Genomic DNA, 113,574 nt, shown 5'->3' with positions numbered 1-113,574 from the left:
GACGTCCATGTCGATGTCGCCGTCGAGGTCGGCGATGTCCAGCAGACCCTCGAGGTAGTCCGCCGCGATCTCGCCCTCCTGCTCCAGGCGGGTCAGGGTGTCTGCACCCTCGGCGGAGGTGGTGCCTTCCGTCACGGGATGGGCTCCTTCTTACTTCTTGGACGGGGACTTGGGGCGCTGCGGGCCGCCCTTGCGCTGCCCGGACTGGGCCTTGCTGCGGCCACCGGAGCCGGGCTTCGGCTTGGCGGCGACGGGCTTGGCGTCCTGCGGCTCCTCGGACTTGGTCAGCGAGGTGGGCTCGCCGGCCGCCTTGGTGGTTCCGGACTGACGCTGGGACTTGCTCTGGCGCTTGGGCTGCTGGCGCCTGGCCGTGGCCGTCGTGGCTTCGCCGTCCTCGGTCAGGGTGGCGGTCTGTGCCTCGCCCCTGGTCACGGTGCCGTCGGGCTGGGCAGCGAAGCCCGCCTTGTTCAGGCCGTTGATGAACTTGCGCTCGTAGTCGTTGCGGTCGCGGCCCTTGGCCACGATCGCCTTGACGATGGCCTTCTCGCCGCGGCTGCGCGTCTTGCCGTGGTGCGTGACGTGCTTGTACAGGCGCTCCAGGTAGGCGGCCTGAGCCTTGGACCCCGGGGTCGGGTTGTTGCGGATGACGTACATCTGCTGGCCCATGGTCCACACGTTGGTGGTCAGCCAGTAGACGAGGACACCGACCGGGAAGTTGATGCCGAAGACGGCGAACATGACGGGGAAGACGTACATCAGCATCTTCTGCTGCTGCATGAACGGCGTCTTCACCGAGGTGTCGACGTTCTTCGTCATCAGCTGGCGCTGCGTGAAGAACTGCGAGGCCGACATCAGGACGATCATGATCGCGGTGACCACGCGGACGTCCGTCAGGGTGGCGCCGAGCGCCTCCACCTTCGAGGCGCTCTCAGTGAACTTCGCGGCCAGCGGAGCGCCGAAGATGTGCGCCTTCCGCGCGCTCTCGAGCAGCTGCTCGTCGATGACGCCGATCTCGTCGCCCGACGCGATGCCGCTGAGCACGTGGTACAGGGCGAAGAAGAACGGGGACTGCGCCAGGATGGGAAGGCACGAGGAGAGCGGGTTGGTGCCCGTCTCCTTGTACAGCTTCATCATCTCTTCGGACTGGCGCTGCTTGTCGTTCTTGTAGCGCTCCTGGATCTTCTTCATCTCGGGCTGCAGTGTCTGCATCGCCCGTGTCGCCTTGATCTGCTTCACGAAGAGCGGGATCAGGCAGATCCGGATCAGGATCACCAGGGACACGATGGACAGGCCCCAGGCCCACCCGGTGTCCGGGCCGAAGAGGGCGCCGTACACCTTGTGGAACTGGACGATGACCCAGGAGACGGGTGTGGTGATGAAACTGAAGAGGCTGGCAATCGTGTCCACTAATCATGCTCCTTGGGCATGGGACGGGGTCTCTGCGGCCGGGCTTGAAGAAAGATTCTCTTCGGTGGCCGTTTCGGCGGCGGAGGGCCCGCCCTTGCGTGCGCGCCATGTGTTGCGCAGCATCTCGTGCCACCGCGGACGCTTGCGCGGCGGGACATGGTCCACGCCGCCGAGCGACCACGGATTGCATCGCAGGATGCGCCAGGCGGTGAGGGCCGTTCCCTTGATGGCACCGTGCCGGTCGATGGCGGTGTAGCCGTAGTGGGAACACGACGGGTAGTACTTGCACACCGGCCCGAGCAGTGGACTGATCGTCCACTGGTAGAGCTTGATCAAGGCCAGCAGCGGGTACTTCATCGCGCGCCCCCTCCTAGTAGCCGTTGAAGGGCGGCATCGAGGTCTTGGGCCAGCTGTGCGTGGTCGGCGTCGCCCGCACCGGGCAGCGCCCGTACGACTACCAGGCTACCGGGGGGAAGGAGGGCGACTCGGTCGCGCATCAGATGGCGCAGTCTGCGCTTCACTGTGTTGCGCACGACCGCTCCGCCCACGGCCTTGCTCACGACGAAACCCGCACGCGTCGGGGGAGCGCTCTCCCCAGGCGCGTGCGGGTCCGTTGCACCGCTTCGAAAATGGACGACGAGAGTCGGGCGGCCTGCCCGACGACCCCGTCGTACCGCGGTCGCGAAGTCCTCGCGCCGCCTCAGCCGATGCTCGGTAGGCAGCACGACGTCATGACCTGATCAGGCTCAGGCGGACAGGTTGGCGCGACCCTTGCTGCGGCGGTTCGCGAGAATCGCGCGGCCGGCACGGGTGCGCATCCGCAGGCGGAAGCCGTGGGTCTTGGCGCGACGGCGGTTGTTCGGCTGGAAGGTGCGCTTGCTCACTCGGGGGCTCCAGAAATCAATCGGTGGTGGCGGGGTGCCGTCCTGGCTGTCACCGTGCGCCCACGAGGTAGCTCGCGGTCAACGCCCGAGTGCACCGCTTCCCGATCACCTGACGCGATCTGTGCCCATCGGAGGCAGGCGGCAGCAGCCATCGACAACTCGACCTGGTCACGGTACGCGCGGCTACGCCATCCGGTCAAACCGGCTGCCGCCGGGAGACACTGTCCACAGGCTGGGGACAACAACTTGAACCGCAGCCGTCGCCCTGACTACCGTGGCTGAACTCCGATTCGTTCCTTTGTCCCTGCCCTGCCCGATGCGAATCCCCAACCGTCCCACCCTCACACGAACGTGGGACCCACGAGAGAGCGTGCCCTGTGGCTGACGTGCCTGCCGATCTTGCCGCAGTGTGGCCACGAGTACTGGAGCAGCTCCTCGGTGAGGGCCGCGGCCAGGGTGTCGAGGTGAAGGACGAACACTGGATCAGGCGCTGCCAGCCGCTCGCCCTGGTCGCCGACACCGCCCTGCTCGCCGTGCCGAACGAATTCGCGAAGGGCGTACTGGAAGGCCGCCTCGCCCCGGTGGTCAGCGAGACGCTGAGCCGCGAGTGCGGCCGGCCGATCCGCATCGCGATCACCGTCGACGACTCCGCGGGCGAGCCTCCCGCCTCGCCGGGGGGCTCGCGCTACGCCGAACCCGAACACCAGCCCGGCCAGTACGACGGCCCGCGCGACAACCCGTACCAGGGGTACGGCCGGCACCGGGCCGATCCGCCTCAGGGGGGCGGCGACCAGGGCTCCCGCCAGGACCAGCTGCCCACCGCGCGGCCCGCCTACCCGTCGGAGTACCAGCGGCCCGAGCCCGGCGCCTGGCCCCGCTCCGGGCAGGACGAGTACGGATGGCAGCAGCAGCGTCTCGGTTTCCCCGAGCGCGACCCGTACGCCTCGCCGTCGCAGGACTCCTACGGTGGCCCCACCGGGCCGGACTCCTACGGTCCGCCCTCCCAGGACGGGTACGGATCACAGGACCAGGACTCCTACGGCTCCTCCTCGCAGGACTACCGGCCGCAGGCCATGGAGCGGCCGGCCTACGACCGCTCGCCCTACGACCAGAAGCGCTCGGAGTACCAGCAGTCGCGCCCCGAGTACGACCAGCGCGATCCCACCCGGCGGGAGATGCCGGAGTCCTCGGGCGGCGGCGGTCATCCGCACCGGGGCCCGGTCGGCCACGGTCAGTCCGGCGCGTCCGGTCCACTGGGCGCGAAGCCCGCGCCGGCCGGCGGCCCCGGCGAGCCGACCGCCCGGCTCAACCCGAAGTACCTCTTCGACACGTTCGTGATCGGCGCTTCCAACCGCTTCGCGCACGCCGCCGCGGTCGCCGTCGCCGAGGCGCCCGCGAAGGCGTACAACCCCCTGTTCATCTACGGGGAGTCCGGCCTCGGCAAGACGCACCTGCTGCACGCCATCGGACACTACGCGCGCAGCCTCTATCCGGGCACGCGGGTGCGGTACGTCAGCTCGGAGGAGTTCACCAACGAGTTCATCAACTCCATCCGCGACGGCAAGGGCGACAGTTTCCGCAAGCGGTACCGCGAGATGGACATCCTGCTCGTCGACGACATCCAGTTCCTGGCGGACAAGGAGTCGACGCAGGAGGAGTTCTTCCACACCTTCAACACGCTCCACAACGCCAACAAGCAGATCGTGCTGTCCTCCGACCGGCCGCCCAAGCAGTTGGTGACGCTGGAGGACCGGCTGCGGAACCGTTTCGAGTGGGGTCTGATCACCGATGTCCAGCCGCCCGAGCTGGAGACGAGGATCGCGATCCTGCGGAAGAAGGCGGTGCAGGAGCAGCTCAACGCCCCGCCGGAGGTGCTGGAGTTCATCGCGTCACGCGTCTCGCGCAACATCCGCGAGCTGGAGGGCGCGCTGATCCGGGTGACGGCCTTCGCGTCGCTCAACCGGCAGCCGGTGGATCTCGGCCTGACCGAGATCGTCCTGAAGGACCTGATGCCCGGCGGCGACGATTCGGCGCCCGAGATCACCTCCACGGCCATCATGGGCGCGACCGCCGACTACTTCGGGCTCACGGTCGAGGACCTGTGCGGCACCTCGCGGGGCCGGGCGCTCGTGACGGCCCGGCAGATCGCCATGTACCTGTGCCGGGAGCTGACGGACCTCTCGCTGCCGAAGATCGGCGCCCTGTTCGGCGGACGCGACCACACGACGGTCATGCACGCGGACCGCAAGATCCGCAATCTGATGGCCGAGCGGCGCTCCATCTACAACCAGGTGACCGAGCTGACGAACCGCATCAAGGCGGGCTGACACAGCCGCACGGACCTGTCGAGGGCGTTCCGGGGGCGATCCCGGGGCGCCCTTCTTCGTACCTCGGGCCGGTGCCCGGTCATCCGCTGTTCGATTACGGGCCGGGTTACGGCCTCTCTCCACAGATTCGGTGACTTTCTTCCGTCCACACCCTGGGGACTGCCGAGTTGTCCAGATCCTGTCCACAGGCGCCCTGGGTGGAAGAGAATCAGGGCAGGTCACCTGGCTGTGGATTGGTGGACAAAAGTTATCCACAGGGTGTGGACGAGAAAATGATCCACAGGCTGTGCACGCAGTTGTCCACCGCGAACCCACAGGCTTCGGCCGGTTGTCCCCAGCGATCACGGGCTTCTCCACATGGCTGTCCACTGTTCGGCAACCCGCAGCGCCTCCTCACCGGGTCGAGTGAAAGGCGTCACACGAAGGTGCCGGGTTGGGCTGTGGGAAAGCCGGGTAAACCTGGGGACGCTCCTGGGGAGAAGTCGCCTCATCCTGTGCATGGAGTGTGCAGAACTTTCTGTTCTCCACAGAAGGCCCCGGTTGTCCACCGCCTCCGTCCCCAGGACCGGTGGACAAAATCTCGCCTCTGAGCTGCGGAAACAGGGTTATCCACCGTATCCACAGCCCCTACTACTACTCCCAACTGGAGAGAGCGAGAAGTCCGGTTCGAAGGGGGGGCTGTGCACAACTCGCTGTCCGGGCCCCGGCTGCCCCTCGGCACGACTTGACCCCGAGGGGCACCTACTGTCAGTGCGGTGCGTCAGACTGGTCCCCGGTGGTCCTTCCCCTCACCGGGGCCGACGACACCGAGACAGACGACGAAGGCCAGGCAGGGCGAGAAGCGCCGGCAACAGCAGGAGGCGGCAAGAGTGAAGATCCGGGTGGAACGCGACGTACTCGCGGAGGCAGTGGCCTGGGCGGCGCGCAGCCTCCCGGCCCGTCCGCCGGCGCCTGTCCTCGCCGGCCTCCTGCTGAAGGCCGAGGCCGGAGCCCTCAGCCTCTCCAGCTTCGACTACGAGGTCTCCGCACGCGTGTCGGTGGAGACCGAGGTCGAGGAGGAGGGCACGGTCCTCGTCTCCGGCCGGCTGCTCGCGGACATCTGCCGCGCGCTCCCCAACCGTCCGGTGGAGATTTCCACAGACGGTGTACGGGCCACGGTGGTCTGCGGCTCCTCGCGGTTCACCCTGCACACCCTGCCCGTGGAGGAGTACCCGTCGCTGCCCCAGATGCCGAACGCGACGGGCACGGTTCCCGGCGAGGTCTTCGCCTCCGCCGCCGCCCAGGTCGCCATCGCGGCCGGCCGTGACGACACGCTGCCCGTCCTCACCGGTGTGCGCATCGAGATCGAGGGCGACACCGTGACGCTGGCCTCCACGGACCGCTACCGCTTCGCGGTCCGCGAGTTCCTGTGGAAGCCGGAGAACCCGGACGCCTCCGCGGTCGCCCTGGTGCCCGCCAAGACGCTCCTGGACACCGCCAAGGCGCTCACGAGCGGCGACAGCGTCACCATCGCGTTGTCCGGCTCGGGCGCCGGCGAGGGCCTGATCGGTTTCGAGGGCGCCGGTCGCCGAACGACGACCCGGCTGCTGGAGGGCGACCTCCCGAAGTACCGCACGCTGTTCCCGACGGAGTTCAACTCCATCGCCGTGATCGAGACGGCCCCCTTCGTGGAGGCCGTCAAGCGCGTGGCCCTGGTCGCCGAGCGCAACACCCCGGTGCGGCTCAGCTTCGAGCAGGGCGTGCTCATCCTGGAGGCCGGCTCCAGCGACGACGCACAGGCTGTGGAGAGGGTCGACGCCCAGCTGGACGGCGACGACATCTCGATCGCCTTCAACCCGACCTTCCTGCTGGACGGGCTCAGCGCCATCGACTCCCCGGTGGCCCAGCTGTCCTTCACGACGTCCACCAAGCCCGCGCTGCTCAGTGGCAGGCCGGCGCTGGACGCGGAGGCGGACGAGGCCTACAAGTACCTGATCATGCCGGTGCGTCTCAGCGGCTGAGCCGCCCGGACTTGTCCACAGGCCGTGGAGGACTCCTCCCGGCCTGTGGGTGAAGCCGCAGGTGAGAGCGCGGATGGGCCGTACGTCTGAGCGCGTATGCCCACAGGTGTGCGTGACGGTCCGGGTTTAGGCTCGGACATGGGTACGAAGATGCCCTGCACGCCACACAGCGACCTAAGGAACAACTGATGGAGCTAGGTCTCGTCGGCCTCGGCAAGATGGGCGGCAACATGCGTGAGCGGATTCGCCGCGCAGGCCACACCGTCGTCGGATACGACCGCAACCCGGACCTCGCCGATGTCCACAGCCTCGCCGAGCTCGTGGGCAAGCTCAAGGGCCCGCGGGTCGTCTGGGTGATGGTCCCGGCCGGTGCCGCCACCCAGTCGACCGTCGACGAGCTGGGCGAGCTGCTGGAGCCGGGTGACGTCGTCGTGGACGGCGGCAACTCCCGCTGGACGGACGACGAGAAGCACGCCGGGGAACTGGCCGCGAAGGGCATCGGTTTCGTCGACTGCGGCGTCTCCGGCGGCGTCTGGGGCCTGGAGAACGGCTACGCGCTGATGTACGGCGGCGACGCGGAGGACGTGGCCAAGGTGCAGCCGGTCTTCGACGCGCTCAAGCCCGAGGGCGACTTCGGCGCGGTGCACGCCGGCAAGGTCGGCGCCGGCCACTTCGCGAAGATGGTCCACAACGGCATCGAGTACGCCATGATGCAGGCCTACGCCGAGGGCTGGGAGCTGCTGGAGAAGGTCGACTCGGTGACCGACGTCCGCGAGGTGTTCCGCTCCTGGCAGGAGGGCACGGTCATCCGGTCCTGGCTGCTGGACCTGGCGGTCAACGCCCTCGACGACGACGAGCACCTCGACAAGCTGCGCGGCTACGCGCAGGACTCCGGTGAGGGCCGCTGGACCGTGGAGGCCGCGATCGACAACGCGGTGCCGCTGCCGGCGATCACGGCCTCGCTGTTCGCGCGGTTCGCCTCCCGCCAGGAGGACTCGCCGCAGATGAAGATGATCGCGGCGCTGCGCAACCAGTTCGGCGGCCACGCCGTCGAGTCGGCGAAGAAGTAGTCCACCGGGCCGCCGTTCCGGCGGTCCGTCACCGGACCGCTCCGCGGTCCACGACGCCGGGGGAGGTCGGTGAGACGACCATGCACGTCACGCATCTGTCGCTGGCCGACTTCCGCTCGTACGCCCGGGTCGAAGTCCCGCTCGACCCGGGCGTCACCGCTTTCGTCGGCCCCAACGGGCAGGGCAAGACGAACCTCGTCGAGGCCGTCGGCTATCTCGCCACCCTCGGCAGTCACCGGGTCGCCTCCGACGCGCCCCTGGTCCGGATGGGCGCCGACCGCGCCGTCATCCGGGCGCAGGTCCGGCAGGGCGAGCGGCAGCAACTGGTCGAGCTGGAGCTGAACCCCGGCAGGGCCAACCGCGCCCGCATCAACCGGTCCTCGCAGGTCAAGCCGCGTGACGTGCTGGGAATCGTACGGACCGTGCTGTTCGCGCCCGAGGATCTCGCCCTGGTGAAGGGGGACCCCGGTGAGCGGCGCCGGTTCCTCGACGAGCTGGTCACCGCGCGCTCTCCGCGGATGGCGGGCGTGCGGTCCGACTACGAGCGGGTGCTCAGGCAGCGCAACACCTTGCTGAAGTCCGCCGCGCTGGCTCGTCGGCACGGTGGGCGGACCATGGACCTGTCCACGCTCGACGTGTGGGACCAGCACCTCGCGCGCGTGGGCGCCGAGCTGCTCGCCCACCGTCTCGACCTGGTGGCCGCGATCCAGCCGCTCGCCGACAAGGCGTACGAGCAGCTGGCTCCGGGCGGCGGCCCGGTCGCGCTGGAGTACAAGGCGTCGGCGCCGGGCGAGGCGCACACGCGCGAGGACCTCTACGAGCAGTTGACGGGCGCGCTCGCCGACGTCCGCAAGCAGGAGATCGAGCGGGGCGTCACCCTCGCGGGCCCGCACCGGGACGACGTGCTGCTCAAGCTCGGTCAGCTGCCCGCCAAGGGATACGCCTCCCACGGCGAGTCCTGGTCCTACGCGCTGGCTCTGCGGCTGGCCTCGTACGACCTGCTGCGGGCCGAGGGCAATGAGCCGGTCCTCATCCTCGACGACGTGTTCGCGGAGCTGGACACCCGGCGCCGGGAGCGGCTGGCGGAGCTGGTCGCGCCGGGTGAGCAGGTGCTGGTCACGGCCGCCGTCGACGACGACGTGCCGCATGTGCTGGCGGGTGCGCGGTACGGCGTGGCGGAGGGGACGGTGGAGCGCGTATGACGGTGCCGGAGCCGAAGAAGACGCCCGAGCCGTCCGGTGTCGACCTCGCGCGCGTGGCGCTGAGGGCGGCGCGCGAGCAGGCACGCGCGCGGGGGGACGCGGCGCAGCAGAAGAAGCAGGCGCGGCGCGGGGGCGGCCTGCGCTCCGGCGCGCGCGCGGACGGGCGCGATCCCATGGCGCTGGGGTCGGCGATCAACCGGCTCCTCACCGAGCGCGGCTGGGAGGCGCCGGCCGCGGTGGGCGGGGTGATGGGGCGCTGGCCGCAGATCGTCGGCGCGGACGTCGCCAAGCACTGCGACCCGGAGCGGTACGACGAGGAGGAGCGGGTGCTGTTCGTGCGCTGCGACTCCACGGCCTGGGCGACGAACCTGCGGCTGCTGGCTCCGACGCTGGTCGCCCGCCTCAACGAGGACCTCGGCCACGGCAGGGTGCGGCAGATCAGGGTCCAGGGGCCGGCGGGTCCGCCGCGGCGCTACGGCCCGCTGCGGGCCCCGGGCAGCAAGGGCCCCGGCGACACCTACGGGTGACTTGTGTCACGTGATGTGGCCGGGGCGGAGTTGTCGTACCGTCCCGGCCTTCGTCGCGTGCGGGCCTGTACGGCCCTGTGAGGCCCGCGCAGGGTTCGGACCTGGTTCGAGGGGTCCGTGAGCGCTGTGGGCCCGGTGGCCGATCCGGAGCTGACTCGCCGGTAGCCAAGGGTTGACACCTGGAAGCGCTGAGTGCCTCCGTGAGCCTCTTGGGGGCCCGCTCCGTATATGGGGACCCGGTGGAGACCGGTTGAGGGCGGCACATGCGTACTCAGGTACCGGCAAACCCCCATCACTGTCGGCGCTACCGGTAGACTGGAAGAGAATCCCGCCCCGCACGTGGGGACCGCCCGGGAGACGCTGAGCAACGCTGATCAAGGCTTACCAACGCAACATGCCGCAGCCGCTCCGGCAACCCGCCGACGAGCCCGGCTCGTGCTGTGCCAGAAAGGGCGCTTCGTGGCCGATTCCGGCAACCCCAACGAGAACATCCCGTCCACCGACGCCGGCGTCACCAGCAAGGCCGCGACCTCCGGCAGCGAGGTCACGGCCTCCTACGACGCCAGCGCCATCACCGTCCTCGAGGGCCTGGACGCGGTCCGCAAGCGACCCGGTATGTACATCGGCTCGACCGGCGAGCGCGGCCTGCACCACCTGGTGCAGGAGGTCGTCGACAACTCCGTCGACGAGGCGCTGGCCGGGCACGCGGACACCATCGACGTGACGATCCTGGCCGACGGCGGGGTCCGCGTCGTCGACAACGGCCGTGGCATCCCGGTGGGCATCGTCCCCTCCGAGGGGAAGCCGGCCGTCGAGGTCGTGCTGACCGTGCTGCACGCGGGCGGCAAGTTCGGCGGCGGCGGCTACGCGGTCTCCGGAGGTCTGCACGGCGTGGGCGTCTCCGTGGTGAACGCCCTGTCGTCGAAGGTCTCCGTCGAGGTCCGGACAGACGGCCACCGCTGGACGCAGGACTACAAGATGGGCGTGCCGACGGCCCCGCTCGCCCAGCACGAGGCCACCGAGGAGACCGGCACCTCGGTCACCTTCTGGGCGGACGGCGACATCTTCGAGACCACCGAGTACTCCTTCGAGACGCTCTCGCGGCGCTTCCAGGAGATGGCGTTCCTCAACAAGGGTTTGACGATCAAACTCACTGATGAGCGCGAGTCGGCGAAGGCCGTCACCGGTGCGGACGAGGCGGGCGCCGACCTGAAGGACGAGGTCAAGTCCGTCACGTATCACTACGAGGGCGGCATCGTCGACTTCGTGAAGTACCTCAACTCCCGCAAGGGGGAAGCGGTGCACCCGACGGTCATCGACCTGGAGGCCGAGGACAAGGACAAGAACCTGTCCCTCGAGGTCGCGTTGCAGTGGAACAGCGGCTACAGCGAGGGCGTGTACTCCTTCGCCAACATCATCCACACGCACGAGGGCGGCACGCACGAGGAGGGCTTCCGGGCGGCGCTGACCTCGCTGATCAACAAGTACGCGCGCGACAAGAAGCTGCTGCGCGAGAAGGACGACAACCTCACGGGTGACGACATCCGCGAGGGTCTGACCGCGATCATCTCGGTGAAGCTGAGCGAACCGCAGTTCGAGGGCCAGACCAAGACCAAGCTGGGCAACACGGAGGCCAAGACCTTCGTCCAGAAGGCGGTCTACGAGCACCTCAACGACTGGCTGGACCGCAACCCGGTCGAGGCGGCGGACATCATCCGCAAGGGCATCCAGGCGGCCACCGCGCGCGTGGCGGCCCGCAAGGCCCGCGACCTGACGCGCCGCAAGGGTCTGCTGGAGTCGGCGTCCCTGCCGGGCAAGCTGTCCGACTGCCAGTCGAACGACCCCACCAAGTGCGAGATCTTCATCGTCGAGGGCGACTCCGCCGGCGGCTCGGCCAAGTCCGGCCGGAACCCGCAGTACCAGGCGATCCTCCCGATCCGCGGCAAGATCCTCAACGTCGAGAAGGCCAGGATCGACAAGATCCTGCAGAACCAGGAGATCCAGGCGCTGATCTCCGCCTTCGGCACGGGCGTGCACGAGGACTTCGACATCGCGAAGCTCCGCTATCACAAGATCATCCTGATGGCGGACGCCGACGTCGACGGCCAGCACATCAGCACCCTGCTGCTGACCTTCCTGTTCCGCTTCATGCGGCCGCTGGTCGAGGCCGGGCACGTGTACCTCTCCCGCCCCCCGCTGTACAAGATCAAGTGGGGCCGGGACGACATGGAGTACGCGTACTCCGACCGTGAGCGCGACGCGCTGATCGAGATGGGCCGTCAGCGAGGCAAGCGGATCCGTGAGGACTCCATCCAGCGCTTCAAGGGTCTCGGCGAGATGAACGCCGAGGAACTGCGCATCACGACGATGGACCAGGAGCACCGCGTCCTCGGCCAGGTCACCCTGGACGACGCCGCCCAGGCCGACGACCTGTTCTCCGTCCTCATGGGCGAGGACGTCGAGGCACGCCGTGCCTTCATCCAGCGCAACGCCAAGGACGTCCGCTTCCTCGACATCTGAGTCGGTCTCAGCTGACCGGACCAGGAAGGATCAACACCAGCAATGACCGACCAGAACACTCCCGCCGGCCCTGAAGAGGGCGGCGAGATCGCCATGCGCATCGAGCCCGTCGGGCTCGAGACGGAGATGCAGCGCTCGTACCTCGACTACGCGATGTCCGTCATCGTCTCGCGTGCGCTGCCGGACGTGCGGGACGGCCTCAAGCCCGTCCACCGCCGCGTCCTGTACGCCATGTACGACGGCGGCTACCGTCCCGAGCGCGGCTTCTACAAGTGCGCCCGCGTCGTCGGCGACGTCATGGGCAACTACCACCCGCACGGCGACTCCTCGATCTACGACGCGCTGGTCCGTCTCGCCCAGCCGTGGTCGATGCGCATGCCGCTCGTGGACTCCAACGGCAACTTCGGCTCGCCGGGCAACGACCCGGCGGCCGCCATGCGGTACACCGAGTGCAAGATGGCGCCGCTGTCGATGGAGATGGTCCGCGACATCGACGAGGAGACCGTCGACTTCACGGACAACTACGACGGCCGCTCCCAGGAGCCGACCGTCCTGCCGGCCCGCTTCCCGAACCTGCTGATCAACGGTTCGGCCGGTATCGCGGTCGGTATGGCGACCAACATCCCCGCGCACAATCTGCGCGAGGTCGCCGCCGGTGCCCAGTGGTACCTGGAGAACCCGGAGGCCTCGCACGAGGAGCTGCTGGACGCGCTGATCGAGCGCATCAAGGGCCCCGACTTCCCGACCGGTGCCCTCGTCGTCGGCCGCAAGGGCATCGAGGAGGCGTACCGCACGGGCCGTGGCTCCATCACCATGCGCGCGGTCGTCGAGGTCGAGGAGATCCAGAACCGCCAGTGCCTGGTGGTCACGGAGCTGCCGTACCAGGTCAACCCGGACAACCTCGCGCAGAAGATCGCCGACCTGGTGAAGGACGGCAAGATCGGTGGCATCGCGGACGTCCGGGACGAGACCTCGTCGCGCACGGGGCAGCGCCTGGTGATCGTCCTCAAGCGGGACGCCGTCGCCAAGGTCGTCCTGAACAACCTCTACAAGCACACCGACCTCCAGACGAACTTCGGCGCCAACATGCTGGCGCTGGTCGACGGCGTGCCGCGCACGCTGTCCCTGGACGCGTTCATCCGGCACTGGGTGACGCACCAGATCGAGGTCATCGTCCGGCGTACGAAGTTCCGGCTGCGCAAGGCCGAGGAGCGCGCGCACATCCTGCGCGGTCTGCTGAAGGCCCTGGACGCCATCGACGAGGTCATCGCGCTGATCCGGCGCAGCGACACCGTCGACATCGCGCGCACGGGTCTGATGGAACTCCTGGAGATCGACGAGATCCAGGCGAACGCCATCCTCGAGATGCAGCTGCGCCGGCTGGCCGCCCTGGAGCGTCGCAAGATCGTCCAGGAGCACGACGAACTCCAGGCGAAGATCACCGAGTACAACGCGATCCTCGCCTCGCCGGTCCGCCAGCGCGGCATCGTGAGCGCGGAGCTGGCCGCGATCGTCGAGAAGTACGGCGACGACCGCAAGACCCAGCTGATCCCCTACGACGGTGACATGTCCATCGAGGACCTCATCGCCGAGGAGGACATCGTCGTCACCGTCACGCGCGGTGGCTACGTCAAGCGGACCAAGACCGACGACTACCGGGCGCAGAAGCGCGGGGGCAAGGGCGTACGGGGCGCGAAGCTGAAGGAGGACGACATCGTCGACCACTTCTTCGTCTCCACCACGCACCACTGGCTGCTGTTCTTCACCAACAAGGGCCGCGTCTACCGCGCGAAGGCCTACGAGCTGCCCGACGCCGGGCGGGACGCGCGCGGACAGCACGTGGCGAACCTGCTGGCCTTCCAGCCGGACGAGGCGATCGCCGAGATCCTCGCGATCCGCGACTACGAGGCGGCGCCGTACTTGGTCCTGGCCACCAAGGGCGGTCTGGTCAAGAAGACGCCTCTGAAGGATTACGATTCGCCGCGTTCCGGCGGTGTCATCGCGATCAACCTGCGGGAGCGGGAGGACGGATCCGACGACGAACTGATCGGAGCCGAACTCGTCTCGGCCGACGATGATCTGCTGCTGATCAGCAAGAAGGCCCAATCGATCAGGTTCACCGCCTCGGACGACACTCTGCGCCCGATGGGCCGCGCCACCTCGGGCGTCAAGGGCATGAGTTTCCGTTCGAGTGACGAGCTGCTGTCGATGAATGTTGTTCGACCCGGTACGTTCGTGTTCACTGCCACAGACGGCGGGTACGCGAAGCGGACCAACGTCGACGAGTACCGCGTCCAGGGTCGCGGCGGCCTCGGCATCAAGGCCGCCAAGATCGTCGAGGACCGCGGCTCACTGGTCGGCGCGCTGATCGTCGAGGAGACCGACGAGATCCTCGCCATCTCGCTGTCCGGCGGTGTGATTCGTACGCGAGTCAACGAGATCAGGGAGACGGGCCGTGACACCATGGGCGTCCAACTGATCAACCTGGGCAAGCGCGATGCCGTGGTCGGCATCGCTCGTAACGCCGAGGCGGGGCGCGAGGCGGAGGAGGTCGACGGCGACATCGCCGTGGACGACATCGCCGAGGACGCCGCGACCAGCGGCACGGACGAGGGTGAGGCGCCCTCGACCGAGTAGGACGAGGAGTGAGTCATCGTGAGCGGAGCCACGGGCGCCGGTTCGGTCGGAACATCGGCCGGCACCTCTGCCGACCCTTCGACCGGCACCTCAGCCGGTACGGAAACGGACGGCGGCCGTGGCTCCGCCGCGGTGAACAAGGACGCGCGGACGACCGACGCGCGGCCCACCGACGGGCGGGGAACCGACGCCCGAGCGGCCGACGCGCGCGTGACGGATCCGCACACGACCAACCTCCAGGCGATCAAGTCGCCCGCGAAGGACTCGCAGCCGGCCGACACACATGGATCCCAGGGGGGAACTGTGACGGACACCCGAGGCCCGCAGGCCCGGCAGTACGCCGCTGGAGCGGGCAAGGCCGCCGCCGGCGGCAAGGCGCAGCCGCAGGCAGGTCCGGAGGCCCAGCAGGCCTCCCCGCTGCCCGGTGAACGCCAGGGACAGCAGGCCGCCGGGCCCTACCACCCGCCGCAGGCCTACTCCACCCCCGCCCCGGGCGACGCCGTGCGCCGACCGCGCACCGGCGCCCGGACCACGCCCCGGGTGCGCAAGGCGCGGCTGCGGGTGGCGAAGGCCGACCCGTGGTCGGTGATGAAGGTCAGCTTCCTGCTGTCGATCGCGCTGGGCATCTGCACGATCATCGCGGCCGCCGTCCTGTGGATGGTCATGGACGCGATGGGCGTCTTCTCCACGGTCGGCGGCACGATCTCGGAGGCGACCGGCTCGAACGAGTCCAACGGATTCGACCTCCAGTCCTTCCTCTCCCTGCCCAACGTCCTGCTGTTCACGTCGATCATCGCGGTCATCGACGTCGTCCTCGCGACGGCCCTCGCGACGCTCGGCGCGTTCATCTACAACCTCTCCGCGGGCTTCGTGGGCGGCGTCGAGCTGACCCTCGCCGAAGACGAGTGACTTGGTCGCCACCGTCGTTCCAAACCCCCGCCCGACCTCCGGCGACAACCGATTTTGGGACTGCCCGCGTCGTGCGCTAATCTTCAGGGGTCAGCGCGCGGGACACACACCGCAAGGCGCGGCGGGGCTATAGCTCAGTTGGTTAGAGCGCATCCCTGATAAGGATGAGGCCACAGGTTCAAATCCTGTTAGCCCCACCAGTACGAAGGCCCCCGACCGATCAGGTCGGGGGCCTTCGGCGTGTGTGCCAGGGGTGGTGGTGGGCGGAGCCGGCTGGATGCAGGGCGAAGGCGATCCCGGGTGACCGTTGCCGGGAAATCGCGTTCCGGTGCTGGGTGCTGGGTGCTGGGTGCTGGGTGCTGGGTACCGGTCCGTGCCCTCGTCCCGTGGTCCTCCTGCCTCCGCCTTCTGTCCACGCCTCCTGCTTCCGCCTTCCGCCTTCCGCCCTCCGTTTTCTCCCTGCCCGCCTCCGTCCTGCGCTGGTGGAGCGGGTGTCGTCCGGTGTGTCGGCCTTGGGGGGAGTGGGTGGGAGCGCCGGTGGCCGGGAGTGGGCATGGCGAAGGCCCGGTTGCTCCGGGGGGAGCTGCCGGGCCTGCATCATGCGGCTGTACGCAAGTTCGCCGTTACGTCGTGATCGCGGTGCGGTTCGGCACGAGGTGCCGGGGTGTCAGCGCTGGAGGGGCGTGGCGGGCTCGGCGGCAGGGTCGGTCTCGGTCTCGGTGGAGCAGGGGGCCGCGAGGCGGTCGTCCGCTTCGGTCTCGGGGAGAGGGCGCCGGCGGCAGCTGGGGGACTTGCCGTGGGCCTCGGCGTGGATGCGCTGCTTCATCGTGGGGGGCAGGGACCGGGCCAGTAGCCAGGCCCAGGGGGACTCGGCCGCCACGTTCGCCGGTACGGCGCTGCCGCTGTCGCCGCTGTTGCGCGTCGGCTCGCTCTGCGCTACCGCCGTCGACGCGGTGGTGGTGACGAGTCCGAGCGCCGTGCACAGCGCGAGGAAGGCGGTGATGATGGCGGTCCACAGCTTCATGACCCGGTTGTCGGTCATGGCCCCTCACTTTCGGGTTGGGCGATTTGCGTACTTTCCTCATGATGTGTATGGGGAGCGCGAAGTGGTGGACCGACGCTCGTGGCGTGGCGTTGTTCCGATGAACACCACACGGATGGGTGCAAGGAGGCCGATAAGCCATCGAAGAGGGGCGAAGTCACCGTCCGTGCGAGTGGGATCACCCTCCGATCCGAGGGTCCGATCCTGTGCCGCGCCCTCGTCTACTGGGCTGCCGAGGGCGGCAGTTGAGGGGCCGAGGCAGGTCACCGATCGATATCGGTCGGTGTGTATAGTCGGGCGCCAGAGGTCCCCTACGTCAAGGAAAGACGAGGTCGCGCGGTGAAGAAGCTTCTCCTGGTCGCACTGGCCGCCATCGGCGGGCTCCTCGTGTACCGCCAGATCCAGGCGGATCGCGCCGAGCAGGATCTGTGGACGGAGGCGACCGACTCCGTGCCCACGGGTTCATGAGCACTGGTACCGAGAACTGATCAAGCCCCGGCCGCTTCGAGCGGTCGGGGCTTTGTGTTGCGGGGCACGCCGACCCGGTCTAGGGGAAGCCGTTTCGGACGTTCGCGCGGTATGCGCGGGCGGGGTGTCGGTCGGCGGGGCAGGATGGCCCGGGCCGGCGGGACGCGGCCGGGGCAGGGCAGCGCCAGGTCGGGTCAGGGCCGCTGCCGACGAGGACTTGGGCGAGGGGGCGTGTGATGGACCGGCGTACGGGGTGGGTGACCGCACTGCGCGAGGTCGTGGCACGGACGGCCGTCGGGCGGGTCGCCGCCGTGGCGGCGGTGTTGTGCGTGGCCTCGGCCGGGCTGCCGGGGACCGTGGCCGCGGCCGCCGGTGCGGCCGACGTGCCCGCCTACGCCTTCGACCGCGACGCCCGCGCCATCGCCGCCGCCGAGGGCACCACCGACGCCGTACGTCTGGAGCCGGGCACCACCTACCGCAGCGCTCTCGCGGGCAGCGGGAAGGTGTTCTACCGGCTGGAACTCGACGACGCCTCGAACGCGTACGTCTCCGTCACGGCCGTCCCGCGCGCGGGCACCACGCTCGCCAGCGGCGACGGCGTCAAGGTCTCCGTACAGAACGCCGACAGCGGCAGCTGCTCCTACGACACCGTGACCGTGGGCGCCTCAAGGGACCCCCACCCGATCACCGCCTGGGGCGCGCGCGAGATCCTGGTCGGCAAGGGGCTCTGCCAGGAGGCGGGCACCTACTTCCTCGTGGTCGAGCGCACCGAGACCGGCACCGAGACCGGCCGGCCCTGGGAGCTGGAGCTGGCGCCCGTGTCCGAGCCGCCGTTGGCCGGGGCAGGCGCGACGAGTGTGCCCGAGGCCTGGAACTCCGCCACGCCGGCGCCCCTCGTCGGGGAGCCCGTGGACCGGCCGGGCGGTGGGGGCTTCTCCGGCGCGGCCGCCGTGGGACAGGGTGTCTGGCGGGACGAGATCGTCCCCGGACAGACCCTCTTCTACAAGGTTCCGGTCGGCTGGGGGCAGCAGCTGTACGCCACCGTCGACCTGGACAGCGCGGGCGCGGACTCGGGATTCGTGGTCCCGGCCCTCGACCTGACCGCCTACAACCCGGTGCGCGCCGAGATCGCCGACACGAGCATCGGCTACGGGGGCACCCAGAAGTCGACCTCCCTGCCTCTTCTGCCACCGGTCCGGTACGTCAACCGGTACGCCCCCACCGACCCGACCCAGAGCCTGCGGTTCGCCGGCTTCCACTACCTGTCCGTATACCTGTCGGCGCGCGTCGGCGAACGCTTCGGCGACGGGCCCTACGGGATGAGGCTGCGCGTCCGGATCGGCGGGGCCGCGCAGGCCGGACCGGGGTACGAGGGCCGGTCGGTGCCCAGCGGTGTCGTCGACACCGGCACGGGCGGCGGTCGGAGCACCCCGGCCGGTGGTACGGCCGAGGGCGGCGACGGCGCTGGGGGCGCAGGGGCGATGACGGCGGTCGCCGTGGGCGGTATCGGTACCGGCAGCGCGCTGCTGCTGGTGCTGGGTGTGTGGACGGTGACGGCCCGGCGTCGCGCCTCCGCTCAGATCCGGGCCAGCGCCCAGAATCCGACGGCGTAGCAGACCAGCGCCAGCAGCAGGAGCGGCAGAGCGACCTTGGTGGGCGGGCCGGGGCGTCGCGCCGCCCGGGCACGGCGGTGGCCGCGGCGGCGGACGCGTTCCGGTGGGGCGGCGACTGGGCCTGTGGGAGGGGGTGCCTGGGGGTCCTGCGCGGTGTAGGAGGCGGTGGAGGTGTCGACGTGCCGGGCCGGTGCGGGCCGGGACGGCAGGACGAAGGTGGAGTCGCCCGGGGCGCTGGGAGCGGGGGCCTGCCGGTGGGCGGCGGCGCCCGGATCCAGTGGGGGCGGCAGGGGGAAGCTGCCGGTGTCCGACATGGAGCGGACGGGGCCGGCGGACGAGGCCCGCACCGGCTGACGTGGATCGCCGGCTTCCGGAGGGCGAGGCGGCGCGGCCGGCGCCGGTGCCGGAACGCCCGCCGCACCGGGACCGCCGGGCGGAGGAGACCCGGCCGGTACGGCGTTGTCGGCGCCGGCCTTGCGCGGTAAGGCGCCCGCACTCGGCTCCGGGCGGCCGTGAGGTACGGGATCCCGTCGCGGCGGCGCCGAAGGCCGCACGGCGGGTGGCGCGGAGGGCGGGGCCGGAGTTCCGGACGGGACGGAACCCGTGCCTGGCCATGCCGGGAGGGGATCGTGGCCGTGCTCGCCGGAGAGGGCGCCGCTGGTGTCTCGCTGTGGGGAGATCCGCCCGCGGGGCGCGGGTCCGGCGACCCCCGGTGCCGGTCTCAGAGGGCCCTGCGGTCCGAACCCCGCAGGGAGAGGCCCGAGTTGGTCGAAGATCTCGATCTCTTCGTCGTCCGGGCCGGGGTCGGGGAGCAGCTCGGCCGCCGCGGCCAGTGCCTTGCGCGTTCCCGTGGCCGTGCGGAAGCGGGCCTGGGGATCCGGTTGCAGCAGCGTGGCCACGACCTGCCACAGCGGCTCGGGAACTCCTTGGGGAGCGCCCGGAGTTCCATGATCCGCGAAGTACTGAAGAAGGGCCTTGGCGTCCGGCTTGGCGCCCTCCAGGAGGTACAGGGCGACCAGGCCGACGGCGAAGAGGTCGGCGGGGAAGTCGGGATCGGCGCCCATCATCTGTTCGGGGGCGAGGTAACCGGGCGTCCCCACCACCAGGTTGGTCTCGGTCAGCCGCGGTTCGCCCAACCGCATGGCGATGCCGAAGTCGGACAGCCGCAGCCGCGGCCGGGCCGTACCGGTGGCCTCCAGCAGGATGTTGGCGGGCTTGATGTCACGGTGGACCACGCCCTCCGCGTGGACCGCGGAGAGCCCGGAGAGCAGCTGGTCCAGGAGTGCGCAGACGAAGCGGGGAGGCAGTGGGCCGTAGTCGTTCACGAGGTGGACCAGGGAGCCGCCGGCCACCAGGTCCATGGTGAAGAGGACCTTGTCGTCGTCGGCGGCCCAGCTGGCGGGAGCGAGGACATGGGGATGGTCGATGCGCAGCGCCTGCTCACGCACGAAACGGAGCAGCGCGTGGGCGTCGCTCTGCTGGAGCACCTTGGCCGCCACATAGCGGCGTCGGCGATGGTCCCAGGCACGCCAGACGGCGCCGACCCCTCCGCGGCCGATCGGGTCGGCGAGTTCGTACCGTGCGGCGAAGACCTCACCCATGGCGGTGCGTCGCTCCTCCCCCTCGGATTTCCCCCTGTTGTTCCTCGCTACCCCGGTGATGAGTGATACGACCCCCGTGGCCCGTCACGATCCGGCTCGCGTCATCCCCCGGCGAAGAGCGCCACCCCTGCGCTCCTCGCGGTCCCGCACTGTGCCGTCGTCCCGGTCGCCGAACCCCCTTCGGTCTCCGGGACCGGGCTCAGCTCTGGTGGGACTGGTAGTGCGCCACGGCGTCCGAGGTGCGACCGGCGCCGTAGACCCTGAGGAACTCCGCCAGTTCCGGATGGGTCGGGGCGAGGGCGTCGGCGGCGTCGATGATGTCGCCGGCGGCGGCCACCGAGCGCAGCAGCGACTGGATCTCGCGGACGACCCGCTTGACCGTGGGTGCCCCCGAACCGCTCGTCGTCTGTGTGGTGGCGCTGAGCACCGATCCTCCTTGCGACCGCTTGATCTCGTCCATGCGTTCGGTCGCCTCGGCCGCGCTGACGCTGCCGTCCGCCACCTGGGCCGCCAGTTCCTGCAACTGCTGCACCCGCTGCACCACCGCCGGGTTGCCGATCTTCGCCCGCTGACCGCTCATCAGCTGCGACAGCATCGGCGCCGACAATCCCAGTACCCCCGCGAGACGCGCCTGGTTGAGACCAAGATCGTCGATGAGCTTACGGAAGAGTGCCCCCAGCGGCTCCCCGTACCAGTTCCGCTGCAGTTCCCGCGCTCTCGCGGTGGCTTCCTGCTGTGCGGCGTCCATGTGCGTCTCCCCATCGCTTCCCCAAGAAACCGCGGTTCGCTGTAGCGAACCACGCGGAGCATCTTACGGAGAGTGGTCATCCGCGGGGACCCCCAATCTTTTTGCAAGATACGGGGGGTGACCCGGTACTCTGGTCGTCGGCGCCCGCCGGGATCGGTTCCTCCGGCCGGACGCTTTCCCGCGAGGGGCCTTAGCTCAGTTGGTAGAGCGCTGTCTTTGCATGGCAGATGTCAGGGGTTCGACTCCCCTAGGCTCCACATCGAAAGAGCCCCTCCGTCCGGCGACCACCGGACGGAGGGGCTCTTTCTCATGGGCCCCCCGTGCGACCGCTGTGCGATCCCTGGGTGACCCCTTGTTTCACGTGAAACGTGGGCGGAAAAAGCTCAGCCGCGGTCCTCGCGGCTCGAGGTCTCCTCGTCCTCCTTCGCCTGCACCTCAGGATCCAGGGCCGAGGCGTCGGTGCTGCCGTCGACCGACGTCAGCCCGCCCGCGGCGGGTACCTCGGTGGCGGCGGGCGGTTCGACCAGCCAGTCCGGGTTGGCCTGCTTGTCCCACCACTTCCAGGCGGCGAAGGCGCCCCCGGCCACCACACCTGCCACCGCCAGTGCCTTGGCGAGCTTGCCCGCCCTGGCCCGGCGGCGGTGCTTGCGCACGAGCTTCTCAATCTCCCTCGGCGTCACCTGACCGCGCAGGGCGGCCAGCGCGGCGACGCTGCGGGCAGTGGCCTGGTCCCTCACGGGCCCGGCGGCGGCCACCGCCTGTTCGAGCTTCGGACGGGAGTAGTCGGCGGCCTGCCGGGCGGCCAGGCGCGTACGGAGAGCCGCTTCATGAGCGGCCTGGTCGACTTTCGGCGGGACATGCGCCAACGCCTGCTCCAGGCGGGGCGCCACCCGGGCGTCGTACTGGACGCGGGCCTGTTCGGCGGCCTGCGACACCTTGGGCGCGAGCCGTACGCGGGCCTCGTGCGCGTAGAGCGCGGCCCTCTCCTTGGCCGTGTCGGCGTAGGGCGCCACCACTTCCGCGGCGTGCAGCACGCTGTCCTTCGCCGAACCGGTCGCGGCGCGCACGCTGTCGATGCGGGTCACGGGTTCCTCCTCCTCGGTGGCGTACGGTATTTCGACTTTCCACCCTTTTACGGATCATGCCTGCCGACGGCCTTCTGGGCATGCGCGGACGGGCATACGGGTGCCGGACGCCCGAGTTGTCCTGATCGGATGCAAGGGCGGATGAATACGGGGCAACGGGAACTTGTCGTCGACAATGCCACGGATCGGCCGGGCTTGCCCCCGTCCCGGACGGGTCCGGCGCTTTTCCGTAGGCGAAGTGGGCGGTTCCTGTGCTCGGTCGGTGGTCGGACGACGCACCTTCGTGGGCGTGCGAGGATCGGTGGGTCACAGAAAGACAACGGAAGGCAGACCGTGGCCGAGCAGCTCTACGCCACCCTGAAGACCAACCACGGCGACATCGTGGTCCGGCTCTTCCCGGACCACGCGCCCAGGACGGTCAAGAACTTCGTCGACCTCGCCACCGGGGGGCGGGAGTGGACCCACCCCGCCACCGGCGAGAAGTCCACGGCCAAGCTCTACGACGGCACGGTCTTCCACCGGGTGATCAGCGGCTTCATGATCCAGGGCGGTGACCCGCTGGGCAACGGCACCGGCGGGCCCGGCTACCAGTTCGAGGACGAGTTCCACCCGGACCTGCGCTTCGACCGGCCGTATCTGCTGGCGATGGCCAACGCCGGGCCAGGCACCAACGGCTCGCAGTTCTTCGTCACCGTCTCCCCCACCGCCTGGCTGACCCGTAAGCACAGCATCTTCGGCGAGGTCACCGACGTGGCGAGCCAGAAGGTCATCGACGCGATCGCGGGCGTCCAGACCAACCCGCGCACCGACCGCCCGCTGAAGGACGTCGTCATCGAGTCGGTCGTCGTCGAGAAGCGTTAGGGCCCCTCGTTCGGATCGTGCCGGGCCGGCGGGGTCGCCGATCCGGCCCGACCCGGCCGAACGAGAGCCACCCAGGGCGCGGCGCCCGGTCGCCGCGGGAACCAATCGCCCCGCTCGTCCGTAGGGACGGTCGGGGCACAGCCCTGTTCACGACGAGATCGGGGGAGCCCATGGATCAGGCGCCAGGCAGCCGTCCGGACGACGCTCGCAGCGGCCTGCCGGTCTGCTACCGGCACACGGACCGCGAGACCGGCGTGCGCTGCACGCGCTGCGAGCGTCCTGTCTGCCCCGAGTGCATGGTGAGCGCCTCCGTCGGTTTCCAGTGTCCGGAGTGCGTGCGCAACGGCTCAGGCACGGGGCACGCCCCGACGGCGAACCGGCCCCGCACCCTCGCGGGTGGCACGGTCGCGGCCGACCCGCATCTGGTGACCAAGGTCCTCATGGGCCTCTGCCTCGCGGTGTTCGTGGTGCAGCTGGCTGTCGGCGACCGGTTCACGGACCGGTTCAGCCTGCTGGGGCTGGCGTACGTGCCCGAGCTGGGCTCGGTGGAGGGCGTCGCCGAAGGCCAGTGGTACCGGCTGCTGACCTCGATGTTCCTGCACCTGGACTACTTCCACATCTTCTCCAACCTGCTCAGCCTCTGGTTCGTCGGCCGGTATGTGGAGGAGGCGCTCGGCCGTACCCGCTATCTGGCGCTCTACCTGCTGTCCGGGCTGGCCGGCGGAGCCCTTGCCTATCTGGTGGACGCGCCCAACCAGCCCTCGCTCGGCGCCTCGGGCGCCATCCTCGGTGTCTTCGGCGCCCTGGCCGTCCTGGTGCGCCGGCAGCGCTACGACATGCGGCCGATCGTCGCGATGCTGGTGATCATGGCGATCATCACCTTCGGGTGGAGCAACGTCTCCTGGGAGGCGCACGTCGGTGGCCTGGTGGGCGGTGCCGTCATCGGCTTCGCGATGGTGCACGCCCCCCGTGACCGGCGGGCTCTGGTGCAGTACGGCACCTGTGCCCTCGTGCTGGCCGTCATCGTGGTCGTCACCCTCCTGAGGACCGCCCAGCTCAGTTGAGCGCGGTGTCGGCCCCAGTTGTCCACAGCGCGTGCCCGATCTTGTGCATACCGTGCGGGAACACATGTGCCCCCTGTCACTGACCCGTGTTTCCGCAGGTCAGGCAGGGGGCGAACAAGCTTTCGAGTGCTGGCCGTTCTTCACACCGGCGTCAACATCCGAGAGGTTATCCACAGATGGTCGTTCTTTTTCCCCACTGTGGAAAACAGCTGTGGATAACTCGGTGGATACCCCTGGGCAGAGGTGCTCCGATGGCTACTTCCACTGGGTGGAGACGCCGAAGCCGGCGGCGATGAAGCCGAAGCCGACCACGATGTTCCAGTTGCCCAGGGCGTCGATGGGCAGCGAACCGTCGGTCACGTAGAACACGACGATCCAGGCGAGTCCGATGAGGAACATGGCCAGCATCACCGGCGCGACCCAGGCACGGCTGTTGAGCTTGATGGCGGTCGCCTGCTTCGCGGGCGGCGGCGTGTAGTCGGCCTTCTTGCGGATACGTGACTTCGGCACGAGGGTCTCTCCTGTCGATGCGCTGCGTGGCCGCGCAGGGTACTGGGTCGGGCTCGGGGCAGCGTACAAGGGGACACTGACCGCTCCCCCGGGCGTCCGTTAGCGTAGTGCTTCTACGGCGCCGAAGGAGATAAGGGTACGTTGAGCAATTCTGCCGACTTCCCCGGGACGGGTTCAACGGGTCCCGCTCCCGGCCGCCGTCCACGCCTGCGGCCGGTCCGGGTGCTCACCGCCGGCGTCTTCGCCCTCGCGGGTCTCATCTTCTTCACCAGCTTCGACACCGCCAAGGGCACCAACATCCGCACGGACGCCTCCCTGCTGAAGCTGTCCGATCTCATCCAGGAGCGCAGCCACAAGAACGGCGAGCTGGACGAGGTGAACGCGGCCCTGCGCGACGAGGTCGAGTCACTGGCCGAGGCCGACGACGGCAGCACCCGGGCCGAGGACGAGAAGCTGTCCCGGCTGGAGGACGCGGCGGGCACCCAGAAGGTCAGGGGCCGGGCGGTCACGGTGACGCTCAACGACGCCCCGCCGAACGCCACCGCCAAGCTCCCCGGCTATCCGGAGCCCCAGCCCGACTACCTGGTCATCCACCAGCAGGATCTCCAGGCCGTCGTGAACGCCCTCTGGCAGGGTGGCGCCGAGGGCATCAAGGTCATGGACCAGCGGCTGATCTCCACCAGTGCGGTGCGCTGCGTGGGCAACACCCTGATCCTCCAGGGCCGCGTCTACTCCCCGCCGTACAAGATCCAGGCGGTCGGGGATCCGGAGAAGCTCCAGCAGGCGCTCGCGGACTCCAAGGCGATCCAGAACTACATGGTGTACGTCAATGTCTACGGGCTCGGCTGGAAAGTCACCGAGGACGGCACGGTGACTCTGCCCGGCTACTCGGGCACAGTGGATCTGCACTACGCGAAGCCGGTGGAGTAGCCGGGACCAGCCGCCTCTGGGGAGCCGCCGGTGCGCGTGATCGTCAGAACCGTCAGCGAAGTGTTCGTCACCGTCGGCACCCTGATCGTCCTCTTCGTCGTCCACCTCCTCTTCTGGACCGGTGTGCAGGCCGACCGCGTCATGGACGACCAGATCGACAGCCTCGAGCAGCAGTGGGAGCGGCAGCCCGCGGCCGTGCCCGGCGTCTCCGCGCAGCCGGCGCCGCCGACGCCGTACAGGGAGGGGAAGCCCTTCTCGATCATGTACATCCCGCGGCTCGGTTTCACGTGGAACAAGCCGGTGCTCGAGGGGACGGGCACGGGGACCCTGCAGAAGGGGCTCGGCCACTACGCGGGGACCGCGCGGCTCGGGCAGACCGGGAACTTCTCCGTCGCAGGTCACCGGCGCACCTATGGCGACCCCTTCAAGGACTTCCCGAGGCTGCGGCGCGGGGACGCGGTGGTGCTGACGGACGGCACGACCTGGTTCACGTACCGGATCGATCAAGGGCCGTACAAAACCGTGCCCACGGACGTCGAGGTGATCGACCCCGTGCCACGTAAGTCGGGGTATACGCGTCCCGGACGCTATCTGACGCTGACGACGTGCGACCCCGAGTGGGGGCACAGTCACCGGCTGATCGTCTGGGCGCACCTGGACTCCACACAGCCTGTGGAGGCAGGCAGACCGAAGGCCCTGCGCCGCTAGTCTGGTGAGGTACGGCGTGAGTCTGGTGCCGTGGTGCGACGGAAGGGACGGCATGTACGGCTGGATCTGGCGGCATCTGCCGGGAAACGCGTGGGTGAAGGCGCTGATCTCGATCGTGCTGGCTCTGGCCGCGGTGTATCTCCTCTTCCAATACGTCTTCCCGTGGGCCGAACCGCTGCTTCCCTTCAACGATGTGACGGTGGACAACCAGTGAGCGCGCGCATTCTCGTCGTCGACAACTACGACAGCTTCGTCTTCAACCTGGTCCAATACCTGTACCAGCTGGGCGCCGAGTGCGAGGTCCTGCGCAACGACCAGGTGTCGACGGCGCACGCCCAGGACGGCTTCGACGGCGTCCTGCTGTCCCCGGGCCCCGGCACCCCGGAGGAGGCCGGCGTCTGCGTCGACATGGTCCGCCACTGCGCGAGCACCGGCGTGCCCGTCTTCGGGGTCTGCCTGGGCATGCAGTCGATGCAGGTGGCGTACGGCGGCGTGGTGGGCCGGGCGCCGGAGCTGCTGCACGGCAAGACGTCGCCGGTGGAGCACGGCGGCAAGGGTGTCTTCGCCGGTCTGCCCTCGCCCTTCACGGCGACCCGCTACCACTCGCTCGCGGCCGAGCCGGCGACGGTCCCGGCCGAGCTGGAGGTCACGGCCCGCACCCACGACGGCATCGTCATGGGCCTGCGCCACCGTGAACTGCCCGTCGAAGGGGTGCAGTTCCACCCGGAGTCGGTGCTCACCGAGCACGGGCACCTGATGCTGGCCAACTGGCTGGTGGAGTGCGGCGACCGGGGTGCCGTGGCAAGGTCGGCGGGGCTCGCCCCGGTGGTGGGCAGGGCCACGGCGTGACCGCATTGCGCCCCGAGCGTGAGGACCTGTACGGCGGCGAGCCGTACGAGCGTCCCCTCGACGAGGAGACGGTGGCGCTGCGTGTGCCGCCGCCGCCCGGGTTCGTGTTCGGCGGCGAGTCCATATCCGCTTCTGGGGCCTCAACTGCCGCTCCGCCGACGGGAACCCCGGCGGGGGGCCGCGCGGCCCGCAGAAAGGCCGCCAAGGGCCGTCACGGGCGTCATGGAGGCCATGGGGCTCCTGGGGGGCATGGTGGCGACGGCGGGGTCCATGGCGGCCCGGAGGATCCTCCGGGATCGGCGGGAAGGCCGCTGTCGCGGGTGGAGGCCCGTCGGCGGGCGCGGGCCCGCAAGCCGGGCGCGGCGGTCGTCGCCAGCCGGGCGGTCGGCGAGGTGTTCATCACCGCCGGGGTGCTGATGCTCCTGTTCGTCACCTACCAGCTGTGGTGGACGAACGTCCGGGCGCACGCGCAGGCGGACCGGGAGGCCAGCAGCCTCCAGGACGACTGGGCGAGCGGCAGGCGCAACCCCGGCGCCTTCTCACCGGGACAGGGCTTCGCCATCCTGCACATCCCCAAGCTGGACGTGGTGGTGCCGATCGCCGAGGGCATCAGCAACAAGAAGGTGCTCGACAAGGGCATGGTCGGGCACTACGGCGAGGACGCGCTGAAGACGGCCATGCCCGACGCGAGGACGGGCAACTTCGGGCTCGCGGGCCACCGCAACACGCACGGCGAGCCGTTCCGTTACATCAACAGGCTTCAGCCGGGCGACTCGATCGTCGTGGAGACGCAGGACGAGTACTTCGTCTACAAGATGGCGTCGATGCTGCCGGTGACCTCGCCGAGCAACGTGAGCGTCCTCGACCCCGTGCCGTCGGGCTCCGGATTCACCGGGCCGGGCCGGTACATCACGTTGACGACGTGCACGCCGGAGTTCACCAGCAAGTACCGGCTGATCGTCTGGGGCAAGATGGTCGAGGAACGGCCGCGCAGCAAGGGCAAGCCGGATGCGCTCGTCGAGTAGGCGTGCAGTCGAGTAGGGGCAGAGTGAACGTGGCAGCGACCACCGGCGACACCGAGCACGAAGAGCACAGCGGCGCGCGGGCCGCCACCGCCTCCGGACCCCCGCGGCGGCGCGGCGGCCGGGTCACCCAGGCGGTCGCCGTCTTCGGTGAACTCCTCATCACGGCCGGGCTGGTGCTCGGCCTGTTCGTCGTCTACTCCCTGTGGTGGACCAACGTGGTCGCCGACCGCAAGGCCGACCGGCAGGGCGACAAGGTCCGCGACACCTGGGCGCGGGAGGACACCGGTCCCGGCGCGCTCGACACCAAGGACGGCATCGGCTTCCTGCACGTGCCCGCCATGGGGAACGGCGAGGTCCTGGTCGAGAAGGGCACCACGTCGAAGATCCTGAACAACGGCGTCGCCGGCTACTACACCGACCCGGTCAGGGCCACTCTCCCGACCAGCGGCAAGGCCGGGAACTTCGCCCTCGCCGCCCACCGCGACGGACACGGCGCCAAGTTCCACGACATCGACAAGCTTGAGGAGGGCGACCCGATCGTCTTCGAGACCAAGGACGACTGGTACGTCTACAAGGTCTACGCCGTCCTCGCCGAGACCTCGAAGTACAACGTCGAGGTCCTCGGCGCGGTCCCGAAGGAGTCCGGCAGGAAGAAGGCCGGCAAGTACATCACCCTGACCACCTGCACGCCCGTCTACACGAGCCGCTACCGGTACGTGGTGTGGGGAGAGCTGGACCGCGTGGAGAAGGTGGACGCGGAGCGGACGCCGCCGAAGGAGCTGCGCTGAGAGCGGGCCCGTGAAGCGTCACCGGGCATGAGCGAAAGGCCTCGGGCCCTGCCGGACGGATGGTCCGGCAGGGCCCGAGGCCTTCTCGCGCAGGGTGGCGGCTATCCGGAGGTCCCGCTGAAGAAGCCGCCTCCGCCGTCGTTGCCGCCGTTGTTCCCGCCGCCGCCGATGGTGATCAGGTTGACCGTCTGGCCCTTGTTCACCGTGCTGCCCGGGGCCGGGTCGGAGTTGATGACCGTGGCGTTGTCGTCGTCGACGGTGACGTTGCCGACGTTGAGACCCGCGTCCTGGAGGGCCTTCTTGGCGTCCTTCAGCTTCATGCCCTGGAGGTTGCCCGGCACCTGGGTCTGCTGGTTCTCGGGCGCCTTGCCGATCCGGATCTGGACCTGGGAGCCCTTGGTGGCCTTCGAGTTGGCCTCGGGCGTGGTTCCGATGACCTTGCCGACCAGGTTCTGGTCCTGCGTCTCGACGTCGGTGCAGTTGCCGACCAGGTTGTTGGCCTCCATCTGCGCCTTGGCCTGGTCACAGCTCTGGTTGAGGACGTCGGGGACGGTCGACTTGTCCTCCGCCTTGGCGACGGTGAGGGTGATCTTGGAGCCCTTCTCCACCTCGGCGCCCAGCTTGGGGTCCTGCCCCGTGACGGTGCCCGCGGGCTCCGGGGACACCTCCTGCTTGGTGTCGACGACCAGTTGGTACTCGTCGCCTTCGAGCAGTTTCTTGGCGTCGTCGACGTTCTTGCCGAGGACACTGGGCACGGTCACCTTCGGCGCCCCCGTGGACACCACCAGGTTGACCGTGGAGTTCTTCTCGACCTCTGTCTTGGGGTCGGGGTCCTGGTCGCAGATGTTGCCCTTGGCCTGGTCCTCGCAGGGCTTCTGCGTGACGGTCCCGACCTTGAGGTCGACGTTGGCCAGCTGTTGGGCGGCGGCGGCCTGGGTCTTTCCGATCAGGATGGGCACCTGCACCGTGTCATTGCCCGTGCCGTTACCGGTGAACGCCCACTTCCCGATCAGGATGGCGCCCACGAGGACCAGCACGGCGGCGACGATCAGCAGGATCGTCGAGGTGTTGGACTTCTTCTGGCGGCGCCGGTCGGGGCGGTCGTCGTAGCCGAAGCCCACGTCGTCCGGGTTCATCGGGGGCAGCATCGAGGTCGCTCCGCCGTCCGCGGAGCGCAGCGCGGTGGTCGGCTGGTCGTCCGGGTAGCCGCCGTAGCCGACCGAACCCATGGCCGCGGTGGCGGCGACGGGCTGGCCGTCGAGGCAGGCCTCGATGTCGGCGCGCATCTCGTCGGCGGACTGGTAGCGGTAGTCGGGGTCCTTGACGAGGGCCTTCAACACGATCGCGTCCATCTCGGGCGTGATCTCGGGGTCGAAGACGCTGGGCGCCTGGGGCTCCTCGCGGACGTGCTGGTAGGCGACCGCGACCGGGGAGTCGCCGACGAACGGCGGCCGTACGGTCAGCAGCTCGTAGAGCAGACAGCCCGTCGAGTACAGGTCGGAGCGGGCGTCGACCTGCTCGCCCTTGGCCTGTTCCGGCGAGAGGTACTGGGCGGTGCCGATGACCGCCGAGGTCTGCGTCATCGTCATGCCGGAGTCGCCCATGGCGCGGGCGATGCCGAAGTCCATGACCTTGACCTGGCCGTTGCGCGTCAGCATGACGTTCGCCGGCTTGATGTCGCGGTGCACGATGCCGGCCCGGTGCGAGTACTCCAGCGCCTGGAGGATGCCGATGGTCATCTCCAGCGTCCGCTCCGGCAGCAGCTTGCGGCCGGAGTGGAGCAGTTCGCGGAGCGTGGAGCCGTCGACGTACTCCATGACGATGTACGGGATGGAGACCCCGTCCATGTAGTCCTCGCCGGTGTCGTAGACAGCGACGATCGCGGGGTGGTTGAGCGAAGCGGCCGACTGGGCCTCCCGGCGGAACCGGGCCTGGAAGGAAGGGTCGCGCGCGAGGTCCACGCGCAGCGTCTTCACCGCCACGGTGCGGCCGAGGCGGATGTCATGCGCGAGGTAGACCTCGGCCATGCCACCACGGCCGAGCACGTGGCCCAGCTCGTACCGGCCGCCGAGGCGACGCGGCTCTTCCATAGCTACCTACCAGCCCTCTCCGTCGGTCCCTACCGGCACACGTGTGCGGTGGGTGGCTGCCGTCCGGGCATACCGTACCCGGACGGCGCTGTGTGACCTGGCCAAGCCCGTCACCCGATACAGGACCGGTATCGCAACGTGCACCGATGTGTAGGCGACGTGATGGGGGTCACTTGTTGCTGTCGATGACTGCCTTCATCACGTCCCTCGCGATCGGGCCGGCGAGGCCGCCACCGGTGATGTCGTCACGGCTGGCGGCGCCGTCCTCGACGACGACGGCGACGGCGACCGGCGAGCTGCCGTCGGACAGCTTCGCGTAGGAGATGAACCAGGCGTACGGCTTCTCGCTGTTGTTCAGGCCGTGCTGGGCGGTACCGGTCTTGCCGCCGACCGTGACGCCGGAGATCTTGGCCTTGCCACCGGTGCCCTGCGGGTTGTTGACGACCGTCTCCATCATTTCCTGGAGCTTCTGCGCGGTCTCCGAGGAGACCGCCTGGGACAGCTCCTCCGGCTCGGTGGTCGCGATGGTGTCGAGGCTCGCGGCCCTGAGCTGGTCGACCATGTACGGCTTCATCAGCTTGCCGTCGTTGGCGACGGCCGAGGCGACCATGGCCATCTGGAGGGGGGTGGCCCGGTTGGAGGCCTGGCCGATGCCGTCCATGGCGTTCTGCGGCTCGTTGTCCTCGGGGTAGACGCTCTCCGAGGCGCGGACCGGGGTGTCCAGCTCCTTGTTGTTGTAGCCGAACTTCTTGGCCTGCTCGATCATCTTCTCGTTGCCGACGCTGTCGGCCATCTTCGCGAAGACGGTGTTGCAGGACACCATGAGCGCGTACCGCAGGGAGGCGTTCTCGCACTCACCGTGCTCGTTGGTGAGGTCGGTGGTGGTCTTCGGCAGCTGGTACGGGTCCGGCGTCTTGGTGGCGTCGTCGATGCCCGACACGATCTTGTTCTCCAGCGCCGCGGCCGCGGTGACCACCTTGAAGGTGGAGCCCGGCGGGTAGGTCTCGCGCAGCGCCCGGTTCAGCATCGGGTCGTCGGGGTTGTTCTTCTTCTGGACCGCGTTCCACGCCTTGGCGTCCTCGTCGGAGGTCCCGGCGAACTTCGACGGGTCGTACGACGGCGTCGAGACCAGCGCGAGGATCTTGCCGGTGGCCGGGTCGATCGCGGCGACGGCACCCTTCTTCTTGCCCAGACCCTCGTACGCGGCCTTCTGGGCGGCGGCGTTGAGGGTGGTGACGACGCTGCCGCCGGCCTTCTTCTTGCCCGTGATCATGTCGAGCGTGTTGCGGAAGAAGAGGCGGTCGTCGTTGCCGCTGAGGATGCCGTCCTCGAGCTTCTCCAGCTGGGTGGCGCCGAAGGCCTGCGAGGAGTACCCGGTGACCGGCGCCCACATGGGGCCGTTGGTCCAGGTGCGCTTGTACTTGTAGTCGCCGTTCTTGTTCTCCACCGAGCCCGTGATGGCCTTGCCGTCGACGATGATGTCGCCGCGCGGGGTGGCGTAGCGGGTGATGTTGACGCGGCGGTTCTCGTCGTCGCTCGCCAGGCTGTCGGCCTTGACGTACTGGATGTAGTTGTCGCGGAGGAGCAGCGTGAGGACCAGGAGGCCGCAGAAGATCGCGATCCGGCGCAGGGGCTTGTTCATGACGGGCGGACCACCTGGGTCATCTCGGCGTCGGGGTTGGAGGCGGGGACGGGTGCCGGTCGGCGTGCGGTGTCGCTGATGCGCAGCAGGATGCCGATCAGGGCCCAGTTGGCGATGACGGAGGAGCCGCCGTACGCGACGAACGGCAGCGTCATTCCGGTCAGCGGGATGAGGCCCATGACACCGCCGGCCACGACGAAGACCTGGAGGGCGAAGGCACCGGAGAGGCCGATGGCGAGCAGTTTGCCGAACGGGTCGCGGGCGGCGAGGGCGGTGCGCACGCCGCGTTCCACGATCAGCCCGTACAGCAGCAGGATCGCCATGACGCCGGCCAGGCCCAGTTCCTCGCCGAAGGTGGCGAGGATGAAGTCCGAGTTGGCGGCGAAGCCGATGAGGTCGGAGTTGCCCTGGCCGAGACCGGTGCCGAGGGTGCCGCCGGAGCCGAAGGCCCACAGGGCCTGCATCGCCTGTTCGGAGTGGAGGATGCCGTCCTTTACGCCTGCACGGCTGAGTTGGTACTCGTGCAGCGGGTCCAGCCAGGCCTGCACACGGGTCTGGATGTGCGGCTCGAAACTCGCCACGCCGACGGCGCCGACCGCGGACATCAGCAGACCGAACACGATCCAGCTGGTCCGCTCGGTGGCGACGTACAGCATGATGATGAACATTCCGAAGAACAGCAGCGACGTACCGAGGTCGGTCTCGAAGACCAGGACCAGGATCGAGATCACCCAGACGACGAGAATCGGACCGAGGTCCCGGCCGCGCGGCAGATACAGCCCCATGAAGCGGCGGCTCGCCAGCGCCAGGGCGTCTCTCTTGACCATGAGGTAACCGGCGAAGAACACCGCGAGGGCGATCTTCGCGAACTCACCGGGCTGGAGCGTGCCGAGGCCGGGGATCTTGATCCAGATCTTGGCGCCGTAGACGTTCGCGCCGAGGCCGGGCACGAGCGGCAGGACCAGCAGGAGCAGCGCGCCGGCCATGGAGATGTAGGTGTAGCGCTGCAGGACGCGGTGGTCCTTGAGGAAGATCAGCACGACCACCAGCAGGGCGACGCCCATCGCGGAGTACAGCAGCTGGCGTGGTGCCGCTTCGACGTAGTTCTTGGACAGCTGCAGTTTCTTCGACTGGTCCAGACGCCAGATGACGACCAGGCCGATCCCGTTCAGCAGGGTCGCCAGCGGCAGCATCAGCGGATCGGCGTACGGAGCGAACTTCCGTACGACGAGGTGGCCGATGCCCGCGAGCAGGCCGAGTCCGAGGCCGTAGCTCAACAGCCCGGGCGGCACCCGGTCGTTGATCGCCAGGCCCACGTTGGCGTACGCGAAGACCGGAATGAGGACGGCGAAGACCAGCAGTGCCAGCTCGGTGTTGCGCCGGCTCGGTGTGCCGATCGAGCCGATCGTGGACGTGTGGTGCGTCGGCGTGTTGGTTGTACTGCTCATCGTGTGACGGGGCCTCTCACGGCTTGCCTACTGCTTACCGCACAGCGAGACGACCTTCTTCTCATCCTCCGAGAGGGTGGGGCCGGGGCCGGGAGTGGCGGTCGCTGACGTGGACGGAGACGTGGACGGGGACGGGGCGGATCCCGACGGGTTCGGGGTCGGCGATGCCTTGGACGTGAGGGAGACGGGTGTGGTTCCCGCGCTGCCGCCGGCCTTGCCTGTGTCGGCCGTGGAGCCGGCCGAGCTGGGCGTCGTGATCGTCGACTTCGCCTGCTTGCGGCACGCGGACGCCTGCACGGCGAGTTCGTCGATCTTCTTCTGGGCGGTGGACCGGCTGCCTTCGGCGATCGTCGCCTCGACCAGCTTCTGCTGGTACTGCGGCAGGTACTTGAGTTCGATCTCGGGGTGGTCCTTCTCCACCTTGGAGAGCGAGACCCAGGCCAGGTCCTGGCTGATGCCCCGGTACAGCGCGACGTGCTCGCCCTTGGTGCCGACGTAGTACTGGGTCTGCGTCCAGCGCCAGCCGGCGTACATCCCGCCGCCGACGACGGCGAGTGCGAGCACGCCGTACACGGATCTCTTCAGCCACCGGCGGCCCTTGCGGGGTTTGACGAAGTCGTCGTCGCTGTAGTCGCCGAAGCCGTCGGTGGGGATGAAGCCGGTGACGTCGCCCGAGCCGGGCGGGCCGAACTCGCCGCCGCCGCCCTGCCCGCGGCCCTGACGGCCGAGGCCGGAGGCGCGGCCGGCCGGGGTCTGCATGATGCCGTTGTCGTGCGGCTGGAGCTGGTTCTCGGCGACGGCGCCGACCACGACCGGGGTGTCGGACAGCTGTCCGGCGAGGGTGTCACCGGTGTCGAGGTCGAGGACGTCGGCGATGATCACGGTGATGTTGTCGGGGCCGCCGCCGCGCAGCGCGAGCTGGATCAGCTCCTGCACGGTCTCCTGCGGGCCCTGGTAGCTGGCGAGGGTGTCCTCGAGCGTCTGGTGGGAGACGACGCCGGACAGACCGTCGGAGCAGATCAGATAGCGGTCGCCGGCCCGGACCTCACGGATCGACAGGTCGGGATCCACATGCTCGCCGCTTCCCAACGCCCTCATCAGCAGCGAGCGTTGCGGATGGGTGGTGGCCTCTTCCTCGGTGATCCGGCCCTCGTCGACGAGGCGCTGCACCCAGGTGTGGTCCTGCGTGATCTGGCTGAGTACGCCGTCCCGCAGCAGGTACGCGCGCGAGTCGCCGACGTGGACGAGCCCCAGCCGCTGGCCCGTCCACAGCAGCGCGGTCAGCGTGGTCCCCATGCCTTCGAGCTGGGGATCCTCCTCGACCAGCGAGCGCAGCTGGTCGTTGGCCCGCTGGACGGCCCTGCCGAGCGAGGTGAGGACGTCGGAGCCGGGCACGTCGTCGTCGAGGGCGACGATGGTGGAGATGGCCTCCGAGGAGGCGACCTCACCGGCGGCGGCGCCGCCCATGCCGTCGGCGATGGCGAGCAGGCGCGGACCGGCGTAACCGGAGTCCTCGTTGCCCTCCCGGATCATGCCCTTGTGCGATCCGGCGGCGAAGCGCAGTGACAGGCTCATGCCCACCTCGCCCGTCGGCCCCGGGTACAGCCGGTCATGTCGAGCCACACTGCCCACCCTCCGGTCGGGAGCGCGCCGGGGCCCGGGGTGCCGGCCGGCCTGGCGTGCTCGCTCCGCTCGCGCTCACTCATGATGTAGCACTACTTCCGAAGCTCGATGACGGTCTTGCCGATACGGATCGGCGCGCCCAGCGCGATCGGCGTGGGGGTCGTCAGCCGCGTTCGGTCGAGGTACGTGCCGTTGGTGGAGCCCAGGTCCTCGACGATCCACTGGCCGTCGCGGTCCGGGTAGATCCTGGCATGGCGGCTGGATGCGTAGTCGTCGTCCAGCACGATGGTGCTGTCGTGCGCGCGGCCCAGGGTGATGGTCTGGCCCTGGAGCGCGACGGTCGTGCCGGTGAGGGTGCCCTCGGACACGACCAGCTTCGTCGGCGCGTTGCGCCCCCTGCGCCCGCCCCCCGCGGCGGGTTGCTGGCGCTGTTGCGGGGGCGCCTGGCGCTGGGCCTGCTGTGGCCGGGCCGCTTCCCGGCGCGCACCGCGCTGGGTGACACGCGTACCGAACAGGTCGCTGCGGATGACCTGCACGGCCACGATCACGAACAGCCACAGTACGGCCAGGAAACCTAGCCGCATGACCGTGAGGGTCAGCTCTGACATTGCCCCCGCTTCACCCTTCGGCTTGCCGGTAAATGATGGTGGTGCTGCCCACGACGATCCGCGAGCCGTCGCGGAGCGTAGCGCGGGTGGTGTGCTGCCCGTCCACCACGATGCCGTTGGTGGATCCGAGATCCTGGATCGTCGAGGGCGTTCCGGTCCGGATCTCGCAGTGCCGACGCGAGACGCCGGGGTCGTCGATCCGCACGTCGGCCTCGGTGCTGCGGCCCAGCACGAGCGTCGCGCGGGAGATCTGGTGGCGGGTGCCGTTGATCTCGATCCAGTGGCGGGTCCGGGAGCCCGGCGCCGGGGCGCCCGCGAGGCCGCCGCCCGCCGCGGGGCGCTGACCGCCGGCCGCCGGCGGGTAGCCGTACCCGCCGGGACGGGCGGGCCCACCGGGCGGGGGTGCGGCGGGCATGGGGGGCGCGGCCGCCACTCCGCCGGCCGCGGGCGGATAGCCGTAACCGCCGGGCCGCTGCCCGCCGGCCGGCGGCCGCTCGGGCGCCTGCGCGCCGCTGGTGGAGGAGGCGAGGGTCCGGCTTCGCACCCGGTACAGACCGGTGTCGAGATCGTCCGCCTTCTCCAGGTTGACCTTGATGGGCCCCATGAAGGTGTAGCGCTGCTGCTTCGCGTAGTCGCGGACCATGCCGGCCAGTTCGTCGCCGAGCTGGCCGGAGTAGGGGCTGAGCCGCTCGTGGTCCGGCGTGCTCAGCTCCACGATGAAGTCGTTGGGTACGACGGTCCGGTCGCGGTTCCAGATGGTGGCGTTGTTGTCGCACTCCCGCTGGAGCGCTCCGGCGATCTCGACGGGCTGCACCTCGGACTTGAACACCTTGGCGAAGGTGCCGTTGACCAGACCCTCGAGACGCTGCTCGAATTTCTTCAGGACTCCCATGGGGCACCTCCTCCGTCGTGACTTGCGTCCCGTGTCCTGCTGCTTACCCGGTACTGCCTACCTGGTACTGCTTACTGATCGTATCCACGCGCCGGTGAATCGGCTGGTTCCCCCTGTCGACCCCGCCGACAGGTGTCGACGACGTCCTCCCTACCCGGTTCCGTACGGGCTTCTCCACGCGCATCCGATACGTGCATCCGATACGTGTTTGCGGTACGTGCATCCGATACGCGCTCGCGCTCGTACTTCCGCTCGTCCCTCCGCCCGTCCTTCCACTCGTCCTTCTGCCCAGGATCGTAGAGGCGGCCGAGGACCAGTGTCCCGCACCTGGCTGTGGAGCCGGCCCGCGTACTGGGGAGACGGCCTCCATAGGTACGAGGTTGATACGTGAACCGGTCGCCGCCGAGACGTGCGGAGGTTGCCGCGGGCATCTCGCGGTGACCCCTGCCCCGGAAGAAGGGATGTGAACGCACCCTGGCCCGCGTGCTAATGTTCTGCGTGTCGGAAGGCGCCGGACCACAAGGTCAACAGCCCGAAGACACACCCAATGCGCGGGTGGCGGAATAGGCAGACGCGCTGGATTCAGGTTCCAGTGCCCGAAAGGGCGTGGGGGTTCAACTCCCCCCTCGCGCACAGTTGAAAGCCCCGTAGGTCTTCGGACCTGCGGGGCTTTCGCGTGTCCGGAAGCGCTCGCGCGCGTGAGCTATCTCACGGGGGTGTGGTGGGGTTGGTGAGGCTGCGGATGGAGCTGGAGACGCGCGTCGGCTGAGGGGGCCTGTCGCCATGGCTTGCGGGCTTGCGGGCTTGCGGGCTTGCGGCCTGCGGGCTGCGGCTTGCGGCTTGCGGCCTGCGGTGCGTCGGCTGAGGGAGCCTGTCGCCATGACCTGCGGCCTGCGGCGGCCCGTCGGCTGAGGCGGCCCGTCGCCCGCGAACGGAGGCCCGTCGTGCTGTCGGCGGAGGCGGCCCGCCGCCACGGCCCGCCCACCAGCGCCCCGCCCTGCCCACCGCCCCGCCTGGCCGCGGCCCGTCGTGCTGTCGGCGGAGGCGGCCCGCCGCCACGGCCCGCCCACCAGCGCCCCGCCCTGCCCACCGCCCCGCCTGGCCGCGGCCCGTCACCCGCGGCTGCCGACCACCACCGTCCACCGAGCACCACCCTGTCCTCCCCACGCACAAGGCATCCCCACCCGGGTGGCGGGCCGCGGTTGACGGTGGTCGGGTGGCCCGTGGGTGGTTGTCCACAGGGTCTGACGGGATGTGGCCAGCGGCGGTACGGTCTGCACGAGTTGATGTTCGTTCGGGTGCGGGGGGAGGCGGTCGTGGTGACCGAGGTGGGTACTGACGTGGGTGTGGGCGCGGCTGCCGACGTGGGCGCGGGCGCGGGGTCGCGGCTTCCCCGGACGCGGGGATTCGCCGAGTGGCCCGCCTCCGGGTCGCCGAAGGAGGAGGGCAAGGCCCTGCGCCACCGGGTGCCGCGTGCGGCACACGCCGCGCTCGACCTGGCCGCCTCCCGCCCGGACGCGGTGACCGCGGTCGAGGAGTCCGGCCGGGGCCGCCTGCCCGAACTCACGCCGATACGGGTCGGCCGGATGGCGGCCACACCGTTCGCGTTCCTGCGGGGCTCCGCGGGTCTCATGGCCCACGACCTGGCCCGTACCCCGATGACCCGCGTCACGGCGCAGATCTGCGGCGACGCGCACGCGGCCAACTTCGGCCTGTACGGCGACGCCCGTGGCGGCCTGGTCATCGACCTCAACGACTTCGACGAGACGGTCGACGGTCCCTGGGAGTGGGACCTCAAGCGGCTCGCCACGTCGCTGGTGCTCGCGGGCCGGGAGGCCGGCGCCGACGAGGACACCTGCCGCCAGGCGGCACACGGCGCGGTCGGCGCCTACCGCCGCACCATGCGCCTGCTGGCCAGACTCCCGGTGCTGGACGCGTGGAACGCCATCGCCGACGAGGAACTCGTCTCGCACACCGACGCCCACGACCTGCTGGGCACGCTGGAGCGGGTCTCGGAGAAGGCGCGGGCCAATACGAGCGGGCGGTTCGCCGCGAAGTCGACCGAACCGACTCCGGAGGGCGGCCGGCGCTTCGTCGACGCCGCGCCGGTGCTGCGCCGCGTCCCGGACGCGGAGGCCGCCGCGGTGGCCGGATCCCTCGAGCAGTACGTGACCACACTGCCGGAGGACCGGCTGCCCCTGCTGGCCCGGCACGCGGTGCACGACGTGGCCTTCCGCATCGTCGGCACGGGCAGCGTGGGCACGCGGTCCTACGTCGTCCTGCTGCTGGACCACCGGGGCGAGCCGCTGGTGCTCCAGGTGAAGGAGGCGCGGGGCTCGGTGCTCGTGCCGCATCTGGCGACCGCCGGCTTCGAGACGCCGGCCGTCGACCACGAGGGGCGGCGCGTCGTCCTCGGCCAGAAGCGTATGCAGGTCGTCAGCGACATCCTGCTGGGCTGGACCACGGTCGAGGGCCGGCCCTTCCAGGTCCGCCAGTTCCGCAACCGCAAGGGCAGCGTCGACCCCGCCGCGCTCGCCGCCGACCAGGTCGACGACTACGGCCGTATGACCGGCGCCCTGCTGGCCCGCGCCCACTCGCACAGCGCCGACCCGCGGCTCATCGCCGGCTACTGCGGCAAGAACGAGGAGCTGGACGAGGCGATGGCGGCCTTCGCCGTGGCGTACGCCGACCGGACGGAGGCGGACCACACGGAGTTGGTGACGGCGGTGCGGACGGGGAGGATCGCGGCGGAGGCGGGGGTGTGAGCGCGGCATGAGGGGCGATCGGTGAAGTACGTCGAACTGGACGGCCGGGTCGGTGACCTCACCGGGGTCCTCGATCCGGGGCCGTACCTGGAGAAGCTGGCGGTACTGGGTGGGCAACTGCCCTCGGGGGCGCGCGCGTTCGCCACCGACCCGGGCCACTACGACTTCTCGGGCAGGCGATGTGTGAAGGACCTCCTGCCGACGCAGGCCCGCCGGACCGGGTCGGACGAACTGGTGATCCGCTTCGGGCACAACTGCTGGAAGCACGACGAGGACCTGGTCGTCCGCTACACGGGCGTCTCCCGCTTCCAGGCCGACGTTCTCGACGTCTGTGTCCTCGACGACCTCGGTGAGGTGATCCTCGACGAGATCCTCCCGCACCCCGGCGGCTGCACCCACGAACTGGCCTGCCGCCCCGGCACGCTCATCGTGGTCTGCCGTGATCTGGAGGCGGAGTGGGTGGCGGCGGACTGCCCGCGGGCCCACGGCTGAGGGGTCCGCGCCGGGGGTGCCCTACGCTGGTCGGGTGACGACCCCCGAAGCTGAGCAGCCGCGGCCCGAGGCGCGGCTTGAGCAGGCCGTGCGGGCCGCTGAGCAGGCGTTGATCGAGTTCGAGATCGCGGTGGAGACCTTCCGCGTCGAGGTCGAGAACTTCTCGCGGCTCCACCACCAGAAACTCGGTCCGATGTACGCCCGGCTCGATGAGCTGGAGGCGCAGATCGCCGAGGCCACGGCCGCCCGTACCGGTGATCCGGAGGACCTGCGCAAGGCGGCCGAGGCGCGGGCCCGGGTGATGCCGATGCCCGGGGTCGAGGAGCTGTTCCACGGCTGGATGGACGGCAACGGGCTGTTCCCCGAGGCCGAGGCGATGCTCACGGACCAGTCGGTGCGGCCCCCGCAGCGGGTGCGGCCCAGCGACGAGGCCCGCAAGCTCTACCGGGAGCTGGCCCGCAAGGCCCATCCCGACCTGGCGCAGGAGGATCCGGAGCGGGCGCGGCGCGAGGAGTTCATCACGAGGGTCAACGCCGCCTACGCCCGGGGAGACGAGGCCCTGCTGCGGGAGTTGGCCGAGGAGTGGGCGGCCGGCCCGGTCCCGGCGGAGCGTCGGCCGAGCCCCAGCGAGGAGCTGTACGCCCGCCTGGAGTGGCTCGCCGAGCGCAAGGAGATGCTGGCGCTGGTGGCGCGGGAGCTGGAGGAGGGCGCGATCGGCGCGATGCTCCGGATGGCGCCTGACGACCCCGACCGGCTCCTTGAGGAGATCGCCGACCAGCTCCTGGCCGAGGTGGCGAAGCGGGAGGCCGAGCTGGCGGAGCTGGCGGGCTAGGGTCTTCGGCCGGAGCGGGCCGGAGCGGGCCGGAGCGGGCCGGAGCGGGCCGGAGCGGGCCGGAGCGGGCCGGAGCGGGCCGGACCAGGCCGGACCAGGGTCAGGGGCGGGCCAGGGTGGGTCAGGTCCTGTCGGGCTTCCGTCGGGCGTCCGTCGGGATCGGTCGTGGTCTGTCAGGGCGAGGGGGCGGCCGCCGTGCGTCGAAACGCGGAGCAGCGGGTCGGGGCGGGGCCCTCGGCCGACGGCCGTGCGGTGAGGTGCGGTGCCGGGCCTCGCGGGCCCGGCGAAGTGCGGACGACGCGGACGACAAGGTCTGGGCGGGTCGCTTCGGGTCGGTCGTCACGCGACAGGTCTGGCTGCCGGGCCCGCGGCGGGAGCGTCGTCGGGTGCGGGGCGTCCGGTAGCGTCGGGGGTATGAGTTTCGGAGCTGGTGTGCCCACGGTCGGGGTCGAGGACCTCAAGGACGGCGACTTCCTGCTGGACGTCCGCGAGGACGACGAGTGGGAGGCGGGCCATGCCGAAGGGGCGCTGCACATCCCCATCAGCGACTTCGTCGCCCGCTACGGCGAGCTGACCGAGGCGGCGCCGCAGGATGGGCGGGTCCATGTGATCTGCCGCTCCGGCGCCCGTTCCGCCCAGGTCACCATGTACCTCGCCCAACAGGGCATCGACGCGGTGAACGTCGACGGCGGCATGCAGTACTGGTCGGCCGTGGGCCGCCCGGTGGTCACCGACGACGGACAGCCCGGCTTCGTCCTGTAGGTCTGCTGACGCGTGGGCCCGCGGCCGTGTACGCCGGGCCTTCCGGCCCGGCCCGCAGGCCCGTGCGGCCCGCGGAGGGCCGTGGGAGCCGGCTTCAGCCGAGCGCGTGGGCGGCCAGCAGGTCGCCGAGGGCTTCCTCGTGCGCCGCCGCGGGGCCCAGGGACAGCTCCAGGTGTTTGGCCCACGCGTGATAGCGGTGCAGCGGGTAGTCGACGTCGGCGCCGAAGCCGCCGTGCAGGTGCTGCGCGGTCTGCACCACCCGCCGTACGCCCTCCGAGGCCCAGATCTTGGCCACGGCGATGTCGCCGGAGGCGGGCAGGGCGCCCTGGGTGCCGGTGTCGAGCCGCCAGGCGGCCTGCCACAGGGTGGCCTCCATCGCGCGCAGGTCGATGTACCGGTCGGCGGCCTGCACGGCGACCGCCTGGAAGGTGGCGATCGGGTGTCCGAACTGCTCGCGCTGCCCGGCGTAGTCGCTGGTCATGCGCAGGACGCGTTCGCCGAGGCCGAGCGCCAGGGCGCAGGTTCCGGTGGCCAGCAGGCAGCGCAGCCACTCCCAGGCGCCGTCGGCGGTGATGACGTGCCGGCCGGGGACGCGCGCCGACTCGAGGCGCAGTTCGCCCAGGCGCTCGCCGGTGGTGGAGATCTGCTCGGCCAGGGAGGCTCCCGTGTTGCCGCGGGGGACCAGTGCCAGGACGCTCCGGTCGTCCGCGGTGTGCGCGGGCACGAGGACGAGGTCGGCGTCGTACGCCCAGGGCACCGCCGTCTGGACCCCGTCCAGCACCCACTCCGGGCCGTCCTGCCGGGCGGTCACGGAGAGTTCCGCGGCGTCGTGGCCGGTGCGGCCGTGCGCGGCGACGGTCAGGACGGTCTCGCCCCGGCCGGCCCGTGCGAGCAGCTCCGACTTGGCCTCGGGTCCTCCGTACGCCTGGACGGCGGCCGCGGCCGCGCTGCTCTCCAGGAGCGGGACGCGCGCCAGTACCTTCGCCGACTCCCGCAGCACCAGGCACAGGGCGACGGCGTCGAGGCCGCCCCCGCCGTACTCCTCGTCGAGCAGCAGGCTCAGCAGGTCCGCTCCCGCGAGCCTGTTCCACAGCACCCGGTCGAAGTCGTCGGCGACGGCGCCCCTGGTGAGGGCGGGGCTGGGTACGCCGTCGGGCGCGACGTCGGCGAAGACGCCTCGCGCGGCCTCGGCCGCCGCCTGCTGCTCCTCGGTGAAGGTGAAGTCCACGGCCTGTCCTCCCGACGGTCAGCGGATCTGACGGTCCGTCAAGATAGAGCAGGTTCGGGCAGAAGGGAACGGAGGCGGCCGGGCGTCGTGCCCTTCCCCGGCTCACCGGTCGAAGTCCACCTCCACGGTCTCCGTCAGCGGATGGGACTGGCACGCCAGCACATAGCCGGCCTCCGTCTCCTCCGGCTCCAGTGCGAAGTTGCGGTCCATGCGCACCTGGCCGGAGACCAGGAAGGCCCGGCAGGTCCCGCACACTCCGCCCTTGCAGGCGTAGGGCGCGTCGGGCCGGTTGCGCAGCACCGTCTCCAGGACCGACTCGCCTGCCGCCACGGGCCAGCTGCCGCCCCGGCCGTCGAGCCGGGCGGTGACCGTGCTGTGCGCCGGGGCGGGGGTGGTGGACGTGGGAGCTGCGACGACCACGTGGAAGATCTCCTCGTGGACGCGGGCGCGGGCGACGCCGATCTCCCGCAGGGCCTGCTCGGCGCCCTGCACCAGCCCGAACGGCCCGCACAGGAACCAGCCCGCCACGTCGGCCACGGGCAGCAGCGCCGGCAGCAGCGCGGTCAGCCGCTCCCGGTCCAGCCGCCCGGACGGAAGCCCGGCCTGCTGTTCCTCGCGGGAGAGCACGGTGACCAGGTGCAGCCGCTGCGGATACCGGTCCTTGAGGTCGGCGACCTCCTCCAGGAACATCGTCGACGCGGCCGTACGGTCGCTGCGGATCAGGCAGAACCGGGCCGCGGGTTCGCGCGCGAGCAAGGTGGAGACGATCGAGAGCACCGGGGTGATGCCGCTGCCGCCCACGATCGCCGCGTACAGACCGGGTGCGGGATCCAGGGTGAACCGGCCCGCCGGTGTCATCACCTCCAGCTCGTCCCCGATGTTGATCTCCTTGAGCGCGTACGTGGAGAAGGCGCCGCCCTCGACCAGCCGTACCCCCACCCGCAGGGTGTGCGGGCCCTCGCCGCCGGGCTCGGGCGCGGGTGAGCAGATCGAGTACGTCCGCCGGACCTCGGTCCCGTCGGCCCTGCGCCGCAGGGCGAGATGCTGGCCGGGGGCGTGCCGGTACTCCTCGCGCAGGGCGGCGGGGACCGTGAAGGTCAGCGCCACGGAGTCGTCGGTGATCCGGTCCACCGCGGCCACGGGGAGCGGGTGGAAGCGGGCCATCACAACTCCTTGAAGTGGTCGAAGGGTTCCCGGCAGGCCAGGCAGCGTCGCAGCGCCTTGCAGGCGGTGGAGGAGAAGCGGCTGAGCAGTTCGGTGTCGGCCGAGCCGCAGTGCGGGCAGTGGACCGGGTGCTGCCCGGCGGCGCGGGTCGGCCCCAGGGTGACGCCGACCGGTCCGGCCGGGTGCCCGGCGCGCGGCGGCGCTATGCCGAACTCCCGCAGCTTGCGGCGGCCTTCGGCGGAGATGTCGTCCGTCGACCACGCGGGAGTGAGCACCGTGCGCACGGTGACCTCGCGGACGCCGTGGTCGCGCAGGGCCCGCTCGATGTCCGTGGACATCGCCTCCACGGCCGGGCAGCCGGTGTAGGTGGGGGTCAGCTCGACCTCGACGGCGTCCGTGTCGCGCGCATGCACCGCGCGCAGGACCCCCAGCTCCTGGAGGGTCAGCACCGGCAGCTCGGGGTCGGGCACGGAACCGGCGACCGCGAGCAGTTCCGCCTCCAGCGCGGTGGGAGTCACCATGACGCCCCCGGGTGGCTGCGGTGCAGATGCTGCATCTCGGCGAGCATCCGGCCGAAGGACTCGGTGTGCAGGCCCTGGCGCCCCGCGCCCGCGCGCCACGCGCCCGTCCGAGGCCCTTCGGGCAGCTCGAGTCCGGCCCGGCGCAGCACGGCCCCGACCGATTCCAGCCAGACCGTCTCCAGTCCGGCCAGGTCGGCGTCGACGCCTTCCACCGGCTGGAACATCTCACCGGTGAACCGCCACAGGGCGTCGCAGGCCCGGCGCATCCGGTCGTGGCTGACCTCCGTGCCGTCGCCGAGGCGCAGCGTCCACTGCTCGGCGTGGTCGCGGTGGTAGGCGACCTCCTTGACGGCCTTGGCCGCGAGTCCCGCGAACGGCCCGTCGCCGGCGGCCAGTCGGTCGTACAGCAGGTGCTGGTAGGTGGAGAAGTAGAGCTGGCGGGCGATCGTGTGGGCGAAGTCGCCGTTGGGCTGTTCCACCAGCTGGAGGTTGCGGAAGGCGCGTTCCTCGCGGAGGTAGGCCAGTTCGTCCTCGTCGCCGGCCATCGACAGCAGGATGCGGGCCTGGCCGAGGAGGTCGAGGGCGATGTTGGCGAGGGCGACCTCCTCCTCGAGCACGGGCGCGTGGCCCATCCACTCTCCCAGGCGGTGGGAGAGCACCAGGGCGTCGTCGCCGAGGGCGAGGGCGGCGGTGTTGGTGTGCGCGGTCGTGGTCACAGGTGCTTCACCCCCTCCGGGATCTCGTAGAACGTGGGATGGCGGTAGGGCTTGTCGGCGGCCGGATCGAAGAACGCGTCCTTCTCGTCCGGCGAGGAGGCGGTGATCGCGGTGGACGGCACGACCCAGATCGAGACGCCCTCGCCCCGCCGGGTGTACAGGTCACGGGCGTTGCGCAGGGCGAACTCGGCGTCCGGCGCGTGCAGGCTGCCCGCGTGGGTGTGGGAGAGACCGCGGCGGGAGCGCACGAAGACCTCCCACAGGGGCCAGTCGGTGTTCGTCATGCCTGCTTCGCTCCTGTCTCAGGGCTGTCGGGGCTCTCGGCGGCCTCCTGGACCGCGGGGGTCTCGTCGCTCCCGCGGTTCGCGTGGTTCGCACGGCTGTGCCGGGCCGCGTGGGCCGCTGCGGCCTCCCGCACCCAGGCGCCCTCCTCGTGCGCGCGGGTGCGCTGGGTGATCCGCTGCTCGTTGCACGGACCGTCGCCCCTGAGGACCTCCTTGAACTCCGTCCAGTCGATCGGGCCGAAGTCGTGGTGGCCCCGCTCCTCGTTCCACTTCAGATCCGGGTCGGGGAGCGTGAGGCCCAGGGACTCCGCCTGCGGGACGCAGATGTCGACGAAGCGCTGGCGCAGTTCGTCATTGGAGTGCCGCTTGATCTTCCAGGCCATCGACTGCGCGGAGTGCGCGGACTCGTCGTCGGGCGGGCCGAACATCATCAGCGAGGGCCACCACCAGCGGTCCACCGCGTCCTGGGCCATCGCGTGCTGCTCCGGGGTGCCGCGGCTGAGGGCCAGCAGCAGTTCGTATCCCTGGCGCTGGTGGAAGGACTCCTCCTTGCAGACGCGGACCATCGCCCGCGCGTACGGGCCGTAGGAGCAGCGGCACAGGGGGACCTGGTTGGTGATCGCGGCGCCGTCCACCAACCAGCCGATCGCGCCGACGTCGGCCCAGGTGAGGGTGGGGTAGTTGAAGATCGAGGAGTACTTCTGGCGGCCGGTGTGCAGCTTGTCCAGCAGCTCCTCGCGGCCGGTGCCGAGCGTTTCGGCCGCGCTGTAGAGGTACAGGCCGTGGCCCGCCTCGTCCTGGACCTTCGCCATGAGGATGGCCTTGCGGCGCAGGGAGGGCGCGCGCGTGATCCAGTTGGCTTCGGGCTGCATGCCGATGATCTCGGAGTGGGCGTGCTGGGCGATCTGGCGGACCAGCGTCGCGCGGTAGGCGTCGGGCATCCAGTCGCGGGGTTCGATGCGTTCGTCGGCGGCCACCGCGGCGTCGAAGGCGCGCTGAAGGGCCTCCTGGTCCTCGGCGGCCTCCCCGCCGCCGTACCGCTGTGTGCGGGCCGTCCGGTGCGCGGCTGCTGTCGCCATGCGGTCCCCCTCGACCTCGGGCTCTCTCCGAGCCATCTCCCGACCGATCGTTCGGTCCGTGCGATTCCATGGTGAGACGGCCGTCGTAAGGTGTCAACCACTGTGGACAACCTCCGGGCATCCCTGTGGAAAACTCGGGCGGCCCGCTCGGGCGGCCCGCTCGGGCGGCCTGTCGACGGCGCGGCCTCGCTGCCTCCTCGGCCGGGTCCGCCGGGGGGAGGGCTGCGCGGCGCATGCGGGGCTGAGTACCGTTCCGTGCGACGACTGTGCGACGGCCGTGCGAAAGCCGTCCCGCCCGGTGTTTCGCGCGGGGTGCGCGAGAGCGGGTCGGCGAGACGCGGCGACGCGTACGTACGGGTCGCCCTCGCGCGGCCGAGCAGGCGGAAGACGGACCGGAATCGGGGAACGGGGCGGAATGAACGCGTACGACGCAGGCGCCGGTCCCCCGCGGGAGGCCGAGGCGCCACGAGGGCCGGAGGTGCCGGCAGGGGACCCACGGGCGGCGGACGGGCCGCCCGGCGTCCGGACCGACGGCGCCCAGGCCGTGGACCAGGCCGTGGACCCGGCCGTGGACCCGGTAGGCCCTCCGGCCGGACCCGGCCCGCGCGGCGGTGTGGCCGCTCTCTCGCCGCGCCACCAGGTCGTCGCCGCCCTGGCGCTCGCCGTCGTCGCGGTCGCCGTCTGTGTCCACGTCGGCATGGTCTTCCTGCACGTCGCGCCGTCCAACACGGTCACCAAGACACACGGCGAGGCGATCGACGAATACGTCTATCCGGAGTTCGAGCAGAACTGGAAACTCTTCGCGCCGAACCCGCTCCAGCAGAACATCGCCGTCCAGGTCCGCGCCGACGTCCGCACGGCCGACGGCACGGCGCGCACCACCGGCTGGTTCGACCTGTCGGCCCAGGACGGCCGCGGCATCGACGGCAACCTGGTGCCGAGCCACACCCAGCAGAACCAACTGCGCCGTGCCTGGGACTTCTACGTGGGCTCGCACGACTCCGACAACCGCTCGACGAACTCGCGCGGCAGCCTCTCCGAAACCTACCTGCGCAACATCGTGTTGCTGCGGCTGGAGCGGGGCGAGGCGGCCGGACGCGGCGGCGCCATCGAGCGCGTCCAGGTCCGCTCCCGCACCACCAACGTGCCGGCGCCCCCGTGGAGCACCGACAAGAACACGTCCCGCCCGGTCTACCGCGTGCTGCCCTGGTGGCCGCTGCCCGCCGGTGAGACCGAGGGAGGCGCGCGGTGAACCGGTTCTCCGTGACGATGTCCACCGTCATCGCGCGCGTCACCGAGTCGGCGCTGGGGCCGTACCAGAGCGCCGTGGTCCGCATCGGATTCAGCCTGACCTGGCTGCTGTTCCTGCTGCGCGAGCTTCCCCACCGCGCGGAGCTGTACGGACCCGACGGCCCGTGGAGCTGGGAGCTGGCCCGGCAGCTGATCGACGACAACGGCGCCTTCACGGCCCTGATCTGGTCGGACGGCCGGGCCTGGTTCGAGGCCGTGTACGCGCTGTCGGTCCTGTCGAGCCTGCTGCTGCTGCTGGGCTGGCGTACCCGGACCATGTCGGTGCTGTTCATGGTGGGCGTGCTCTCGCTGCAGAACCGCAGTGTCTTCGTGGGCGACGGCGGCGACAACGTCCTGCACCTGATGTCGATCTACCTGGTCTTCCTGCGGTGCGGCCGGGTGTGGTCGCTGGACGCGCGACGGGAGCGGCGCGCGGCCGAGGCACACGCGCGCGGGGAGCGGGTCACCGATCGCGTGGGGCCCGCCCTGTGGAGCGCGTTCGGCGTGGCGCTGGTCGCGGCGACCGCGGGCGGCCGGCTCGACGGCGACTGGACCGTGCCGGTGATCCTGTGGGCGGTGTGGGCCGCGCTGGGCGTGCGGTGGGCCGTCGGGCGCCTTCCGGCGGCCGCGGAACCCCGGATCCTGCTGGACGTGGTCACCAACGTCGTGCACAACGGCGCCCTGTTGGTGATCATGGCCGAGGCCTGTCTGATCTACGCGACGGCCGGCTGGTACAAGATCCAGGGATCGCGCTGGCAGGACGGCACCGCCGTCTACTACCCGCTGCACCTGGACTACTTCTCCCCCTGGCCGGCGCTCGGCGACCTGCTGTCCGCCAGCGGCGTCATGGTGATGCTCGTGACCTACGGGACGGTCATCGTGCAGGTCGCCTTCCCGTTCACCCTCTTCAACCGGCGGGTGAAGAACGTGCTGCTCGTCGCGATGATCGCCGAGCACGCGGCGATCGCCGTGATCCTGGGGCTGCCGTTCTTCTCCCTCGCGATGATCGCGACGGACGCGGTGTTCCTGCCGACGCCTTTCCTGCGGCGGCTGGGCGGCTGGGCCACGCGCTTGTGGGAGGCCCTGCTGCCGCGGCGCGGCGCCGCCGTACCGGAGCAGCGGGAGGCGCGCGAGCCCGAGGACGCCGAGGCCGGCCGCGTAGGCTTCACGGCATGACCGATCCCGATCCGCTCGGCCTGTGGCGCCGGCTCGCCGACGGCTGTGTGCTGCTCGACGGCTTCCACGCCGTGAAGCACGCCGTGCGCTTCGGGGCGGACATTCCGGCGGCGGTCGCCGTGGACCGGCGGGCGGCGCTCGCCCTCGCCGACGACCTCGCCCCCGACGTCCGGGCGGCGCTGGAGGAACTCCTGACGGAGGTGCCGGAGGCGGCGTACACCTCGCTGGTGCCGCGGCCGCATCCCACCGCCGTGGCCGCGCTGGCCGTACGGCCCTCCCGGGAGGCCAATCTGCGGGCACTGGCCCGCACTCCCCGCAGCGCGCCCGTGGTGGTCCTGGACGATCCGCGCAACCTGGGCAATGCGGGGGCCGTGATCCGGCTGGCCGCCGGTTTCGGCGCGACCGGAGTGGTCACCACCGGCACGCTCGACCCCTGGCACCCGACCGTGGTGCGGGGCGGGGCGGGACTCCACTTCGCGACGGCCGTGGAGCGGCTGACCGCCGAGGAGCTGCCGGCCGGGCCGGTGTTCGCGCTCGATCCGGAGGGCGAGGACATCCGGGGCGTGAAGCTTCCGGACGACGCCGTCCTCGCCTTCGGGTCGGAGCGCAGCGGCCTGTCCGGGGCGCTGCGCGCGCGGGCCGACCATCTGCTGGCCCTGCCGATGCGCCCCCAGGTCTCCAGCTACAACCTCGCGACCAGTGTGGCCATGACGCTGTACCACTGGAGCGCGACCGGGGGCGCCCCGCGCGCGTAGGCCTCGCCGCGCGCGGGCCCCGCGCAGGTGTCAGGCCTCGCGGCGGACCTCGACGACGCGGAAGCGGTTCGCGACGAACGCGCCGTCCGTGAGCGCCGCGTTGGCCGCCGGGTTGCCGCCCGAGCCGTGGAAGTCGGAGAAGGCGGCCGTCTGGTTGACGTAGACCCCGCCGGTGAGGTTGAGGGAGAGTTGCGCGGCCTCCTCGAAGCAGACCTCCTGCACGGCCCGCTCCACCTCCTCGTCGGTCGTGTACGCGCCGACCGTCATCGCGCCCTTCTCCCGGACCGTGCGCCGCAGCAGCTCCACGGCGTCCGCCGCCGAGTCGACCGCGACGGCGAAGGAGACCGGCCCGAAGCACTCGCTCATGTAGGCCGCCTCGTCCTCGGGCTTGGCCCCGTCGAGCTTGACGATCACGGGCGTGCGCACCACGGCACCGGGGAACTCGGGGTTGCTCACCTCGCGGGAGGCCAGCGCGACCTCGCCGAGACCGGCCGCGGCCTCCAGCCGGGCCTTCACGTCCGGGTTGACGATCGCGCCGAGCAGGGCGTTGGCGCGCGCGTCGTCGCCGAGGAGGCCGTCGACCGCGCGGGCGAGGTCGGTGACGACCTCGTCGTAGGTCTTGGGGCCCTCGTCGGTACGGATGCCGTCGCGGGGGATCAGCAGGTTCTGCGGGGTGGTGCACATCTGGCCGCTGTACAGGGAGAGCGAGAACGCCAGGTTGGACAGCATGCCCTTGTAGTCGGCGGCCGACTCGACGAGCACCGTGTTGACGCCTGCCTTCTCGGTGTACACCTGCGCCTGGCGGGCGTTGGCCTCCAGCCAGTCGCCGAACTCGGTCGAACCGGTGTAGTCGACGATCCTGATCTCGGGGCGGGTGGCGAGGACCTTGGCGACGCCCTCGCCGGGCCGCTCGGCGGCGAGCGCCACCAGGTTCGGGTCGAAGCCGGCCTCGGCGAGCACCTCGCGCGCGACGGCCACGGTCAGCGCGAGCGGCAGCACCGCGCGCGGGTGCGGCTTCACGAGGACCGCGTTGCCGGTGGCGAGGGAGGCGAACAGGCCCGGATAGCCGTTCCACGTCGGGAAGGTGTTGCAGCCGATCACCAGGGCGATTCCGCGCGGGACCGGTGTGAACTGCTTGGTGAGCGCCAGCGGGTCGCGCTTGCCCTGGGGCTTGGTCCATTCCGCCGTGTCGGGGGTGCGGACCTGCTCCACGTACGCGTACGCCACCGCCTCCAGGCCGCGGTCCTGAGCATGCGGGCCGCCCGCCTGGAACGCCATCATGAAGGCCTGGCCGGAGGTGTGCATGACGGCGTGCGCGAACTCGTGGGTCCGGTCGCTGATGCGCTTGAGGATCTCCAGACAGACCACCGCGCGGATCTCCGCGCCCGCGTCCCGCCAGGCGCGCTGTCCGGCCCTCATGGCGGGCAGCAGCTCGTCGATGTCCGCGTGCGGATACTCGACGCCCAGCTCGACGCCGTACGGCGAGGTCTCGCCGCCCACCCAGCCGTCGGTGCCGGGCTGGCCGAGGTCGAGGCGGGTGCCCAGCACGGCGTCGAAGGCCGCCTTGCCCGCCGCCGCGTCCAGGCCGCCGTCCGCGCCGTAGGCCTTGGGGTGTTCGGGGTGCGGGGACCAGTACGCGCGTGTGCGGATCGCTTCCAGGGCCTGGTCGAGGGTGGGCCGGTGCTTGGCGATCAGATCGTGAGCGGTGAGTTCGGCGGCCATGCGGGACCAACTCCTCGTCTGGAGAACTCTTCGTCGAGCTCTGGACCTGGACGGAAACAGGGACAGGAACGGGCGGTCAGGGTTAGAGTAACCGAACGATCGGTCGGGACAAGGGGGTCCGCCGCATCTGTGGAAAACCCCGTGCGGGAGGATCGCGCACATGACAGCACTCGACCTCAGCAGCCCCGTGGCCGTCGTCGGCACCGGCACCATGGGCCAGGGCATCGCCCAGGTCGCGCTGACCGCGGGCCACCCCGTGCGGCTGTACGACGCCGTCGCGGGACGTGCCGGGGAAGCGGCCGCGGCGATCGGCGCCCGTCTCGACCGGCTCGTCGAGAAGGACCGTCTCACCGGCGCCGAGCGCGACGCCGCCCGCGCCCGCCTCGCACCCGTGGACACCCTCGCCGAACTCGCGGACTGCGCGCTGGTCGTCGAGGCCGTCCTGGAGCGGCTGGACGTCAAGCAGGATCTGATGCGGGCGCTGGAGGACGTGGTCGGCGAGGACTGCCTGCTCGCCACCAACACCTCCTCGCTCTCGGTGACCGCCATCGGCGGCGCCCTGCGCAACCCGGGCCGTCTCGTGGGCCTGCACTTCTTCAACCCGGCGCCCCTGCTGCCGCTGGTCGAGGTCGTGTCCGGGTTCGCCACCGACGTCTCGTCGGCCACGCGCGCGTACGAGACCGCCCGTGTCTGGGGCAAGACGCCGGTCGCCTGCGCCGACACGCCCGGTTTCATCGTCAACCGCATCGCCCGGCCCTTCTACGCCGAGGCCTTCGCCGTCCACGAGGCGCAGGGAGCCGACCCGGCCACCATCGACGCGATCCTGCGGGAGTCCGGCGGCTTCCGGATGGGCGCGTTCGAGCTGACGGACCTGATCGGGCAGGACGTCAACGAGTCCGTCACGCACTCCGTGTGGCAGGCCTTCTTCCAGGACGTGCGCTTCACCCCCTCGCTGTCCCAGCGCCGCCTGGTCGAATCGGGCCGCCTGGGCCGCAAGACCGGCCAGGGCTGGTTCGACCACCGTGACGGCGCCGAGCGCGCCGAGCCGCACACCGCGGAGAAGCGCCGGCCGCCCGCCTACGTCGTCGTCGAGGGCGACCTGGGGCCGGCCTCGGAACTGCTCGCGATGATCCGCGAGGCGGGCATCCAGGTCCGTGAGGAGGACGAGGACGGCGGCACCCGCCTGGTGCTGCCGAGCGGGGGCCAGCTCGCCCTCGCCGACGGCCAGACCTCGGTGGAGTTCCGGGACGTCGTCTACTTCGACCTCGCCCTGGACTACCGCAAGGCCACCCGCATCGCCGTGTCCGCCTCCCAGGACACCCCCCAGCAGACGCTCTCCGAGGCCATCGGCCTCTTCCAGGCGCTCGGCAAGGACGTCAGCGTCATCGGTGACGTCCCCGGCATGATCGTCGCCCGTACGGTCGCGCGGATCGTCGACCTCGCGCACGACGCCGTCGCCAAGGGTGTCGCCACCGAGGAGGACATCGACACCGCGATGCGCCTGGGCGTCAACTACCCGCTCGGCCCCTTCGAGTGGAGCCGCAGGCTCGGCCGGGTCTGGGCCCACGACCTGCTGGAGGAGCTGCACCTGCGCGAGCCCTCCGGCCGCTACGCGCCCTCTCTGGCGCTCTACCGCCACGGACACTCCGCCGACAAGCGGGAGGGCACCCCATGACCACGGCCAAGCGTGACACGTACACCCCGGAGACCCTGCTGTCGGTCGCCGTGCAGGTCTTCATCGAACGCGGCTACGACGGCACCTCCATGGAGCACCTCTCCAAGGCGGCCGGTATCTCCAAGTCGTCGATATACCACCACGTCAGCGGCAAGGAGGAACTGCTGCGGCGGGCGGTGAGCCGGGCGCTGGACGGCCTCTTCGCCATCCTCGACGAGGAGCCCGCGCGCGTGGGACGCGCCGTGGAGCGCCTGGAGTACGTCGTGCGGCGGATGGTCGAGGTGCTCATCTCCGAACTGCCGTACGTGACGCTCCTGCTGCGGGTGCGCGGCAACACCGGCACCGAGCGGTGGGCGCTGGAGCGGCGCCGCGACTTCGATCACCGGGTCGCCGCGCTGCTGAAGGCCGCCGCCGACGACGGGGACGTACGCGGCGATGTGGAGGTGCGGCTCGCGACCAGGCTCGTCTTCGGCATGATCAACTCGATCGTCGAGTGGTACCGCCCCGACGGACGGGGCATGGGCGAGCGCGAGGTGGGCGACGCCGTCGCCCGGCTGGTCTTCTCAGGGCTGCGGCGGGCCTGAGGTCATCCCTGCGGCTCCAGGTCCTCCTCCTCGAACACCAGCAGCGTGCGCGTGCTGAGGACCTCGGGGATCGCCTGGAGGCGGGTCAGCACCAGCTCGCGCAGCGCTCTGTTGTCGGGCGTGTGCACCAGCAGCAGGACGTCGAAGTCGCCGCCCACCAGGGCGATGTGGGAGGCGCCGGGCAACTGCCTGAGCTGCTCGCGGACCGTGCGCCAGGAGTTCTGGACGATCTTCAGCGTGACGTAGGCGGATGTTCCGTGGCCCGCGCGCTCGTGGTCCACGCGCGCTCCGAAGCCCCGGATGACGCCGTCCTCGACGAGCCGGTTGATGCGGGCGTAGGCGTTGGCGCGCGACACGTGGACGCGCTCGGCGACCGAGCGTATCGAGGCGCGGCCGTCCGCCTGCAGCATCTGCAGGATGTCCTGGTCGATGGCGTCGAGCGGTCGGGCCGGGGCTTTGCCTTCCGTACGGGGCGCGGCCGGGTTCTCCGTGCGGGCCGGGGCCGTCTTCTCCGCCCGGGACGCGGCTGTGGGCTCCGTGCGGGACGCGGTGGTGTTCCCCGGGGGGGACGGGGCCGTGCTCTCCGCGCGCGGGGGTGGGCGGCCGTCCGGGCTGTCGGCCATTTGTTCAGGTGTCATGTCCCCCCGCCTCTCCGCCGTGGACGTACTGCGTCCATCTCAGGCTGTGCAGAACCGTTTGTCCACAGCCTGAGGGGGCCGGTAGCCAAAATGTGCCGACGACCGAACAATCGGTAGGTGAGGCGGGTCACAGCCGACCCGCCTCCCGTAGCCACTCCCACGAGGAGGTGCCGTCATGACGGTCATGGAGCAGCGGGGCGGATACCGGCCGACACCGCCGCCCGCCTGGCAGCCCCGCACCGACCCCGCGCCGCTGCTGCCCGACGCGGAGCCCCACCGCGTCCTCGGCACCGAGGCGGCCGCGCAGGCCGACCCGGAGCTGCTGCGTCGGCTCTACGCCCAGCTGGTGCGTGGCCGTCGGTACAACGCGCAGGCCACCGCCCTGACCAAGCAGGGCCGCCTCGCCGTCTATCCCTCCAGTACCGGCCAGGAGGCCTGCGAGGTCGCCGCCGCGCTCGTCCTCCAGGAGCGCGACTGGCTCTTCCCCAGCTACCGCGACACCCTGGCGGTCGTCGCCCGCGGTGTGGACCCGGTCGAGGCCCTCACGCTGCTGCGCGGCGACTGGCACACCGGCTACGACCCGTACGAGCACCGCGTCGCCCCCCTGTGCACCCCGCTCGCCACCCAGCTCCCGCACGCCGTGGGCCTCGCGCACGCCGCCCGCCTCAAGGGCGACGACGTGGTGGCGCTCGCCATGGTCGGCGACGGCGGCACCAGCGAGGGCGACTTCCACGAGGCGCTGAACTTCGCCGCCGTCTGGCGGGCACCGGTCGTCTTCCTCGTCCAGAACAACGGCTTCGCGATCTCCGTCCCGCTCGCCAAGCAGACCGCCGCGCCCTCCCTGGCCCACAAGGCCGTCGGGTACGGCATGCCGGGCCGGCTGGTCGACGGCAACGACGCGGTCGCCGTGCACGAGGTGCTCGCCGACGCCGTCCGGCACGCGCGCGCGGGCGGCGGTCCCACGCTCGTCGAGGCGATCACCTACCGCGTGGACGCGCACACCAACGCCGACGACGCGACCCGCTACCGCGGCGACGCCGAGGTCGAGACCTGGCGCGGGCACGACCCGATCGACCTGCTGGAGCACGAGCTGACCGCGCGCGGACTGCTCGACGAGGAGACGAAGCGGGCCGCCCGGGACGCCGCCGAGACCATGGCCGCCGATCTGCGCGCCCGCATGAACCAGGACGCCCCACTCGACCCCATGGACCTCTTCGCCCATGTGTATGCCGAGCCCACTCCGCACCTGCGTGAACAGCGCGCTCTGCTGCGGGCCGAGATCGAGGCGGAGCAGGGGGGAACGCACTGATGACCACCGTCGCCGTCAAGCCCGCCACCATGGCGCAGGCCCTCACGCGCGCACTGCGCGACGCGATGGCCGCCGACCCGTCCGTGCACGTCCTCGGTGAGGACGTGGGCACCCTCGGCGGCGTCTTCCGGGTCACCGACGGACTCGCCAAGGAGTTCGGCGAGGACCGTTGCACGGACACCCCGCTCGCCGAGGCAGGCATCCTCGGCACCGCGGTCGGCATGGCCATGTACGGCCTCCGGCCGGTCGTGGAGATGCAGTTCGACGCCTTCGCCTACCCGGCGTTCGAACAGCTCGTCAGCCACGTCGCCCGCATGCGCAACCGCACCCGCGGGCGCATGCCGCTGCCCGTCACGATCCGCGTCCCCTACGGCGGCGGCATCGGCGGCGTGGAGCACCACAGCGACTCCTCCGAGGCCTACTACATGGCCACCCCCGGACTCCACGTCGTCACACCCGCCACGGTCGCCGACGCCTACGGTCTGCTGCGTGCCGCCATCGCCTCCGACGATCCGGTGGTGGTCCTCGAACCCAAGCGCCTGTACTGGTCGAAGGATTCCTGGAACCCGGAGGAGCCGGCGGCCGTTGAACCCATTGGCCGCGCGGTGGTGCGGCGCTCGGGCCGGAGCGCCACACTCATCACGTACGGGCCGTCGGTGCCCGTCTGCCTCGAAGCCGCCGAGGCGGCCCGGGCCGAGGGATGGGATCTCGAAGTCGTCGACCTGCGCTCCCTGGTGCCGTTCGACGACGAGACGGTCACCGCCTCGGTGCGACGGACCGGACGTGCGGTCGTCGTCCATGAATCGGGCTCCTTCGGAGGCCCGGGCGGGGAGATCGCGGCCCGCGTCACGGAGCGCTGCTTCCACCACCTGGAAGCACCGGTGCTGCGCGTCGCCGGGTTCGACATCCCCTACCCGCCGCCGATGCTGGAGCGCCACCACCTGCCCGGCGTCGACCGCATCCTGGACGCCGTGGCGCGTCTGCAGTGGGAGGCCGAGAGCTGATGGCACAGGTGCTGGAGTTCAAGCTCCCCGACCTCGGGGAGGGGCTCACCGAGGCGGAGATCGTCCGCTGGCTGGTCGAGGTCGGTGACGTCGTCGCCGTCGACCAGCCGATCGTCGAGGTCGAGACGGCCAAGGCGATGGTCGAGGTGCCCTGCCCCTACGGCGGTGTGGTCACCGCCCGCTTCGGTGCGGAGGGCACGGAACTGCCCGTCGGCGCCCCGCTGATCACGGTCGCGGTGGGCGCACCGGCCTCCGACGGCTCGGCGCACGTCCCGGACGCGCCGGTCACCCACGGCACGTCGGCCGCCGTGGACGGCCAGGGCTCGGGCAACGTCCTCGTGGGATACGGCACCTCCGAGGCGCCCGCGCGACGCCGCAGGGTACGACCGGACCGACCGGCCCCCACCACCGTGCCTCTGGCGACGCCGGCGTCCCGGTCGGCGAACGGGGAGGTCCGGACCGCCGGGGCGGCTGACGCGACCGCCGGGGCGGCTGACGGCCCCGTGGCCGTGATCTCCCCCCTCGTGCGCAGGCTGGCCCGTGAGAACGGCATCGACCTGAGGGAGCTGACCGGCTCCGGACCCGACGGGCTGATCCTGCGGGCCGACGTGGAGTACGCGCTGCGGGCCGCCGCTGTACCGGGCCGGACCACGACGGCCGTTTCCGAGCCGCACACGCGCGTGGCCCCGCGGCCGACGGTCACCACCGCACCCACCGGTCCCTCCGCCGGCACCCGCATCCCGCTCAAGGGCGTCCGCGGTGCCGTCGCCGACAAGCTCTCCCGCAGCCGCCGCGAGATCCCCGAGGCGACCTGTTGGGTCGACGCGGACGCGACCGAGCTGATGCGCGCCCGTACGGCGATGAACGCGGCCGGGGGGCCGAAGATCTCCCTCCTGGCGCTCCTGGCCCGTATCTGCACCGCGGCCCTGGCCCGTTACCCGGAGCTGAACTCCACCGTCGACCAGGAGGCCAGGGAGATAGTCCGCCTGGACCACGTCCACCTGGGCTTCGCCGCCCAGACCGAGCGGGGTCTCGTGGTGCCCGTGGTCCGCGACGCCCACGCCCGCGACACCGAGGGCATCGGCGCGGAGTTCGCCCGGCTCACCGAGGCGGCCCGCACCGGCACCCTCACGCCCGGCGACCTCACCGGCGGCACGTTCACGCTGAACAACTACGGCGTGTTCGGCGTCGACGGCTCCACGCCGATCATCAACCACCCCGAGGCCGCCATGCTCGGCGTCGGCCGCATCGTCCCCAAGCCCTGGGTGCACGAGGGGGAACTCGCCGTGCGCCAGGTCGTCCAGCTCTCGCTCACCTTCGACCACCGGGTGTGCGACGGCGGCACCGCGGGTGGCTTCCTGCGCTATGTCGCGGACTGCGTGGAGCAGCCGGCGGTGCTGCTGCGCACCCTGTGACCGTCTCGGCACTCCGGCGTTCCCTGTGACCGGAGTGCCGCGCATACTCGGGGGGTGACTCCGAACGAGCCGCGGCCGGTCACCTTCGGTGATCGCCCCGACCGGGACGCCGCCGCGCCGCCCGACCAGGACGCCGCCGCGTCCACCGATCAGCGCGTCGGCGTGCCCCTCGTCCATGACGCCGTCGTGCTCGCCGGGGGCGGTGCCCGCCGGCTCGGCGGCGCCGACAAGCCCGGGGTGCGGGTGGGCGGGCGCGCGCTGCTCGACCGAGTGCTCGGCGCCTGCGGCGACGCGGAAACCACCGTCGTCGTCGCGGACCCACGGCCGACCGCCCGTCCCGTGCGCTGGACCCGCGAGGACCCGCCCGGCGCGGGCCCCGTGGCCGCGCTCGGCGCCGGGCTGCGGCACATCACCGCGGCCCGCGTCGTCGTCCTCTCCGCCGATCTGCCGTTCCTGGCGACGGACACCGTCCGGCGACTGCTGATGGCCCTGGACGCCGAAGGCACCGAAGGCGCCCTGCTCACTGACGCCCACGGCCGCGACCAGCCGCTCGTCGCCGCCTACCGCACGTCCGCCCTGCGCCGCGAACTCTCGGTGCTCGGCGAAGGGGACGGCGGCCTCGGGGGGCTGCCTCTGCGCCGACTGACCGCCGGTCTCGACCTCACCCGCGTCCCCGACCCCGTCGCGTCCTTCGACTGCGACACCTGGGACGACATCGCCGCCGCCAGAGCACGCATCAGGGAGCATGGCCACGTGTTGGACGAATGGATTTCCGCAGTCAAGGACGAGCTGGGCATCGAACTCGACGTCGACACCGGCGCCCTCCTCGATCTCGCCCGCGACGCCGCCCACGGAGTGGCCCGGCCCGCGGCGCCCCTGACCACCTTCCTCGTCGGCTACGCCGCCGGACGGGCCGGAGGGAGCCCGGAAGCCGTCGCCGAGGCGACCCGCAAGGCCACCGCCCTGGCACTCCGCTGGGCCGACGAGACCAACGGCGTCCAGGAACCGGGGAGGACCACGCCCGCTGCCGGGTCCGCCGGACAGCCCGACGTGGCCCCCGACGCCACGCCCGACACCCGGCCGGACGCCGGATGACCGCCCCCGGCATCCGGGACGGCCAGGACGCCGAGGACCTCGACGTCGAGGAGGTGCTCGCCCTCGTGAAGGACGGCAACCGGCCCGCCCGGCCGTCCGCCGGCGCCACACCCGGCCCGGCGGCCACGCACGGCGGACGCCACGGTTCGCCAGGCGTCCCCGGCGCCGGAACAGGCCACCCGCAGGCCTCCGCGACCCCCTGGACCGACGCCCGCACCCGCGCCGGCCGTGCCGCCCGCTCCCTGGCCGCTCGCCGGACCCCCGTCTCCGTGACCCTGGACGACGCCCTCGGCCTCGTCCTCGCCGCCCCCCTCACCGCCCTCACCGACCTTCCCTCCTTCAACACCTCCGCGATGGACGGCTGGGCGGTCGCCGGGCCCGGCCCCTGGGCCGTGCGCGACGAGGGCGTTCTGGCCGGGCAGGCCGAGCCCGCCCCCCTCGTCGACGGCGAGGCCGTCGGGATCGCCACCGGCGCACGGATCCCCCCGGACACGACCGCGGTGCTGCGCAGCGAGCACGGCCGCACCGACGAGAAGGGCCGGCTGCACCCCGGCCGCGACCTCCAGCACGGCCAGGACATCCGTCCGCGCGGCCAGGAATGCCGTAGCGGCGACCAGTTGCTGCCCGTCGGAGCCGTGGTGACCCCGGCCGTCCTGGGGCTCGCCGCGGCCGCTGGATACGACACGCTCGCCGCGGTCCCCCGCCCCCGCGTCGAGGTGTTCGTCCTCGGTGACGAACTGCTCACCGAGGGACGTCCGCACGACGGACTCATCCGTGACGCGCTCGGCCCGATGCTGCCCCCGTGGCTGCGGGCGATGGGCGCCGAGGTGGTGGCCGTGCGCAGGCTCGGCGACGACGCGGAAGCCCTGTACCAGGCCCTCACCACGTCCGCGGCCGATCTGATCGTCACCACCGGCGGGACGGCCGCAGGGCCCGTCGACCATGTTCACCCCACCCTGCGCCGCCTCGACGCCGAGCTGCTGGTCGACGGGGTCGAGGTGCGTCCGGGGCACCCGATGCTGCTGGCTGAACTCACGGCGGACCGGTATCTCGTCGGCCTGCCGGGCAACCCCCTGGCGGCGGTCTCCGGACTGCTCACACTCGCCGAGCCTTTGCTGCGGACCCTCGCCGGCCGGTCCGCTCCGGAGCCGTACACGTTGCCGCTGCGGGAGGCGGCTCACGGCCACCCGTATGACACCCGGCTCGTCCCGGTCGTCCTGCGGGGCGATCACGCCCTGCCGCTGCACTACAACGGTCCGGCCATGCTGAGGGGTATCGCGGCGGCCGACGCTCTCGCCGTCGTCCCGCCCGGCGGTGCGCGAGCCGGCCAGGAGACGGAAGTGCTCGATCTTCCGTGGGCGACAGCGGGGATCGCGGCCTGTTTCACGTGAAACATCCGAAGGGGATGAGTCATCCGGTTGTTTCACGTGAAACACCCGGATAGCCCGGCTCGGCCTGTTCCACGGGAAACATTCCCGGTCAGAGCCCGCAGGCTTCCGGCGCTCTGGTCAGGCCTGCTCGGACACCTTCGCCCGGCTCACCGTGATCACTCGGTCCCCGGCCTGAAGATGCGTGAGGCGTGGGTCGGCGAAGTCCAAGAGGTCCTTGCCGCGGACGACGGCCACGACCAGGTCGGTGGAGGCGCGCGGCGACTTGCCGGCCTCCTGCTGGGTGATGGGCCGCTCGATGAGGTCCAGGCCGCTGCCGAGGGTCATGAGGTCCTCAAGGGTCCTGGCCGCGGTCGGGCTGACCATGGAGACACCCAGCAGTCGGCCGGCGGAGCTGGAGCTGGTGACCACGGTGTCCGCGCCGCTCTGCTTGAGCAGTGGCACGTTCTCGTCCTCCCGGGCGGCGGCGACAATGGTGGCCCGCCGGTTCAGCTGGCGGGCCGTGAGCGTGACGAGGGCGGCGGTGTCGTCGCGTTGCGGGGCGACGATCACCCGGGAGGCGTGGGCGACCTCCGCCTTGAGCAGCGTCTCCGAGCGGGTGGCGTCTCCGATCACCGACACCAGCCCGTCGTCCCCGGCCGCGTGGGCGGCCTTGCGCTGGATGTCCACGACGACGATCTGTTCCTTGGCGATGCCCTGCCCGACGAGCGTCTCCACGGCGTGCCGTCCCTTGGTGCCGTAGCCGACGACCACGACGTGCTGATGGGTGCGGCTGCGCCAGCGGTGGATGCGTACCTGCTGGCGGGTGCGTTCGGTGAGGACCTCGAGGGTCGTGCCGACCAGGATGATCAGGAAGAGGACGCGAAGCGGCGTGATGACGAGGATGTTCACGAGCCGGGCCGCGTCGCTGACAGGAGTGATATCGCCGTAGCCGGTGGTGGAGAGGGTGACGGTGGCGTAGTAGGCGGCATCGAGGAAGTCGACGGAGCCGTCGGAGTTGTCGTTGTAGCCGGCGCGGTCGACGTAGACGATCAGCGTGGTGACCAGGAGCACCAGCAGGCCCAGGGCGAGGCGTCGCAGCACCTGTTTGAGCGGAGGAAGGGCGCTCTGCAGGGGCATGGTGATGGAGCGGCCCGCCTCGGCGTCGTCCCGGGCCTCGGCGCGCGAGCGGTACCACAGCGACCGTACGAGGGAGAGCCGTCCCGGCCCGGCCGACTGTCGTTCGTGGTCTCGCATCGCGTGGCCCCCTGTGGTGGTGATCGGATCAGTGGGCACCATGGTTCACGGCGGGGTCGCACCCGTCAGGACGCGACACCCGTTGCGTACAGAGCTTTCGCCCAGCAACCCGGAGGTCCCCTTGCGCGACCACACTGTCGTCGTCGGCTTCGGCACGAAAGGCCGGTCCGCGATCCGGACCGCCTGTGCGTCGGGGCTGCGGAAGGAACAGGTCGTCGTGATCGACCCCGGCGCGAAAATGATCGACGCGGCGACGGCCGAGGGGTACGAGGGCGTGGTCGGTGACGGCACCCGCAGTGATGTGCTGCGGCGGGCGGAGGTGCAGCGGGCGGGGCGGATCATCATCGCGACGGAACGCGACGACACGGCGGTGCTCGTGGCCCTCACGGCACGTCAGCTCAACCCGCGGGCGAAGATCGTCGCCGCGGTGCGCGAGGAGGAGAACGCGCCGCTGCTGAAGCAGTCCGGCGCCGACGAGGTCATCACCAGCGCGGGAGCGGCGGGCCGGCTCCTCGGGCTGTCCGTGCTCAGTCCCGCGGCGGGCCGGGTGATGGAGGACCTCATGCACCAGGGCAGCGGCCTCGATCTCGTCGAACGGCCGGTCACCAGGTCCGAGTCGGGACGTACCCCACGCGAGACGGACGACCTCGTGGTGAGCGTCGTCCGCGGTCACCGGGTGCTGGCCTACGACGATCCGTCCGTGGGCGTCCTGGAGTTGACGGACCGGCTCGTCACCATCGTGCGGGTGCCGCCGGAGCCGCCGAAGGCACTGCGTTTCTGAACGGTGGACGCGCCGCTTCGCCGGACCGGCGCGCAGGCCCTACCTGCGGTTGTAGAGCCGCATGGTGACGGGGCCGAAGACCAGCACGAACAGTCCCGCCCAGCCCAGGGACCAGGCGACCTCGGCGGCCGGCCAGTCGCCGGCCATCAGCCCACGCACCGCGGACGCGAGGTGGGTGACCGGGCTGTTGTTGACGAACGCCTGGAGCCAGCCCGGCATGGTCCTCGGGTCGACGAACACGTTGGACAGGAAGGTCAGCGGGAAGATCACCATCATGCTGACGCCCATCACCGACTTCTCGGTGCGCAGCAGGAGCCCGAACATCGTCCAGATCCACGAGAACGCGAACGAGAAGACGATCAGCAGGGCGATCCCGGCCAGGACCCCGAGCACCCCGCCGTCCGGCCGGTAGCCGAGGATCACGCCGACGGTGAGCATCACCACGGACGCGATGGTGTAGCGCAGGGCATCGCCGAGGAGGTAGCCGACCATCGTCGACGGCCGCCAGATCGGCAAGGAACGGAACCGGTCGAAGACGCCCTTCTCGATGTCCGTGTTCACCGAGACGCCGGTGTACATCGTGATCATCACGACCGACATCACCAGGATGCCGGGCAGCAGGAACTGGATGTACTCCTTCGGCGACCCGGCCAGAGCGCCCCCGAAGAGGTACGTGTACATCAGCACCATCATGATCGGGAACGCCGTGACGTCGAACAGTTGCTCCGGCACGTGCTTGATCTTGAGAACGGCCCGCCAGCCGAAGGTGAGGGAGGCCGACCAGGCGCTCGGCCGCGGCGGGCGCTCCTTGGCGACCAGCAGCGCCGCGAGGGAGTCGGCGCGGACCGGCGCGAGGTCCTGGGTCTCGTTCGTCGTCGCGGTGCTCATGCGGCCGCCCCGTTCCTCACGGCGTCCTCCGCCTGGGTGTCGTGTCCGGTGAGGGCGAGGAAGACCTCGTCCAGGCTGGGCTGGCCCAGCGCGAAGTCGTCGACGGTGATGCCGGCTCCGGCCAGTTCGGTCAGGGCCCGGGCGGCCTGCTCCGCGGCCGTGTCGCCGGCCGCCGCGGCCAGCCGGGCCGTCAGGGCCAGCGGATCGGGATCGTGCCGGACCCGTGCGTCCAGCACGGCGGCCAGTACCTCCGCCGCCCGCGGACGCTGCTCGGCGTCGCGAAGCCGCAGATGGACGGAGCCGGCGCCCACGGACGCCTTCAGCTCGCCCTTCGTGCCCTCGGCGATGACCCTGCCGTGGTCGATGACGGCGATGCGGGACGCCAGCTGGTCGGCCTCGTCCAGGTACTGGGTGGTCAGCAGCACGGTCGTGCCCTGGGCGACCACCGCCCGCACGATGTCCCACACCTGGTTGCGGCTGCGTGGGTCGAGCCCGGTCGTCGGCTCGTCGAGGAACAGCAGGTCGGGGGTGCTGAGGATGGAGGCGGCGATGTCGATGCGGCGGCGCATGCCTCCCGAGTAGTGCTTGACCTGCCTGGAGGCCGCGCCGGTGAGCCCGAAGGCCTCCAGCAACTGCGCGGACCGCTCACGCGCGGACCTCTTGGCGTGCCCGAGGAGCCGGGCCAGCAGCACGAGGTTCTCGGTGCCGGTGAGGTCCTCGTCCACGGACGCGTACTGCCCGGTGAGGCTGACCAGGCCGCGTACCGTGTCCGCCTCGCGGACGACGTCGTGGCCGAAGACGTGGGCCTGGCCGCCGTCGGGCCGCAGGAGGGTGGCGAGCATCTTCACGGTGGTCGTCTTGCCGGCGCCGTTCGGCCCGAGGACGCCGTAGACGGTGCCGGCGGGGACGGCGAGGTCCACGCCGTCCACGGCCCTGGTCCCGCCGAACGTCTTCACCAGGCCCGCGGTCTCGATCGCCAGGCCGGAGGTGTGCTGGCTCATGGTGGGTGTCCTTCCGCGCATGGGCTGACACAGGGGCAGACCCTCGCCGTCGCGCGAACTCATCGGTCGCGCACCGGGCTCCCGCCACGGATCGGGCCAAGGACCGAGAAGGCTGCGACCAGGGAGTGCGGGGTAGCGTCCCTCTCATGCATGCGATCACGATTCCCGAACCTGGTGGTCCCGAGGCGCTGGTGTGGGACGAGGTCCCCGATCCCGTACCCGGCGAGGGCGAGGTGCTGGTCGAGGTGGTGGCGAGTGCCGTCAACCGTGCCGACGTCCTCCAGCGGCAGGGCTTCTACAACCCGCCGCCGGGCGCCTCGCCCTACCCCGGCCTGGAGTGCTCCGGCCGGATCGCCGCGCTCGGCCCCGGCGTCTCGGGCTGGGAGGTCGGCGACGAGGTGTGCGCCCTGCTCGCGGGCGGCGGATACGCCGAGAAGGTCGCCGTACCGGCCGGGCAGCTGCTGCCCGTACCCGAGGGGACCGATCTCGTGCGGGCCGCGGCACTGCCCGAGGTGGTCTGCACGGTCTGGTCGAACGTCTTCATGATCTCCCACCTCCGCGCCGGCGAGACGCTGCTGGTGCACGGGGGCTCCAGCGGCATCGGCACCATGGCGATCCAGCTGGCCAAGGCCGTCGGCGCCACGGTCGCCGTCACCGCGGGCAGCGCGCGGAAGCTGGAGCGGTGCGCCGAGCTGGGCGCGGACATCCTGATCAACTACCGCGAGCAGGACTTCGTCGCCGAGATCAAGAAGGCCACCGAGGGTGCCGGTGCCGACGTCGTCCTCGACAACATGGGCGCCAAGTACCTGGACCGCAATGTCCAGAGTCTCGCCGTCAACGGCCGGCTGGTGATCATCGGCATGCAGGGCGGCGTCAAGGGTGAGCTGAACATCGGCGCGCTCCTCGGCAAGCGCGCCGCGATCAGCGCGACCTCGCTGCGGGCCCGCCCCGTCGGCGAGAAGGCGTCGATCGTCGCGGCCGTGCGCGAACACGTCTGGCCGCTGCTCGCCGACGGCCATGTCCGTCCCGTCGTGGACCGTGAAGTGCCGATGAGCGACGCGGCCGCGGCGCACCGGGTCGTCGAGGAGAGCGGACACGTGGGCAAGGTCCTGCTGGTCGCGCGCTGACACGGCCGCCGGCGCGCTAGCCGCGGCGGAGCCGCAGGCCGAGGAAGGCGAGGCCGAGGCCCAGGCCGATGAGGACCAGCCCGCTGCCCAGGGGCAGGGCCCGCAGCATCCGTCCGGCCCCCCGCTCCTCGGCGGCGGCGTCGGTCTGGCCCACGGTCCGCGGGGAGGCGGAGGGGGCGAGCCCGGCCTCGTGGGGAGCCGCGTCCGGGGCGGCCGGCTCCTCGGCCGGCTCCTCGGCCCGCTGCTCGTCGAGGCCCTCTTCCTCTTCGGCGTCCGCCTCCTCGCCGGGAACCTCCGGGTCCTCCTCCACGGCGGCCTCGGTGCGGCCGGGACGCACCCGGCCCTCCCCGGCCCGGCTGCCGGCCCGGTCGGGACCGCCGGGAGACACGGAGGGCGAGGCGGAGGCGACGGCCGCCGACACGGCGGTGGACGCCGATCCGGGGACGTGCGACGGGCCCCGGGGATACGGGGGAACGTGGTCGTGCCTCGCCCCCGGCGAGGGCGTCGGACCGGCCCGTCCGTGCGAGGGACCGGGCCCGTGCGTGGTGCCGGGCGCGCGCGTCGCGTCACGGTCGTACGCCGGTCCGCTCTCGTACGCCGTTCCGGGGCCGTACGCCGACACCGCCGCGTCCGCCGGCACGCCCCCGAAGGGCAGCACGGCCATCAGCAGCCCCGTCCCCATACCCACCCCGCACAGCCCCCGCCACCATGGCGTCACGCCCGTGCCCTCCTCCCGGTGTTCCGTCGTCTCGGAACGAGGCCCCAAGCCTCACATGACGGGACGGGAGTGGCATTCCGGACTGATCCGATCGGGAAAAGCGTGGTTCGCCCTTCACGGGGGGCGCCACGGTGATGAGGTGGAGGGGTGCGAGAGAATGGCGGCATGGAGATGCCGAGGAACGAACGGTCGCCGGAGAACGCCCAGAAGATCCTGGTCGTGGGCCAGGACGGCATGGCACTCGGCGGCATCGACGCGGAGGACGACTCCCGTGAGATCCCCGTGACCGAGCAGGTCGAGCAGCCGGCGAAGGTCATGAGGATCGGCAGCATGATCAAGCAGCTGCTGGAGGAGGTGCGCGCGGCCCCTCTCGACGAGGCCAGCCGGGTCCGTCTCAAGGAGATCCACGCCAGCTCGGTGAAGGAGCTGGAGGACGGTCTGGCGCCGGAGCTGGTCGAGGAGCTGGAGCGGCTGTCCCTGCCGTTCAACGAGGAGTCGACGCCGAGCGACGCCGAACTGCGGATCGCGCAGGCCCAGCTGGTGGGCTGGCTGGAGGGTCTGTTCCACGGGATCCAGACCACGCTGTTCGCCCAGCAGATGGCGGCCCGGGCCCAGCTGGAGCAGATGCGCCGTGCGCTGCCGCCGGGTGTGGGAGGCCCGGAGGGTTCCGACGACCCGCGCGCGGGGGGCCGCTCGGGGGGCCCGTACCTGTAGAGCCGCGTCCCCAGCGCCGCGTCAAGGATCCGTACCGACCACAGAACAGAAGGGCCCGGCGACCGACGCCGGGCCCTTCTCGGTCGTGCGGGGTCAGGACGCCGGGTTGCCCGTGGAGACGCTCAGCTCGATCTCCGGCATGTCCTTCGGGTCGACGTCCGTCCCGGCGGACGGGAACTGGTCCATGACCGTGCCGTCGCCGTAGGTGTTCTCGTCCACGTCCTTTTCCTTGATGTTCCAACCGGCCGCTTGGAAGCAGGACTTGACCGAGTCGATGTTCTTGAACTTGAAGTCCGGAACCCGGATCTTGTCGGGGTCGTTGTACGACTCCTGCGGCTCGGTGCACTCGGTCGTGTCGATCGTCTTGGCGGTGTCCGGGCCGCGGTAACCGGCGGCCTTCGTCGCCGAGGCGGAGGTGCTGGTGCCGGGGTCGCCGCCGTTGTCGTCGTCACCGCCGCCGTTGGCCGCGAGGGTCCCGATCAGGGCGCCGACGGTCGCGAGCGCCACGACCGCCGACCCGACGAGCACTCCCTTGTTGCTCCTGCGGCCACCGCCCGGCCCTCCCGCGGCCGAGGTCTGCGGGTTCAGGTTGTAGGCGGGCGGGGTGTTCGCCCCCTGCTGGTGGCCGTAGGCGGGGGCGGGCGTCTGGTAGCCCTGCTGGGGATAGCCGTACGACGGGGCGGGCGTCGAGGGGGTGCCGTACGGGTTGGGCGTCGGGGCCGGCTGGTACGGCGTCTGCACGTTGCCCACCGGCGTCTGGGGGCTCTGGCCGACCGGCGGGAACACCGCGGAGCCGACGCCCGAGCCGCTCTGCGCGGGGTTGCCGGGCACGATGCTCGGCGGGGCGGCCTGGAAGGAGGCCGCGACGCGCAGGCACTCGTCGCGCATGGCGACGGCGGTGGGGAAGCGCTCGTTCGGGTTCTTCTTGAGCGCGCGGGCGACGAGCGCGTCGATGGCCGGCGGCAGCGCGCGGTTGATGGAGGAGGGGGCCACCGGCTCCTCCTGCACATGCGCGTACGCGATCGCCAGTGGCGAGTCGGCGTCGAACGGCAGCCGCCCGGTGACCAGTTGGAACAGCATGATGCCGACCGAGTACAGGTCGGAGCGGGCGTCCACACCGCGGCCGAGGGCCTGTTCGGGCGAGAGGTACTGCGGGGTGCCGACGACCATGCCGGTCTGGGTCATCGAGGTGACACCGGACTGCATGGCGCGCGCGATGCCGAAGTCCATCACCTTGACGATGCCGCGCTTGGTCATCATCACGTTGCCGGGCTTGATGTCGCGGTGGACCAGGCCCATCTCGTGGCTGATCTCCAGCGCGGCCAGCACGTCCGCGGTGATCTTCAGCGCCTTGTCGGCGGGCATGGCGCCCTGCCGCCGTACGTCCTCGTCGAGCACCGACCCGAGCGGGCTGCCCTCGATGTACTCCATGACGATGTACGGAGTGGTCAGACCGTCGACATCGTCCTCGCCGGTGTCGAAGACCGAGACGATGTTGGTGTGGGTGAGCTTGGCCACGGCCTGGGCCTCGCGGCGGAAACGCTCGCGGAAGGCCGGCTCGCGGCCGAGTTCGGTGTGCAGCGTCTTGACCGCGACCTGCCGGTCGAGGACCGCGTCGTAGGCGAGGTGCACCGAGGCCATGCCGCCCTCGCCGAGCAAGTCGCGCAGCTGGTACCGGCCGCCGGCGAGCGCCCGCCCCGCGTACCGGCCCTGCGCGCCGTCGTGGCTCATTCTCCGCGTCCCCCGTCAGGCCCTCGGCGCTGCAGCTCGCCCTGGCTTGCCCATTGATCGAAAGTGCTATTCCCGGCCAAGTCTGCCCCAGGGCACCGACACGTCAAGCTCGGTGCCCGTTCCGTGACCGTACGTGAAAGAAGAGTCGCGGAAGCGTTACCGGTGTCGTACCGCCGCTACACAGAATTTGCACGCCGGCGCGGGGTGCGGGTTTGATGGCCGATCCGTCTCCGACCGATACCCGAGATGATCCCGGACCGGCGGCTTGCGCGGAGGCTGTAGCGTGGCCGACGGAGACCGTGACAACACCGCGCGCACCGCGGGCAGAAACGACGGCGAGGACTGATGGCACAGCAGCAGCGCGCTCAGGGCCCGTCCGACCCCGAGGCGACTGGCGGCGGTATGTCAGATGCGCCGGAGATGTGGGGTAACGGCGGACTTGTCGGAGACGGCCGTTACCGGCTGACCGGCAGACTCGGGCGGGGCGGCATGGCGGAGGTGTTCGCCGCCGAGGACGTGCGTCTCGGCCGCACCGTCGCCGTCAAGCTGCTGCGCGCCGACCTCGCCGAGGACCCGGTGTCCAAGGCCCGCTTCACGCGCGAGGCGCAGTCGGTGGCCGGCCTCAACCACCACGCGATCGTCGCCGTGTACGACTCCGGCGAGGACGTCGTCGGCGGCCAGAGCGTGCCCTACATCGTGATGGAACTGGTCGAGGGACGGACCATCCGCGACCTGCTCCTCAACGCGGAGGCGCCGGGCCCCGAGCAGGCTCTGATCATCGTCTCCGGGGTGCTGGAGGCGCTCGCCTACTCGCACCAGCACGGCATCGTGCACCGTGACATCAAGCCGGCGAACGTGATCATCACCGACAACGGCGCGGTGAAGGTGATGGACTTCGGCATCGCGCGCGCGTTGCACGGGGCGTCGACGACCATGACGCAGACCGGCATGGTCATGGGCACCCCGCAATACCTCTCCCCGGAGCAGGCGCTCGGCAAGGCCGTCGACCACCGCTCCGACCTGTACGCCACCGGCTGCCTGCTGTACGAACTGCTCGCGCTGCGGCCGCCGTTCACCGGGGAGACCCCGCTGTCGGTGGTCTACCAGCATGTGCAGGACATTCCGGTGCCGCCGTCGCGGACCTCGGAGGGCGTGTGCCCGCCGGAGCTCGACGGTCTCGTCATGCGTTCGCTGGCCAAGGATCCCGACGACCGGTTCCAGACCGCGGAGGAGATGCGCGGCCTCGTCCAGTACGGGCTCCAGATGCTGTACGACCAGGGCGCCCACACCGGCACCTGGAACACCGGCCCGGTCGAGGCGGGCACCGGCGCGGGTGCCGCCGCGGCGGGCTTCGCGAGCACGAGCGTGCTGGCGCAGGGCGCCGACGGTTCCCGCACCTCGCAGATCCCGCAGCCGGTGCTGCCCACGGGCTACAACAACGGCGACGACGGCGGTTTCGAGGGGCGCGGCAACCGGGGCAGCGGCCGCGGCAAGCTGTGGATCCTCGCCGTCCTCGCGGTGATCGCCGTCGCCGCGGGCGTCGCGCTCGCGCTGAACAAGCAGGACGCGGGCAGTGGCGGCGGGACCGAGACCACGAAGTCGCCGAGCGCCAGCCCGTCCGCGTCGGACGACCGGACGAGCGCGTCGCCGAGCGAGGAGGCGTCCGACGAGTCGTCGCAGGACACCTCCGACGGCAGCACGGGTTCGAACTCCGGGTCCGGATGGACCCCGTCCTACACGCCGTCGTACTCGCCGTCGCCGAGCTACAGCAGCGAGCCGTCGGACGAGCCGTCGGATCCGGCGACGAGCGATCCGGTCTCGGAGGAGCCGAGCGACTCGGTGTCGAGCGATCCCGGCACGGCGGACGGGGGCGCCGGCGACGGGGGGACGTCGCAGGGCGGCACCATCACCGGCGTCACCAACGGCGGCACCGCCGGCGACGAGGGCTGACCCGCGGCACGGTGACCGACGACACGGCGCGACGCGCGCGTGAGCCCCTGACGGGTCCTCACGCGCGCGTGGTCGTCTCCGGGGGCTCGCCCGCGGTGGCCCTCAGTCCGTGAAGGCGTCGCACACCGCGTCGTACTCCCGTGTCCACCACACCGCGAGGGCGGAGGCGGCCGGGAACTGGGGTCGGCGCGGGTGTCGCCGCGCTCGTAGTGCCAGCGCAGCATCCAGAAGTCGTTCAGGCGCTCCCACCACACCCGGTGCACGGCGGCCGCCAGCTCGGAGGGCGCGGCACCGGCGGCGGGCCGGTACGCGCGCGCGTACGCCCGCGCCTTCGGCAGGTCGAGCGTGCCGTCGGGCCGGACGAAGAAGATCGCGGCGGCGCGTACGGCCTCCTCCGCGCGGGGCTGCACTCCGAGCCGGTCCCAGTCGACGATGGCCGCGGGCGCCTCCCCGCGGTAGAGCAGGTTGAACGGGTGGAAGTCGCCGTGCACCCAGCCGGCCGGGCCGGCGCGCGGGGGGCGCCGGTCGGCGTGCCGTTCCAGCAGGGTGCGGCGTTCCATGAGCCGGTGGCGGGCCAGTTCGTCGAAGGAGTCGGCCGGGCGGTGCCGGCGTACGCGCGCGAGGAGGTCGTCGATCACGGCGAAGGTGTCGGCGGGTGCGGGGCTCTCGGCGGGAGCGGCGCGCGCCCGCGCGTGGGCCGGCATCACGCGCTCCAGGCTCGCGTGGACCACCCCCAGCAGCGCTCCCAGGCGCCCGCACGCGTGCGGGGTGAGCTGCGCGCCGTGGCGGTGCCGGCCCTCGACCCACGGGTGCAGGGCGTAGGCGTGGCCGCCGACGACGGCGACCGTGCGCCCGTCGCGGCCGGGCAGCGGGGGCGCGACCGGGACACCGAGGTCGGCCAGGCGCTGGGTGGCCCGGTGCTGGCGGACGATCGAGGCGGGGTCGGCGGTGTCGGGGTCGAAGTGGTGCTTGAGGAAGTACCGGCCGCGGGTGGTGCGCAGCCGGTAGCCGCGGTTCAGCAGCCCCTGGTCGACGGGCTCGCACGCGAGCGCGGAGCCGGCGGCATAGCGCCGGAGCAGGACGCCCAGAGGGGGCGCGTGGGGCATGAGGGGTGGTACACAGGAGCGCGGCACGCGCCGATCGTAGGGCACCCCGCACGGCTGTGAGCTGGGGGTTGTCACAGAACGTCACCGACTGTCACAAGTGATCCCCGGCGGTCGGCTTGGGGTGCGCCTCGGCTGTGAAACGGTCCGGACGGCCGAGGGCCGCCGCTGTACGGCGGTGCGTCGCGGGGCGACCGGCAGGTGGCCGGCGACTCGACGCGGCCGCCGCCGACCGCGATCCGCGGCGCGGGCCCGGGGGGTGTCCTTGGGGGAATGCGGGGAAACCGCCCCGGTGCCGGCCGAGGCGCTCCCGCGCGGAAACTCTTCCCGTGACCTGGGTGCGCGGGATAACGTGCCGTTGCTCCGGCCTCCTGCAAGGCTGTGACCAGGCTCCTTCCCGACTTTGCCGATTTACTTGGAAATCCAAGCAAAAACGCAGGTCAGGTGGGGTTTCACAGAAATGTGGCGCACTGGGTAACGTGAGGCTTGCAGGGCGCTCGCCGGGGCACCTGTCACGCCTGTTCCGGCCGAGGGCACCCACCCCGTGCACGGGTTTCGGAACAGGTGAGCCGCACTGGTCACCCGGCAACCCCGGGGGCCGGACCGACGGAGGAGCACACGTGACCGTGGAGAGCACTGCCGCGCGCAAGCCGCGACGCAGCGCCGGAGGCAAGGCCGGCGCCACCGGCACCGAGACGGCGGCCGAGGCCACCGGCACGGCGACCAAGGCCACCGGTGCCAGGCGCACCACTCGCACCCCCCGCGCCGCCGTCCGCAAGAGCACCGCCGAGCCCCAGCTCGTGCAGCTGCTGACGCCCGAGGGCGAGCGCGTGGCGAACGCCGAGTACGACCCGTACGTCGCCGATGTCACGCCCGAGGAGCTGCGCGGTCTCTACCGCGACATGGTGCTCACCCGCCGCTTCGACGCCGAGGCCACCTCCCTCCAGCGCCAGGGCGAGCTGGGCCTGTGGGCCTCGCTGCTCGGCCAGGAGGCCGCCCAGATCGGTTCCGGCCGGGCCCTGCGCGACGACGACTACGTCTTCCCGACCTACCGCGAGCACGGCGTCGCCTGGTGCCGCGGTGTCGACCCGGCGAACCTGCTCGGCATGTTCCGCGGCGTCAACAACGGCGGCTGGGACCCCAACGGCAACAACTTCCACCTCTACACGATCGTCATCGGCTCCCAGACGCTGCACGCCACGGGCTACGCGATGGGCGTGGCCAAGGACGGCGCGGACTCCGCGGTCATCGCCTACTTCGGCGACGGCGCCTCCAGCCAGGGCGACGTGGCCGAGTCGTTCACCTTCTCCGCGGTCTACAACGCGCCGGTGGTCTTCTTCTGCCAGAACAACCAGTGGGCGATCTCCGAGCCGACCGAGAAGCAGACCCGCGTGCCGCTCTACCAGCGCGCCCAGGGCTACGGCTTCCCGGGGGTCCGCGTCGACGGCAACGACGTCCTGGGCTGTCTCGCGGTCACCAAGTGGGCCCTGGAGCGGGCCCGCAACGGCGAGGGACCCACCCTCGTCGAGGCGTACACGTACCGCATGGGTGCCCACACGACCTCCGACGACCCGACCCGCTACCGCCACGACGACGAGCGGGCGGCCTGGGAGGCGAAGGACCCGATCCTGCGCCTGCGCCGGCACCTGGAGGCCGCAAACCACACGGACGAGGGATTCTTCGCGGAACTCGAGGCCGAGAGCGAGGCGTTGGGCAGGCGAGTGCGCGAAGCGGTCCGTTCCATGCCGGACCCGGACCACTTCGCCATCTTCGAGAACGTGTACGCGGACGGGCACGCGCTCGTCGACGAGGAGCGCGCCCAGTTCGCCGCCTACCAGGCGTCGTTCACGGACGCTCCCGAGGGGGGTAACTGAGATGGCGGAGAAGACGGCCCTCGCCAAGGCGATCAACGCGTCGCTGCGCAAGGCCCTGGAGTCGGACCCGAAGGTGCTCGTCATGGGCGAGGACGTCGGCAAGCTGGGCGGCGTGTTCCGGGTGACGGACGGCCTCCAGAAGGACTTCGGCGAGTCCCGCGTCATCGACACCCCGCTCGCCGAGTCGGGCATCGTGGGCACCGCCATCGGCCTGGCCCTGCGCGGTTACCGCCCGGTGGTGGAGATCCAGTTCGACGGCTTCGTCTTCCCGGCCTACGACCAGATCGTCACCCAGCTCGCGAAGATGCACGCGCGTGCGCTCGGCAAGATCAAGATGCCGGTCGTCATCCGGATCCCCTACGGCGGCGGCATCGGCGCCGTGGAGCACCACTCCGAGTCCCCCGAGTCGCTCTTCGCGCACGTGGCGGGCCTGAAGGTGGTCTCCCCGTCGAACGCCGGCGACGCCTACTGGATGATGCAGCAGGCCATCCAGAGCGACGACCCGGTGATCTTCTTCGAGCCCAAGCGGCGCTACTGGGACAAGGGCGAGGTCGACCCCGAGGCGATCCCCGGCCCCCTGCACAAGGCGCGGGTCGTCCGCGAGGGCGCCGACCTGACCCTCGTCGCCTACGGCCCGATGGTGAAGCTCTGCCAGGAGGCCGCCGACGCGGCCGCCGAGGAGGGCAAGAACCTGGAGGTCCTGGACCTGCGTTCGGTCTCCCCGCTCGACTTCGACTCCATCCAGGCCTCCGTGGAGAAGACCCGCCGTCTGGTCGTCGTCCATGAGGCGCCGGTGTTCTTCGGTTCGGGCGCGGAGATCGCCGCCCGGATCACGGAGCGCTGCTTCTACCACCTGGAGGCCCCGGTGCTCCGGGTCGGCGGCTACCACGCCCCCTACCCGCCGGCCCGTCTGGAAGAGGAGTACCTGCCGGGCCTGGACCGGGTACTCGACACCGTCGACCGCGCCCTGGCGTACTGAGGAGAGGGTCGTGACGACGATGACGGAAGCGTCCGTACGCGAGTTCAAGATGCCCGACGTGGGCGAGGGACTCACCGAGGCCGAGATCCTCAAGTGGTACGTCCAGCCCGGTGACACGGTGACCGACGGCCAGGTGGTCTGCGAGGTCGAGACGGCGAAGGCCGCCGTCGAACTGCCCATCCCCTACGACGGAGTGGTGCGCGAGCTGCGGTTCCCCGAGGGCACCACGGTCGACGTGGGCGTCTCGATCATCGCGGTGGACGTGTCGAGCGGGTCGGCCCCGGCCGCCGCTCCCACCCCGGCCGCCGTCCCCGCCGCCGCGACCGCTGTGGAGCAGCAGCCCGAGGAGCCGAAGGCACACGGCTCGGGCCGCCAGCCGGTCCTGGTCGGTTACGGCGTGGCCGCGTCCTCCACCAAGCGCCGCCCGCGCAAGGGCGCCGAGATCCCGGTCCAGGAGTCGGCGGCCGTCTCCGCGGCCGTCCAGGCGGAACGGAACGGACACGGCCCGGTCCCCGCGGCCCCGCCCGCCCCCTCCGCGACCGGGCACCGGCCGCGCCCGCTGGCCAAGCCGCCCGTGCGCAAGCTGGCCAAGGACCTGGGCGTGGATCTCGCCTCGGTCACGCCGTCCGGCCCGGACGGCGTCATCACGCGCGAGGACGTCCATGCCGCCGCGGCCCTGGCGCAGGCTCCGGAACGGCCGACGGAGCCACAGTCCGCTCCGGCGGCCTTCCCGGCGCCGGCCGCCGCATCGGCCCCGGCCGCCACCTACGACACGGCGCGCGAGACCCGTATCCCCGTCAAGGGCGTCCGCAAGGCGACGGCGGCGGCGATGGTGGGCTCGGCGTTCACGGCGCCGCATGTCACCGAGTTCGTGACGGTCGACGTCACGCGCACCATGAAGCTCGTCGAGGAACTCAAGCGGGACCCCGACAAGTACGGGATGCAGGGCCTGCGGGTGAACCCGCTCCTGCTGATCGCCAAGGCGCTGCTGGTCGCCATCAGGCGCAACCCGGACGTCAACGCGTCCTGGGACGAGGCGAGCCAGGAGATCGTGCGCAAGCACTACGTCAACCTGGGCATCGCGGCCGCGACCCCGCGCGGGCTGATCGTGCCGAACATCAAGGACGCCCACGACAAGACGCTGCCGCAACTGGCCGAGGCCCTGGGCGAGCTGGTGGCGACGGCGCGCGAGGGCAGGACGTCCCCGGCGGCCATGCAGGGCGGCACGGTGACCATCACCAACGTCGGCGTCTTCGGCGTCGACACCGGCACGCCGATCCTGAACCCCGGCGAGGCCGCGATCCTCGCGGTCGGCGCGATCAGGCTCAAGCCCTGGGTCCACAAGGGCAAGGTGAAGCCCCGTCAGGTGACCACTCTCGCGCTGAGCTTCGACCACCGCCTGGTCGACGGCGAACTGGGCTCCAAGGTGCTCGCCGACGTGGCGGCCGTCCTGGAGCAGCCGAAGAGACTGATCACCTGGGGCTGAGACAGCCTGGGTCGAGGACCTGCGGTGGAGGACCTGCGGCTGAGACGCCGCAGGCCCGCACAGCGAGGCGTAGGCGGAGCGGAGGGGGTGAGGGGGGCGGGTGCCGCCCCCCTCACCCCGTCACCTCCCCACCGCGCCCCGGCCCCCGCCTCCAGTGCCCTCCGGTGCTCCACCCCAACAGCCGGTGGCCCTCCGCGGAATCCGCCGAGCCGCCCTCCGCGACCTGGCGCGGCCCGGTGAGCGCCGGCGAGAGCCGGCCCGTCACATGGCCGGGCCGGCGCCGGGCCTCCTTGGTCAGCCGGTCCAGGGTGCGGGCCTGCTCCTGCCGCGTGCAGCGGGACAGTGGAACAGCATCTGGCGCCCGCGTAGGCGGCGTCGCTCGACGTCGTGAGCGCGCGGGATGGTCGACCGGACGCGTAGCCCGGGTTCGCCTCCACGAGGTGCTGCTGCTCAGCGACGTGATCCCTGAGCCGGCGTGACGGGTTCCGCCCCCGTGCCCTCCGGGACAGGAGCCGGGTGCTCTCCTGCTGAGCTACCCGCCGATGCGTCGACGTGTCGGGTTCCGCCCCCGTGCCCTCCGGGTCCCGAGCCCGGTGGTCCGCCCCTGAGCTATAGGTCGTGCGACGACGCCAGATCGCGAACAAGCGGGCGGACAACAGGGTTTCCCCGCCACGTCGGCCGACCCCGGGCACCGCGCCCGCTGGACGGCTCGCGCGCAGGGCATGCGGCATGGCTGGGCCCCTCTCACGTGCGTGCTCGACCGGCCTGGCGGGGCCGGTTCGCAGCGGGCGACGGGGAGGGCTACAGGGATGACGGACGATCCTTCGCACCCGCGCGCTACACGGGCACGTGCACGGAGGCCACCCGGCTGGCGACCGACCGCTCCTTCTCCCGGCGCGCCGCGCGCGAGCGCAGTCGCAGGATCTGGCTGACCCCGAGCGCCTGGAGCACGAACACCGAGGAGAAGGCGATCCGGTAGTCGTCGCCGGTCGCGTCCAGCAGGACACCGACCGCGAACAGGGTCGTCATGGAGGCGACGAACCCGCCCATGTTGGTGATCCCGGAGGCGGTGCCCTGCCGCTCCGGAGGGTTCGCGGGCCGCGCGAAGTCGAAGCCGAGCATCGACGCCGGTCCGCAGGCGCCCAGCACCGCGCACAGCACGACGAGCAGCCACATCGGCGCGTGCTCGCCGGGGTAGGCCAGCGTGACCGCCCACAGCAGCGCGGTGGCCCCGACGGTGCCGAGCGCCAGCGGCAGCCGCGCCTCGTGGTGCCGGGCGACGACCTGGCCGTAGACGAGTCCGACGGCCATGTTCGACAGGACGACCAGGGTCAGCAGTTCGCCGGCCGTGGCGCGGGTGAGGCCCTGCGCCTCGACGAGGAACGGCATGCCCCACAGCAGCAGGAACACCATCGCCGGGAACTGGGTGGTGAAGTGCACCCACAGCCCCAGCCGCGTCCCCGGTTCCCGCCAGGACGCGGCGATCTGCCGCCGTACGTAGGCGGCGCCCTGGTGCGGGAACGGCTGGGGCTCGTGGCCGTCGGGGTGGTCCTTGAGGAACAGCAGGAGCAGGACGAGTACGACGACCCCGGCGAGCGCGCTGCCCGCGAACGCGGCCGTCCATCCGACGCCGTGCAGCAGCCGGGCCAGGAGCAGCGTGGAGACCAGGTTGCCCGCCATGCCGGCCAGGCCCGCGAGCTGCGCGACGAGGGGGCCGCGGCGGGCGGGGAACCAGCGGGTGCCGAGCCGCAGGACGCTGATGAACGTCATCGCGTCGCCGCAGCCGAGCAGCGCGCGCGAGGCGAGGGCGGTGCCGTACGTGGGGGAGAAGGCGAAGCCGAGTTGCCCGGCGGTGAACAGGACGACACCGATGGCCAGCACCTTCTTGGTGCCGAGCCGGTCGACCAGCAGGCCGACGGGTATCTGCATGCCGGCGTAGACGAGCAGCTGGAGGATGGAGAAGGTCGACAGGGCCGAGGCGTTCACGTCGAAGCGGTCGGCGGCGTCGAGGCCGGCCACCCCGAGCGAGGTACGGAAGATGACGGCGACGAAGTAGACCGAGACGCCGATCCCCCATACGGCTGCCGCGCGCCGTCCGCCGGGCGGGTCACCCGGCAGGGTGATGTTGTTGCTCATCGGACCTCACCCCGCGCCAGGTGCGAGAACCAGCCGACGTGCCGGTGGACGATCTCCACGGCCGCCGCCGCGTCCCCGGACCGGAGGGCGTGGAGGATCTCCTCGTGCTCGGCGAGGGTCTTGGCGATCCGGTCGGGGTGGGAGTGCATCACGGCGACGCCCATCCGCAGCTGGCGGTCGCGCAGCTGGTCGTAGAGCCGGGACAGGATCTCGTTGCCGCCGCTGCGGACGATCTCGGCGTGGAAACAGCGGTCGGTGACGGCGGCCCCGGCCAGATCACCGGCCGCGGCCTGCGCCTTCTGCTGTTCCAGTAGCTCCTCGAGCCGTCGGATCAACCCGGCGGGGGCGGGTACGGCCTTGCGTGCCGCGTGTTCCTCGACCAGCAGCCGGGTCTCGACGACGTCCTTGATCTCCTGCGCGGAGACCGGCAGGACCAGGGCGCCCTTCTTCGGGTAGAGCTTGATCAGCCCTTCGGCCTCCAGGCGCAGCAGCGCTTCCCGCACCGGGGTGCGGGAGACCCCGACGGCCTCGCCCAGCTCGCCCTCGGTGAGGAGGGTGCCGCCCTCGTAACGGCGGTCCAGGACCCCCTGCTTGACGTGCGTGTAGACGCGGTCGGCTGCGGGCGGCTGCTTGACGGGCGCGGGCGCGGCGGAAGGCATGCGAACAGGATAGATACAACACGTACGCATGGGGGAGGCGGGTCCAGTATGTGGTCGGGCGCATGGTCGGGCGCATGGGCGGGCGACGCGGGGCCCGGGCCGGACGGGGAACCGGACGAGGGGCCGGACGGGGAGGCGGACGAGGGGCCGGACGATGCTGGATCGAGGCCGGACGGAGGCTGCACAGGAGCCGGACCGGGGCTCGACCGGGGCCGGACCGAGGCCGGGTGGAGGCTGCACGGGGAGGCGGACGAGGGACCGGACCGAGGCCGGACGAAGGCCGCCCGGGGAGCCGGACGGGGAGTCGGACCGAGGCCGGACGGAGGCCGCCCGGGGAGCCGGACGGGGAGTCGGACCGAGGCCGGACGGAGGCCGCCCGGGGAGCCGGACGGGGAGTCGGACCGGGGCCGGGTGGAGGCTGCACGGGGAGTCGGACCGGGGCCGGACGGGAGCCGCGCGGGGAGCCGGACGGGGAGGCGGACCAGGCCGGGCGGAGGCTTTGCGGGGAGCCGGGCGGGGAGCCGGACCGGGGCCGGACGGATCCCGCCCGGAGAGCCGGAGGAGGGGTCTGGCCCAGGCCGGACGAGGAGGCGGGTGGGGAGTCGGACCGGCGGTCCGAAAATACTTCGCAGCGGGCGCACAACCATCTGTGCTACTTACGTGTCACACACATGCGGCCCCTTCTACTTTCCCCTTCAACTCGGCCGCACCGCAGGGGCATTCGACGTAATCGGGGTATTTCAGTTGATAACCGCCACCAAGGGCTTCCGTGTTCGCAGGGCCGCAGCCGTCGCCGTCACGGCCGGCGCGATGCTCTCCACGGGAGTTCTCTTCGCGGCACCCGCGCAGGCTGTCACGGTGCCCACGATCACCGCCAAGAGCGGCTTCGTGATGAACAGCGCCACGGGCGCGTCCCTCTACGCGAAGGGCGCCGACACCAGGAGGCTCACCGCCTCCACGACGAAGATCATGACCGCCAAGGTGGTGCTGTCGCAGGCGAACCTCAACCTGGACGCCAAGGTCACCATCCAGAAGGCGTACAGCGACTACATCATCGCCAACAACTACGCCTCCAACGCCAAGCTGATCGTCGGTGACAAGGTCACCGTCCGACAGCTGCTCTACGGGTTGATGCTCCCGTCGGGCTGCGACGCCGCGTACGCACTCGCCGACAAGTTCGGCACCGGCACCACCCGTGCCGCGCGGGTGAAGTCGTTCATCGGCAAGATGAACACCACGGCCAAGGCCCTCGGCATGAAGAACACGCACTTCGACTCGTTCGACGGCATCAGCAAGGGCTCCAACTACTCGTCGGCGCGCGACCTGACGCTGCTCGGCCGCAGCGCGATGAAGAGTGCCACCTTCCGCGGCGTGGTCAAGGCCAAGTCGTACACGGCGAGGACGATCACGAAGACCGGCGCCGCGCGCACGATGGCGCCGTGGACCAACACCAACACCCTGCTCGGGTGGAACGGCACGCTCGGCATCAAGACCGGCTCCGGCACCGAGGCCAAGTACTGCCTCGTCTTCGCCGCCACGCTGAACGGCGAGTCGGTGGTCGGCGCCGTCATGACGTCGCCCTCGGCGGCCAACCGCACCGCGGACGTGCAGAAGCTCATCAAGTACGGCTACGCGAAGATCAGCTGACGCCGCCGCACACGCACCAGGGCGAGCCCGCCGCGATCACCGCGGCGGGCTCGCCCGTTCCCGTACCTGCCCGCGTCACCGGGTCACCGCGTCACCGCGAAGTTCCGCAGGATCGCCGCCGTCAGTTCCGGCTCGCCCTCGGCCTTCACCCGGTCGGCCACCGCCTCCGGCGTGACCCGGCCGCAGGCCAGGCGGACGTACGTCTCCCAGTCGAGGGAGAAGGAGGCGGCGGGGCCGAGCGCGGGAGCCGTCTCCAGGGTGCCGCGGCCCTGGATGTCGACGCGGATCGTGCGCAGGAACTCGATGGGCCCGTGGATGTCGAAGACGATCGCGGAGCTGCGCGGAGCGTCGGCCTTCTCGGCGACGACGGCCGGGAGCGCGTCGAGCAGCACGTCGCGGGCGACGTGGGCGCCGGGGGAGTCCAGGTTGCCGGGGCGGCCGAGGGCGGTCCGCAGGTCCTGCTCGTGCACCCACACCGCGAACGCGTGGTTGCGCATCGACTCCTCGAGGGTCAGCTCGGTGCCGAGAGGGCCGCGGACCAGGGTGTCGGGCTGACGTGTCTCGTTCCGCAGCTGGCGGTTGCGGCGGATGATCGAGAGTTCCAGCTCTGAGGTCATCTCCGGCGCCGTGTGGTGGCGGCGGACGTCCACCTGCATCTCCATGTAACGCTGGAAGTCGGTGGTGACGTGGAAGAGGTCGCGCGGCAGCGTGTGGATGGGGCGCGGGTCGCCGTACATCTCGCTGTCCAGACCGATGACGTGCGAGACGAGGTCGCGGACCGACCATCCCGGGCACGGCGTGCGCCTGTTCCACTCACCCTCGACAAGCGGCTGCACCAGCTCGGATATCGCTTCGATGGAGTGGGTCCAGGCGTCGGCGTAGGGCTGGAGGGTGGGATGCAGACTCACGGAACGGGACCCCTCGGCGGTCGGTACACGGGTAGGTGATGGCGGCGTTGCCAGCGGGAGGTGGCTCTCGGCGGGTGTCTTGGCACTCCCCCAGTTCTCGGCTGCGCTCGAGGCTGGGGGGATCCCCAAGTTACGCTGCTGTGAGGCACCCCGGCAGTGCTTTCGTGTGACGATCGTAGGCCCGTGTGAACGGCTCGAATGCCAGGACGGTGGTAGTGTGCGCGCCTCTCTGATCCAGATCGCCGTAGACGAGGGCGAATCGGTCGAATCGCGGCGGGGGCGGGTCGCGTCTCTCGTACGGGATCAGGCCGGTGTCGCCGATCTGGTGGTCCTGCCCGAACTGTGGACGACCGGTGCCTTCGCCTATGAGGAGTTCGCCGCCGAGGCCGAACCGCTGCGGGGTCCGACGCACGAGGCGATGGCCAAGGCCGCGACCGACGCGGGCGTCTGGCTGCACGCGGGCTCGATCCCCGAGCGGGACCCCGACGGCACGCTCTACAACACCTCGCTCGTCTTCTCCCCCTCCGGTGAGCCGACGGCCGCCTACCGCAAGATCCACCGCTTCGGCTTCGACAAGGGCGAGGCCGTGCTGATGGGCGCGGGCCGCTCCCTGGTGACGGTGCGTCTGCCCGGTACGACCCTGGGACTGGCCACCTGTTACGACCTCCGTTTCCCCGAACTCTTCCGCGGTCTCGTCGACGCCGGCGCCGAGACCCTGGTCGTCTCCGCCGGTTGGCCGGAGCGCCGACGGGCGCACTGGACGCTGCTGGCTCAGGCGCGGGCGGTGGAGAACCAGGCGTTCGTGCTCGCCTGTGGAACGGCCGGGACACACGCCGGAGTTCCGCAGGCCGGTCACTCGATCGTGGTCGATCCGTGGGGTGAGGTGCTGGCCGAGGCCGGACCGGGCGAGGAGGTCCTCACCGTGGAGTTCGACCCGGCGCGGGTGCCGACGACGCGCGAGCAGTTCCCGGCCCTCAAGGACCGGGTCCTGGGGCTCGACCCGCCACGCCGCTGATACCCGCGCGCCCCTCAGTCCTCCCGCTCCTTCTCCGCCAGGTGGATCACGCACACCGCGATCGCGATGAGGAGTGCCGGATCGGCGTCGTCCCGGACCACGTCGACGCCGTACGTCTCGCGCACGTGCAGCCAGCGGCGGGAGACGACGGCGAGCAGCTCACCGTCGTACTCGACGGCGAACTCCCGGTCGAGGATCTTGCCGCTGACGTCCAGCACGGTGCGGCCGTCCGCGAGGGAGACGCGGTAGTGGTTGCGCAGCAGGGACAGCCGCTTGCGGCGGATGGTGGCCAAGGGCTCGCCGTCCCGTTCGATCACCATCGTGTCGCGCAGCGCGAACATCTTCTGGTGGATGTCGATCAGGACCCGCCCACGGGTGTCCTTCAGCTCGAAGGTGTCCCGGAGCCGGATGGCCTTTCCGTCGACCAGGAAGACCTTGTTGCCCTGGTCGTCCTCGATCCAGTAGTCGTCGCCGAAGCCGAGGATGCGGTCGCGCACGAGGAATCTCATGGTTCTACGGCTTCCCCGCCGGGCCGCGCGGAACGCCGGCACTAGCCCGACGGGCCGAGTGCCGTACCCCGGTGGCACCCGCGGTCGAGCCGTGGAGCGGTACGCGAGGAGTGGTACGGCGTGGGCTTTGCGGTGCTGGACGATCCGGAGCCGGCCACCTGGAAGCGGTACGCCGTGCGGGGGTGGCCGACGCCGGTGGTGGCCGGCCCGAAGGGGCAGAGGGCCGCGCGGCAGGCGGGTGAGGGGCATGTGCACGCCGCACCCGGCGACGCCGTCCGCGCCGGGTGGCCTGCGGCTGAGGGTGATCCCCCGGGCGCCGCCCGGTCAGAGGCCCTGCACCCGGTACGGCCCCTCCGCCCGCCGGTCCCCGCGACCCCGCCCGAGCCGCTGCTCGCCGCCGAGGGCGCGGGCAGGCGCCCGGCACGCACGCCGGAGTCGGACCCGGCCGTGCCGGCCGGGGTGTCGCACGTGCCCGCGATGGCCGCGTCCGGGCGATGGCCGCGTCCGCGCGACGGCCCCGTCCCGCGACGACGACCTGTCCTCAAGCACCTGTCCGTAAGAGAAGCGGGGAAGAACCCCGGCACGCCGTGTCCGTCAATCCGACCGGGGTGTCGCGGTGCTGCTCGCCGAGAGCGGCGCCGATCGCCTGCCGTCGGTGCCGGCGGGCTCGGACGCCTGATCCCGGGGAGCGGTCACACGCCGTACCCGTCGCCGTATCCGTCACGGCGGTGCTGCCGTTCGGTCTCCACCACGGTCGTCGAGGCCGGGGGAACCATCACGCGGCGACGCCTGGCGATGCTGCTGAAGGTCGTCACGCCGATCAGGCCGACGATCATCAGGATGACGCCGACCAGGTCGAGGTTGACGCCCTGCATGTGCCAGTCCGTAGCGAACGTGAGGATGGCTCCCACGGCGATGAGGATGATGCACCCGCCGAGGCCCATGAGTGTCGCCTCCCTGCTCGGTGTGCCGGCCGTTCCGGTCACCGGAATCGGGTACCCCGGCGGGCAACTACCATGCGGGAGCGCTCCTTTGCGGGCGGGTGGCTAGCCCTCCAGGAACGCCACCAACGCGTTGGCCAGCAGGTACGGGTCGTCGGCGCCGCTCAACTCCCGTGCGCTGTGCATCGACAGGATGGCCACGCCGATGTCGACGGTGCGGATGCCGTGCCGGGCCGCGGTGATCGGGCCGATGGTGGTGCCGCACGGCATGGAGTTGTTGGAGACGAACGACTGGAAGGGCACGCCCGCCTTCTCGCACGCGGCGGCGAAGACGGCCCGCCCCGAACCGTCCGTGGCGTACCGGTTGTTGACGTTGACCTTGAGGATCGGGCCGCCGTTCACCCGCGGGTGGTGCGTCGGGTCGTGCCGCTCCGCGTAGTTGGGGTGGACCGCGTGCCCGGTGTCCGAGGAGAGGCAGACGGTACCCGCGAGGGCTCTCGCCCGGTCCTCGTACGATCCTCCGCGCGCGAACACCGAACGCTCCAGCACCGTGCCGAGCAGCGGTCCGTCGGCGCCGGTGTCCGACTGGGAGCCGTTCTCCTCGTGGTCGAAGGCGGCGAGCACGGGGATGTACGGCAGGTCCGCGCCGCTCGTCGCGACGGCCGCCAGCGCCGCCGTACCGGCGTGCACGGACAGCAGGTTGTCCATGCGCGGGCCGGCCAGCAGCTCCTCGTCGCGGCCCAGGTAGGCGGGCGGTTCGACGGGGTGCACCATCAGGTCCCAGCCGGCCACCTCGCCCGCGGCCAGTCCGGACTCCTCCTCCAGGAAGGCGATCAGGTCGCCGTCGCGGACATCGCCGCCCAGGCCCCAGATGGGCTGGATGTGGCGCTGCTTGTCCAGCTTGAGGCCGTCGGTGTTGACCGCCCGGTCCAGGTGGATGGCGAGCTGCGGCACCCGCAGCAGCGGCCGGCCGATGTCGACGAGGCGGGTCGAGCCGTCGCGCAGGGTGAGGCGGCCGGCGAGGCCCAGGTCGCGGTCGAGCCAGGAGTTGAGCAGCGGCCCGCCGTAGATCTCCACGGCGACCTGGCGCCAGCCGTGCGCACCGGTGTCGGGCAGCGGCTTGACGCGGAGGTTGGGCGAGTCGGTGTGCGCGCCGACGATCCGGAAGGGGGTGTGGGGCGTGGCGCCCTCGGGGACGAACCAGGCCACGATGGCGCCCCCGCGCAGCACGTACTTCCCGCCGCTCGTCCCCTCCCAGGCGTCCGTCTCGGCGACCTGGCGGAACCCGGCCTTCTCCAGCCGCTCGGCGGCGGTCGCCACGGCGTGGTACGGCGACGGGCTCGCCGTCAGGAAGGACATGAGGTCGTCGGTGTGGCCGCGGTCGAAGCGGGAGGGTGCGCTCATGGGGTTCACCTTAACGACGTACGAGGGCCCGCTCCCGGCGATCGGGAGCGGGCCCTCGTAAGGACGGTGTGGAGGTCGGTGGGGGTGACCGGATGTGTCCTGGAACGCGGCTTCGGAGGGACCGTGAAGCTGTTTCGGACGGTTCCGGACACGGCCTCGGTCATGTCCGGAACACGGCCTCGGTCATGTCCGGAACACCGCCGCGGCCGTGTCCGGAGCGCGCCGGCCCGGCTGTGTCCGGACCGCCTCGGCCGTGTCCGTAATGCCGTCTCGGCCGGGTCCTAGAACGCGGCCTCGTCCAGCTCCATCAGGTCCAGCTCGACACCGGTGGCGATCTTGCGGGCCAGCGTGACGCCGGGCAGGACGTTGGCCGCGAAGAACTTCGCCGCGACGATCTTGCCGGTGTAGAAGGCCACGTCCTTGGCGGACAGGGCCTTGGTGGAGGCCGTCTCCAGCTTCTCGGCGGCCACGGCGGCACCGCGCAGCAGCAGGTAGCCGACGACCACGTCACCGGAGGCCATCAGCAGGCGGGTCGTGTTGAGACCCACCTTGTAGATGTTCTTGACGTCCTGCTCGGTGGCCGCGAGGTCGGTCAGCATCAGGCCGACGATGGCCTCCAGCTCGACGGCCGCCTTGGCCAGGTGCTCGCGGGCGCCCGCCAGCTCCTCGCCGCCGGTGCCGAGCGCCAGGAACTTCTTGATGTCCTCGGCGAGGGAGTTCAGCGCGGCGCCCTGGTTGCGGACGATCTTCCGGAAGAAGAAGTCCTGGCCCTGGATCGCGGTGGTGCCCTCGTACAGGGTGTCGATCTTGGCGTCGCGGATGTACTGCTCGATCGGGTACTCCTGGAGGAACCCGGAGCCGCCGAAGGTCTGGAGCGACTGGGCGAGCTGCTCGTAGCCCTTCTCGGAGCCGTAGCCCTTGACGATGGGCAGGAGCAGGTCGTTCATGGCCTCCAGCGCGGTGGCGTCCTCGCCGGCCGCCTCCTTGACCTGGATCTCGTCCTGGATCGCGGCGGTGTGCAGCACGAGCGCGCGCATGCCCTCGGCGTACGCCTTCTGCGTCATGAGCGAGCGGCGGACGTCGGGGTGGTGCGTGATGGTGACCTTGGGCGCGGTCTTGTCCATGAAGTTCGCCAGGTCGGGGCCCTGGACGCGCTCCTTGGCGTACTCCAGCGCGTTCAGGTAGCCCGTTGAGAGCGTGGAGATGGCCTTCGTGCCGACCATCATGCGGGCGAACTCGATGATCCGGAACATCTGGCGGATGCCGTCGTGCTTGTCGCCGATCAGCCAGCCCTTGGCGGGGTGGCGGTCGCCGAAGGTCATCTCGCAGGTGTTGGACGCCTTGAGGCCCATCTTGTGCTCGACGTTGGTGGCGTAGACGCCGTTGCGCTCGCCCAGTTCGCCGGTCTCGAAGTCGAACTCGTACTTCGGGACGAGGAAGAGGGACAGGCCCTTGGTGCCGGGGCCGGCGCCCTCGGGGCGGGCGAGGACGTAGTGGAGGATGTTCTCCGACATGTCGTGCTCGCCGGACGTGATGAAGCGCTTCACGCCCTCGATGTGCCAGGAGCCGTCCTCCTGCTGGACCGCCTTGGTGCGGCCGGCGCCGACGTCCGAGCCGGCGTCCGGCTCGGTGAGGACCATGGTGGAGCCCCACTGCCTGTCGACGGCGATCTTCGCGATGTGCTTCTGGACCTCGTTGCCCTCTTCGAAGAGGATGCCCGCGAAGGCGGGACCGGAGGAGTACATCCAGACGGCCGGGTTGGCGCCGAGCACGAGCTCCGCGTAGGCCCAGATCAGGGAGCGGGGCGTGGTGGTGCCGCCGATCTCCTCGGGCAGGCCGAGCCGCCAGTACTCGGAGTCCATGAAGGCCTGGTAGCTCTTCTTGAAGGAGGCGGGGACCGGCGCCGTGTTCGTCTCCGGGTCGAAGACCGGCGGGTTGCGGTCGGCGTCCGCGAAGGACTCCGCCAGCTCGTTCTCCGAGAGGCGGGTCAGCTCCTCGAGGATGCTTTTCGCGGTCTCGGTGTCCATCTCCTCGAAGGGGCCGGTGCCGTACAGCTTGTCGCGCCCGAGTACTTCGAAGAGGTTGAACTCGATGTCGCGGAGATTCGACTTGTAGTGCCCCATGGCGACTGCGCTCCGTAGAGAGAGATCGGGCGAGGCACTTGATCCTCGCGCTAGTTCACGTACCAACGAGTAGCTCCGATGATGCTACCCGCCGGTAATAAGACGCAACCCCAACTCGGCCAAGTGTGAGAAGGGTCTACCCACCGACCGCGGGACCGCCTCTCGGTACGCTTGCGCCCATGTACGGCTACGACCAGAACGTTGGCGCCCAGCAGCAGTACGCCCAGCCGCAGCAGCAGATGCCCGGCGGCCTGGGCGGATACGGTCAGCAGCCGCCTCTGTACCCCGAGCCGTCCCCGCCCTCGCTGGCGGACGCGGTGCGCGCCTTCACCACCGGGCAGCTGGCCGCCGAGGACTTCCAGCAGGTCTTCGCCACCTCCAAGGTCTACTGCCCACGAGGTGACAACCCCGGATTCCTCGCCCTGCACAACACCCAGCAGCCGGTGATCCCGATGTTCACCACGCTCAAGGAGCTGCGGCGGTACGCGGGCAAGGAGTCCAAGTACTTCGTCATCACCGGAGCCGAGGTGCTCGACCTGCTGCCCACCGGTTACGGCTTCGTCCTCGACATGGAGGGTGAGCACCGGATGGTCTTCGACGCGAAGGCGGTCGAACAGATGGTCGACTTCGCGATGCGCAGGATGTACGGCTGACCCAGTGCAACGGTCGCGGGCCCGGAGGGAATGTCCTCCGGGTCCTCGTCGTTCTGGGTGGCAGAAAGTTCAATGCTCAACTAAACTCGAACGTACGCCGCCCAAGGAGGTACGGACATGCCCGCAGTGACCGTCGAGAACCCGTTGACCCTGCCCCGAGTGGCCGCACAGGCCGACGCCGTGGCACGTCCCGTGCTCACCGTCACGACCGCGCCCAGCGGCTTCGAGGGCGAGGGCTTCCCGGTCCGCCGAGCGTTCGCGGGGATCAACTACCGCCACCTCGACCCGTTCATCATGATGGACCAGATGGGCGAGGTGGAGTACGCGCCGGGCGAGCCGAAGGGCACCCCGTGGCACCCGCACCGCGGCTTCGAGACCGTCACCTACATCATCGACGGGATCTTCGACCACCAGGACAGCCAGGGCGGCGGCGGCACCATCACCAACGGCGACACCCAGTGGATGACGGCGGGCAGTGGCCTGCTGCACATCGAGGCGCCGCCGGAGCAGCTGGTCATGTCCGGCGGTCTCTTCCACGGTCTCCAGCTGTGGGTGAACCTGCCGGCCAGGGACAAGATGATGGCCCCGCGCTACCAGGACATCCGCGGCGGCAACGTCCAGCTCCTCGCCTCCCCCGACGGCGGCGCGCTCCTGCGCGTCATCGCCGGAGAGCTGGACGGCCACGCCGGGCCCGGCATCACGCACACCCCGATCACGATGATCCACGCCACGCTGGCGCCCGGTGCGGAGATCACCCTGCCGTGGCGCGAGGACTTCAACGGCCTCGCGTACGTCATGGCGGGCAAGGGCACGGTCGGGGCGGAGCGCCGTCCGATCCACCTCGGCCAGACGGCCGTCTTCGGCGCCGGTTCCTCGCTCACCGTCCGCGCGGACGAGAAGCAGGACGCGCACACGCCGGACCTGGAGGTCGTGCTGCTGGGCGGACAGCCCATCCGTGAGCCCATGGCCCACTACGGTCCCTTCGTCATGAACACGCGTGAGGAACTCCAGCAGGCGTTCGACGACTTCCAGAAGGGACGCCTGGGCACCGTTCCGGCGGTCCACGGAATGTCCGAGGGCGGCCCGCGGACCTGAGACCCCGCTGACGTACGAGCCGAGACGGGCCCGAAACCGCGACCTTGTTCGCCGGCTTCGGGCCCGTCCTCTCAGGGCCACCCCTACGGCAGTACGTAGACGGGCGCCCCGTCCATGGCACAGCCCGTCTGCCGCATGCACCCCCGCTTGAGCAGTGTGCGCAGGCAGTCGTGGACCCGGGCGACGGAGAGCCCCGTACGCGTGGCGATGTCCTCCATGCGGTAGCTGGCCTCGCCCCGAACGAGCGCGGGCGCCAGGTAGGCCGCCACGGCGTGGATGTCCTCGGTGAAGACGAGGTTCTTGGCCTTCCAGACGGCGAGCAGCTGCTGGGGCGTCAGCTCCGGCTCGGGGTGACGTCCCTTGAGGACCTGCGCGATCTCCTGGAGCGCCTCGGCGATCAGGCCTTGGCTGCGAGCGATCGAGGCCTGGTTGCGAGCGATGGAGGTCTGGCTGCGGCTGATCTGTCGCAGGGCATCGGTGTGCTGCTCCTGGGCGGCCGCCAGCATCTCGTCGGCCTCGATGTTGCGCACTTCCAGTCGCACGATCGCGTCGGCGACCTGCTGGGGCATGACGTACGCCGTGCCGCCGGTGGGGGCGGCGGGTTGCACGGGCGCCGGTTCCAGGGAGTAGGAGCCGTCGCGCTGAACGGTGGCGATGACTTCGCAGACCCAGGCCTTGAAGGGTTGGGACTCCTCTTTCGTGCAGGCGTTGACCAACCGGATGAGTCCTGGCAGGTTCACCAGATTCATGTCTCGACGCCACTCCCGACCTGCGGGAATGTCGAGAGTGTGCTTCAGGAGCACACTCTCGACGCTGGCGAAATTGGTCGTGTCGGCGATGTTCCGGAGAGCCGAGCCCACATGTGAGTAGCCCAGGTTCCTGCACACGTCGACGGCCGGGAACCAGTGGGTCCCGTCCGGCATGGTCAACCTCCGCACCCGCGCGCCCGTCGCCGCGTACACGAAGTCACTGATCTCGATCGCGTCCTGCTGTCCTGTCGCCGTCCGGTCCGACGGCATGTCGTTCTGCTCGTACATCGAGCACCACCTCCACCTCGGAAGATAGGCAGCCGGAGGTGCAACTGATGTGCGGAGCAAGCTTGTTCACCCTTTGGTGGGTGATGCATCGATTCTGCTCGGCGCCGGGCCGGATGACGGGCCGTCACCCGGCCGGCCGTCCGGGCAGGACAGCCCATGGGGGACGTGGTCCGCTGGACGCGTGCTGTCGTCGCTCCCCGTCCCCGTCCGCCGTCTCGCCGCCTGGTGCGTGGTGATCCTGCTGGTTTCGGGGGTCGTGTACGTCGGGATCCGGCTCTGCGCCGAACTCCGTACGGCCGTCGTGCCGGTGTTGCTGGCGCTGCTGGGAACGGCGTTGCTGGGGCCGTTCCACCGGCGGCTGGTCAAGGCGGGGGTCAACCGGTCGGTGGCCGCGGGGGTCACCTGCGTGGTCGTTCTCGCGGTGGTCGGTGGGGCCGTGTACATCGTGGTCGCCGCGCTCGTGGACAGCGGGGACGAGATCGTCGCCTCCTTGAAGGAAGCGGCGCGGGGACTCACCGAGCATTTCGGGGCGGCGGGGACCTCACTGGACGACGTCGCCTCCAACGCGCGGGAGCTGCTGACGAAGTTCGGCGGGACGGCCGCCTCCGGGGTGATCAGCGGGGTGAGCGTGGTGGGCGAGAGCATCGCCATGGCCGTACTGGCGCTGCTGCTCGTCTTCTTCTTCCTGCGGGACTCCGACCGGACCGTGGCCACGCTGCGGGCGCTCGCTCCGAACGGGACCGCGGACGGGCTGGAGGCCATGGCGCGGCGGGCGTTCCGGGCCGTCGAGGGGTTCATGCGGGGCACGTCGCTGATCGCGTTCATCGACGCCCTGTGCATCACCGTCGGACTGCTCGTCCTCGATGTGCCCGGCGCGGTGGGGCTGGGGGCGCTCGTGTTCGTCGGCGCGTACATCCCGTATCTCGGCGCGTTCGTCTCGGGGGCCGTCGCCGTGCTGGTGGCGCTGGCCGACCGGGGGTTCGTGATCGCGCTGTGGGCGCTCGGCGTGGTGCTGGCCGTGCAGGTGCTGGAGGGGCATGTGCTCCAGCCGATGATCCAGAGCCGGACCGTGCAGATGCATCCGGCGGTGGTGATGCTCGCGATCACGGCGGGCGCGTCGGTCGCCGGGATCCTCGGCATGCTGCTCGCCGTGCCGCTGACGGCGGCGGCGTTCGGGGTGCTGCACGAGCTGCGGCAGCGCTACGCCGCACCCGGCTCCGGCTCCGACTCCGGCCCGGCCCCGGACCCCGCCGCACCGGGAGGCTCGCCGGACTCCGGGGCCTCGCCGCCGCACTCCGCCGGTTCGTGAAGTTCGAACCAGATCGTCTTGCCCTCGCCGCGCGGGGCCACCCCCCACTCGTCGGCGAGCAGCTCGGTCAGGACCAGGCCCCGGCCGGACGAGGCCAGCTCGCCGGGCCGGCGTTTGTGCGGCAGGGAGTCGCTGGTGTCGGTGACCTCGATCCGCATCCGGCGTTCGCCGGGGCCGCCGGACACCTCGGCCACCAGCAGCGCGTCGTCGTCGGTGTGCACCAGGACGTTCGTCAGCATCTCGGAGACCAACAGGACGGCCGAGTCGACCTGGTCGTCGCTGGGCCAGTCGTGCAACAGCTCGCGCAGCTGCGCGCGGGCCTCGGCGATGCGCTCGGGCTCCGCCTGCGCGATCGTCAGCATGGAGCGCCGTCCCGACGTACGGGCCGGTGCGGTGGCGCCGAGGCCGCCGCAGTCCGCGCCGCCGTGGCGGCAGACGAGCAGGAGGGCGATGTCGTCCTCGCGGCGGTCGGCCAGTGGGCCGGTGGTGTGGTGCGAGGACGGCCCGTGCACCGCCTGCACCAGCGCGTCCGCCAGCTCCTCCAGGCCGCCCTCGTGCGTCTCCAGGGTCTTGCGCACCCGCCGCCAGCCGGTGTCGAGGTCGTGTCCGCCGGTCTCCAGCAGCCCGTCGGTGCACAGCATGAGGGCCTCGCCGGGTTCCAGGGCGAGGCGCGTGGTGGGGTAGTCGGAGTCCGGGTCGATGCCGAGGGGCAGTCCGCCGGCCGTGGCGTGGACGAGGACGGTGCCGTCGGCCATCCGGATCGCCGGGTCGAGGTGCCCGGCGCGGGCGGCCTCCAGGACGCCGGTGACGGGGTCGACCTCGATGTAGAGGCAGGTCGCGAAGCGCAGGTCGGCGTGGGCGTTGGCGTCCTCGGTGTGGGTGAGGCCGTACAGGAAGCGGGAGGCGCGGGAGAGGACGGCGTCGGGGCCGTGACCCTCGGCGGCGTACGCCCGCAGCGCGATGCGGAGCTGGCCCATGAGGCCCGCGGCCCGCACGTCGTGGCCCTGTACGTCCCCGATGACCAGCGCGAACCGTTTGTTGGGCAGCGGGATCATGTCGTACCAGTCGCCGCCGACCTGGAGCCCGCCGCCGGTCGGTATGTAGCGGGCGGTGAGGGTCATGCCGGGGATCTCGGGGCCGAGCGTGGGCAGCATGGAGCGCTGGAGCCCGTCCGTCAGCTCGCGCTGGGTCTCGGCGGCGCCGGCCCGGGTCAGGGCCTGGGCGAGCATGCGGGCCACGGTGGTGAGCACGGACCGCTCGTCGGGGGTGAACGCGACGGGGTAGGCGAAGCCGGCCATCCAGGCGCCCATGGTGCGTCCGGCCACCGTCAGCGGCAGGAACGCCCAGGAATGACGGCCGAACTGCGAGGCGAGGGGCCAGGTGAGGGGATAGCGGGACCGGTACTGCTCGGGCGAGGCGATGTAGACGGCCTTTCCGGTGCGGACGACCTCCGCCGCCGGATAGTCCGTCTGGAGCGACATCTGGGTGAAGGGTCCCTCGTCGCCGGGCTGGTGTCCGTGGTGGCCGATGATCGTCAGGCGGTCGCCCTCCACGCCGAACACGGCGAGCCCGTCCGGTGAGAAGCCCGGCATCGACAGGCCGGCCGCGACCCGCAGCACCTCCTCCGTGGACCGGGCCTCCGCCAGCGCCCGGCCCGCGTCCAGCAGGAACGCCTCACGGGAGCGCCGCCAGTCGCCGGTGACGGCGCTGCGGCCCGCCGGGGTGCCCGGCGAGGGCTCGGTGACCTCCTGGAGGGTGCCGATCAGCTCGTACGCCTTCTTGACCGGGTCGAACGACGGCTTGGAGCGGCTGCGGACGACCCGGACGATCCGCCCCCGTTCGTCCATGATCCGGATGCGTACCTCGGCGAGGGTGCCCTCGGCGACGGCCAGCTGGACCACGCCGGTGATCTCGTTCCAGTCGACGGGGTGCAGCCGGGCCCGGGTCTGGGCCTCCGTGAGGACGGCTCCCTCGCTGGGCAGTCCGAGTAGCCGGGCCGCCTCGGCATCGACCGTGACCAGCCCGGTGGCGGTGTCCCAGTGCCAGATGCCGGTCGCGAGGGATGCCAGGACCTCCCCCACGGCGGGCAGAGGCTCGCCAGTGCGCATTGCCCCACTTTAAGAACAGGTAATCGAAGAGTGCCACTGATCGCCGGGCCCATAAGGGTGGGAGCCGATCATGGGGCGCCCGGTACCCTGGGGGTTGTTTCACGTGAAACACGCCCCCGATCCGCGAAGACTGGATGAACGACGATGCATCGGTACAGGTCCCACACCTGCGGCGAGCTCCGCGCCTCTGACGTCGGCACCGACGTCCGGCTGAGCGGCTGGCTGCACAATCGGCGCGACCTGGGCGGCATCCTCTTCATCGATCTGCGCGACCACTACGGCATCACGCAGCTCGTCGCCCGTCCCGGCACGCCCGCGTACGAGGCCCTCGACAAGCTGACCAAGGAGTCGACGGTCCGCGTCGACGGCAAGGTCGTCTCCCGCGGCAGCGAGAACGTGAACGCGGACCTGCCCACCGGTGAGGTCGAGGTCGAGGTCGGCGAGGTCGAGCTGCTCGGCGCCGCCCAGCCGCTGCCCTTCACGATCAACGCCGAGGACGGGGTCAACGAGGAGCGGCGCCTGGAGTACCGCTTCCTCGACCTGCGCCGCGAGCGCATGCACCGCAACATCATGCTGCGCACGGCGGTCATCTCGGCGATCCGCCACAAGATGGTGACGCTCGGCTTCAACGAGATGGCGACCCCGATCCTGACCGCGACCTCCCCCGAGGGCGCGCGCGACTTCGTGGTTCCCTCGCGCCTCCACCCGGGCCGCTTCTACGCCCTTCCGCAGGCCCCGCAGCAGTTCAAGCAGCTGCTGATGATCTCCGGCTTCGACCGCTACTTCCAGATCGCCCCCTGCTTCCGCGACGAGGACGCCCGCGCGGACCGTTCGCCGGGCGAGTTCTACCAGCTCGACGTCGAGATGAGCTTCGTCGAGCAGGAGGACGTCTTCCAGCCGATCGAGAAGCTCATGACGGAGCTGTTCACGGAGTTCGGCGGAGGCCGCGAGGTCACCTCGCCGTTCCCGCGGATCCCGTTCCGCGAGTCGATGCTGAAGTACGGCTCCGACAAGCCGGACCTGCGCGCCCAGCTGGAACTGGTCGACATCACCGACATCTTCGAGGGCTCGGAGTTCAAGGCCTTCGCCGGCAAGCACGTGCGCGCACTGCCGGTGCCGGACGTTGCCGCGCAGCCCCGCAAGTTCTTCGACCAGCTCGGTGACTACGCCGTCTCGCAGGGCGCGAAGGGCCTGGCCTGGGTCCGCGTCGCCGAGGACGGCTCGCTCTCCGGCCCGATCGCGAAGTTCCTCACCGAGGACAACGTGGCCGAGCTGACCAAGCGGCTCTCGCTGGCCGCCGGTCACGCCGTGTTCTTCGGCGCGGGGGAGTTCGACGAGGTCTCCAAGATCATGGGCGCGGTGCGTGTCGAGGCCGCCAAGCGGTCCGGGCACTTCGAGGAGAACGTCTTCCGGTTCTGCTGGATCGTCGACTTCCCGATGTACGAGAAGGACGAGGAGACGGGGAGGATCGACTTCTCGCACAACCCGTTCTCGATGCCGCAGGGCGGCATGGACGCCCTGGAGAACCAGGACCCGCTGTCCATCCTGGCCTGGCAGTACGACATCGTCTGCAACGGCGTCGAGCTGTCCTCCGGAGCCATCCGGAACCACGAGCCGGACATCATGCTCAAGGCCTTCAACATCGCGGGCTATGACAACGAGACCGTGGAGCGCGAGTTCGCCGGCATGCTGCGGGCGCTCCGCTTCGGCGCCCCGCCGCACGGTGGCATCGCCCCCGGCGTCGACCGCATCGTCATGCTCCTCGCGGACGAGCCGAACATCCGCGAGACGATCGCCTTCCCGCTCAACGGCAACGCCCAGGACCTCATGATGGGCGCGCCGACGGAGCTGGAGGAGACGCGGCTGCGTGAGCTGCACCTGACGGTGCGCAAGCCGCAGCCGAAGTAACCGGTGACACGAGTGGCCCGGAACCGATGTCGGTTCCGGGCCACTGTCGCGTTTGCAGGCCCGGCCGCGTTCAGGGCGGTCTCATCGGCGTCCCACAGGCACCACCGGGGCCCGTCCACAGCGGGGCGGCGTCTCATGGGAGGCGCGGGGTCGGTGGGGCGAGGGAGGAAGCCAGGCATGGGGTTCATGGGCGTGTGGTCGGTGCTGCTGTTCATCGGCGCGGTCGGTGGGGTGGTCGGTGGGGTGGCCGCCCGGCGTCGCTCCCGGCGGGACCGGACCCCGTCCGGCCTGGACGCGGAGGCCGAGGCCAACCACTGGCTCGTCCGGCTCGGCGGAGGCCTGGTCCCGCCGGACGTGCGCACCTGGGCGGGGGCCGGTGAGGACACGGCACGGGCGCTGACCAGCGCGGCGGACTGCCATCGCGAGGCACGGGCACGGCTGGCCACGGCGCGTACGGCGGCGGAGTACGCGGAGGTGACGCGGTCGGCGAGGGAAGGGCTGGACCATCTGCGCAGAGCGCGGGCGGGGCTCGGCAGGGAGACGGCGTCGGCGTCGGCGTCACCGGCGGCGGGATGAAGGCGGGCGGTGACGTGGACCGCCGGTGAAGCCGGCGAAGACCCCGACGACGCAGGAGTGGCGGTTCTCCCCCGGCCGCGCCGACGGCGAGTTCCGGCCTACCGTCCCCGCTCACGTCCGCGACGGCTCCCGACGGCTCCCTGATGGCTCCCCGGCTGGTATCCCGACGGCTCCCCGGCGGATCCTGACGCCTCCCCGGCGGACCGCTGACGGGCTCCCCGGCGGATCGCCGACGGGTTCCCTGACGGTTGCCCTGCGGGTCCCCTGCGGTTGCCCTGCGGGTCCCCGGCGGGTCCCCGGCGGGTCCCCGCGGGGACGCTCGTGCGCTCGCGGAGCGAAGTCCGCAGGAATGGGGCGAAACGTGAAGGTGTGTGAGCGCGTGGTGGAGGTCGCCGGAAAAAAGGGCTCGCGACGCGGCAACTCTTCATCCCACGGCGACCACTGACAGGGCGTAACCCCGCTCCCCCCTGTAAGGATCCCCCGTGGCAGCTCCCTCCCACCGCCGGTCCCTCCGCTCGCGCCGTGCCGTCGTCGTCTGCGCCGCCGTGGTGGCCGCGGGTGTCGGCGCCGGTGTCGTCGTGATGAACGCCAACGCCGGGACCGTCGACCTGTACCACCAGACGCTCGCCGCCAAGGACGGCTGGGCGGCCTCCGGTACGGGCACCACCGGTGGCACGAAGGCCGACGCCGCTCACACCTTCACCGTCTCCACCCGCGCCCAGCTCGTGAAGGCGCTCGGTTCCGCGACCGACACCACGCCCCGGATCATCAAGGTCACGGGCACCATCGACGCCAACACCGACGACGCGGGCGCGAAGCTGACCTGCGCCGACTACGCGGCCGGTACCGGCTACTCGCTGTCGGCCTACCTCAAGGCCTACGACCCGGCCACCTACGGCCGCTCCCAGCTGCCCTCCGGCACCCAGGAGAAGGCGCGCGCCGCCGCCCAGTCGAAGCAGGCCAAGAACATCGTCTTCAAGGTTCCCGCCAACACGACGATCGTGGGTGTCCCCGGCACGAACGCGGGCCTCACCGGCGCCATGCTCCAGGTGCAGAACGTGGACAACGTCATCGTCCGCAACCTGAACTTCGCCGCCACCGAGGACTGCTTCCCGCAGTGGGACCCGACCGACGGCGACGACGGCAACTGGAACTCCAACTACGACTCGGTCACCCTGCGCGGCGCGACCCATGTGTGGGCGGACCACAACACCTTCACCGACGCGCCCCACCTGGACAGCGTCAACCCGAAGTACTACGGCCGCGAGTACCAGATCCACGACGGCGCCCTCGACATCACCAAGGGCTCCGACCTGGTGACCGTCTCGCGCAACCAGTTCACCAACCACGACAAGACGATGCTGATCGGCAGCAGCGACACCGACAGCGTCGGCAAGCTGCGCGTCTCCATCCACCACAACGTGTGGAAGGGCATCGTGCAGCGCGCCCCGCTGGCCCGCATCGGCCAGATCCACATCTACAACAACTACTACGACGTCACGACCCTCAACGGCTACGCGCCGCAGTACAGCATCAACTCCCGCGCCAAGGCCCAGGTCGTCGCGGAGAACAACCACTGGAAGCTCCCGTCCGGCGCGAAGGCCGCCAAGCTCCTCAGCGGCGACGGCACCGGCTCGGTCAAGGGCTCCGGCAACCTCGTCAACGGCACGGTGACCGACCTCGTCGCCGCCTACAACGCCGCGTCCTCCAAGGACCTGAAGACCACGGTCAACTGGACGCCGACCCTGACGGCGGGCCTGGAGACGTCGGCGAAGGACCTGCCGACGTCACTGGCCACGACGACGGGCGCGGGCGTGCTCAAGTAGCACCCCCGTCGCGCGGGGCCCGGGAGGCATGCCGCCTTCCGGGCCCTCGCGCGTCAACCACCGTCGGCCGCGGCTTCCAAGGCCACCGAAACCTGGCGGCCAGGGCCGGAGGTGGCGATGTCAGGGGGTCTGGAACCCCGTGGCACGGGCGTGAGGATGCGCCGGGTGGAGGCGTTCGCGGTGTTCCAGGCGTAGACGGACGGGCGGCTCGCTGCGGCCTTCAGTACCCCAGGTAAGTGATCTGGACGACGTAGACACGTTCGCTGCGTACGACGACCTGGTATCTGAACATGCCGCCGGGGACGATGACGTCGCCCCCCTTCGGGTCGAAGCCCTTGTGGGCCCTGCCGTGAAGGTGGAGGGCTTCGGCGGCTCTGACCAGTTCGTCGGCCTTCCGTTCCACACCAGCGAGGAAGTCGACGGGTGCGGTGCCGGCGGTTTCCTCCGCACCGAAGGCGTACTCCCACTTCCAGCTCAACCGCGCACTGCCTTCATGCCTTCGTCCAGGACCGCGCTCAGCTCCCGCAGTGCCTCCTGAGCGATGGCGGGATTCTCGTGCTCCAGCCTGCTCCGTGCCCGTGCGAAACGGGAGGACAAGTCGGGGCGCCGGGCGATCTCGATGTCCCGGGCCCAGGTGAGAACCCAGCTCCGCACGGGGCTGAGGGACTGCCACTCCACGGCCTTGGCGAAGGCGTCGTCCTTCGTGGCCTGCATCTCGTCCAGGCGGCCCGGATCGACGACGGCGAGAGCCGTGCGCAGGGCGTCAGGAGTCTGCTCGGGACGCGGGATCAGCTCGTGTCCGTGATCGGCCTGAGTGCTCATGGTGTCCTCCACAGGGTGCCCCGACCAGGGTATCCAGACGGGGCTGCGGAGGAGCCGGACCGGGAGCTGGGCGGGCCGCGAGCGGCCTGTCACGGTCGGCCCTGATCGGCGGGGGAGGGCTCGCCGATACCCGCATCGGGGGCACCGGAACCATCGTCCGCCGACCCGCACCCCTGGCAGTGGTGTGGGTCGGGGCCTCGGTAGCCGAGGTCGCAGGTGTCGCAGACGCGCAGGGGGTGCCGGACCGGCGGTGGTGGCTCGGGGGCGCGGTACGGCGGGAGGGGCGGGAGTTTGGCCGTCAGGCGGTGGGCCAGGAAGGCGGCGGGCCGGATCAGGGGCTCCAGGGGCAGGTCGCCGGCCAGGGCCTTGCGTACGGCGGTGGGGGTGAGGTCGCGCTCCAGCCAGGCGGCGGCGCCGGGGGCGAGGTGCTCGGCCTCGGTGGCGGTGAGGAGCAGGCGGGGGTCCTCGCGGCGGAGTCCGGCGAGGACGTCGGTGGCCGCCCGGAGGAGGTCGGGGGAGGTGCAGGAGGGTTTCGGTACGGCGGGGAGGGCGCGGCGGCGTGCGGGTTCCCGCTGCGGGGCGGTGGTCGCGCGGCGGGCCGCGGGCTTCGGTGACTCGCCCGTTCCCGACGTGGCGTCGCGTCGGCCGGGCTGGTTGCAGGAGACGGTGCGGGTGACGATGCGGCCGGCCGGGGTGCGTTCGCGGGTGCGGCGCAGGTAGCCGTGGGCTTCGAGTTCGCGCAGGGCGGCGGCGATCCGGGTCGGGCCCTCGGGGAAGCGGGCGGCCAGGGTCTTGATGTCGATGGGGGCGCCGGTCGGGAGGGACTGGATGTGGCAGGCCAGTCCGATCGCCAGGAGCGACAGGTCCGGGTGCTGGGCCAGGTGGTTGCCGATCACCGTGAAGCGGGTGGCGTGACGGGTGTTGTCGTGGGTGACGCCGCCGGGGTGCCCCTTCGCGTGGGCGTGCCGGTAGGGGTGGTTTTTCCCGCTGTTACGGGACTGGGCGTGCGGGCGCACGCTAGGGTTTTCGGTGTCCATCGGGAAGCCGTTTACTTCCTTGGTGGTCAGGCCCTCGCATCGGGATTGCCGTCCCGGCGAGGGCCGTTGCATGTCTGGGGTCGTTGTGCCGTGTCGTGCTGCGCTGAGCGTAGGGCAGGCAACCCGTCACAAATCCAGTTCAGTTGGTGATGTTCACTCGGGAGAGTGAGCGTGCGCCGTGGGCGGGAGGGGTGGGGCTTGGTGCGGTTTCTTTCCCTCCCGTGTTCCTTGGGGAAGACAGCCGACGGAACCGGAACACACGCGGCCGGGTCCCGGTGCCTGTGCCGTTTCCGCTGGTCAGGCCGGCGGGAGGTCGAGTTCTGCCCATACGGTCTTGCGGGGGGCCGGCCCGAGCGCGACGCCCCAGCGGTCGGCGAGAGCCTCGACCAGGAGGAGGCCGCGTCCGGACTCGGCGTCGGGGGCGGGTGGGCGTCGGCGCGGGAGGTCGTCACCGCGGGTGTCCGTGACCTCGATGCGGAGGGTCCCGCCGCGGGCCAGGAGGACGAGGCGGAAGTCACGTCCGGGGAGCCGGCCGTGGGTGGCGGCGTTCGCGGCGAGTTCGGCGACGAGCTGTTCGGCGGCCTCGGCGACGCGGTGGGGCAGGTCGCGGGTGCGCATCCAGTCCGTGGCGAGGAGCCGGGCGAGGCGCGCACCGCGGGGCGTGGGTGACAGGAGCACGCCGAAGTGGTCGGTGGATGGGAGGAGTTGGGTGGACTTTTCGCTGTTCACGCGACCGAGCGTGGCCGCGCGCGCTTACCGTGAACAGTGACTGCGCTGATACGTAGGGTGACTGTCCGGAGCTTGTCGGCCCTTGTCCGGACCGTCGGTAACGGGCCCGCGGGTAAGGGCGTCACGGCACGGCGGTACGACAGAGGGGTGCGGTATGTCGGTGGACGGCGAGGCGGTACGGCTCCGGACCGAGGCGGACGAGCCGGGGTGGGAGGTGGACCCGGACGACGAGTGGGGCGTGGCCGTACTCGCCACGGTGGGCAGGCAGTTGCGGCTGCGGCGGGAGTCGGTGGGGATGCGGGCCGCCGACTTCGCGGTGGCGGTCGGGTACGGGGAGGACCTGGTCTACAAGGTCGAGGGCGGGAAGCGGATCCCCCGGCAGGAGTACCTGGACAAGGCCGACGAGGTGCTCGGCGCGGGCGGACTCCTCGCGGCGGCCTGGGAGGACGTGAAGAAGGTCCGGTATCCGAAGAAGGTTCGAGAGCTGGGGAAGCTGGAGGGCAAGGCGGTCGAGATCGCGCTGTACGAGTGCCACGTCGTGCCTGGGCTGTTGCAGACGCCGGAACACGCGCGATCGGTGATCGGGGCGGCGCAGCCGCCCTACTCGCCGGACGATGTGGAACGCATGGTGGCCGCTCGCTTGGCCCGGCAGTCGGTCTTCGAGCGCTCACCCGCGCCGGCGCTCAGTTTCGTCCTCGAAGAGGGGGTCTTGCGGCGCCCCATCGGGGGCAGAATGGTGTGGCGTCAGCAGCTTGAACGTCTGCTGGAAGTGGGGCGGGCGCACAATGTCGTGCTTCAGGTGATGCCGATGGACTGCGACACCCACTCCGGCCTGGACGGCCGGATCGAGCTGCTGAAGTTTCCGGACGGTACGGCCGTGGGGCGCTCCGACGGTGCGTTCAACGGCCGGACGATCTCCGAACTCAAACATCTGCGCATCCTTGAGCTGCGGTATGGCACCATCCGGGCTCAGGCGCTCTCACCACGGGAGTCACTGGCCTTCGTCGAGCAACTGCTGGGAGAGACATGATCCGCAAGACCACTGCCGGGGACCTTTCCGAGCTGGCGTGGTTCAAGAGCAGCTACAGCGGTGGCAATGACGGCAACTCCTGCGTCGAGCTTGCCCTCACTCCCGGCACCGTGCACGTCCGCGACTCCAAGAACACCGACGGCCCCCGGTTGGCGCTCGCGCCCACTGCGTGGGCGGACTTCGTGGCGTACGCCTCGGAACGCTGACTCGGCAACGGCACACGCCCCGCACCTGGTGGTCACCGGGGACGGGGCGCGTCGGCCTGCGGCGGCAGCAGCCGTCGGGCGGCACCGCTACTGCGTGACGAACTGCGTGAGGATCGCCTGGACCTCGTAGATGTCCACGCCCTTGGTGAACGTCTTCTGGATCGGCGTGGGCGTGCCCGACACCCAGATCTTCAGTTCGGCGTCGAGGTCGAAGGTGCCGGCGGTCTCGACCGCGAAGTGGGTGATGCTGCGGTACGGGACGGAGTGGTACTCCACCTTCTTCCCGGTGATCCCCTGCTTGTCGACCAGCAGCAGCCGCCGGTCGGTGAACAGGATCGTGTCGCGGATCAGCAGGTACGCGGCATGCACGCGCTCGCCCTGCCCGAGCAGCCGCGCGTAGTCCTGCTGGGCCGTCCCCGAGTCGATCGTGTGCGCGTTGCCGAACAGCGCCATGAGATCCCCCACTGGTTGTCATCGGTGTCGCTGTGGGGGACGCCGTCGCGATGCCGGCAGTTGCGTGGCCGCGTCGTGCGGGTGGCCCGTCAGGTGTCGTACGTGCCGTCCCACGGGGCGCCGAAGCCCAGCTGATCCGGGTACAGCTCCGCCCAGTCCTCGTCGTCCTCCTCGTCCTTGCGGATCACGAGCCCGAACAGGACGTTCTCGTAGGTGAGTTGGAAGGGGTGGACGGCGATGTCCGTGTAGGAGCGCCGGGGCAGGCTGCGCAGGAGGGTGGCCAGCCGGGCGCGGGCGCGGTGGAGGACCGAGTCGTCGCCGTGCGGGTTGCTCTGCTGCTGCGCCCAGGTGCCGGCGCACCAGATGTCCGAGTTCCGGTAGCGGCCCTCGGCATCGAAGGTGTGCAGCACGGTGTAGAGGCGTTTGTGCTCTTCCCAGCCGTCGTCGAGACGGAAGCCCTGCGGGAACGCGTACGTGACCGATGCGAGGAACTGACCGTCCGCGTACCGACCGATGGACTCGGTGCGGTGCTTCGGCTCGTAGGCGATCGGGATGACCTCGGGGACTGCCATGGCGGAAACCATACGGCTTGGCGAGAACATGCCGAAGCCGGGGCCCCGTGCGGGGGGAGGGACGGGGCCGCCCCTCCCCCCGCACGGCGTGTCACTCGTCGGCGCCGCCGAAACGCTCCTTGTACGCGGCGAGGTCGTCCTCCGTCAGCTTGGCGAAGAGGACCGGCGGGACCGTGAAGGGGGTGCCGGCCGGGACCGCGCTCAGGGCCTTCGCCTCCGCCTCGGTGACCCAGGTCGCCGCATCGTCGGCGAGGGCGAACGCCTCGCGCATCACCTTCGCCGTCGCCGGGATGAACGGCTCCGAGACCACCGCGTACAGGTGGATCAGGTTCATCGCCGTGCGCAGCGTGAGGGCCGCGGCGTCCTTGTCGGTCTTGATCTCCAGCCAGGGGGCCTTCTCCTCCAGGTAGGAGTTGCCCGCCGACCACAGCGCGCGCAGCGCGGCGGCCGCCTTGCGGAACTGGAGGGCCTCCATCTGCTGCTCGTACTCGGCGAGGAGCCGCGCGATCTCCGTGCCGAGCCTCGCCTCCGCCTCGCCGGGCGCGCTGCCCGCCGGGACCTCGTCGCCGAACCGCTTCCTGGAGAACGACAGGACGCGGTTGACGAAGTTGCCTAGGGTGTCGGCGAGGTCCTTGTTGACCGTGGCCGTGAAGTGCTCCCAGGTGAAGGACGAGTCGTCCGACTCGGGGGCGTTGGCCATCATGAAGTAGCGCCAGTAGTCGGCGGGCAGGATCTCCAGGGCGTCGTGCGTGAACACGCCGCGCCGCTGCGAGGTGGAGAACTTGCCGCCGTAGTAGTTCAGCCAGTTGAAGGCCTTGATGACGTCGACCCGCTTCCACGGCGAGCGGGTGCCCAGCTGGGTGGCCGGGAACATCACGCTGTGGAAGGGGACGTTGTCCTTGCCCATGAACTGCGTGTAGTGGACGTCCGCGTCCGACTCCCACCACCAGGAACGCCAGTCGCGGTTCTCCGGGTCCTGGTCCGCCCACTCCTTCGTCGAGCCGATGTACTCGATCGGGGCGTCGAACCAGACGTAGAAGACCTTGCCGTCCGCCGCCAGGTCCGGCCAGGTGTCGGCCGGGACCGGCACGCCCCAGTCCAGGTCACGGGTGATCGCCCGGTCGTGCAGGCCCTCGGTGAGCCACTTGCGGGCGATCGAGGACGCGAGCACCGGCCAGTTGTCGGCGCGCTCGTCGACCCACGCCTCGACCTCGCCCGCGAGCGCGGACTGGAGGAGGAAGAGGTGCTTGGTCTCGCGGATCTCCAGATCGCTGCTGCCGCTGATCGCCGAGCGGGGCTCGATGAGGTCCGTGGGGTCGAGGACGCGCGTGCAGTTCTCGCACTGGTCACCGCGGGCCTTGTCGTACCCGCAGTGCGGACACGTGCCGATGATGTAGCGGTCGGGGAGGAAACGGCCGTCGGTGTTCGAGTACACCTGGCGGATCGCCCGCTCCTCGATGAAGCCGTTCGCCTTCAGCTCGCGCGCGATCTCCTGCGTGATCTCGCGGTTCTGCGGGGACGAGCTGCGGCCGAAGTGGTCGAAGGCCAGGCTGAAGCCGTCGTAGACCGCCTTCTGCGCGTCGTGGGCCTGCGCGCAGAACTCGGCCACGGGGAGACCCTGCTCCTTCGCGGCCAGCTCGGCCGGCGTGCCGTGCTCGTCCGTCGCGCAGATGTACAGCACGTCGTGGCCGCGCTGGCGGAGGTACCGGGAGTACACGTCCGCCGGGAGCATGGACCCCACCATGTTGCCCAGGTGCTTGATTCCGTTGATGTACGGAAGGGCGCTGGTGATGAGGTGTCGAGCCATCGGGGGCTGCTCCCAGGTTGCTATGTACGGAACCTGGAAATCGTAGCCGACACGGGTACGCCGCCCGCTTCCCGTTTTACGGGATGAGAAGCGGGCGGCGTGGGAGCCGGGGCTCCGGCCGGGCAGCGGCAGGGGCTACGGGCGCCAGGTGGCCAGTACCCCCTCGTACAGCTCCTGGTCGGTCAGCTCCCGGGGGGTCGGGCCCGCGTGGAAGAACGCGGTGTTGCCGGTCTTCAGCTTGCGGAGGTAGTCGAACGCCTTGTTGTCGTGCTCACCGAAGGCGACGAAGGAGAAGAAGAGGGTGGGGTGCTTCTCCGCCGCGTCCGCGAGGGACTGGGTGGCGGGGGTCTTGGCGTCCGGGGCGCCGTCCGTCTGGAAGACCACCAGCGCGGGGGACTCGGGGGACGCGGCGTGCTTCTCGTGGTGCGTCACGACCGCCTCGACGGCGGCGTGGTAGCTGGTACGGCCCATGCGGCCCAGCCCCGCGTGCAGGTCGTCGATCTTGTTCTCGGGGTCGGCGAGGGTGAGGTCGGCGGTGCCGTCCAGCTCGGTCGAGAAGAAGACGACGTGGACCGTGGGGGGCTGGTTCCGGCTCCGGGTCAGGTGGGCGGCGAGGGCCAGGGTCTGGTCGGCCAGAGCCTGGACGGAGCCGTCCTTGTAGTACGCGCGCATGGACGCGGAGCGGTCCAGGACGAGGTAGACGTCTGCGGCGGTGCCGGTGAGGTTCAGCTTGGCGAGGGTGGCCGCGGCTGCCTTGTGGGCGGTACGGAGGTGGGGGGGCGGGGTGTCGTCCGCCTCGGCTTCGCCCTCGGCGGGCGGCTCCGCCGGGTCGGGGGTGTCGTCCGCCTCGGCTTCGCCCTCGGCGGGGGTGTTCCCACCCGCACCACCCGTGCGGGTCTCGTCGTCGGCTGCGGGTGGCCCCTGTGGGGCGTCCTCGCCATCGGCGGCCTCGGGCTCGGCGGCCTCAACCTCGGCCTCGGCCTCCGTCTCGGGCTTCTCAGCGGCCTCCGGCTCCTCCGTGACCGGCTCGGTCACGGCCTCGGTCGGGTCCTCGGCGACGGGCTCCACCTCGGGGGCGGGCGTCTCGGTGACGGGCTCCTCCACCTCAGGTGCGGCCGCCTCCGTGACGGGAGTGACCGGCTCCTCAGCCGTCCTCGGCTCCTCGACCGCAGCCGGTTCCTCAGCGGCGACCGGCTCCTCGACCGCAGCCGGTTCCTCAGCGGCGACCGGCTCCTCGACCGCAGCCGGTTCCTCAGCGGCGACCGCGGCAGGCGTCTCCGTAGCGGCCGGTTCCTCAGCGGCGACCGGCTCCTCAACCGCGACCGGCTCCTCAACCGCGGCCGGCTTCTCTGTCGCGGCAGGCTCCTCAACCGCGGCAGGCGTCTCCGTTGCGACCGGCTCCTCGGCGTCGGCGGCGGTGTCGGCGGTGTCGGCGGTGGTCGGTTGCGGGGTCGGGTCCTTGACCGTGATCTTGTCGAAGGCCGCTGCCACCAGTTCGTGTTCTTCCGCCGCCGTGCGGGGCTCCGGTACGTGGGCCGTCGTCGGCTCGGTCGGGGGGGTGGGGGCGACCGTGGTGGGGGTCGCCGTGGTCGGCTGCGGCTCGGGGTGGTTCGTGGGTTCCGTCTGCGAAGGAATCCCTGCCGCACCCTCCGCCTCTGCGGTCCGCTCCTTGCGTGAACGGCCGAATGCGTTCCGCAGGAGAGTGAGAATGCCCATGTGCGCAACCCTTCGCGTGAGTTGTTCCCGTCAATCCCTGGCCAGGACGGACACGTAAGGTTAGCGGCCCCTGAGGGTGATCTTCGGCAGGGGTGAGTAGGCGTACGGCAGGTGTGTCAACACCGCCTCCCGGCTCGGGGAACACCCTTGTGGCAGCCGGGGATTCACCCGCCGTTCACTCAGTGTCAGTGCCTCCGCACAAATGTGCCCCTACCGTCACGCTCACACCAAGGGCACGCAAGGGGAGATTAAAGGTGCGCAAGCTGTTGCCGCTGATCGGAACGCCGTCCCAGTCGCATCCGGGCGGACGTTCCGCCATGACCTGTCGTTTCCGGTGTGGTGACGCCTGCTTCCACGAGGTGCCCAACACCAGCGACAACGAGTACGTCGGTGACGTCATCGCGGGGGCCCTCAGCCGCCGTTCCATGATGCGCGCCGCCGCCGTCGTCACCGTGGCGGGGACCGCAGGTGCGGCCGGTGTCGCGGGGGCGCGGCCCGCCGCGGCGGCCACCGTCGAGCACGGGAAGCCGTCGACGCCGTCCGAACCGTCCAGGCCGTCCAAGCCGGTGACGGCTTCCGGGGCTCGCGGGCTGCGCTACGGCAGCGTCGCGCCGAACACCGTCGACGCCGTCGTCGTACCGGACGGATACACCCAGAACGTCGTGATCCGCTGGGGTGAGCCCATCCTGCGCGGTGCGCCGGCCTTCGACCCGGAGAACCAGACCGCGGCCGCCCAGGCGGGCCAGTTCGGGTACAACAACGACTTCCTGGCGCTGCTGCCGCTGCCGGGCGAGCGGAACCGGCAGCTGCTCGTCGCGAACCACGAGTACACCGACGAGGTGCTCATGTTCCGGGGCTACGACGCCGCCAACCCCACCCGGCGGCAGGTGGAGGTCGCGTGGGCCGCGCACGGGCTCTCCGCGGTCGTCGTCGAGGGCGACCGCAGGACCGGCAGGCTCGTCGCCGTTCCGCGCCACCACCTGAACCGGCGGGTCACCGCCACCACCGAGTTCCGGCTGACCGGGCCCGCCGCCGGGTCGGACCTGCTGAAGACCTCCGCCGACCCGACCGGCACCAAGGTGTACGGCACGCTCAACAACTGCTCCGGCGGCACCACCCCCTGGGGCACCACGCTGCACGGCGAGGAGAACTTCAACCAGTACTTCGCCAACAGCGGCCGGGCGACGGACAAGCGTTACGGGATCGGTACCGGCGCCACCGAGCGCAAGTGGGAGCGGTTCGACCGCCGTTTCGACGTCGCGCAGGAACCGAACGAGGTCCACCGGTTCGGGTACGTCGTCGAGTTCGACCCGTACGACCCGTCGTCCACGCCCCGCAAGCACACCGCGCTCGGGCGGTTCAAGCACGAGGCGGCGACCGTCCGGCTCACGCACGACGGCCGTCCCGTCGTCTACTCCGGTGACGACGAGCGCTTCGACTACTTCTACAAGTTCGTCGGCAGCAAGCGGATGCGGCACGGCGGCGGCCGGTCGGTGCGCGAGCACAACCTCTCCCTGCTCGACGAGGGCACGCTGTACGTCGCCCGGCTCACCGGTGACTCCCCCGCTATCGAGACCGACGGCACGGGCAGGCTGCCGTCCGACGGCGAGTTCGACGGCGGCGGCGAGTGGATCCCGCTGGCGACGGCCACCGCGAAGGGCGCGGTGTCGCACGTCGAGGGCATGACCGCCGAGGAGGTGTTCGTCTTCACGCGGCTCGCCGGTGACAAGGTCGGCGCGACGAAGATGGACCGCCCCGAGGACATCGAGCCCAACCCGGTCACCGGCAAGGTGTACGTGGCCCTCACCAACAACACCAACCGGGGGGTCGGCGCCAACGCGAAGGCGGACGAGGCCAACCCGCGCAACGCCAACAAGCACGGGCACGTCCTGGAGCTGACCGAGCGCTGGAACCGGCCCGAGTCGACGAGGTTCGGCTGGTCGCTGTTCCTCGTGGCCGGCGACCCGGCGGATCCGGCGACGTACTTCGCGGGCTTCCCGAAGGACGCCGTCAGCCCGATCTCCTGCCCGGACAACGTGGCCTTCGACCCGCACGGCAACCTGTGGATCTCCACGGACGGCTCGCAGCTCGGCTCGCACGACGGTCTGTTCGGGGTCGCCACCCGCGGTGCGCGGCGCGGTGAGCTGAAGCAGTTCCTGACCGTGCCGACCGGCGCCGAGACCTGCGGTCCGCTCATCCAGGAGCGGCGCGTGCTGGTGGCCGTGCAGCATCCGGGCGAGCTGGACGGCGCCTCCGTCGAGAACCCCCGCAGCACCTGGCCCGACGGGCCCGGCAGGATCGTCCGTCCGGCGGTCGTGTCGGTGTGGCGCGCGGACGGCGCGGACATCGGCGTCTGAGGGCGTCGCCGCGAGGGGGTCACGGCCGGTGCGGCGAGGCGATCGTCCGCGCGGCCGCCACCTCCTGGCGGAGCGGCTCCAGCACGCTGTCCGACGGGCCCGTGAGGTCCGTGCGGACGGGGTGGAGGACGTCGGTGTCCCGCAGGCCCCGCGCCAGTTCGCGCAGTTGCCGGGCGACATGGGTGATCTCCGCCTCGGACGGCGGCTCTGCTCCGTGCTTCACACGGACCCGGGCCGCCGTCGTCGCGTCCACGATCCGTTCGACGGCGACGACCAGGGGCCACCAGGCTGCGGCCCGCGCGCCGGTGGGCGGCGGTTCGGTCAGGGCGCGCTGGAACTCCGTACGGACGACGGAGAGGTCGCGGTAGAGGCGGCGGCGCATCCGGGCGCGGGCCGGGGGGTCGATGTGGCCGCCGAAGGCGGACTCGGCGTAGCGGGCCGTGTCGGCGACGGCGTCGGCGAGGCGGTCGCCGACGCGCGTGTGCCAGGACTCCGGCCACAGCAGGTAGCCGGCGACCAGGGCGATCGCGCAGCCGACGAGGGAGTCCACCAGGCGGGGCAGGAGCAGGGCCGTGCCCTGGTGGTTGAGGACGTCGGAGAGGAGCAGGATCACGGGGGTGATCGCCGCGGTCTGGTAGCCGTAGCCGCGCGGGGTGAGGGCGGGGATCAGCGGGGCCAGCAGGAGCATCACCAGTACGTCCCACCAGCCCCGCGGGACCTGGGAGAGGACCGCCGCCGCGACGACGAGGCCGGCGACCGTGCCGAGGGCGCGCAGCAGGGCGCGGGAGAAGACGGAGCCGAAGTCGGGCTTGAGGACGAAGGTGATCGTCAGGGCGACCCAGTAGGAGCGGGGCACGGGGACGATCGACACGAGGACCTGGGCGAGGCCGATGCACAGGGCGAGGCGCAGCCCGTAGCGCCAGGAGGCGGCGGAGAGCATCACGTCGTGAGCCGCTCGGGCGGCGCGGACACGGAGCGCGGCGGGGCGGCCGAGCCGGTCGACGAGGCCCGACGGATCGACGTCGGGGGCGGCGACGACCTCGGCGGTGTGGCGCAGGGCGTGGTCGACGGCCCGGCCGGTCTCCTCGGCGGGCGTCGGCAGGTCGAGCCGCAGGGGTCCGGTGAAGCCGGTCAGCACGGCCTGCGCGAGATGCCGTACGGCCGCGGGGACCTCGGGCGGGAGCGGCCGGCCGGCGAGGTGGGCGGCGGGAGCGACCTCGACGACCGGGGTGATCGCGTTCAGCTGGGCGAGCAGCCGGGTGAGTTCGGGGCTGCGGCCGTGGTGGCGGGCGCGGTGGGCGAGGACGAGGTCGTACGCCTGGTTCAGGGACCGGGTGACGGCGTACCGGGCTTCCTCGTAGGCGCCGGGGGTGGGGTCGCCGGAGGCGGCGAGGAGGGTGGCGACCGTGCGGTAGGTGCCGGCCACGGCGGCGCGTTCGGGGACGCCGGAGCGCAGTGGCCAGGCCAGCAGGGCCAGGAGCAGGACGAGGAGGCCACCGCCGGTCATCAGGACGGGCGCGAGCCACCAGGCGCCCGGCATCGGCAGGCCCGCGCCGACGACGGAGTTGAGGAGCAGCAGCAGCCCGGACACCGAGGCGACGGCGCCGATCGTCGAGATCATCCCGGAGACGAGCGCGACGGCGGTGACGGCGGCCACCGCGAGCCAGCCGTGGCCGTACACGGCCGCGCCGAGGGTGATGCCGACGGCCCCGAAGGCCTGCGGGATCGCGATGTTGAGGATGCGCAGGCGGTAGGCGTCGGCGGTGTCGCCGATGACACCGGACAGGGCGCCCATGGAGGCGATCGCCCCGTACGCGGGCTGCCCGAGCGCCAGTCCGGCCAGCAGGGGCAGCGCCATGGCGAGCGCGGCGCGGGCGACGGCGGGCTTGTTGACGGGGGCCTGCTGGGGCCGCAGGTTCCGCACCAGCCAGTCGGGAGGGGTGAGGCCGATGGGAAGCTCGCGGGACATGGCCTCATTATGGGCACCCCGCCGTGCGGCTCATCGGGGCCGGTGGAGGGTGACGTCGACGAGCAGCGAGCGGTGGTCGGTGCCGGGCAGGTCGAGGAAGCGGGCGCGGCTCGCGGAGAACTCCCCGGAGACGAGGACGTGGTCGATCTGGGTGCCGAGGACGGGGGTGGTGCGGGCTGGCCAGCTCGGCTCGCGCGGGCTGCCCGCGAGGCGGGCGGCGTCGCGCAGCCCGGTGTCGAGGATCCGGCGGAACGCGGCGTGGTCCTGGGAGGCGTTGAAGTCGCCGGCGAGGATGAGCGGCCCGTCGTCGCGGTGGTCGTCGGCGAAGTCCCGCAGCCGCCCCAGTTCCCGTTTCCACAGGGCGACCTGGCGGGGCAGCGGCGGCTTCGGGTGCGCGAGCTGGAGCCGTACGGGCCGCCCGTCGACGTCGGCGACGGCACCGGGCATGCCCATCCGGCCGGGCACGGGCGGGGCGGGCGTCAGCGGGAAGCGGCTGAGGACGACGGACCCGACGGAGGTGTCCCCCTCGACGGCCCGCCGGTACGGCAACGCCTCCCCGAGTTCCCGCCGCACGGTGGCCTGGCAGCCGTACTCGCACTCCGACACGAAGACCACGTCCGGTCTCTCCCGGCGTACGGCGGTGACGAGGGCGTCCGTCGCCCCGCCGAACTCCACGTTGGAGGCGAGCACCCGCAGCCGGGCGACGGCGAGGCCCCCGGGTTCGTCGGCGTTGCCGTACGGCTCGATGAACCAGGCGAGCAGTCCGAGCACGACGACGCCCCACACCAGCCCGGTCCACCAGCGGGCGAGCAGCGACAGCAGCAGTGCGGCCCCGGTGGGCACGAGCAGCCAGGGCAGGAAGGCGAGCAGTTGGGGAACCGGCGTGCGGGCGTCGGTGTCGGCCGCCCGGCAGGCGACGACGGCGCTCACCCCGGCGAACAGCAGCCCGGCGCACCGGGCCCCGAACACCCGCCCGCGCCCTCGCGGCACGTCAGCGGAACTCCCGTACGACGTCGATGGTCCCGACGATGTGCGCGTTGAACTCATCCAGCTCCTCCGCCGGTACCCACAGCTCAAGGATGCTCTCCCCACCGGCCTGCCGCACCGGATACCGCGTGAGGAAGTCGCTGCGCACCTCGAACCTCGTGACGTAGCCGACCCCGGACGCCGGGACGTTCCAGTCGCGGGCGATGCGGATCGCGTAGTCCTCGTTCAGGACGGGATAGAAGATCGGCTGCTCGGGCAGCCGCGGCGGCCACGCCCGCCACCCTGAGGCCTCCACCAGGGCCAGCTCCTCGGGTCCGGTGGGCCGCCACAGGGTCGTCGTCGTGGTCGTCGTCTCGTTCATGCGGTGACGGTAGAGGTGGGGACGGCCGGCGGGCCAAGGGTTTGCCGGGGCGTCGGACGTGTCGCCCGCCGGGTCGGGGCGGCGGGTCAGCCCCCGTCCACCCGCTCCAGGAACTCCGCCAGCACCGCGTCGAACTCCGCCGGACGCTCCAGGTTGGGCAGGTGGCCGCAGTGGTCGATCACCCGCAGGGTCGAGTCGGGGAGCAGGGCGTGCAGGGTCTCCGCGTCGTGGACGGGGGTGAACTCGTCGTCCGCGCCGACGACGACGAGGGCGGGGACGGTGACGCGGCGGAGGGCGGGCCGGTAGTCGGGGCGTTCGGCCCGGCCGCGGAGGGCCGCGGCGGCGCCCTCGGGGTGGGTGGACGTCATCATGCGGTGCACGTGGGCCTTGACGGCGGGCGGGGCGTGCGGGGCGACCATCTTGAGGAGGACCTCGTGGGCGTAGCCGTGCATGCCCTCGGTGAGGAGGCGGTCGGCGAGGGTGTTGCGGGCGGTCCGGCCGGTGGGGGTCTCCGGTTCGGCGAAGGTGTCCGCGAGGACCAGGCCCCGGACGCGGTCGCCGAGGCGGGCCTGGCACTCCATCGCGATCTGGCCGCCCATCGACACTCCGGCCAGGACGAAGGTGTCCACCTCCAGGTCGTCGAGGAGGTCCTCGATGTCCTCGGCGAAGCGGGAGAGGAGGGTGGTGCCGGGGGTGACCGGAGAGGCGCCGTAGCCGCGCAGGTCGGGGGCGATGACGCGGCGCGTGGGAGCGAAGGTCTCCAGTTGAGGCGCCCACATCGTGTGGTCGAAGGGGTGGCCGTGGACGAGGACCAGGGGGATACGTCCGTCGGTATCCGCGCCTTTGTCCTCGTATGCGAGGAAGGGTGCCATGCGTCGACCCTAGGTCCGCCCCACTCCTCGGTGCAATAAGATCTTTGCCCTCGGTGCAATGCCGGGAAGGGGAGGGCAGGAGCCACCGTGAGCGACTACCGGCTGATCGCCGATCGCCTCGCCGACGACATCGCGCGCGGGCGGCTCGTACCGGGGCAACGACTGCCGCCGCAGCGGCGGTTCGCCCGCGCCCAGCGGATCGCCCCGTCGACGGCCGGTCGCGTCTACGGCGAACTGGTGCG

General features: G+C 71.1%; 100 protein-coding genes, 3 tRNA genes and 3 pseudogenes (2 of these 106 only partly in view). 54 read left to right on the top strand and 52 right to left on the bottom strand.

Features of this window, described 5'->3' with window-relative positions; genetic code table 11:
* The 5 genes in view from ACFYO5_RS26580 to rpmH are tightly spaced (at most 21 nt apart) and all read right to left on the bottom strand, a layout consistent with a single transcriptional unit that may run on beyond the window.
* On the bottom strand, positions 1-135 hold the start of the coding sequence (locus ACFYO5_RS26580; protein ID WP_356561112.1) for a R3H domain-containing nucleic acid-binding protein. 372 nt of this gene lie to the left of the window's left edge; 135 of the gene's 507 nt are visible here — the first part of the coding sequence; the start codon lies at positions 133-135; the stop codon falls past the left edge of the window.
* 15 nt (positions 136-150) lie between these two features.
* Positions 151-1,407 carry a membrane protein insertase YidC gene (gene yidC / locus ACFYO5_RS26575; RefSeq protein WP_356561110.1) on the bottom strand — a complete coding sequence of 419 codons (1,257 nt, stop codon included), beginning with the start codon at positions 1,405-1,407 and terminating at the stop codon, positions 151-153.
* A gap of 3 nt (positions 1,408-1,410) precedes the next feature.
* Entirely contained in the window at positions 1,411-1,764 is a 354-nt protein-coding gene (yidD, locus tag ACFYO5_RS26570) for a membrane protein insertion efficiency factor YidD (protein ID WP_388713192.1), read from the bottom strand.
* Complete coding sequence (gene rnpA, locus ACFYO5_RS26565) at positions 1,761-2,132, bottom strand: ribonuclease P protein component (protein ID WP_356561107.1); 372 nt, start codon at positions 2,130-2,132, stop codon at positions 1,761-1,763. Before rnpA ends, yidD begins: the two co-directional genes overlap by 4 nt.
* A 21-nt stretch (positions 2,133-2,153) precedes the next feature.
* The gene (gene rpmH / locus ACFYO5_RS26560; protein ID WP_018846094.1) at positions 2,154-2,291 is read right to left on the bottom strand and encodes a 50S ribosomal protein L34; all 138 of its coding nucleotides are present in this window, start codon (positions 2,289-2,291) and stop codon (positions 2,154-2,156) included.
* 377 nt (positions 2,292-2,668) lie between these two features.
* Between rpmH and dnaA the strand changes: the two genes are divergently transcribed.
* The 9 genes from dnaA (at position 2,669) to ACFYO5_RS26515 (ending at position 15,683) form a co-directional block, all read left to right on the top strand.
* On the top strand, positions 2,669-4,618 hold the full coding sequence (dnaA, locus tag ACFYO5_RS26555; RefSeq protein WP_388713188.1) for a chromosomal replication initiator protein DnaA: 1,950 nt from the start codon (positions 2,669-2,671) through the stop codon (positions 4,616-4,618).
* Positions 4,619-5,487: 869 nt separating this feature from the next.
* Positions 5,488-6,618 (top strand): DNA polymerase III subunit beta, encoded by a 1,131-nt coding sequence (gene dnaN, locus ACFYO5_RS26550; RefSeq protein ID WP_356561103.1) that lies wholly within the window; start codon positions 5,488-5,490, stop codon positions 6,616-6,618.
* 188 nt (positions 6,619-6,806) lie between these two features.
* On the top strand, positions 6,807-7,688 hold the full coding sequence (gnd, locus tag ACFYO5_RS26545) for a phosphogluconate dehydrogenase (NAD(+)-dependent, decarboxylating) (RefSeq protein ID WP_388713183.1): 882 nt from the start codon (positions 6,807-6,809) through the stop codon (positions 7,686-7,688).
* Positions 7,689-7,768: 80 nt separating this feature from the next.
* Positions 7,769-8,890, top strand: a complete 1,122-nt coding sequence (recF, locus tag ACFYO5_RS26540; protein WP_388713180.1) for a DNA replication/repair protein RecF — start codon at positions 7,769-7,771, stop codon at positions 8,888-8,890.
* Entirely contained in the window at positions 8,887-9,417 is a 531-nt protein-coding gene (locus ACFYO5_RS26535) for a DciA family protein (protein ID WP_356561097.1), read from the top strand. Before recF ends, ACFYO5_RS26535 begins: the two co-directional genes overlap by 4 nt.
* 459 nt (positions 9,418-9,876) lie before the next feature.
* Positions 9,877-11,937 (top strand): DNA topoisomerase (ATP-hydrolyzing) subunit B, encoded by a 2,061-nt coding sequence (gene gyrB, locus ACFYO5_RS26530; protein WP_388713176.1) that lies wholly within the window; start codon positions 9,877-9,879, stop codon positions 11,935-11,937.
* A 42-nt stretch (positions 11,938-11,979) separates the two neighbouring features.
* Positions 11,980-14,574, top strand: coding sequence for a DNA gyrase subunit A (gene gyrA, locus ACFYO5_RS26525; protein ID WP_356561093.1), 2,595 nt, complete (start codon positions 11,980-11,982; stop codon positions 14,572-14,574).
* An 18-nt stretch (positions 14,575-14,592) separates the two neighbouring features.
* Complete coding sequence (locus tag ACFYO5_RS26520; RefSeq protein WP_388713172.1) at positions 14,593-15,483, top strand: DUF3566 domain-containing protein; 891 nt, start codon at positions 14,593-14,595, stop codon at positions 15,481-15,483.
* A 123-nt stretch (positions 15,484-15,606) separates the two neighbouring features.
* Positions 15,607-15,683 (top strand) — tRNA-Ile (locus ACFYO5_RS26515).
* Between the two features lie 467 nt (positions 15,684-16,150).
* Here the strand turns inward: ACFYO5_RS26515 and ACFYO5_RS26510 are convergent.
* A complete protein-coding gene (locus ACFYO5_RS26510; RefSeq protein WP_388713169.1) occupies positions 16,151-16,525 on the bottom strand; it encodes a DUF6344 domain-containing protein in 375 nt (124 codons plus the stop codon).
* Between the two features lie 339 nt (positions 16,526-16,864).
* Between ACFYO5_RS26510 and ACFYO5_RS26505 the strand changes: the two genes are divergently transcribed.
* A complete protein-coding gene (locus ACFYO5_RS26505; protein ID WP_003999697.1) occupies positions 16,865-16,993 on the top strand; it encodes a DLW-39 family protein in 129 nt (42 codons plus the stop codon).
* Positions 16,994-17,229: 236 nt separating this feature from the next.
* A complete protein-coding gene (locus tag ACFYO5_RS26500; protein WP_388713166.1) occupies positions 17,230-18,606 on the top strand; it encodes a hypothetical protein in 1,377 nt (458 codons plus the stop codon).
* On the opposite strand, the gene ACFYO5_RS26495 is transcribed toward ACFYO5_RS26500, so the two are convergent.
* A complete protein-coding gene (locus ACFYO5_RS26495; RefSeq protein ID WP_388713163.1) occupies positions 18,570-20,207 on the bottom strand; it encodes a protein kinase in 1,638 nt (545 codons plus the stop codon). The genes ACFYO5_RS26500 and ACFYO5_RS26495 overlap by 37 nt on opposite strands.
* Before the next feature lie 199 nt (positions 20,208-20,406).
* Complete coding sequence (locus ACFYO5_RS26490; protein WP_388713160.1) at positions 20,407-20,955, bottom strand: helix-turn-helix domain-containing protein; 549 nt, start codon at positions 20,953-20,955, stop codon at positions 20,407-20,409.
* Between the two features lie 184 nt (positions 20,956-21,139).
* Here ACFYO5_RS26490 and ACFYO5_RS26485 point away from each other — a divergent pair.
* Positions 21,140-21,212: transfer RNA gene (locus ACFYO5_RS26485), tRNA-Ala, on the top strand.
* Positions 21,213-21,338: 126 nt separating this feature from the next.
* Here the strand turns inward: ACFYO5_RS26485 and ACFYO5_RS26480 are convergent.
* Positions 21,339-22,040 (bottom strand): DUF5324 family protein, encoded by a 702-nt coding sequence (locus ACFYO5_RS26480; protein ID WP_388713157.1) that lies wholly within the window; start codon positions 22,038-22,040, stop codon positions 21,339-21,341.
* A 333-nt stretch (positions 22,041-22,373) separates the two neighbouring features.
* On the opposite strand from ACFYO5_RS26480, the gene ACFYO5_RS26475 reads away from it, so the two are divergent.
* The gene (locus ACFYO5_RS26475) at positions 22,374-22,901 is read left to right on the top strand and encodes a peptidylprolyl isomerase (protein ID WP_388713154.1); all 528 of its coding nucleotides are present in this window, start codon (positions 22,374-22,376) and stop codon (positions 22,899-22,901) included.
* 170 nt (positions 22,902-23,071) lie between these two features.
* Positions 23,072-23,965 carry a rhomboid family intramembrane serine protease gene (locus ACFYO5_RS26470; RefSeq protein WP_388713151.1) on the top strand — a complete coding sequence of 298 codons (894 nt, stop codon included), beginning with the start codon at positions 23,072-23,074 and terminating at the stop codon, positions 23,963-23,965.
* Between the two features lie 255 nt (positions 23,966-24,220).
* Here ACFYO5_RS26470 and crgA read toward each other — a convergent pair whose 3' ends face one another.
* The gene (gene crgA / locus ACFYO5_RS26465) at positions 24,221-24,475 is read right to left on the bottom strand and encodes a cell division protein CrgA (RefSeq protein ID WP_086767093.1); all 255 of its coding nucleotides are present in this window, start codon (positions 24,473-24,475) and stop codon (positions 24,221-24,223) included.
* Between the two features lie 141 nt (positions 24,476-24,616).
* On the opposite strand from crgA, the gene ACFYO5_RS26460 reads away from it, so the two are divergent.
* From ACFYO5_RS26460 to ACFYO5_RS26435, 6 genes are read left to right on the top strand one after another with little or no spacing between them, the layout of a single operon-like run.
* Complete coding sequence (locus ACFYO5_RS26460; protein ID WP_388713146.1) at positions 24,617-25,405, top strand: DUF881 domain-containing protein; 789 nt, start codon at positions 24,617-24,619, stop codon at positions 25,403-25,405.
* A gap of 30 nt (positions 25,406-25,435) precedes the next feature.
* Complete coding sequence (locus ACFYO5_RS26455; protein WP_388713144.1) at positions 25,436-26,113, top strand: class E sortase; 678 nt, start codon at positions 25,436-25,438, stop codon at positions 26,111-26,113.
* 16 nt (positions 26,114-26,129) lie between these two features.
* Positions 26,130-26,327 carry a hypothetical protein gene (locus ACFYO5_RS26450; protein WP_388713729.1) on the top strand — a complete coding sequence of 66 codons (198 nt, stop codon included), beginning with the start codon at positions 26,130-26,132 and terminating at the stop codon, positions 26,325-26,327.
* A complete protein-coding gene (locus tag ACFYO5_RS26445; protein WP_388713141.1) occupies positions 26,324-26,962 on the top strand; it encodes an aminodeoxychorismate/anthranilate synthase component II in 639 nt (212 codons plus the stop codon). The genes ACFYO5_RS26450 and ACFYO5_RS26445 overlap by 4 nt, the downstream gene beginning before the upstream one ends.
* Positions 26,959-27,987 carry a class E sortase gene (locus ACFYO5_RS26440; RefSeq protein WP_388713138.1) on the top strand — a complete coding sequence of 343 codons (1,029 nt, stop codon included), beginning with the start codon at positions 26,959-26,961 and terminating at the stop codon, positions 27,985-27,987. The genes ACFYO5_RS26445 and ACFYO5_RS26440 overlap by 4 nt, the downstream gene beginning before the upstream one ends.
* Before the next feature lie 29 nt (positions 27,988-28,016).
* A complete protein-coding gene (locus tag ACFYO5_RS26435; protein WP_388713135.1) occupies positions 28,017-28,775 on the top strand; it encodes a class E sortase in 759 nt (252 codons plus the stop codon).
* Between the two features lie 101 nt (positions 28,776-28,876).
* Here ACFYO5_RS26435 and pknB read toward each other — a convergent pair whose 3' ends face one another.
* The 6 genes from pknB to ACFYO5_RS26405 all read right to left on the bottom strand — a co-directional run bounded on the left by pknB (position 28,877) and on the right by ACFYO5_RS26405 (position 37,078).
* Entirely contained in the window at positions 28,877-30,865 is a 1,989-nt protein-coding gene (gene pknB, locus ACFYO5_RS26430; protein ID WP_388713132.1) for a Stk1 family PASTA domain-containing Ser/Thr kinase, read from the bottom strand.
* Between the two features lie 169 nt (positions 30,866-31,034).
* The gene (locus ACFYO5_RS26425; protein WP_388713129.1) at positions 31,035-32,507 is read right to left on the bottom strand and encodes a peptidoglycan D,D-transpeptidase FtsI family protein; all 1,473 of its coding nucleotides are present in this window, start codon (positions 32,505-32,507) and stop codon (positions 31,035-31,037) included.
* Positions 32,504-33,955, bottom strand: a complete 1,452-nt coding sequence (locus ACFYO5_RS26420; RefSeq protein ID WP_388713126.1) for an FtsW/RodA/SpoVE family cell cycle protein — start codon at positions 33,953-33,955, stop codon at positions 32,504-32,506. The genes ACFYO5_RS26425 and ACFYO5_RS26420 overlap by 4 nt, the downstream gene beginning before the upstream one ends.
* Positions 33,956-33,982: 27 nt before the next feature.
* Positions 33,983-35,530 carry a Stp1/IreP family PP2C-type Ser/Thr phosphatase gene (locus ACFYO5_RS26415; RefSeq protein ID WP_356561058.1) on the bottom strand — a complete coding sequence of 516 codons (1,548 nt, stop codon included), beginning with the start codon at positions 35,528-35,530 and terminating at the stop codon, positions 33,983-33,985.
* 140 nt (positions 35,531-35,670) lie between these two features.
* Entirely contained in the window at positions 35,671-36,186 is a 516-nt protein-coding gene (locus ACFYO5_RS26410) for an FHA domain-containing protein (protein WP_356561056.1), read from the bottom strand.
* Positions 36,187-36,196: 10 nt separating this feature from the next.
* Positions 36,197-37,078, bottom strand: a complete 882-nt coding sequence (locus ACFYO5_RS26405; RefSeq protein ID WP_388713122.1) for an FhaA domain-containing protein — start codon at positions 37,076-37,078, stop codon at positions 36,197-36,199.
* Between the two features lie 549 nt (positions 37,079-37,627).
* On the opposite strand from ACFYO5_RS26405, the gene ACFYO5_RS26400 reads away from it, so the two are divergent.
* From ACFYO5_RS26400 to ACFYO5_RS26380, 5 genes are all read left to right on the top strand, one after another.
* Positions 37,628-37,711, top strand: a tRNA-Leu gene (locus tag ACFYO5_RS26400).
* A 653-nt stretch (positions 37,712-38,364) separates the two neighbouring features.
* Positions 38,365-39,843 (top strand): DUF2252 domain-containing protein, encoded by a 1,479-nt coding sequence (locus ACFYO5_RS26395; protein WP_388713119.1) that lies wholly within the window; start codon positions 38,365-38,367, stop codon positions 39,841-39,843.
* A gap of 21 nt (positions 39,844-39,864) precedes the next feature.
* On the top strand, positions 39,865-40,335 hold the full coding sequence (locus ACFYO5_RS26390) for a hypothetical protein (protein WP_388713117.1): 471 nt from the start codon (positions 39,865-39,867) through the stop codon (positions 40,333-40,335).
* Between the two features lie 34 nt (positions 40,336-40,369).
* Positions 40,370-41,167 carry a J domain-containing protein gene (locus ACFYO5_RS26385; protein ID WP_356561048.1) on the top strand — a complete coding sequence of 266 codons (798 nt, stop codon included), beginning with the start codon at positions 40,370-40,372 and terminating at the stop codon, positions 41,165-41,167.
* Positions 41,168-41,599: 432 nt separating this feature from the next.
* On the top strand, positions 41,600-41,929 hold the full coding sequence (locus ACFYO5_RS26380; protein ID WP_356561210.1) for a rhodanese-like domain-containing protein: 330 nt from the start codon (positions 41,600-41,602) through the stop codon (positions 41,927-41,929).
* Between the two features lie 94 nt (positions 41,930-42,023).
* Here the strand turns inward: ACFYO5_RS26380 and ACFYO5_RS26375 are convergent, their stop codons facing one another.
* The 6 genes from ACFYO5_RS26375 to paaA form a co-directional block, all read right to left on the bottom strand.
* Entirely contained in the window at positions 42,024-43,157 is a 1,134-nt protein-coding gene (locus tag ACFYO5_RS26375; RefSeq protein ID WP_388713114.1) for an acyl-CoA dehydrogenase family protein, read from the bottom strand.
* A 102-nt stretch (positions 43,158-43,259) separates the two neighbouring features.
* Positions 43,260-44,321, bottom strand: a complete 1,062-nt coding sequence (locus ACFYO5_RS26370; protein WP_388713111.1) for a 2Fe-2S iron-sulfur cluster-binding protein — start codon at positions 44,319-44,321, stop codon at positions 43,260-43,262.
* Positions 44,321-44,842 carry a 1,2-phenylacetyl-CoA epoxidase subunit PaaD gene (gene paaD / locus ACFYO5_RS26365; RefSeq protein ID WP_388713108.1) on the bottom strand — a complete coding sequence of 174 codons (522 nt, stop codon included), beginning with the start codon at positions 44,840-44,842 and terminating at the stop codon, positions 44,321-44,323. Before paaD ends, ACFYO5_RS26370 begins: the two co-directional genes overlap by 1 nt.
* Positions 44,836-45,558: a 1,2-phenylacetyl-CoA epoxidase subunit PaaC gene (gene paaC / locus ACFYO5_RS26360; protein ID WP_388713105.1), complete on the bottom strand. Its 723-nt coding sequence runs from the start codon at positions 45,556-45,558 to the stop codon at positions 44,836-44,838. Before paaC ends, paaD begins: the two co-directional genes overlap by 7 nt.
* Complete coding sequence (paaB, locus tag ACFYO5_RS26355; RefSeq protein ID WP_356561039.1) at positions 45,555-45,842, bottom strand: 1,2-phenylacetyl-CoA epoxidase subunit PaaB; 288 nt, start codon at positions 45,840-45,842, stop codon at positions 45,555-45,557. The genes paaC and paaB overlap by 4 nt, the downstream gene beginning before the upstream one ends.
* Positions 45,839-46,921, bottom strand: coding sequence for a 1,2-phenylacetyl-CoA epoxidase subunit PaaA (paaA, locus tag ACFYO5_RS26350; RefSeq protein ID WP_388713102.1), 1,083 nt, complete (start codon positions 46,919-46,921; stop codon positions 45,839-45,841). Before paaA ends, paaB begins: the two co-directional genes overlap by 4 nt.
* A gap of 415 nt (positions 46,922-47,336) precedes the next feature.
* Between paaA and ACFYO5_RS26345 the strand changes: the two genes are divergently transcribed.
* The 3 genes from ACFYO5_RS26345 to ACFYO5_RS26335 are packed head-to-tail and all read left to right on the top strand — an operon-like array spanning position 47,337 to position 50,142.
* Positions 47,337-48,173, top strand: a complete 837-nt coding sequence (locus ACFYO5_RS26345) for a DUF5819 family protein (protein WP_388713099.1) — start codon at positions 47,337-47,339, stop codon at positions 48,171-48,173.
* Between the two features lie 17 nt (positions 48,174-48,190).
* On the top strand, positions 48,191-49,387 hold the full coding sequence (locus ACFYO5_RS26340; protein WP_388713687.1) for an HTTM domain-containing protein: 1,197 nt from the start codon (positions 48,191-48,193) through the stop codon (positions 49,385-49,387).
* Positions 49,384-50,142 (top strand): TrmH family RNA methyltransferase, encoded by a 759-nt coding sequence (locus tag ACFYO5_RS26335; RefSeq protein ID WP_388713096.1) that lies wholly within the window; start codon positions 49,384-49,386, stop codon positions 50,140-50,142. Before ACFYO5_RS26340 ends, ACFYO5_RS26335 begins: the two co-directional genes overlap by 4 nt.
* 30 nt (positions 50,143-50,172) lie before the next feature.
* Here the strand turns inward: ACFYO5_RS26335 and paaN are convergent, their stop codons facing one another.
* Positions 50,173-51,864, bottom strand: coding sequence for a phenylacetic acid degradation protein PaaN (gene paaN / locus ACFYO5_RS26330; protein ID WP_388713093.1), 1,692 nt, complete (start codon positions 51,862-51,864; stop codon positions 50,173-50,175).
* A gap of 160 nt (positions 51,865-52,024) precedes the next feature.
* On the opposite strand from paaN, the gene ACFYO5_RS26325 reads away from it, so the two are divergent.
* Positions 52,025-53,539 (top strand): 3-hydroxyacyl-CoA dehydrogenase, encoded by a 1,515-nt coding sequence (locus ACFYO5_RS26325; protein ID WP_356561027.1) that lies wholly within the window; start codon positions 52,025-52,027, stop codon positions 53,537-53,539.
* Positions 53,536-54,123, top strand: coding sequence for a TetR/AcrR family transcriptional regulator (locus tag ACFYO5_RS26320; RefSeq protein WP_356561025.1), 588 nt, complete (start codon positions 53,536-53,538; stop codon positions 54,121-54,123). Before ACFYO5_RS26325 ends, ACFYO5_RS26320 begins: the two co-directional genes overlap by 4 nt.
* Positions 54,124-54,125: 2 nt before the next feature.
* Here ACFYO5_RS26320 and ACFYO5_RS26315 read toward each other — a convergent pair whose 3' ends face one another.
* A complete protein-coding gene (locus ACFYO5_RS26315) occupies positions 54,126-54,554 on the bottom strand; it encodes an Lrp/AsnC family transcriptional regulator (protein ID WP_388713684.1) in 429 nt (142 codons plus the stop codon).
* A 382-nt stretch (positions 54,555-54,936) separates the two neighbouring features.
* On the opposite strand from ACFYO5_RS26315, the gene pdhA (ACFYO5_RS26310) reads away from it, so the two are divergent.
* From pdhA (ACFYO5_RS26310) to ACFYO5_RS26290, 5 genes are all read left to right on the top strand, one after another.
* Positions 54,937-56,070, top strand: coding sequence for a pyruvate dehydrogenase (acetyl-transferring) E1 component subunit alpha (pdhA, locus tag ACFYO5_RS26310; RefSeq protein WP_388713089.1), 1,134 nt, complete (start codon positions 54,937-54,939; stop codon positions 56,068-56,070).
* Positions 56,070-57,074 (top strand): alpha-ketoacid dehydrogenase subunit beta, encoded by a 1,005-nt coding sequence (locus ACFYO5_RS26305; RefSeq protein ID WP_356561022.1) that lies wholly within the window; start codon positions 56,070-56,072, stop codon positions 57,072-57,074. Before pdhA (ACFYO5_RS26310) ends, ACFYO5_RS26305 begins: the two co-directional genes overlap by 1 nt.
* The gene (locus ACFYO5_RS26300) at positions 57,074-58,489 is read left to right on the top strand and encodes a dihydrolipoamide acetyltransferase family protein (protein ID WP_388713085.1); all 1,416 of its coding nucleotides are present in this window, start codon (positions 57,074-57,076) and stop codon (positions 58,487-58,489) included. Before ACFYO5_RS26305 ends, ACFYO5_RS26300 begins: the two co-directional genes overlap by 1 nt.
* A gap of 162 nt (positions 58,490-58,651) precedes the next feature.
* The gene (locus ACFYO5_RS26295; RefSeq protein ID WP_388713681.1) at positions 58,652-59,584 is read left to right on the top strand and encodes a DUF6457 domain-containing protein; all 933 of its coding nucleotides are present in this window, start codon (positions 58,652-58,654) and stop codon (positions 59,582-59,584) included.
* Positions 59,581-60,975, top strand: coding sequence for a molybdopterin molybdotransferase MoeA (locus ACFYO5_RS26290; protein WP_388713082.1), 1,395 nt, complete (start codon positions 59,581-59,583; stop codon positions 60,973-60,975). Before ACFYO5_RS26295 ends, ACFYO5_RS26290 begins: the two co-directional genes overlap by 4 nt.
* Before the next feature lie 117 nt (positions 60,976-61,092).
* Here the strand turns inward: ACFYO5_RS26290 and ACFYO5_RS26285 are convergent, their stop codons facing one another.
* Positions 61,093-62,208 (bottom strand): potassium channel family protein, encoded by a 1,116-nt coding sequence (locus tag ACFYO5_RS26285; protein ID WP_356561017.1) that lies wholly within the window; start codon positions 62,206-62,208, stop codon positions 61,093-61,095.
* 31 nt (positions 62,209-62,239) lie between these two features.
* Between ACFYO5_RS26285 and ACFYO5_RS26280 the strand changes: the two are divergent.
* A pseudogene (locus ACFYO5_RS26280) lies at positions 62,240-62,989 on the top strand (potassium channel family protein); the annotation flags it as partial.
* 39 nt (positions 62,990-63,028) lie between these two features.
* Here ACFYO5_RS26280 and ACFYO5_RS26275 read toward each other — a convergent pair.
* Together ACFYO5_RS26275 and ACFYO5_RS26270 are read right to left on the bottom strand one after the other, a co-directional pair.
* On the bottom strand, positions 63,029-63,877 hold the full coding sequence (locus tag ACFYO5_RS26275) for an ABC transporter permease (RefSeq protein ID WP_388713079.1): 849 nt from the start codon (positions 63,875-63,877) through the stop codon (positions 63,029-63,031).
* Positions 63,874-64,878 (bottom strand): ATP-binding cassette domain-containing protein, encoded by a 1,005-nt coding sequence (locus ACFYO5_RS26270; RefSeq protein ID WP_388713075.1) that lies wholly within the window; start codon positions 64,876-64,878, stop codon positions 63,874-63,876. Before ACFYO5_RS26270 ends, ACFYO5_RS26275 begins: the two co-directional genes overlap by 4 nt.
* Positions 64,879-65,024: 146 nt before the next feature.
* Here ACFYO5_RS26270 and ACFYO5_RS26265 point away from each other — a divergent pair, with 146 nt between their 5' ends.
* On the top strand, positions 65,025-66,005 hold the full coding sequence (locus ACFYO5_RS26265; protein ID WP_388713073.1) for an NAD(P)H-quinone oxidoreductase: 981 nt from the start codon (positions 65,025-65,027) through the stop codon (positions 66,003-66,005).
* A gap of 16 nt (positions 66,006-66,021) precedes the next feature.
* On the opposite strand, the gene ACFYO5_RS26260 is transcribed toward ACFYO5_RS26265, so the two are convergent.
* Positions 66,022-66,723: a hypothetical protein gene (locus tag ACFYO5_RS26260; RefSeq protein WP_388713070.1), complete on the bottom strand. Its 702-nt coding sequence runs from the start codon at positions 66,721-66,723 to the stop codon at positions 66,022-66,024.
* Positions 66,724-66,888: 165 nt separating this feature from the next.
* On the opposite strand from ACFYO5_RS26260, the gene ACFYO5_RS26255 reads away from it, so the two are divergent.
* A complete protein-coding gene (locus ACFYO5_RS26255; RefSeq protein ID WP_356561009.1) occupies positions 66,889-67,437 on the top strand; it encodes a bacterial proteasome activator family protein in 549 nt (182 codons plus the stop codon).
* A gap of 93 nt (positions 67,438-67,530) precedes the next feature.
* On the opposite strand, the gene ACFYO5_RS26250 is transcribed toward ACFYO5_RS26255, so the two are convergent.
* Entirely contained in the window at positions 67,531-69,168 is a 1,638-nt protein-coding gene (locus ACFYO5_RS26250; protein ID WP_388713067.1) for a protein kinase, read from the bottom strand.
* Positions 69,169-69,513: 345 nt separating this feature from the next.
* Between ACFYO5_RS26250 and ACFYO5_RS26245 the strand changes: the two genes are divergently transcribed.
* Positions 69,514-71,118, top strand: a complete 1,605-nt coding sequence (locus tag ACFYO5_RS26245; RefSeq protein WP_388713064.1) for a protein kinase — start codon at positions 69,514-69,516, stop codon at positions 71,116-71,118.
* A gap of 102 nt (positions 71,119-71,220) precedes the next feature.
* Here ACFYO5_RS26245 and ACFYO5_RS26240 read toward each other — a convergent pair.
* Positions 71,221-72,224 (bottom strand): annotated as a pseudogene (locus tag ACFYO5_RS26240) (phosphotransferase).
* Positions 72,225-72,841: 617 nt separating this feature from the next.
* Here ACFYO5_RS26240 and pdhA (ACFYO5_RS26235) point away from each other — a divergent pair.
* From pdhA (ACFYO5_RS26235) to ACFYO5_RS26225, 3 genes are read left to right on the top strand one after another with little or no spacing between them, the layout of a single operon-like run.
* A complete protein-coding gene (gene pdhA / locus ACFYO5_RS26235; protein ID WP_388713061.1) occupies positions 72,842-74,095 on the top strand; it encodes a pyruvate dehydrogenase (acetyl-transferring) E1 component subunit alpha in 1,254 nt (417 codons plus the stop codon).
* Position 74,096: 1 nt separating this feature from the next.
* Positions 74,097-75,074, top strand: coding sequence for an alpha-ketoacid dehydrogenase subunit beta (locus tag ACFYO5_RS26230; protein ID WP_356561000.1), 978 nt, complete (start codon positions 74,097-74,099; stop codon positions 75,072-75,074).
* Between the two features lie 10 nt (positions 75,075-75,084).
* Positions 75,085-76,560 carry a dihydrolipoamide acetyltransferase family protein gene (locus tag ACFYO5_RS26225; RefSeq protein WP_388713056.1) on the top strand — a complete coding sequence of 492 codons (1,476 nt, stop codon included), beginning with the start codon at positions 75,085-75,087 and terminating at the stop codon, positions 76,558-76,560.
* 837 nt (positions 76,561-77,397) lie between these two features.
* Here the strand turns inward: ACFYO5_RS26225 and ACFYO5_RS26220 are convergent.
* Entirely contained in the window at positions 77,398-78,696 is a 1,299-nt protein-coding gene (locus tag ACFYO5_RS26220; RefSeq protein WP_388713053.1) for a nitrate/nitrite transporter, read from the bottom strand.
* Entirely contained in the window at positions 78,693-79,355 is a 663-nt protein-coding gene (locus ACFYO5_RS26215; RefSeq protein ID WP_356560994.1) for a GntR family transcriptional regulator, read from the bottom strand. Before ACFYO5_RS26215 ends, ACFYO5_RS26220 begins: the two co-directional genes overlap by 4 nt.
* A gap of 744 nt (positions 79,356-80,099) precedes the next feature.
* On the opposite strand from ACFYO5_RS26215, the gene ACFYO5_RS26210 reads away from it, so the two are divergent.
* Positions 80,100-81,002: a D-alanyl-D-alanine carboxypeptidase gene (locus ACFYO5_RS26210; protein WP_356560992.1), complete on the top strand. Its 903-nt coding sequence runs from the start codon at positions 80,100-80,102 to the stop codon at positions 81,000-81,002.
* 83 nt (positions 81,003-81,085) lie between these two features.
* On the opposite strand, the gene ACFYO5_RS26205 is transcribed toward ACFYO5_RS26210, so the two are convergent.
* Positions 81,086-81,910, bottom strand: a complete 825-nt coding sequence (locus ACFYO5_RS26205) for a maleylpyruvate isomerase family mycothiol-dependent enzyme (protein WP_356560990.1) — start codon at positions 81,908-81,910, stop codon at positions 81,086-81,088.
* Positions 81,911-82,127: 217 nt separating this feature from the next.
* Between ACFYO5_RS26205 and ACFYO5_RS26200 the strand changes: the two genes are divergently transcribed.
* Entirely contained in the window at positions 82,128-82,925 is a 798-nt protein-coding gene (locus tag ACFYO5_RS26200; RefSeq protein ID WP_356560988.1) for a carbon-nitrogen family hydrolase, read from the top strand.
* A gap of 14 nt (positions 82,926-82,939) precedes the next feature.
* On the opposite strand, the gene ACFYO5_RS26195 is transcribed toward ACFYO5_RS26200, so the two are convergent.
* The 4 genes from ACFYO5_RS26195 to ACFYO5_RS26180 form a co-directional block, all read right to left on the bottom strand.
* The gene (locus ACFYO5_RS26195) at positions 82,940-83,434 is read right to left on the bottom strand and encodes an LURP-one-related family protein (protein ID WP_356560986.1); all 495 of its coding nucleotides are present in this window, start codon (positions 83,432-83,434) and stop codon (positions 82,940-82,942) included.
* Between the two features lie 692 nt (positions 83,435-84,126).
* On the bottom strand, positions 84,127-84,378 hold the full coding sequence (locus ACFYO5_RS26190) for a DUF6458 family protein (protein ID WP_356560984.1): 252 nt from the start codon (positions 84,376-84,378) through the stop codon (positions 84,127-84,129).
* A gap of 102 nt (positions 84,379-84,480) precedes the next feature.
* A complete protein-coding gene (locus ACFYO5_RS26185; RefSeq protein WP_356560982.1) occupies positions 84,481-85,779 on the bottom strand; it encodes a M18 family aminopeptidase in 1,299 nt (432 codons plus the stop codon).
* A gap of 281 nt (positions 85,780-86,060) precedes the next feature.
* Complete coding sequence (locus ACFYO5_RS26180) at positions 86,061-87,902, bottom strand: acyl-CoA dehydrogenase (protein ID WP_388713047.1); 1,842 nt, start codon at positions 87,900-87,902, stop codon at positions 86,061-86,063.
* Positions 87,903-88,081: 179 nt separating this feature from the next.
* Here ACFYO5_RS26180 and ACFYO5_RS26175 point away from each other — a divergent pair, with 179 nt between their 5' ends.
* Entirely contained in the window at positions 88,082-88,555 is a 474-nt protein-coding gene (locus tag ACFYO5_RS26175; protein WP_356560978.1) for an SseB family protein, read from the top strand.
* A 117-nt stretch (positions 88,556-88,672) separates the two neighbouring features.
* Positions 88,673-89,650 (top strand): pirin family protein, encoded by a 978-nt coding sequence (locus ACFYO5_RS26170; RefSeq protein ID WP_356560976.1) that lies wholly within the window; start codon positions 88,673-88,675, stop codon positions 89,648-89,650.
* Between the two features lie 83 nt (positions 89,651-89,733).
* Here the strand turns inward: ACFYO5_RS26170 and ACFYO5_RS26165 are convergent, their stop codons facing one another.
* The gene (locus tag ACFYO5_RS26165) at positions 89,734-90,687 is read right to left on the bottom strand and encodes a Bro-N domain-containing protein (RefSeq protein ID WP_388713042.1); all 954 of its coding nucleotides are present in this window, start codon (positions 90,685-90,687) and stop codon (positions 89,734-89,736) included.
* Between the two features lie 184 nt (positions 90,688-90,871).
* On the opposite strand from ACFYO5_RS26165, the gene ACFYO5_RS26160 reads away from it, so the two are divergent.
* Entirely contained in the window at positions 90,872-91,996 is a 1,125-nt protein-coding gene (locus tag ACFYO5_RS26160; RefSeq protein WP_388713678.1) for an AI-2E family transporter, read from the top strand.
* On the opposite strand, the gene ACFYO5_RS26155 is transcribed toward ACFYO5_RS26160, so the two are convergent.
* Positions 91,888-94,104 carry a SpoIIE family protein phosphatase gene (locus tag ACFYO5_RS26155; RefSeq protein ID WP_388713039.1) on the bottom strand — a complete coding sequence of 739 codons (2,217 nt, stop codon included), beginning with the start codon at positions 94,102-94,104 and terminating at the stop codon, positions 91,888-91,890. The two genes, ACFYO5_RS26160 and ACFYO5_RS26155, sit on opposite strands and share 109 nt — an antisense overlap.
* Positions 94,105-94,248: 144 nt before the next feature.
* On the opposite strand from ACFYO5_RS26155, the gene aspS reads away from it, so the two are divergent.
* Positions 94,249-96,012 (top strand): aspartate--tRNA ligase, encoded by a 1,764-nt coding sequence (gene aspS, locus ACFYO5_RS26150; protein ID WP_356560970.1) that lies wholly within the window; start codon positions 94,249-94,251, stop codon positions 96,010-96,012.
* A 177-nt stretch (positions 96,013-96,189) separates the two neighbouring features.
* A complete protein-coding gene (locus ACFYO5_RS26145; RefSeq protein WP_388713035.1) occupies positions 96,190-96,588 on the top strand; it encodes a hypothetical protein in 399 nt (132 codons plus the stop codon).
* A 73-nt stretch (positions 96,589-96,661) separates the two neighbouring features.
* Here ACFYO5_RS26145 and ACFYO5_RS26140 read toward each other — a convergent pair.
* Positions 96,662-96,733 (bottom strand): annotated as a pseudogene (locus ACFYO5_RS26140) (hypothetical protein); the annotation flags it as partial.
* A 337-nt stretch (positions 96,734-97,070) separates the two neighbouring features.
* On the opposite strand from ACFYO5_RS26140, the gene ACFYO5_RS26135 reads away from it, so the two are divergent.
* Positions 97,071-98,414, top strand: coding sequence for a polysaccharide lyase family 1 protein (locus ACFYO5_RS26135; RefSeq protein WP_388713032.1), 1,344 nt, complete (start codon positions 97,071-97,073; stop codon positions 98,412-98,414).
* A gap of 220 nt (positions 98,415-98,634) precedes the next feature.
* On the opposite strand, the gene ACFYO5_RS26130 is transcribed toward ACFYO5_RS26135, so the two are convergent.
* From ACFYO5_RS26130 to ACFYO5_RS26115, 4 genes are all read right to left on the bottom strand, one after another.
* Positions 98,635-98,892 carry a hypothetical protein gene (locus ACFYO5_RS26130; protein ID WP_356560966.1) on the bottom strand — a complete coding sequence of 86 codons (258 nt, stop codon included), beginning with the start codon at positions 98,890-98,892 and terminating at the stop codon, positions 98,635-98,637.
* Positions 98,889-99,236, bottom strand: a complete 348-nt coding sequence (locus ACFYO5_RS26125; RefSeq protein WP_356560964.1) for a hypothetical protein — start codon at positions 99,234-99,236, stop codon at positions 98,889-98,891. The genes ACFYO5_RS26130 and ACFYO5_RS26125 overlap by 4 nt, the downstream gene beginning before the upstream one ends.
* A gap of 89 nt (positions 99,237-99,325) precedes the next feature.
* A complete protein-coding gene (locus tag ACFYO5_RS26120; protein WP_388713029.1) occupies positions 99,326-100,273 on the bottom strand; it encodes a helix-turn-helix domain-containing protein in 948 nt (315 codons plus the stop codon).
* Between the two features lie 297 nt (positions 100,274-100,570).
* Positions 100,571-101,002 (bottom strand): ATP-binding protein, encoded by a 432-nt coding sequence (locus tag ACFYO5_RS26115; RefSeq protein ID WP_388713026.1) that lies wholly within the window; start codon positions 101,000-101,002, stop codon positions 100,571-100,573.
* Between the two features lie 154 nt (positions 101,003-101,156).
* Here ACFYO5_RS26115 and ACFYO5_RS26110 point away from each other — a divergent pair, with 154 nt between their 5' ends.
* Both ACFYO5_RS26110 and ACFYO5_RS26105 read left to right on the top strand, forming a co-directional pair.
* Positions 101,157-102,032, top strand: coding sequence for a helix-turn-helix domain-containing protein (locus tag ACFYO5_RS26110; protein WP_388713023.1), 876 nt, complete (start codon positions 101,157-101,159; stop codon positions 102,030-102,032).
* Positions 102,029-102,238: a DUF397 domain-containing protein gene (locus ACFYO5_RS26105; protein ID WP_388713020.1), complete on the top strand. Its 210-nt coding sequence runs from the start codon at positions 102,029-102,031 to the stop codon at positions 102,236-102,238. Before ACFYO5_RS26110 ends, ACFYO5_RS26105 begins: the two co-directional genes overlap by 4 nt.
* Before the next feature lie 87 nt (positions 102,239-102,325).
* Here the strand turns inward: ACFYO5_RS26105 and ACFYO5_RS26100 are convergent, their stop codons facing one another.
* The 4 genes from ACFYO5_RS26100 to ACFYO5_RS26085 all read right to left on the bottom strand — a co-directional run bounded on the left by ACFYO5_RS26100 (position 102,326) and on the right by ACFYO5_RS26085 (position 106,786).
* Positions 102,326-102,691, bottom strand: a complete 366-nt coding sequence (locus tag ACFYO5_RS26100) for a PH domain-containing protein (protein ID WP_356561202.1) — start codon at positions 102,689-102,691, stop codon at positions 102,326-102,328.
* An 89-nt stretch (positions 102,692-102,780) separates the two neighbouring features.
* Complete coding sequence (locus tag ACFYO5_RS26095; RefSeq protein WP_388713017.1) at positions 102,781-103,263, bottom strand: hypothetical protein; 483 nt, start codon at positions 103,261-103,263, stop codon at positions 102,781-102,783.
* A 91-nt stretch (positions 103,264-103,354) separates the two neighbouring features.
* On the bottom strand, positions 103,355-105,070 hold the full coding sequence (metG, locus tag ACFYO5_RS26090) for a methionine--tRNA ligase (protein WP_388713014.1): 1,716 nt from the start codon (positions 105,068-105,070) through the stop codon (positions 103,355-103,357).
* 135 nt (positions 105,071-105,205) lie between these two features.
* Positions 105,206-106,786, bottom strand: coding sequence for a VWA domain-containing protein (locus ACFYO5_RS26085; RefSeq protein WP_388713011.1), 1,581 nt, complete (start codon positions 106,784-106,786; stop codon positions 105,206-105,208).
* A gap of 254 nt (positions 106,787-107,040) precedes the next feature.
* Between ACFYO5_RS26085 and ACFYO5_RS26080 the strand changes: the two genes are divergently transcribed.
* Positions 107,041-109,143, top strand: a complete 2,103-nt coding sequence (locus tag ACFYO5_RS26080) for a PhoX family protein (RefSeq protein ID WP_388713008.1) — start codon at positions 107,041-107,043, stop codon at positions 109,141-109,143.
* 19 nt (positions 109,144-109,162) lie between these two features.
* Here the strand turns inward: ACFYO5_RS26080 and ACFYO5_RS26075 are convergent, their stop codons facing one another.
* From ACFYO5_RS26075 to ACFYO5_RS26060, 4 genes are all read right to left on the bottom strand, one after another.
* On the bottom strand, positions 109,163-111,112 hold the full coding sequence (locus tag ACFYO5_RS26075; protein WP_388713005.1) for an FUSC family protein: 1,950 nt from the start codon (positions 111,110-111,112) through the stop codon (positions 109,163-109,165).
* A 30-nt stretch (positions 111,113-111,142) separates the two neighbouring features.
* Complete coding sequence (locus ACFYO5_RS26070; protein WP_356560945.1) at positions 111,143-112,159, bottom strand: endonuclease/exonuclease/phosphatase family protein; 1,017 nt, start codon at positions 112,157-112,159, stop codon at positions 111,143-111,145.
* A complete protein-coding gene (locus ACFYO5_RS26065; protein WP_356560943.1) occupies positions 112,104-112,460 on the bottom strand; it encodes a hypothetical protein in 357 nt (118 codons plus the stop codon). Before ACFYO5_RS26065 ends, ACFYO5_RS26070 begins: the two co-directional genes overlap by 56 nt.
* A gap of 86 nt (positions 112,461-112,546) precedes the next feature.
* On the bottom strand, positions 112,547-113,332 hold the full coding sequence (locus ACFYO5_RS26060; protein ID WP_388713001.1) for an alpha/beta fold hydrolase: 786 nt from the start codon (positions 113,330-113,332) through the stop codon (positions 112,547-112,549).
* An 87-nt stretch (positions 113,333-113,419) separates the two neighbouring features.
* Here ACFYO5_RS26060 and ACFYO5_RS26055 point away from each other — a divergent pair, with 87 nt between their 5' ends.
* Positions 113,420-113,574 carry the 5' end (the start) of a PLP-dependent aminotransferase family protein gene (locus ACFYO5_RS26055; RefSeq protein WP_388712998.1) on the top strand. 1,213 nt of this gene lie beyond the right edge of the window, so 155 of the gene's 1,368 nt are visible here — the first part of the coding sequence; it begins with the start codon at positions 113,420-113,422; its stop codon lies beyond the right edge, outside the window.

The sequence above is a fragment of the Streptomyces sp. NPDC006259 genome (genome assembly GCF_042870975.1).
Classification (GTDB): Bacteria; Actinomycetota; Actinomycetes; order Streptomycetales; family Streptomycetaceae; genus Streptomyces.
This window is presented reverse-complemented; position numbering and strand designations above follow the sequence as displayed.

Excerpts from the sequence above, each read along its gene's own strand:
- ACFYO5_RS26370 (WP_388713111.1), bottom strand. The coding sequence starts at position 44,321 with ATGGCCCGCTTCCACCCGCTCCCCGTGGCCGCGGTGGACCGGATCACC.
- ACFYO5_RS26255 (WP_356561009.1), top strand. The coding sequence starts at position 66,889 with ATGGAGATGCCGAGGAACGAACGGTCGCCGGAGAACGCCCAGAAGATC.
- yidD (WP_388713192.1), bottom strand. The coding sequence starts at position 1,764 with ATGAAGTACCCGCTGCTGGCCTTGATCAAGCTCTACCAGTGGACGATC.
- ACFYO5_RS26510 (WP_388713169.1), bottom strand. The coding sequence starts at position 16,525 with ATGACCGACAACCGGGTCATGAAGCTGTGGACCGCCATCATCACCGCC.
- ACFYO5_RS26305 (WP_356561022.1), top strand. The coding sequence starts at position 56,070 with ATGACCACCGTCGCCGTCAAGCCCGCCACCATGGCGCAGGCCCTCACG.
- recF (WP_388713180.1), top strand. The coding sequence starts at position 7,769 with ATGCACGTCACGCATCTGTCGCTGGCCGACTTCCGCTCGTACGCCCGG.
- ACFYO5_RS26190 (WP_356560984.1), bottom strand. The coding sequence starts at position 84,378 with ATGGGCCTCGGCGGGTGCATCATCCTCATCGCCGTGGGAGCCATCCTC.
- pknB (WP_388713132.1), bottom strand. The coding sequence starts at position 30,865 with ATGGAAGAGCCGCGTCGCCTCGGCGGCCGGTACGAGCTGGGCCACGTG.
- ACFYO5_RS26075 (WP_388713005.1), bottom strand. The coding sequence starts at position 111,112 with ATGTCCCGCGAGCTTCCCATCGGCCTCACCCCTCCCGACTGGCTGGTG.
- ACFYO5_RS26125 (WP_356560964.1), bottom strand. The coding sequence starts at position 99,236 with ATGAGCACTCAGGCCGATCACGGACACGAGCTGATCCCGCGTCCCGAG.
- ACFYO5_RS26420 (WP_388713126.1), bottom strand. The coding sequence starts at position 33,955 with ATGAGCAGTACAACCAACACGCCGACGCACCACACGTCCACGATCGGC.
- ACFYO5_RS26175 (WP_356560978.1), top strand. The coding sequence starts at position 88,082 with ATGTACGGCTACGACCAGAACGTTGGCGCCCAGCAGCAGTACGCCCAG.
- ACFYO5_RS26275 (WP_388713079.1), bottom strand. The coding sequence starts at position 63,877 with ATGAGCACCGCGACGACGAACGAGACCCAGGACCTCGCGCCGGTCCGC.
- ACFYO5_RS26165 (WP_388713042.1), bottom strand. The coding sequence starts at position 90,687 with ATGTACGAGCAGAACGACATGCCGTCGGACCGGACGGCGACAGGACAG.
- ACFYO5_RS26320 (WP_356561025.1), top strand. The coding sequence starts at position 53,536 with ATGACCACGGCCAAGCGTGACACGTACACCCCGGAGACCCTGCTGTCG.
- ACFYO5_RS26415 (WP_356561058.1), bottom strand. The coding sequence starts at position 35,530 with ATGAGCCTGTCACTGCGCTTCGCCGCCGGATCGCACAAGGGCATGATC.
- ACFYO5_RS26065 (WP_356560943.1), bottom strand. The coding sequence starts at position 112,460 with ATGAACGAGACGACGACCACGACGACGACCCTGTGGCGGCCCACCGGA.
- ACFYO5_RS26300 (WP_388713085.1), top strand. The coding sequence starts at position 57,074 with ATGGCACAGGTGCTGGAGTTCAAGCTCCCCGACCTCGGGGAGGGGCTC.
- ACFYO5_RS26335 (WP_388713096.1), top strand. The coding sequence starts at position 49,384 with ATGACCGATCCCGATCCGCTCGGCCTGTGGCGCCGGCTCGCCGACGGC.
- ACFYO5_RS26250 (WP_388713067.1), bottom strand. The coding sequence starts at position 69,168 with ATGAGCCACGACGGCGCGCAGGGCCGGTACGCGGGGCGGGCGCTCGCC.
- ACFYO5_RS26410 (WP_356561056.1), bottom strand. The coding sequence starts at position 36,186 with ATGTCAGAGCTGACCCTCACGGTCATGCGGCTAGGTTTCCTGGCCGTA.
- ACFYO5_RS26060 (WP_388713001.1), bottom strand. The coding sequence starts at position 113,332 with ATGGCACCCTTCCTCGCATACGAGGACAAAGGCGCGGATACCGACGGA.
- gyrA (WP_356561093.1), top strand. The coding sequence starts at position 11,980 with ATGACCGACCAGAACACTCCCGCCGGCCCTGAAGAGGGCGGCGAGATC.
- paaB (WP_356561039.1), bottom strand. The coding sequence starts at position 45,842 with ATGACGAACACCGACTGGCCCCTGTGGGAGGTCTTCGTGCGCTCCCGC.
- ACFYO5_RS26195 (WP_356560986.1), bottom strand. The coding sequence starts at position 83,434 with ATGAGATTCCTCGTGCGCGACCGCATCCTCGGCTTCGGCGACGACTAC.
- ACFYO5_RS26285 (WP_356561017.1), bottom strand. The coding sequence starts at position 62,208 with ATGCGAGACCACGAACGACAGTCGGCCGGGCCGGGACGGCTCTCCCTC.
- ACFYO5_RS26340 (WP_388713687.1), top strand. The coding sequence starts at position 48,191 with ATGTCCACCGTCATCGCGCGCGTCACCGAGTCGGCGCTGGGGCCGTAC.
- ACFYO5_RS26290 (WP_388713082.1), top strand. The coding sequence starts at position 59,581 with ATGACCGCCCCCGGCATCCGGGACGGCCAGGACGCCGAGGACCTCGAC.
- ACFYO5_RS26490 (WP_388713160.1), bottom strand. The coding sequence starts at position 20,955 with ATGGACGCCGCACAGCAGGAAGCCACCGCGAGAGCGCGGGAACTGCAG.
- ACFYO5_RS26245 (WP_388713064.1), top strand. The coding sequence starts at position 69,514 with ATGGCACAGCAGCAGCGCGCTCAGGGCCCGTCCGACCCCGAGGCGACT.
- ACFYO5_RS26085 (WP_388713011.1), bottom strand. The coding sequence starts at position 106,786 with ATGGGCATTCTCACTCTCCTGCGGAACGCATTCGGCCGTTCACGCAAG.
- ACFYO5_RS26270 (WP_388713075.1), bottom strand. The coding sequence starts at position 64,878 with ATGAGCCAGCACACCTCCGGCCTGGCGATCGAGACCGCGGGCCTGGTG.
- ACFYO5_RS26325 (WP_356561027.1), top strand. The coding sequence starts at position 52,025 with ATGACAGCACTCGACCTCAGCAGCCCCGTGGCCGTCGTCGGCACCGGC.
- ACFYO5_RS26120 (WP_388713029.1), bottom strand. The coding sequence starts at position 100,273 with ATGGACACCGAAAACCCTAGCGTGCGCCCGCACGCCCAGTCCCGTAAC.
- ACFYO5_RS26265 (WP_388713073.1), top strand. The coding sequence starts at position 65,025 with ATGCATGCGATCACGATTCCCGAACCTGGTGGTCCCGAGGCGCTGGTG.
- ACFYO5_RS26230 (WP_356561000.1), top strand. The coding sequence starts at position 74,097 with ATGGCGGAGAAGACGGCCCTCGCCAAGGCGATCAACGCGTCGCTGCGC.
- ACFYO5_RS26425 (WP_388713129.1), bottom strand. The coding sequence starts at position 32,507 with ATGAACAAGCCCCTGCGCCGGATCGCGATCTTCTGCGGCCTCCTGGTC.
- ACFYO5_RS26180 (WP_388713047.1), bottom strand. The coding sequence starts at position 87,902 with ATGGGGCACTACAAGTCGAATCTCCGCGACATCGAGTTCAACCTCTTC.
- ACFYO5_RS26345 (WP_388713099.1), top strand. The coding sequence starts at position 47,337 with ATGAACGCGTACGACGCAGGCGCCGGTCCCCCGCGGGAGGCCGAGGCG.
- ACFYO5_RS26495 (WP_388713163.1), bottom strand. The coding sequence starts at position 20,207 with ATGGGTGAGGTCTTCGCCGCACGGTACGAACTCGCCGACCCGATCGGC.
- ACFYO5_RS26535 (WP_356561097.1), top strand. The coding sequence starts at position 8,887 with ATGACGGTGCCGGAGCCGAAGAAGACGCCCGAGCCGTCCGGTGTCGAC.
- pdhA (WP_388713089.1), top strand. The coding sequence starts at position 54,937 with ATGACGGTCATGGAGCAGCGGGGCGGATACCGGCCGACACCGCCGCCC.
- ACFYO5_RS26095 (WP_388713017.1), bottom strand. The coding sequence starts at position 103,263 with ATGGCAGTCCCCGAGGTCATCCCGATCGCCTACGAGCCGAAGCACCGC.
- ACFYO5_RS26110 (WP_388713023.1), top strand. The coding sequence starts at position 101,157 with ATGTCGGTGGACGGCGAGGCGGTACGGCTCCGGACCGAGGCGGACGAG.
- ACFYO5_RS26185 (WP_356560982.1), bottom strand. The coding sequence starts at position 85,779 with ATGAGCGCACCCTCCCGCTTCGACCGCGGCCACACCGACGACCTCATG.
- paaN (WP_388713093.1), bottom strand. The coding sequence starts at position 51,864 with ATGGCCGCCGAACTCACCGCTCACGATCTGATCGCCAAGCACCGGCCC.
- ACFYO5_RS26070 (WP_356560945.1), bottom strand. The coding sequence starts at position 112,159 with ATGAGTTCAACGCGCACATCGTCGGGACCATCGACGTCGTACGGGAGT.
- ACFYO5_RS26155 (WP_388713039.1), bottom strand. The coding sequence starts at position 94,104 with ATGCGCACTGGCGAGCCTCTGCCCGCCGTGGGGGAGGTCCTGGCATCC.
- paaD (WP_388713108.1), bottom strand. The coding sequence starts at position 44,842 with ATGGTGACTCCCACCGCGCTGGAGGCGGAACTGCTCGCGGTCGCCGGT.
- ACFYO5_RS26405 (WP_388713122.1), bottom strand. The coding sequence starts at position 37,078 with ATGGGAGTCCTGAAGAAATTCGAGCAGCGTCTCGAGGGTCTGGTCAAC.
- metG (WP_388713014.1), bottom strand. The coding sequence starts at position 105,070 with ATGGCTCGACACCTCATCACCAGCGCCCTTCCGTACATCAACGGAATC.
- ACFYO5_RS26470 (WP_388713151.1), top strand. The coding sequence starts at position 23,072 with ATGGATCAGGCGCCAGGCAGCCGTCCGGACGACGCTCGCAGCGGCCTG.
- ACFYO5_RS26395 (WP_388713119.1), top strand. The coding sequence starts at position 38,365 with ATGTTCGTTCGGGTGCGGGGGGAGGCGGTCGTGGTGACCGAGGTGGGT.
- ACFYO5_RS26220 (WP_388713053.1), bottom strand. The coding sequence starts at position 78,696 with ATGAGCAACAACATCACCCTGCCGGGTGACCCGCCCGGCGGACGGCGC.
- ACFYO5_RS26145 (WP_388713035.1), top strand. The coding sequence starts at position 96,190 with ATGGGGTTCATGGGCGTGTGGTCGGTGCTGCTGTTCATCGGCGCGGTC.
- ACFYO5_RS26100 (WP_356561202.1), bottom strand. The coding sequence starts at position 102,691 with ATGGCGCTGTTCGGCAACGCGCACACGATCGACTCGGGGACGGCCCAG.
- ACFYO5_RS26215 (WP_356560994.1), bottom strand. The coding sequence starts at position 79,355 with ATGCCTTCCGCCGCGCCCGCGCCCGTCAAGCAGCCGCCCGCAGCCGAC.
- aspS (WP_356560970.1), top strand. The coding sequence starts at position 94,249 with ATGCATCGGTACAGGTCCCACACCTGCGGCGAGCTCCGCGCCTCTGAC.
- paaA (WP_388713102.1), bottom strand. The coding sequence starts at position 46,921 with ATGGCGACAGCAGCCGCGCACCGGACGGCCCGCACACAGCGGTACGGC.
- ACFYO5_RS26500 (WP_388713166.1), top strand. The coding sequence starts at position 17,230 with ATGGACCGGCGTACGGGGTGGGTGACCGCACTGCGCGAGGTCGTGGCA.
- gnd (WP_388713183.1), top strand. The coding sequence starts at position 6,807 with ATGGAGCTAGGTCTCGTCGGCCTCGGCAAGATGGGCGGCAACATGCGT.
- ACFYO5_RS26170 (WP_356560976.1), top strand. The coding sequence starts at position 88,673 with ATGCCCGCAGTGACCGTCGAGAACCCGTTGACCCTGCCCCGAGTGGCC.
- ACFYO5_RS26105 (WP_388713020.1), top strand. The coding sequence starts at position 102,029 with ATGATCCGCAAGACCACTGCCGGGGACCTTTCCGAGCTGGCGTGGTTC.